99 protein-coding genes and 3 pseudogenes (2 of these 102 cut by a window edge) are annotated in these 115343 nt (G+C 45.0%); 27 read left to right on the top strand and 75 right to left on the bottom strand.

The annotated features are described in order from the left end of the window. The 7 genes from BMY78_RS01005 to BMY78_RS00975 form a co-directional block, all read right to left on the bottom strand. Positions 1-286, bottom strand: the 5' portion of a protein-coding gene (locus BMY78_RS01005; protein ID WP_090893805.1) for a cache domain-containing sensor histidine kinase. It extends 1553 nt beyond the left edge of the window; the window shows 286 of its 1839 coding nt (coding positions 1-286); the start codon lies at positions 284-286; its stop codon lies off the left edge, out of view. After that, on the bottom strand, positions 283-1320 hold the full coding sequence (locus BMY78_RS01000; protein ID WP_090893802.1) for a response regulator transcription factor: 1038 nt from the start codon (positions 1318-1320) through the stop codon (positions 283-285). The genes BMY78_RS01005 and BMY78_RS01000 overlap by 4 nt, the downstream gene beginning before the upstream one ends. Positions 1321-1362: 42 nt before the next feature. Then, the gene (locus BMY78_RS00995) at positions 1363-2241 is read right to left on the bottom strand and encodes a carbohydrate ABC transporter permease (RefSeq protein ID WP_090893799.1); all 879 of its coding nucleotides are present in this window, start codon (positions 2239-2241) and stop codon (positions 1363-1365) included. Between the two features lie 12 nt (positions 2242-2253). Next, the gene (locus BMY78_RS00990; protein WP_063567852.1) at positions 2254-3171 is read right to left on the bottom strand and encodes an ABC transporter permease; all 918 of its coding nucleotides are present in this window, start codon (positions 3169-3171) and stop codon (positions 2254-2256) included. A gap of 56 nt (positions 3172-3227) precedes the next feature. Further along, positions 3228-3437: a tautomerase family protein gene (locus tag BMY78_RS00985; protein ID WP_063567830.1), complete on the bottom strand. Its 210-nt coding sequence runs from the start codon at positions 3435-3437 to the stop codon at positions 3228-3230. Positions 3438-3715: 278 nt separating this feature from the next. After that, entirely contained in the window at positions 3716-4681 is a 966-nt protein-coding gene (locus tag BMY78_RS00980) for an alpha/beta hydrolase (protein ID WP_090893794.1), read from the bottom strand. After that, a complete protein-coding gene (locus BMY78_RS00975) occupies positions 4678-5307 on the bottom strand; it encodes a TetR/AcrR family transcriptional regulator (RefSeq protein WP_090893791.1) in 630 nt (209 codons plus the stop codon). Before BMY78_RS00975 ends, BMY78_RS00980 begins: the two co-directional genes overlap by 4 nt. A 649-nt stretch (positions 5308-5956) precedes the next feature. On the opposite strand from BMY78_RS00975, the gene BMY78_RS00970 reads away from it, so the two are divergent. Continuing rightward, positions 5957-7150, top strand: coding sequence for an MFS transporter (locus tag BMY78_RS00970; protein ID WP_090893789.1), 1194 nt, complete (start codon positions 5957-5959; stop codon positions 7148-7150). A 393-nt stretch (positions 7151-7543) separates the two neighbouring features. Here the strand turns inward: BMY78_RS00970 and BMY78_RS33055 are convergent, their stop codons facing one another. Continuing rightward, positions 7544-7801, bottom strand: a complete 258-nt coding sequence (locus BMY78_RS33055) for a hypothetical protein (RefSeq protein WP_218152265.1) — start codon at positions 7799-7801, stop codon at positions 7544-7546. Between the two features lie 257 nt (positions 7802-8058). On the opposite strand from BMY78_RS33055, the pseudogene BMY78_RS00955 reads away from it, so the two are divergent. After that, positions 8059-8465, top strand: a pseudogene (locus BMY78_RS00955) (NAD(P)H-dependent oxidoreductase); the annotation flags it as partial. 88 nt (positions 8466-8553) lie between these two features. Here the strand turns inward: BMY78_RS00955 and BMY78_RS00950 are convergent. After that, positions 8554-8910, bottom strand: a complete 357-nt coding sequence (locus BMY78_RS00950; protein WP_090893786.1) for a winged helix-turn-helix transcriptional regulator — start codon at positions 8908-8910, stop codon at positions 8554-8556. Between the two features lie 635 nt (positions 8911-9545). On the opposite strand from BMY78_RS00950, the gene BMY78_RS00945 reads away from it, so the two are divergent. Continuing rightward, complete coding sequence (locus BMY78_RS00945) at positions 9546-10124, top strand: TetR/AcrR family transcriptional regulator (RefSeq protein WP_090893784.1); 579 nt, start codon at positions 9546-9548, stop codon at positions 10122-10124. An 80-nt stretch (positions 10125-10204) separates the two neighbouring features. Further along, a complete protein-coding gene (locus tag BMY78_RS00940; protein ID WP_090893782.1) occupies positions 10205-12391 on the top strand; it encodes a YhgE/Pip domain-containing protein in 2187 nt (728 codons plus the stop codon). A gap of 134 nt (positions 12392-12525) precedes the next feature. Here BMY78_RS00940 and BMY78_RS00935 read toward each other — a convergent pair whose 3' ends face one another. After that, positions 12526-12867 carry a DUF4190 domain-containing protein gene (locus BMY78_RS00935; protein WP_090893780.1) on the bottom strand — a complete coding sequence of 114 codons (342 nt, stop codon included), beginning with the start codon at positions 12865-12867 and terminating at the stop codon, positions 12526-12528. Between the two features lie 179 nt (positions 12868-13046). Here BMY78_RS00935 and BMY78_RS00930 point away from each other — a divergent pair, with 179 nt between their 5' ends. Continuing rightward, positions 13047-13598, top strand: coding sequence for a mediator of RNA polymerase II transcription subunit 4 (locus BMY78_RS00930; protein ID WP_090893777.1), 552 nt, complete (start codon positions 13047-13049; stop codon positions 13596-13598). A 74-nt stretch (positions 13599-13672) separates the two neighbouring features. On the opposite strand, the gene BMY78_RS00925 is transcribed toward BMY78_RS00930, so the two are convergent. From BMY78_RS00925 to BMY78_RS00915, 3 genes are all read right to left on the bottom strand, one after another. After that, on the bottom strand, positions 13673-14428 hold the full coding sequence (locus tag BMY78_RS00925; protein ID WP_090893774.1) for an amino acid ABC transporter ATP-binding protein: 756 nt from the start codon (positions 14426-14428) through the stop codon (positions 13673-13675). A gap of 62 nt (positions 14429-14490) precedes the next feature. Beyond that, on the bottom strand, positions 14491-15150 hold the full coding sequence (locus tag BMY78_RS00920) for an amino acid ABC transporter permease (protein ID WP_090893772.1): 660 nt from the start codon (positions 15148-15150) through the stop codon (positions 14491-14493). A 109-nt stretch (positions 15151-15259) separates the two neighbouring features. Then, complete coding sequence (locus BMY78_RS00915; RefSeq protein WP_090893770.1) at positions 15260-16030, bottom strand: amino acid ABC transporter substrate-binding protein; 771 nt, start codon at positions 16028-16030, stop codon at positions 15260-15262. Positions 16031-16333: 303 nt separating this feature from the next. Between BMY78_RS00915 and BMY78_RS00910 the strand changes: the two genes are divergently transcribed. Further along, entirely contained in the window at positions 16334-16882 is a 549-nt protein-coding gene (locus BMY78_RS00910; protein ID WP_090893769.1) for a hypothetical protein, read from the top strand. A 215-nt stretch (positions 16883-17097) separates the two neighbouring features. On the opposite strand, the gene BMY78_RS00905 is transcribed toward BMY78_RS00910, so the two are convergent. Then, complete coding sequence (locus BMY78_RS00905) at positions 17098-18603, bottom strand: alpha-glucosidase/alpha-galactosidase (RefSeq protein ID WP_090893767.1); 1506 nt, start codon at positions 18601-18603, stop codon at positions 17098-17100. Between the two features lie 200 nt (positions 18604-18803). Further along, positions 18804-19811 carry an AraC family transcriptional regulator gene (locus tag BMY78_RS00900; RefSeq protein WP_090893765.1) on the bottom strand — a complete coding sequence of 336 codons (1008 nt, stop codon included), beginning with the start codon at positions 19809-19811 and terminating at the stop codon, positions 18804-18806. Positions 19812-19986: 175 nt separating this feature from the next. Between BMY78_RS00900 and BMY78_RS00895 the strand changes: the two genes are divergently transcribed. After that, the gene (locus tag BMY78_RS00895; protein WP_090893763.1) at positions 19987-20589 is read left to right on the top strand and encodes a histidine phosphatase family protein; all 603 of its coding nucleotides are present in this window, start codon (positions 19987-19989) and stop codon (positions 20587-20589) included. Between the two features lie 291 nt (positions 20590-20880). Here the strand turns inward: BMY78_RS00895 and BMY78_RS00890 are convergent, their stop codons facing one another. The 8 genes from BMY78_RS00890 to BMY78_RS00855 all read right to left on the bottom strand — a co-directional run bounded on the left by BMY78_RS00890 (position 20881) and on the right by BMY78_RS00855 (position 33811). Beyond that, on the bottom strand, positions 20881-23223 hold the full coding sequence (locus BMY78_RS00890; RefSeq protein WP_090901824.1) for a rhamnogalacturonan lyase: 2343 nt from the start codon (positions 23221-23223) through the stop codon (positions 20881-20883). A gap of 799 nt (positions 23224-24022) precedes the next feature. Next, positions 24023-26455, bottom strand: a complete 2433-nt coding sequence (locus BMY78_RS00885; RefSeq protein ID WP_090893761.1) for a glycoside hydrolase family 6 protein — start codon at positions 26453-26455, stop codon at positions 24023-24025. A gap of 551 nt (positions 26456-27006) precedes the next feature. Beyond that, positions 27007-28056, bottom strand: a complete 1050-nt coding sequence (locus tag BMY78_RS00880; RefSeq protein ID WP_177185621.1) for an efflux RND transporter periplasmic adaptor subunit — start codon at positions 28054-28056, stop codon at positions 27007-27009. Positions 28057-28182: 126 nt separating this feature from the next. Beyond that, positions 28183-29547: an ABC transporter permease gene (locus tag BMY78_RS00875; RefSeq protein ID WP_090893757.1), complete on the bottom strand. Its 1365-nt coding sequence runs from the start codon at positions 29545-29547 to the stop codon at positions 28183-28185. Beyond that, complete coding sequence (locus BMY78_RS00870) at positions 29544-30248, bottom strand: ABC transporter ATP-binding protein (protein WP_090893755.1); 705 nt, start codon at positions 30246-30248, stop codon at positions 29544-29546. The genes BMY78_RS00875 and BMY78_RS00870 overlap by 4 nt, the downstream gene beginning before the upstream one ends. A gap of 235 nt (positions 30249-30483) precedes the next feature. After that, on the bottom strand, positions 30484-31641 hold the full coding sequence (locus BMY78_RS00865) for a hypothetical protein (RefSeq protein WP_090893753.1): 1158 nt from the start codon (positions 31639-31641) through the stop codon (positions 30484-30486). Next, positions 31638-33101 (bottom strand): sensor histidine kinase, encoded by a 1464-nt coding sequence (locus BMY78_RS00860; protein WP_090893751.1) that lies wholly within the window; start codon positions 33099-33101, stop codon positions 31638-31640. Before BMY78_RS00860 ends, BMY78_RS00865 begins: the two co-directional genes overlap by 4 nt. Beyond that, a complete protein-coding gene (locus tag BMY78_RS00855) occupies positions 33098-33811 on the bottom strand; it encodes a response regulator transcription factor (protein ID WP_090893749.1) in 714 nt (237 codons plus the stop codon). The genes BMY78_RS00860 and BMY78_RS00855 overlap by 4 nt, the downstream gene beginning before the upstream one ends. 207 nt (positions 33812-34018) lie before the next feature. On the opposite strand from BMY78_RS00855, the gene BMY78_RS00850 reads away from it, so the two are divergent. Further along, the gene (locus BMY78_RS00850; RefSeq protein ID WP_177185620.1) at positions 34019-34495 is read left to right on the top strand and encodes an RNA polymerase sigma factor; all 477 of its coding nucleotides are present in this window, start codon (positions 34019-34021) and stop codon (positions 34493-34495) included. A 205-nt stretch (positions 34496-34700) separates the two neighbouring features. Beyond that, positions 34701-37511: a chitinase N-terminal domain-containing protein gene (locus BMY78_RS00845; RefSeq protein WP_371129111.1), complete on the top strand. Its 2811-nt coding sequence runs from the start codon at positions 34701-34703 to the stop codon at positions 37509-37511. 103 nt (positions 37512-37614) lie between these two features. Here BMY78_RS00845 and BMY78_RS00840 read toward each other — a convergent pair whose 3' ends face one another. From BMY78_RS00840 to BMY78_RS00820, 5 genes are all read right to left on the bottom strand, one after another. Beyond that, positions 37615-38028 carry a hypothetical protein gene (locus BMY78_RS00840; protein ID WP_090893745.1) on the bottom strand — a complete coding sequence of 138 codons (414 nt, stop codon included), beginning with the start codon at positions 38026-38028 and terminating at the stop codon, positions 37615-37617. A gap of 237 nt (positions 38029-38265) precedes the next feature. After that, on the bottom strand, positions 38266-39072 hold the full coding sequence (gene phnE, locus BMY78_RS00835; RefSeq protein WP_090893743.1) for a phosphonate ABC transporter, permease protein PhnE: 807 nt from the start codon (positions 39070-39072) through the stop codon (positions 38266-38268). Beyond that, positions 39069-39932, bottom strand: a complete 864-nt coding sequence (gene phnE / locus BMY78_RS00830) for a phosphonate ABC transporter, permease protein PhnE (RefSeq protein WP_256221909.1) — start codon at positions 39930-39932, stop codon at positions 39069-39071. The genes phnE (BMY78_RS00835) and phnE (BMY78_RS00830) overlap by 4 nt, the downstream gene beginning before the upstream one ends. Then, positions 39929-40729, bottom strand: coding sequence for a phosphonate ABC transporter ATP-binding protein (gene phnC, locus BMY78_RS00825; RefSeq protein WP_024628881.1), 801 nt, complete (start codon positions 40727-40729; stop codon positions 39929-39931). Before phnC ends, phnE (BMY78_RS00830) begins: the two co-directional genes overlap by 4 nt. Positions 40730-40902: 173 nt before the next feature. After that, entirely contained in the window at positions 40903-41886 is a 984-nt protein-coding gene (locus tag BMY78_RS00820; protein WP_090893741.1) for a phosphate/phosphite/phosphonate ABC transporter substrate-binding protein, read from the bottom strand. A 252-nt stretch (positions 41887-42138) separates the two neighbouring features. Between BMY78_RS00820 and BMY78_RS00815 the strand changes: the two genes are divergently transcribed. Beyond that, the gene (locus BMY78_RS00815) at positions 42139-43878 is read left to right on the top strand and encodes a bifunctional metallophosphatase/5'-nucleotidase (RefSeq protein WP_090893739.1); all 1740 of its coding nucleotides are present in this window, start codon (positions 42139-42141) and stop codon (positions 43876-43878) included. Positions 43879-44097: 219 nt separating this feature from the next. Here BMY78_RS00815 and BMY78_RS00810 read toward each other — a convergent pair whose 3' ends face one another. The 8 genes from BMY78_RS00810 to BMY78_RS00775 form a co-directional block, all read right to left on the bottom strand. Next, the gene (locus tag BMY78_RS00810) at positions 44098-45228 is read right to left on the bottom strand and encodes a hypothetical protein (RefSeq protein ID WP_090893738.1); all 1131 of its coding nucleotides are present in this window, start codon (positions 45226-45228) and stop codon (positions 44098-44100) included. Beyond that, entirely contained in the window at positions 45225-45911 is a 687-nt protein-coding gene (locus BMY78_RS00805) for a hypothetical protein (protein ID WP_090893737.1), read from the bottom strand. The genes BMY78_RS00810 and BMY78_RS00805 overlap by 4 nt, the downstream gene beginning before the upstream one ends. 3 nt (positions 45912-45914) lie before the next feature. Continuing rightward, positions 45915-46775 carry an ATP-binding cassette domain-containing protein gene (locus BMY78_RS00800; RefSeq protein WP_090893734.1) on the bottom strand — a complete coding sequence of 287 codons (861 nt, stop codon included), beginning with the start codon at positions 46773-46775 and terminating at the stop codon, positions 45915-45917. A gap of 44 nt (positions 46776-46819) precedes the next feature. Next, entirely contained in the window at positions 46820-48466 is a 1647-nt protein-coding gene (locus tag BMY78_RS00795) for an ABC transporter transmembrane domain-containing protein (protein WP_090893731.1), read from the bottom strand. A gap of 33 nt (positions 48467-48499) precedes the next feature. Then, positions 48500-49879: a PapB family radical SAM/SPASM ranthipeptide maturase gene (locus BMY78_RS00790; protein ID WP_090893728.1), complete on the bottom strand. Its 1380-nt coding sequence runs from the start codon at positions 49877-49879 to the stop codon at positions 48500-48502. A gap of 636 nt (positions 49880-50515) precedes the next feature. Beyond that, complete coding sequence (locus BMY78_RS00785) at positions 50516-51559, bottom strand: Gfo/Idh/MocA family protein (protein ID WP_090893726.1); 1044 nt, start codon at positions 51557-51559, stop codon at positions 50516-50518. Between the two features lie 61 nt (positions 51560-51620). Continuing rightward, a complete protein-coding gene (locus BMY78_RS00780; protein WP_090893724.1) occupies positions 51621-52466 on the bottom strand; it encodes a sugar phosphate isomerase/epimerase family protein in 846 nt (281 codons plus the stop codon). A gap of 50 nt (positions 52467-52516) precedes the next feature. Beyond that, positions 52517-53158 carry a carbohydrate-binding family 9-like protein gene (locus BMY78_RS00775; RefSeq protein ID WP_090893722.1) on the bottom strand — a complete coding sequence of 214 codons (642 nt, stop codon included), beginning with the start codon at positions 53156-53158 and terminating at the stop codon, positions 52517-52519. A 187-nt stretch (positions 53159-53345) separates the two neighbouring features. Between BMY78_RS00775 and BMY78_RS00770 the strand changes: the two genes are divergently transcribed. After that, positions 53346-54251, top strand: a complete 906-nt coding sequence (locus BMY78_RS00770; RefSeq protein WP_090893720.1) for a helix-turn-helix transcriptional regulator — start codon at positions 53346-53348, stop codon at positions 54249-54251. Positions 54252-54324: 73 nt separating this feature from the next. Here the strand turns inward: BMY78_RS00770 and BMY78_RS00765 are convergent, their stop codons facing one another. Then, on the bottom strand, positions 54325-54744 hold the full coding sequence (locus BMY78_RS00765) for a hypothetical protein (RefSeq protein WP_090893718.1): 420 nt from the start codon (positions 54742-54744) through the stop codon (positions 54325-54327). 431 nt (positions 54745-55175) lie between these two features. Here BMY78_RS00765 and BMY78_RS00755 point away from each other — a divergent pair, with 431 nt between their 5' ends. After that, entirely contained in the window at positions 55176-56414 is a 1239-nt protein-coding gene (locus tag BMY78_RS00755; RefSeq protein ID WP_090893714.1) for an RNA polymerase sigma factor, read from the top strand. 275 nt (positions 56415-56689) lie between these two features. Here BMY78_RS00755 and BMY78_RS00750 read toward each other — a convergent pair whose 3' ends face one another. From BMY78_RS00750 to BMY78_RS00730, 5 genes are all read right to left on the bottom strand, one after another. After that, positions 56690-57718, bottom strand: coding sequence for a LacI family DNA-binding transcriptional regulator (locus tag BMY78_RS00750; protein WP_090893712.1), 1029 nt, complete (start codon positions 57716-57718; stop codon positions 56690-56692). Positions 57719-57987: 269 nt separating this feature from the next. Beyond that, entirely contained in the window at positions 57988-59331 is a 1344-nt protein-coding gene (locus BMY78_RS00745; protein WP_079695049.1) for an ABC transporter substrate-binding protein, read from the bottom strand. A gap of 70 nt (positions 59332-59401) precedes the next feature. After that, on the bottom strand, positions 59402-60235 hold the full coding sequence (locus BMY78_RS00740) for a carbohydrate ABC transporter permease (RefSeq protein WP_090893710.1): 834 nt from the start codon (positions 60233-60235) through the stop codon (positions 59402-59404). A gap of 12 nt (positions 60236-60247) precedes the next feature. Continuing rightward, positions 60248-61138: a carbohydrate ABC transporter permease gene (locus BMY78_RS00735; protein ID WP_072735121.1), complete on the bottom strand. Its 891-nt coding sequence runs from the start codon at positions 61136-61138 to the stop codon at positions 60248-60250. Positions 61139-61149: 11 nt separating this feature from the next. Continuing rightward, positions 61150-62250 carry a Gfo/Idh/MocA family protein gene (locus BMY78_RS00730; RefSeq protein WP_090893708.1) on the bottom strand — a complete coding sequence of 367 codons (1101 nt, stop codon included), beginning with the start codon at positions 62248-62250 and terminating at the stop codon, positions 61150-61152. Positions 62251-62893: 643 nt separating this feature from the next. Here BMY78_RS00730 and BMY78_RS00725 point away from each other — a divergent pair. Then, positions 62894-64885: a DUF4832 domain-containing protein gene (locus BMY78_RS00725; RefSeq protein ID WP_090893706.1), complete on the top strand. Its 1992-nt coding sequence runs from the start codon at positions 62894-62896 to the stop codon at positions 64883-64885. Positions 64886-65080: 195 nt separating this feature from the next. Here BMY78_RS00725 and BMY78_RS00720 read toward each other — a convergent pair whose 3' ends face one another. The 10 genes from BMY78_RS00720 to BMY78_RS00675 all read right to left on the bottom strand — a co-directional run bounded on the left by BMY78_RS00720 (position 65081) and on the right by BMY78_RS00675 (position 78870). After that, complete coding sequence (locus BMY78_RS00720) at positions 65081-66922, bottom strand: ABC transporter ATP-binding protein (protein WP_090893704.1); 1842 nt, start codon at positions 66920-66922, stop codon at positions 65081-65083. Then, a complete protein-coding gene (locus tag BMY78_RS00715; RefSeq protein ID WP_090893702.1) occupies positions 66903-68666 on the bottom strand; it encodes an ABC transporter ATP-binding protein in 1764 nt (587 codons plus the stop codon). The genes BMY78_RS00720 and BMY78_RS00715 overlap by 20 nt, the downstream gene beginning before the upstream one ends. A 292-nt stretch (positions 68667-68958) precedes the next feature. After that, entirely contained in the window at positions 68959-70614 is a 1656-nt protein-coding gene (locus BMY78_RS00710; RefSeq protein ID WP_090893700.1) for an extracellular solute-binding protein, read from the bottom strand. A 62-nt stretch (positions 70615-70676) separates the two neighbouring features. Next, positions 70677-71546 (bottom strand): carbohydrate ABC transporter permease, encoded by an 870-nt coding sequence (locus BMY78_RS00705; protein WP_090893698.1) that lies wholly within the window; start codon positions 71544-71546, stop codon positions 70677-70679. Positions 71547-71561: 15 nt separating this feature from the next. Next, complete coding sequence (locus BMY78_RS00700) at positions 71562-72533, bottom strand: ABC transporter permease (protein ID WP_090893697.1); 972 nt, start codon at positions 72531-72533, stop codon at positions 71562-71564. A 143-nt stretch (positions 72534-72676) separates the two neighbouring features. Continuing rightward, a complete protein-coding gene (locus BMY78_RS00695) occupies positions 72677-73753 on the bottom strand; it encodes a response regulator (protein ID WP_090893695.1) in 1077 nt (358 codons plus the stop codon). Positions 73754-73799: 46 nt separating this feature from the next. After that, entirely contained in the window at positions 73800-75578 is a 1779-nt protein-coding gene (locus tag BMY78_RS00690; protein ID WP_090893693.1) for a cache domain-containing sensor histidine kinase, read from the bottom strand. Between the two features lie 176 nt (positions 75579-75754). Then, complete coding sequence (locus tag BMY78_RS00685) at positions 75755-76654, bottom strand: hypothetical protein (RefSeq protein ID WP_090893691.1); 900 nt, start codon at positions 76652-76654, stop codon at positions 75755-75757. Positions 76655-76997: 343 nt separating this feature from the next. Next, complete coding sequence (locus BMY78_RS00680) at positions 76998-77729, bottom strand: nuclease-related domain-containing protein (protein ID WP_090893689.1); 732 nt, start codon at positions 77727-77729, stop codon at positions 76998-77000. 247 nt (positions 77730-77976) lie between these two features. Beyond that, positions 77977-78870, bottom strand: coding sequence for an NAD(P)-dependent oxidoreductase (locus BMY78_RS00675; RefSeq protein WP_090893687.1), 894 nt, complete (start codon positions 78868-78870; stop codon positions 77977-77979). Between the two features lie 196 nt (positions 78871-79066). Here BMY78_RS00675 and BMY78_RS00670 point away from each other — a divergent pair, with 196 nt between their 5' ends. From BMY78_RS00670 to BMY78_RS00660, 3 genes are read left to right on the top strand one after another with little or no spacing between them, the layout of a single operon-like run. Next, the gene (locus BMY78_RS00670; protein ID WP_090893685.1) at positions 79067-80203 is read left to right on the top strand and encodes an endospore germination permease; all 1137 of its coding nucleotides are present in this window, start codon (positions 79067-79069) and stop codon (positions 80201-80203) included. After that, positions 80160-81665, top strand: a complete 1506-nt coding sequence (locus BMY78_RS00665; RefSeq protein WP_090893683.1) for a spore germination protein — start codon at positions 80160-80162, stop codon at positions 81663-81665. The genes BMY78_RS00670 and BMY78_RS00665 overlap by 44 nt, the downstream gene beginning before the upstream one ends. Further along, the gene (locus BMY78_RS00660; protein WP_090893680.1) at positions 81662-82825 is read left to right on the top strand and encodes a Ger(x)C family spore germination protein; all 1164 of its coding nucleotides are present in this window, start codon (positions 81662-81664) and stop codon (positions 82823-82825) included. The genes BMY78_RS00665 and BMY78_RS00660 overlap by 4 nt, the downstream gene beginning before the upstream one ends. A 106-nt stretch (positions 82826-82931) precedes the next feature. Here BMY78_RS00660 and BMY78_RS00655 read toward each other — a convergent pair whose 3' ends face one another. Continuing rightward, positions 82932-83498 carry a hypothetical protein gene (locus tag BMY78_RS00655; protein ID WP_090893677.1) on the bottom strand — a complete coding sequence of 189 codons (567 nt, stop codon included), beginning with the start codon at positions 83496-83498 and terminating at the stop codon, positions 82932-82934. Between the two features lie 543 nt (positions 83499-84041). After that, complete coding sequence (locus BMY78_RS00645) at positions 84042-84407, bottom strand: hypothetical protein (RefSeq protein WP_090893672.1); 366 nt, start codon at positions 84405-84407, stop codon at positions 84042-84044. Between the two features lie 148 nt (positions 84408-84555). Between BMY78_RS00645 and BMY78_RS00640 the strand changes: the two genes are divergently transcribed. Further along, positions 84556-85086: a hypothetical protein gene (locus BMY78_RS00640; protein ID WP_143066994.1), complete on the top strand. Its 531-nt coding sequence runs from the start codon at positions 84556-84558 to the stop codon at positions 85084-85086. A gap of 102 nt (positions 85087-85188) precedes the next feature. Here the strand turns inward: BMY78_RS00640 and BMY78_RS00635 are convergent, their stop codons facing one another. Together BMY78_RS00635 and BMY78_RS00630 are read right to left on the bottom strand one after the other, a co-directional pair. Beyond that, positions 85189-85485 (bottom strand): WXG100 family type VII secretion target, encoded by a 297-nt coding sequence (locus BMY78_RS00635; RefSeq protein ID WP_090893663.1) that lies wholly within the window; start codon positions 85483-85485, stop codon positions 85189-85191. A gap of 39 nt (positions 85486-85524) precedes the next feature. Beyond that, a complete protein-coding gene (locus BMY78_RS00630; RefSeq protein ID WP_177185619.1) occupies positions 85525-86880 on the bottom strand; it encodes a lipase family protein in 1356 nt (451 codons plus the stop codon). Positions 86881-87040: 160 nt separating this feature from the next. On the opposite strand from BMY78_RS00630, the gene BMY78_RS00625 reads away from it, so the two are divergent. Next, positions 87041-87289 (top strand): hypothetical protein, encoded by a 249-nt coding sequence (locus BMY78_RS00625; protein WP_090807756.1) that lies wholly within the window; start codon positions 87041-87043, stop codon positions 87287-87289. 413 nt (positions 87290-87702) lie between these two features. On the opposite strand, the gene BMY78_RS00620 is transcribed toward BMY78_RS00625, so the two are convergent. From BMY78_RS00620 to BMY78_RS00585, 8 genes are all read right to left on the bottom strand, one after another. Continuing rightward, positions 87703-87984, bottom strand: coding sequence for a hypothetical protein (locus tag BMY78_RS00620; RefSeq protein ID WP_090893658.1), 282 nt, complete (start codon positions 87982-87984; stop codon positions 87703-87705). A gap of 298 nt (positions 87985-88282) precedes the next feature. Then, positions 88283-89581: a galactokinase gene (locus BMY78_RS00615; RefSeq protein WP_090893656.1), complete on the bottom strand. Its 1299-nt coding sequence runs from the start codon at positions 89579-89581 to the stop codon at positions 88283-88285. 202 nt (positions 89582-89783) lie between these two features. Then, positions 89784-90602: an NmrA family NAD(P)-binding protein gene (locus BMY78_RS00610; RefSeq protein ID WP_090893653.1), complete on the bottom strand. Its 819-nt coding sequence runs from the start codon at positions 90600-90602 to the stop codon at positions 89784-89786. A gap of 167 nt (positions 90603-90769) precedes the next feature. Beyond that, positions 90770-91261, bottom strand: a complete 492-nt coding sequence (locus BMY78_RS00605) for a MarR family winged helix-turn-helix transcriptional regulator (protein WP_090893651.1) — start codon at positions 91259-91261, stop codon at positions 90770-90772. 273 nt (positions 91262-91534) lie between these two features. Beyond that, the gene (locus BMY78_RS00600; RefSeq protein WP_090893648.1) at positions 91535-91786 is read right to left on the bottom strand and encodes a helix-turn-helix domain-containing protein; all 252 of its coding nucleotides are present in this window, start codon (positions 91784-91786) and stop codon (positions 91535-91537) included. Further along, positions 91767-91946: a YvrJ family protein gene (locus tag BMY78_RS00595; RefSeq protein WP_090893646.1), complete on the bottom strand. Its 180-nt coding sequence runs from the start codon at positions 91944-91946 to the stop codon at positions 91767-91769. Before BMY78_RS00595 ends, BMY78_RS00600 begins: the two co-directional genes overlap by 20 nt. Before the next feature lie 3 nt (positions 91947-91949). Then, entirely contained in the window at positions 91950-92573 is a 624-nt protein-coding gene (locus BMY78_RS00590) for a sigma-70 family RNA polymerase sigma factor (protein ID WP_090893644.1), read from the bottom strand. 568 nt (positions 92574-93141) lie between these two features. Beyond that, positions 93142-93903 carry a hypothetical protein gene (locus tag BMY78_RS00585; protein ID WP_090893642.1) on the bottom strand — a complete coding sequence of 254 codons (762 nt, stop codon included), beginning with the start codon at positions 93901-93903 and terminating at the stop codon, positions 93142-93144. Between the two features lie 83 nt (positions 93904-93986). Here BMY78_RS00585 and BMY78_RS00580 point away from each other — a divergent pair, with 83 nt between their 5' ends. From BMY78_RS00580 to BMY78_RS00565, 4 genes are all read left to right on the top strand, one after another. Beyond that, positions 93987-94706 carry a hypothetical protein gene (locus tag BMY78_RS00580; RefSeq protein WP_090893640.1) on the top strand — a complete coding sequence of 240 codons (720 nt, stop codon included), beginning with the start codon at positions 93987-93989 and terminating at the stop codon, positions 94704-94706. Positions 94707-94927: 221 nt separating this feature from the next. Then, positions 94928-95854 (top strand): DUF2268 domain-containing putative Zn-dependent protease, encoded by a 927-nt coding sequence (locus BMY78_RS00575; protein ID WP_090893638.1) that lies wholly within the window; start codon positions 94928-94930, stop codon positions 95852-95854. Continuing rightward, entirely contained in the window at positions 95829-96590 is a 762-nt protein-coding gene (locus BMY78_RS00570) for a MerR family transcriptional regulator (protein ID WP_090893636.1), read from the top strand. The genes BMY78_RS00575 and BMY78_RS00570 overlap by 26 nt, the downstream gene beginning before the upstream one ends. 229 nt (positions 96591-96819) lie before the next feature. After that, positions 96820-97263 carry a hypothetical protein gene (locus BMY78_RS00565; RefSeq protein ID WP_090893633.1) on the top strand — a complete coding sequence of 148 codons (444 nt, stop codon included), beginning with the start codon at positions 96820-96822 and terminating at the stop codon, positions 97261-97263. Positions 97264-97309: 46 nt separating this feature from the next. Here the strand turns inward: BMY78_RS00565 and BMY78_RS00560 are convergent, their stop codons facing one another. The 6 genes from BMY78_RS00560 to BMY78_RS00535 form a co-directional block, all read right to left on the bottom strand. After that, a complete protein-coding gene (locus BMY78_RS00560; RefSeq protein WP_090893630.1) occupies positions 97310-99754 on the bottom strand; it encodes a DEAD/DEAH box helicase family protein in 2445 nt (814 codons plus the stop codon). After that, positions 99738-100064, bottom strand: coding sequence for a nucleoside triphosphate pyrophosphohydrolase (locus BMY78_RS00555; RefSeq protein ID WP_090893628.1), 327 nt, complete (start codon positions 100062-100064; stop codon positions 99738-99740). Before BMY78_RS00555 ends, BMY78_RS00560 begins: the two co-directional genes overlap by 17 nt. 360 nt (positions 100065-100424) lie before the next feature. Continuing rightward, positions 100425-101258: a hypothetical protein gene (locus tag BMY78_RS00550; RefSeq protein ID WP_090893626.1), complete on the bottom strand. Its 834-nt coding sequence runs from the start codon at positions 101256-101258 to the stop codon at positions 100425-100427. Between the two features lie 9 nt (positions 101259-101267). Further along, positions 101268-102524 carry a DNA methyltransferase gene (locus BMY78_RS00545; RefSeq protein ID WP_090893624.1) on the bottom strand — a complete coding sequence of 419 codons (1257 nt, stop codon included), beginning with the start codon at positions 102522-102524 and terminating at the stop codon, positions 101268-101270. A 341-nt stretch (positions 102525-102865) separates the two neighbouring features. Further along, positions 102866-103546: a hypothetical protein gene (locus tag BMY78_RS00540; protein WP_090893622.1), complete on the bottom strand. Its 681-nt coding sequence runs from the start codon at positions 103544-103546 to the stop codon at positions 102866-102868. 343 nt (positions 103547-103889) lie between these two features. Beyond that, positions 103890-104411: a hypothetical protein gene (locus BMY78_RS00535; RefSeq protein ID WP_090893619.1), complete on the bottom strand. Its 522-nt coding sequence runs from the start codon at positions 104409-104411 to the stop codon at positions 103890-103892. 141 nt (positions 104412-104552) lie between these two features. Here BMY78_RS00535 and BMY78_RS00530 point away from each other — a divergent pair, with 141 nt between their 5' ends. Next, on the top strand, positions 104553-104894 hold the full coding sequence (locus BMY78_RS00530; RefSeq protein WP_090893617.1) for a helix-turn-helix domain-containing protein: 342 nt from the start codon (positions 104553-104555) through the stop codon (positions 104892-104894). Between the two features lie 73 nt (positions 104895-104967). Here the strand turns inward: BMY78_RS00530 and BMY78_RS00525 are convergent, their stop codons facing one another. The 3 genes and pseudogenes from BMY78_RS00525 to BMY78_RS00515 all read right to left on the bottom strand — a co-directional run bounded on the left by BMY78_RS00525 (position 104968) and on the right by BMY78_RS00515 (position 110841). Next, complete coding sequence (locus BMY78_RS00525; RefSeq protein WP_090893614.1) at positions 104968-106827, bottom strand: DUF2075 domain-containing protein; 1860 nt, start codon at positions 106825-106827, stop codon at positions 104968-104970. A 17-nt stretch (positions 106828-106844) separates the two neighbouring features. Beyond that, complete coding sequence (locus BMY78_RS00520; RefSeq protein WP_090893612.1) at positions 106845-107654, bottom strand: hypothetical protein; 810 nt, start codon at positions 107652-107654, stop codon at positions 106845-106847. 48 nt (positions 107655-107702) lie between these two features. Continuing rightward, positions 107703-110841: pseudogene (locus tag BMY78_RS00515) on the bottom strand (DUF3427 domain-containing protein). Positions 110842-111030: 189 nt separating this feature from the next. Here BMY78_RS00515 and BMY78_RS00510 point away from each other — a divergent pair. From BMY78_RS00510 to BMY78_RS00495, 4 genes are all read left to right on the top strand, one after another. Next, positions 111031-111396 carry a hypothetical protein gene (locus BMY78_RS00510; protein WP_079695017.1) on the top strand — a complete coding sequence of 122 codons (366 nt, stop codon included), beginning with the start codon at positions 111031-111033 and terminating at the stop codon, positions 111394-111396. An 84-nt stretch (positions 111397-111480) separates the two neighbouring features. Further along, positions 111481-112578: an ABC transporter permease gene (locus BMY78_RS00505; protein WP_090893609.1), complete on the top strand. Its 1098-nt coding sequence runs from the start codon at positions 111481-111483 to the stop codon at positions 112576-112578. Between the two features lie 6 nt (positions 112579-112584). Next, entirely contained in the window at positions 112585-113832 is a 1248-nt protein-coding gene (locus BMY78_RS00500) for an ABC transporter permease (RefSeq protein WP_090893608.1), read from the top strand. After that, positions 113832-114527: an ABC transporter ATP-binding protein gene (locus tag BMY78_RS00495; RefSeq protein ID WP_090893606.1), complete on the top strand. Its 696-nt coding sequence runs from the start codon at positions 113832-113834 to the stop codon at positions 114525-114527. The genes BMY78_RS00500 and BMY78_RS00495 overlap by 1 nt, the downstream gene beginning before the upstream one ends. Before the next feature lie 97 nt (positions 114528-114624). Here BMY78_RS00495 and BMY78_RS33670 read toward each other — a convergent pair. Further along, a pseudogene (locus BMY78_RS33670) lies at positions 114625-114934 on the bottom strand (hypothetical protein); the annotation flags it as partial. Between the two features lie 86 nt (positions 114935-115020). Next, positions 115021-115343, bottom strand: the 3' portion of a protein-coding gene (locus BMY78_RS00485; RefSeq protein ID WP_090893601.1) for a hypothetical protein. 340 nt of this gene lie beyond the right edge of the window; only the last 323 of its 663 coding nucleotides appear in the window; its start codon lies off the right edge, out of view; its stop codon occupies positions 115021-115023.

Raw genomic sequence — 115343 nt, 5'->3', positions numbered from 1 at the left:
GACGGCTGTACTCGTAATAGGCATAACTGTCCTCCGAATTCATATCGAGGAAATGCTTCACACTTCCGTTCGAGAGAATGGAGTATGTCGCACGATCATAATTTTGCAAATACAGATCGGTCTGGTACGCCGTATTGCGCATCGTTTGGGCGATGTTGTCCGCGAGCTGGTCGTTCATTTCAGTCGAGGCATAGGTATAGGTGAACAAGCCAATGGCGGACAGGGACAACGTAATCACGACGGCAAAATGAATGAACAGGCTGATGGACAGGCTGCGCTTCATCATTCGATGCCCAACTTGCTGCGGTATTCGGACGGTGTCAGTCCGGTTATTTTCTTGAATGTCTTGGTAAAATGGGGATGATCCGCATACCCCACTTCGTAGGATATATCCGTAATCCGGTTGCCCGGCTGCTCCAGCATGCGTTTAGCCAGTTCCATTTTGCTGCGTATCCGGTATTGAATAAAAGTCTGACCTGTCGTTTGCTTAAACAGCTGGCTGAAGTAGGACGGGTTAAGGCCCAGCTTGGCTGCAATCTCGTCCAGTGACACTTCGCGGCGCAAGTGCTTCTCCAGATAGGCTTTTGCTTCTTCCACCGGATGCTTGCGCTTGCCGCTGCGCCGCTCCTTGATCGTCTTCATTAATATGTGGATCTCATTGCCCAGAGCCTCGAAGCACTCTTTTGAGGAAGCGCTTTCATTTATCTTGCAGGATGTACTCATTGTTCCGTTGCCACGTGCGTTCATGCGGGCCACAATCAATTCCAGCAATTCCTGAAAAAGCTCCGCTGTCTGCTCAGGCATCAAGGAATATGCCGGATAACGACCAGACCATGCTGCGAGCAGCTCCGTCACATCGGACTGCCGTAACTCCCATATAGCCTCTTCCAGACGCATCGCCCAATCATTCAGCTCTCTCACGGGTACAAGGGATACCGCAGGTTTATCTTCTTCGATGGCCAGCAACTTGAGCAGCAGTTCATGCAGCTCCTGTCGTCCCACAGGCTTCAGCAGATATCGCTTTACTCCATAATCCACACAAGCTCTTGCATATTCAAAGTCCGAATAACCGGAAACCACAATAATGCGCATCGTACTTCCTTGCTCGGATAAACGTCGGCACAGCTCAATACCATCCATCGTTGGCATGCGGATATCCGTAAACAGGATGTGCGGCCGAAAGGCCTCTACCACCTGGAGGGCCTCTTCCCCATGCGCAGCCTGCCGAATCTCACAGTCGAACAGTCCCGCTTGTTTGATCATCTTCGCCAGACCCATCCGAATCATCGGTTCATCGTCCGTAATCAAGATTCTGAACATCGCTATTCCCCCGTTTCCGTCAGATCTGTATGCTGCTTGTACTTAAGATTTGACGGAGCCAACCATGATTCCTTTTACAAAATGCTTTTGCAGGAAAGGGTAAATGATAATGATCGGCAAGGTGGCGATAATGATGGTTGCCATTTTGATGCCTTCCGGTGATGTATGTGCAAGGGTGCTGTAAACGGCAGAACCCGCATCGACGGAAATATCGTCACTTTCAAACAACTTCTTGAGTGTGACCTGAATCGGCCACCAGGCTGGATCATTCAGATAATACAGCGCAGTTGAATAGGCATTCCAGTGGCCTACCGCATAGAAAATACCGAGTGATGCCATGGCTGGTTTGGACAAGGGAATGACGATACGCCAGATGATGCCGAATTCCCCACAGCCATCGATGCGGGCAGCGTCGATCAGTTCACCCGGCAGCTGTGCGAAGAACGAGCGCATGACGAAAAAGTTAAAGGCATTGATCGCTCCTGGCACAATCAGTACCAGCGGATTGTTGACCAGATGCAGTTCTTTCATCAGGATAAAGTTCGGAATGAGCGGCGCCGAGAATACAACGGTTATTAGGACAAACATGACGACCACAGAGCGCCCCTTGTACTCTGGACGGGAAACGGGATACGCCAGCGATGCCGTTGCAGCGAGATTGACCAGCGTCCCGAACAGCGTCACCCCAACCGATACCGCAAATGCCCGCCAGAACGAAGCATCACCGAATACATATTCATAATTGATCCAGGTAAAAGCCACAGGCCAGAAGCTGACCTTTCCGCCCATGATCGCTTCCGAGCTGCTAAGAGATTGAGCCAGCACATTAATGAAAGGCAGAATCATCGTCAACGAGAGCAGCGTAAGAAAAACGAGATTTCCAATGCGGAATATACGGTAACGAACACTGGGGGTACGCATCGATCTCGCCTCCTAATACAGGCTTTCGCCGGTTGTTTTTTTGCTGAAGAAATTACCGAGTAGAACAAGCATCAAACCCACGACTGACTTGAACAACCCAATGGCTGTTGTATAGCTGTATTGCTGTGAGAGCAGGCCGGCTTTGTAGATATACGTATCGAGAATTTCACCCGATTCCAGATTGAGCGGATTCAGGAATACGAACACACGCTCAAAGCCCAGATCGAGGAACTTCCCGATGTGCAGCAGCAGCAGAATCATAATCGTCGGCAGTAAAGATGGGAGGGTAATCGACCATATTTGCTTCAAACGTCCGGCTCCATCTACCTCTGCCGCCTCATACAGATCGGGATTAATGCCCGCAATGGCAGCCAGGAAAATAATTGTGCCGTACCCGGAATCCCGCCAAATCCCCGAACCGATCAGAATGGAACGAATGTACGAGTCTTCCCCAAGAAAGTAGATCGGCTGCATGCCCAGAAATCCAAGTGCCTTGTTCACCACCCCGGCATCCATCGAGAAAATGCCCATGAATATTCCGCTAATAACGACCCAGGACAGAAAGTGAGGCATGTATACAATCGTTTGCAGCAAACGCTTAAACACAATCATCCGCACTTCATTCAGCAGAATGGCCAGTAAGATCGGTACCGGGAATGCAATTACGAGATCATATAGTCCGAGCAGAAGTGTATTGTTGAGAATTCGCAAAAAGTCATAATGGCTGAACATCTTCTGGAAATGCTCCAGGCCTACCCAATCACTTCCGGTAATGCCTTTGAAAATGTTGTAGTTCTGAAAAGCAATGATCGAGCCGAACAAGGGCACATATTTGAAGAGGAAAAAATAAAGGATGCCCGGTACGGAGAGCAAATATAGTATCCGGTATCTCCACAGATAACGTCCCGCATCTCCGAGCCGAGTGCCCAGACCAGACGAGTGAAGTCTGGCTGTTCCCCGGCTTGGCGGAGCAATGTCCGCCGGCTTCACGTCTTCTCCCCTCCTTGCTTCTGTGATTGCATGGCTTTCAAATTATCAGGAACGTTCTCGTCCCATGGGATTTCATTGAATTCAACGGAAATATAATCCGGCTCACGGTCGATAATACGAGATAGCTCGCGTGTGAACACCTCCACAATCTCCTGTTTTTGCTCATCCGTCCTGCCTTCATACAGTCTGATCGTAATTTCTGGCATCCGAGTTAAGCTCCCTTCACCATATAATGTAAACGCTTCAACAACTTCATCTTAGCGTTCCTGTGAGAGAGCAACAATAGACTGTCTTTTCGTTCACTTGTGTTTTTTTTAGGTTGAAGCAGCCTTTGCGCCACCATTTCAGGCTTTAAAAACAACTGTTCTTCTATGTAAATAAGCCTATAGCGGTTTCGCACGCTATAGGCTGAAAATGCTTGATATTATGGTTTTTTCACCTCGTCAGAAAGCTCCTCTACTATTTCAGCTCTCTAAGACTACATTTATTTTCCTATATACTCATCCAAAAAATGATCTACTCTCTGGAAATATTCAGTGGGGTAGTGATTGATCGCATCGATGTGCTCGGTGTTTTTCGGATACCATACTTCTGCGCTTGGGTTATCTTTTAAGGACTCGTATATCATTTCTGTATTTTTATAACTGATTTGCTGATCTCCAGTACCATGAATGAGCATAACTGGCTTGTCTTGCATTTTTTTCACCGCATCCATGGGAGATACGGAATCGAGATCAACATCAAAGACCCAATTGGCCATCCAGGTCGATGTATAACTGAATGGGAACGCAGGTAAACCTGAAAAGAAAGGCAGACCCTCTCTCAGAAATAGCCCAGCATTGCGAAACGGACTATCCGCGATTATAGCTTGGATATCATCACTTTCACTTGTGGCTAACAAAGAAGTAGCTGCACCCATTGAAAAGCCGATCACGCCAATGTTATCCCCCGCATGGTCTTTGGATTTTAAATAGTCTACGGCTCCCAGCAAATCGTATTTTTCATTGAGCCCAATTGTAATCAGATCACCATCGGATTTACCTTGCGAGCTGAGATCAAATGCCAATACATTGTAGCCTTTGGGAACGAAATGCTCTACTAACTTTGGCGTCCGCCCTTTGACTAAACGATTACTTGTATACCCATGGACGACAATAATCGTCTTATCGCTTGATTTAACACCAGCATTTGCAGGAAAGAAGGTACCTCTGATCGTATTATCATTTTTCAAACTCTTGAACTCGACCTCTTCGTAGGGCGTTTTATCGATATTCAATTCGTAGCTGACATTCGTGTCTCTAGGATGGTGCAACAAGGTGTCTACTACTTTATACGATATAAAAAATACAAGAGCCACCACAAGCAAAAGCACGATTCCCAGGCTCCATAAAATGTTGTTCCGTTTTTTCACACGAACGTTATGATTGGGTTCTAATGATGCTTGACTCATTCAGACTCCTCCAGTTTTTCTATAGGTGATATGGGTCCGAACAAATAAAAGGCATGCCCCTTCAGATTTTCCCACTCGGGATGATGAAGAATACTTTCTCCAAGAGTTAAAGCCACACCATTTAAGAAAGAGATATAAGCACGGGAGATCATTGCGGGAGAAAAGCTTTTGTTGAACTCTCCCATTAATTGTCCCTTGGCATAGACACTTTCGATCTCATCGGTCATTACCTTTATGCTCTCAAGGACCTTCTGTGTAAGTTCAGGGAACCTGATTCGTTGCCCTAAGACAGATTGGGCAAGCCGCAATTCATTGGTATAGAAGTAGATATGGTTGAATTGTTCTGCCACCATGTTCTTAATCAATGCGCCCGGCGTTCCCTCTTGTTGTAGACAAGCAAGTGATCTCATCTGTATATCAGCAAGCGGCTCAAGAACAGCGGCATAGAATAAAGCTTCTTTGCTAGGGAAATATTGAAAAATGGTTCCGGAAGTCACTCCCGCACTTTTCGCAATGATCGCCGTTGTGGTATTGGAATATCCGCTTTCTGCGAACAGGACAACAGCTTCTTTTAGAATCCGTTTACGACGCTCCAGTCTTTTTTCTTCATTGATGGGTCTTGCCAAATGTATTCCCCTCTCTTTAAGCTAAACTTTAATTAATTAAATGATCAGTTAATTAATTAAAGTTTAGCTTTAAATACGACTTATTGCAAGAGCGAATTCATCTTACTTACGAGCAGGATGAAAACTCAACAAATAAAAACAAGCCGGAGTGCGGCTCAACATGCGCCTCCGGCTTGTTTTTATCAGGTTACTTTGAATGAGTACACGTTCTGCCTTCCTTTAATTGTGGAGACAGTTGAAAGATAACTCCCTGTTGTCATAAAAAATGGACTCAAAACAGCAGCCTTGCAGCAGATCTGCAAGATCTTTCGGTATGCCGGGACAGCAACCGTCAGTGCTTAGGTAAGAACTTTTATAACTTTAACAACAATCTTAGATTAATAAACTATGCTGCCCTTTAGCTGAGCGAAGGGCTCCACGCGGCAGCCCTTTCGATGTTGAACTATAGTTCCCCTGGGAGTTTAATACTCATATTACGGTGTTAACAAAATGTAGTGTATCTGCTCAGAGTGACACTCACCTTTATGACAGTACCTGTACTAAATGTGCGTACTTACATATTTATAGTACAATCTTTATACTCAATGAAGGAAATAAATAAATTTCTATATACCCGGAATATAGAAACTTAAGAAAGAGGGATAATTATATGTCTAATGCTTGGAAAGTTTACTTATTAGCCGCTGTTAGCTTCTTGCTTGGAACATCCGAGTATATCATAGCAGGGATTCTCGACACAGTTGCAAGAGACGTTAATGTCTCCGTCGCTGCTGCTGGTCAGCTCATTACTGTTTTTTCACTCGCCTATGCTTTTGGAACACCTTTCCTCATCGCATTTACAGCACGAATGGAGCAGCGCAAGCTTTTAGTTTATTCACTTGGCGTATTTGTGATTGGAAATATTATCGCCGTAGTTTTACCTGGCTTTGAATTTCTTTTAGTTTCACGCGTTATTCTTGCACTAAGCATGGGAGTATTCGTTGTAACCTCCTTTACTGTCGCTACCAAGATGACTCCACCTGATAAACAAGGAAGTGCAATTGCAACAATCCTTATGGGCTTTAGCACCTCGTTGATTATCGGTGTTCCGCTAGGCAGAGTTATTGCTTCCGCTTATGATTGGAGATTGATCTTCGGAGGAATCGGTACACTTAGTATTCTTGCGATGATCGTTATACTCTTAGTCATCCCACGCTCAAATGGTGATGAGTCGGTTCCCTTGCGCAAACAGCTTGCTTTAATTAAGCAACCGAAAATAATTGCAGCTCTAATGATCACTTTCTTATGGATTTCTGGTTATTCTACTGTCTACACCTACATTTCTCCCTTCCTACTGTCGATTACAGGGATGAACAGTAAAACAGTTATCATTGCTTTATTCGCTTTCGGGATTGCCAGCTTATTCGGCTCAAAGCTTGGCGGCTATAGTACAGATAAATGGGGATTCCCTCGTACTTTATTTGTTAGTATGGTACTGCATGTAGTAGCCTTAGTTCTACTGTCATTATCAGCCCAATCGCCTGCTATCGTTTTCCTTGTGCTCATATTTTGGGCTCTCTCCGCTTGGTCAACAAGTCCAACTCAGCAATATCACTTAATGACGCTTGCTCCGGCGGCTTCAGGCATTATGGTGAGTATGAATAGTTCAGTTTTACAGCTTGCTATGGGCGCTGGTGCAGGAATTGGAGGCGTTGTCGTGGAACAAACTTCCTTAGCTTCGATTAGCTGGATTGGAGCAGCGGTTGTTGCCATCGCTGCAACAACAGTTATGGTATATTTACGAGTAACCCGCTCCAAAGCTCCACCAGAAATTAGGAAAGATATAAAAGAAACTAATATCTAAAAGGTTGGTGCTTAACCAGTTGCAAAAGCCAACGCGCACAAAATTGCTCAAGCGATCCAGTTGATTAACCGGCAATACTACCGTCCGCTCGTGATCAAGCAGCTTGCAAAGTCCGTACACATGAGCACGTCGGCGTTTCATAAACATTTCAAGCTCGTCACTGCGTTGAGCCCGTTGCAATACCAGAAAACGGTGCATTCGCAAGTAGCACGGCGCTTAATGTTGAAGGAAACCTTGCCCGCCTCGGATGCGACCTTCTGCGTAGGCTAAAAGAGCCCGTCACAGTTTAGCCGGGAGGCTATGCGAGTTAAGCTATTTGAGGCAAAAAATCACGCTCTTTGGCCTCAAGCTCCTCATGCTTATGAAGATACCAAGCATCCATGTGCTGGCACATCATAATGCCGTAAAAACGGATGTACCACATCTTGGTGGAATGATGGCGACCTGCCTCAAGTTATAATCGTTCTTCTCTCGCTTGTTACAGGTCTCCACGTTGGTGCGGCGTTTGTAGGTGAGATTCCACTGCTCTGAGCTTCTGGCCACATCGGGAAACAACCGGGGGTTATCCTTGCTGCAGGTATGGAAGGTTCGGCCGTATTGGGCATCAGAGCAAGGTGTAGAGCAAGTGTTGGTCGTTCTGTTTTGCATCATTGGGCAGATCCACTTATGCCGCTTCTGGGCATGATCGAAGCCGTAGGGTTTCATTTCCTTGCCTACAAGGCAGATTAGGACTCCCCTGGGAGAAATCTTCATATCGCTTTCAGTTTCCAGATTTTTGGTGCCACGCTCATTGAGATCAATGAACGGCTAAATCCCTTGATGCTTCAAAAGATCATAGATAGCCCCTGCATCGTGAGCAGCATCAAGGAGCATTTTCTACCGTGCCAAGGTAAAACGTTGCGAGAATTAAATTGGTTGAATCACCTAGTAATCATGTTTTGCAGTTCCCTATATATTGGTTTAATTGTCCGCCTCTCCTTAAAAAATGGCTTGACAATGTTTTAACTTATGGGTGGGCTCATGGTTCAAATGGAGGAGATAAATTAAAGAATCGCAAAGCTGCTTTAGCTGTATCTGCCGGAAGTAAAAAGAAGATTATAGTGAAGATGGAAGATATCACTATGTACTTAATTATTTATTATCTCCTTTTGAAACTACCTTCCTATACTGCAATGCAAATTATCGTTCGTTCTTTGCGTATTATGGTACGGAAAACGAGCCTGGTGAAAATGTGCCTGATACAGAAAATAAGCCGTCTGTAAGCGAATTGGAAAAAAACACACTAAATTATTTGAGTTTTCTTGACAATCTGTAATAGTTAGCTTTATTTAAGACTGCTATAAAAAAGAAGTATTTCCCTGTTCAGGAGATACTTCTTTGTAATATAAACAAAACAACTATGCCTACCGTTGTACAGCCTCCAGAGCTGGCGAACTGTTTTTCTCTCCCCACTCGCACATCATATTTAACAATGGAATGAGAGAAAGACCACTTTCAGATAATGAATATTCAACTTTTGGAGGTATTTGGGGAAATTCCTTGCGTATGATAAGCCCATCTGCCTCCAGCTCTTTCAACATGATGCTTTGCGTTTTAAAGGAGATGTTACCGATACATCGCTTCAGCTCATTAAACCGCATTACCTTATTTTCAGACAGCCAATACATAATGATCATTTTATATTTACCGCCTATTAAGGACAACGTGTATCCAAAGCCAGTTTCGTTTAGTTTCAAGCCAGTTGGAATAGTTTCGTGCACAAGCTACACTCTCCTTTTGGTAAGTATATGATATAAATATACATACTTTATAATAAATCATTATGCAATCTTATTGAAAGGATGTAAATCGCTATAAAATTTGATATATCCTAAATTTGAATAAATTTTAGAAACGGAATGGGACCCGAACGATGGCAGCACGAACGCGGAGGGCGAGTATTGACCAAAATAGGAAACGGTTAGTTGAGTAAAGATAACCTTTTTGTTACTTCTTCGATATTCGATTCACAATGGAGAATCTAAATAACCCTCTATGACAATGTCTGAACTTGGTTTAACTGTCCTTTCCATTTTCAAATAAGCGACCTTCCCATAAAGCATAATTAACTAGCTCATAAGTGAATTCCATTTTTGCTCTAAGTCGTTGAGGTAGCCTGCGCTATTGCGATGAATCCCCCAGGGTTTTCATGTGAGCATCACATTCGCACCTTCCTAAGTCACATATCGATTCCCTGGAATAATCTTTTTGATCTCCCATCCAACCATGACAAAGATCACATCCACCATTCCTGCCCGAATGCTACAGTTATAAACGACCATTTGACCAAATAAGTAATCTAGTCAATTCCGAGTTTACCCTTTTACATTCCATACAACAAGGAGGTGCATATACCATTAGAACCATTGATCGAAGGCAGCAGGTCATTGACTCGGCTGAAAAATCGTTCGCGTTGTTTGGTTACAAAGCAACAACCATGGAGCAGGTTGCCAGACTTGCCAATGTAGGCAAGGGGACGATCTATACTTTTTTCGAAAACAAGGAAGAACTGTTCGACGAGATTCTCCACTCGATCATTACCGATATGAAACAGATTACGGAGCAAACAGTGAAGGAAGAGAATTCGTTTCTGGATAACGTACACCTTAGCATGGACTCTTTGCTGGAGTACAGGGAAGAACATGAACTGTTGATCAAACTGTTTCAGGAGGTAAACGAGTTCGGCACGCCTCAGGCGAAGGAAGGTCTGCAAAAAGTAGAGACAGCCATTCTCGAATATCTGGAACGCCAAGTTCAGCGCGCCATGGAACTACAGCAGATTCGCGAGGACGATCCAAGGCTGGTCTCTTTTGTCCTGTTGAAGCTGTATGTCACCTTAACTTCCGATTGGAATAAAGCGCATCCTTCGCTGCACAAGGATCAGATCAAGGATTTCGTGGGCCTCTTTCTCAAAAGTGGATTATCCCCTACATAAAGAAAGATGCGCGGCTTAATCCTTTATCGATTAGAGATAGATATAGCAACAGAGTAGCGTAATGATGGGGAGAGAACATGATGAAATCATTCACTGTATTTGGGCAGGATTTGAAATCCGCCTTCAAGAAACCCAAAGTATTTATTCCGATTCTCGTGGTGCTGTTCATTCCGGTACTGTATAGCGGTCTGTTCCTCAATGCATTCTGGGACCCTTACGGCAAAATGAATGAATTGCCTGTCGCCGTGGTCAACACGGATCAGGGGGCAACCTACAATGACAAATCGCTGGAAGTCGGACAGAATCTGGTCGATGAATTGAAAAAAAGTGACGACTTCAAATGGCAATTTGTGACCCGAGAAGAAGCCGAGAAAGGCATGGAAGACAACACGTATTATATGACGATTGTTATTCCAGAGGATTTTTCCAAGAAAGCAACTACTCTGATGGATGACCATCCACAACCAGCAGAGCTGATCTATGAACCCAATGAAGGTTACAACTTCCTTGCGGGTCAGATTGGCGGGACTGCGGTCAAACAGATCAAATCCAAAGTCTCGGCCAAAGTGACGGAATCGTATACCGAAACGTTGCTCGACCAGGTGGAGAAAATCTCTAACGGTTTGGCGGATGCCGGAGATGGTGCAGGTCAGATCAACGAGGGTGCGGTTAAGCTGGATGAAGGTGCCTCCAAGCTGAAAGAGAACCTGTCCAAACTGGCCGATGGAACCAACAAACTCGAAACAGGCATTCCCCCGTTAAAAGAAGGCACGAACACCTTGGCTCAGGGTATTGGTGAACTTCATACGGGAGCGAGCTCCCTTTCCAATGGTTTGTCCCAATTGGCGGCAGCAGGTACGAAGCTTGGAGACGGAGCAGCACAGGCTGAAGCTGGCGGTAAAAAGTTACAGGCTGGGATTCAATCCACTAAGGAAGGAGCCGCAAAATTGGATGCTGGACTGGCAGCAACCGAGGAAGGCAGTGCCAAGCTGACCGCTGGATTGCAGACTTCAGTCGGAGGCAGTGGCAAAGTAAGTGAAGGTGCCAAGGCCGTTGCGCAAGGTCTTGCTCAATTAGCTGAAGCCAGTCCGGAGCTCGCTGCTAACCCTGCTGTACAACAGTTGCTGGCAGCAAGCCAGGCTGTTGCCGCTGGTAGCGAACAGGTATATCAAGGTGGACAGCAATTGCTTGAAGGCAGCCAAAACCTGCAAGCTGCTCAACATCAGCTGCATCAAGGCAGCAGCCAGTTAGTGCAGGGTGAGCAGCAGCTTTTAGAAGGAGCAACACAATTGTCCGCTGGACAGGTGCAGCTTGCGACTAGCCTCCAGCAGTTCAACTCCAAGTTGTCTGAGGCTGCCGCTGGCGGAGCCAAACTTTCAGAGGGTTCGAGTCAATTAAACGCAGGTGCAGGGAAACTGGTTGATGGGTTGAACCAACTTTCAGACGGAATCACCACCATTGCCGATGGTTCCCGCAAGCTGGATAACGGCGCAGGAGATTTAAAAGAAGGTACCACCAAGTTGACCGACGGCTCTGGTGAGCTTGCCACCAAACTGAATGATGCCGCCGATCAAACGGGTAGTGTGAAAAAGACGGATGAACTTGTAACGATGTATGCAGAGCCTGTTCAGGTGGATGAACATAAACATAATGAAGTGCCCAACTATGGTACAGGATTCTCGCCATACTTCCTGTCATTGGGACTGTTTGTCGGGGCATTGATTGCAACGCTGGTTGTACCAACACGCAGCAGCTCGGTTACCGATGCGAGTGGTTGGAATCGTTTTGTGAGCAGAACGCTTGCTTTCACGATCATGAGTGCCGTGCAGTCCCTGCTTGCTTCCTGGCTTGTCTTGTCCGGCTTGGGCCTGGAAGTTCAAAGCGTGCCTTTGTTCCTTTTATTCAGTTTCGTTACCAGCCTGACCTTCATGTACATCATTCAGGCTCTCGTCACTTGGTTGGAGAATCCCGGCCGCTTCCTGGCGATCCTCATGTTAATCTTTCAACTGACCACCAGTGCAGGTACGTTCCCGTTGGAGCTCATTCCGAACTGGCTGAAAGGTTTCAACCCATGGCTGCCAATGACCTATTCGGTAACCGGGTATAAAGCGGTTATTTCAAGTGGACAGTTCGGTGTGGCATGGGATCAGATCGGAATTCTGTGCATCTTTGCGGTGATTGGTCTGGCGGCTACCTTTGCCTATTTCATGATGCATCGAACAAATGAGGTCGAAGAAGTAAACAGTGAAGCAGTGCTTCACGTGTAAGGTGGAAACATAAAAAGCAAGGCCTGTTATAAGCAACGCCCTCGCCTCAATAACAGCGGGTGTTTGCTTATACACGGCCTTGCTTTTTTAGTGAAGAGACAAAAATGTAGATCGCCCTTCCTCATTCCTCGATCCTAATATGTAGAAGAAATCTCGCCGCTAGAAAATGCGACAAATGCAACCAGTAGGAGCAAAATGATAATTGCATAAATCGCCGTGCCAATGATGCCACAGACAAGACCAGCAATCGCGAGTCCTCTTCCCTGTTCCATGCGAAGCTTGATTTCTTTAAGAGAAATAGATGCAAATACGATAGCAACAATCCCTATCAGAAATCCCAAGTATGGAATCATCACTGACAAAATCCCCAAGACAAGAGCTGCGATAGACTTGCTATTGGTTTTTGGTACTACATAAGGTGGTGGCGGAAGCGGATCGCTATAATAACGGTCCACATCATTATGACGTTGATCCAAAGGTAAATCCTCCCTGTTTATTAAGTAGTCTTATTATACTTGATTAACTGGGAAAATATGTCCCATTATTTGTAAATATTCCGATTTTATTAAATATATTTACTTTTTTGTCCGGAAACACGGAGCACCTAAGAGCACAGGAAATATGATATTCTATTTTAAGGATAAGGAGGTTTATTATGTATAAATTCGCATCTTTACTATTGTCACTTACTTTTCTGATGACGGGTTGCAGTGAAACGGATAAATCGGTCGAAGCTTTGAAGTCGGTAGAGCTTCATGAGGAAAATATCCATACTATCAAGGAACTACGTGAAGAAAACGCTCATCTTCAGGAACAGATCGTTCAACTTCAAGAGAACGTACATAGCGAGGAGCTCAGAAACAATTTAAGAGAAACTCTAAACATGACGTTTAAGCTGATCGCTGCTATGGAGTCTGGAGATATTGCGTATATTGAGTCCGTATCTTCACCCAATGTAGATATATCCAAAAATAGCAATACCATGATTATTCATAATGCAGGCCACTCCTATGAAGTCAATTTCCTTAAAGGTATACAGTGGGATGAATTCGAATTTAGAGGTTATGACCAAAAGGATTCGGACCACTTCATGCTGTTCATATCCACATACATCACGACAAAGGGTTCGGAAGGAAATACCGCATATGAGTTCTCTTTTGTTCGTTCCCCAGAAGGAAATTGGCTATTTGACGGCTACATCTCATGAATGAAACTTAGTCAAAAAAAAGTGATGCTACATTTGAATGTAACATCACTTTTTTTAAATATATCTATGTTTGCTTACCCTTCCACTTCCACTCGCTGCAAAAACGTGCGCGTGCGCTCCAGCTTGGCATTGCCAAAGATCTGCTCCGGCGGTCCCGCCTCGGCGATTTCGCCGTTGTCCATGAAGAAAACGCGATCCGCGACATCGCGGGCAAAGCTCATCTCATGGGTGACGATCATCATCGTCATATTCTCTTGCGCCAGTTGCTTGATGACCCGCAGTACTTCCCCCGTCAGCTCGGGATCAAGTGCCGAGGTCGGCTCGTCGAACAGCAGAATGTCGGGCTGCATCATCAGTGCGCGCGCAATCGCTACGCGCTGTTTCTGTCCACCGGACAGATTGGCGGGATAAGCATCCGCCTTGTCGGACAGCCCTACTTTACCGAGCAATTCAAGACTTCGCTGCCGGATGATTGCTGAGCTTTCTTTTTTCAACGTCTTCGGTGCCAATTCCAGATTCGCCTGTACCGTCAGATGCGGAAACAGGTTGAAATGCTGAAAGACCATGCCCATGCGATCCGTAATCTTCCGAATATCCGCGGCACCTGCATACGAACCGTTCTCAGCCAGCGCCTGGCCTTGAATGCGAATGGTTCCTCCCGAAATATCCTCAAGATAAATCAGGCTGCGTAACATCGTACTTTTACCTGAACCGGAAGGCCCGATTACGGCAATAACCTCACCTGGCTCCACGTTGAACGATACCTGCTTCAGCACATCAAGTGTACCGAATGATTTTCTTAATTGATTCACTTCTATAATATGTGTCATATGCAGACAGTCCTTTAATTGATGAGATTGGATAACTTCATAAACTTCTGTTCCGTACGCGTTTACTCAAATGTATAACGTTTCTCCAGTGCCTTGAAGAACAAGGTGAGTACCATGGTCATCAGCAAATACATAATAGCTGCAATCAGGAATGGTGTCAGACGGAAATCCCGGTTTACTGCGGCCTGTGCGTAATGCAGCAGCTCAGGTACAGCAACAGCATACAGCAATGCCGTATCTTTAATAAGGCTTATGGATTCATTTGCAGTAGCAGGTAATGCTACCCGAAACATCTGCGGGATGATGACTTTCGTCATCGTCTGCCATTTGCTTAGACCCAGTACCTGTGCAGCTTCATGTTGTCCTTTATCAATCGAGAGCAATCCACCTCTGAAAATCTCGGCAAAGTACGCACCATAATTCAAAATAAAGGCCAGTGCTGCCGCCGTAAAGCGGTCAAATACAAGATACTCCCCTACGCCTGGAAGCAGCGGCAGACCGAAGCAGAAGAACAACAGCTGCAACATCAGCGGCGTTCCCCGCATCACATATACGTACGTATGAGCGATCCATGCCAACGGCTTGAATCGGCTTTTCATCAATAAAGTTACTCCAAATCCAAGTGGTACAGACACTATAATGGCCAGCAAAAATAAAAAGATCGTGGTCTGTGCCCCTTCAAGCATGGGCTTCATGACGCCCCATAAATACTCCCAGCTCATCGCAATCGGCTCCTCTAATCTGTTAACCCCGCATTCCGCAGGAGAATTGCTCCTTTTTGGAATCCGGGGTCATGTTGTTTACTACATATGTCAGGCAAGTGGCCTAATCCTATTTCAAAACTTCATCTTCACCAAACCACTTGGTGGAAATCTCGGCTGCTGTGCCATCGGCATTCAGCTCATCCAGTGCTTTTTGCAGCTGATTCAGCAGTTCTTCATTGCCTTTTTTCACACCAATGCCGTATTGTTCCGGAGCAAGAGATTCATCCAGCAGTTTGAACGTTCCCTCTTCCTTGGACATGTAATATCTCGCGACCACTTCGTCGATGATGACAGCATCCAAACGTTTCGTCTTGAGATCGGTAAGGGCCAGTACGTTGTCCGGGAATTCGGAAGCATTCACTTTATCCTTCAGAGGACTTGCCGCGAGTGCATCTGCCGCAGAGGACAAGGCCTGCAAACCTACATTTTTGCCATCCAGTTCATCCAGCTTCGTAATCGGTGAGTCCGCGAGTGTGACTGCAACCTGGCTGTTCTCCAGATACGGCTTCGTGAACAGCACTTTATCTTTCCGCTCATCCGTAATCGTGTACCCGTTCCAGATCAGGTCGATGCGGCCGCTGTTCAGCTCCGATTCTTTGGAAGACCAATCAATGGGCTGGAACGTAATTTCTTTACCCATTTTCTCCGCTGCCGCTCTGGCATAATCGATATCAAAACCAACAATTTCATTCTTGTCATCCCGGAAGCCCATTGGAGCAAATTTATCATCTATCCCCACAATAATGGCATTATTATCTTTGCTTCCCGAACTGGAACATCCAGCAACAACAATCATGCATATGCTGATCAATAATAGAAATATCGCTTGTTTTCTCATCTCTCTAACCCCTCCATGTCTATAACCAAAACCCAAACGCTTTAGTTCGTTACCACGTTATCAGAGTCTTATAATAACATAGCATAGGAGAAGAGTCGAGCCTCTTACCTTTTCCTTATCTTTGAACCCAATTAATTGTCAACAATTTGTGAAAAAGCTGCTTTCACTTGCATGGAATCTACCAGCTTCTTACGTACTGTTGAATCCCACTCCCCCGGTTCCTGGAGTGTCTTCAGTTCCGTTCCGGCTTATGACAGCGAGCAACATTCTTCTCTTGCTTTTCGTCTGGGAGATATTAGGGAGGTGAATAAAATAAAAGTATTCATTACTATGAGAACGATAATTTCATTCGTGTTCCTTACAACTTTACTAATATTATCCGGATGTAATTCTACTCCAAGTAACAGTACTAACGGAACTGCCTCACCCCCAGCGACAAATGCAAAGGAAGCCGAGATAGGATCAAAACAGGTTCAGGAATCGGAGCCCAACTTACCTAAGAAATTGCCTACGCCAACTATTCAGAGCGAAAGCGGCATCTCTATTCCAGCTGTACAGGGCAGTTATTGCTGGAGTGGCACCTGTGCTGATTATGTGGGAGGTAAGGACTTGCTTAAAGGACATACACCTATGTCCGCTCTGGTTGGTGAAAAAGTATCCATAGATATGGGCATAGATATGGGCATAGATATCCCACCTGATGAATTAGATTTGTTTGAATATGTGGAGGAGAAAATCAAGCCTCTCGCTTTAACGAAGGAGTCATTCCATCTACCGCAAGAACCAGGAACCCACTACTATGGTGCATCTGTCCGCTGGACTTCAAGTCAAGATTCACAGATCAGCTACTGAAGTACTTCTTTTGCGTTTGTAGTTCGTGTTGTTGAGAAAAAATAAAAACAAACAGGGCCCCTCCGCTGCAGAGGGCCCTATTTAATCTGTTTAATCTTTTTTATTCTTTATTTCTTAGTCGTTATTTCTTAATTCTCAAATTCTTAAATCTTAATTCTCAAATCTTAAATCTTAAATTACAGTTTAGACTTCATTTTTGTACATCCTGCCTCTATCTATTGCTGCACTTTCTCGCGATCTTTCCCTTTATCCGATTCACCCGCATTTTTGTTGGCGGCATCGCGATCCTTCTGCATCTCCTCAACGGTTTTCACTTTGAGACGTGCAGCACCTTCATATTCCTTCGTAGGAATCAGGTTGCCTGCAGCCAGTCTTGCTTCTGCCGCAGCAATGGCGTCACCATATTGCGGCAACCATTCGGCTTGAGCGACCAGCATCTCGTCGACCATTTGCCAGATCTCTTTTGGATTACATACCGCACCCACGAGTGGGTCCATCATGAACGCCTGACGCAATAGTTTGTCGTCACCATGTACCGCAGCTTCAACCGCAAGCCGTTGTACGGAAATGCTCACGTTACACACGGCAGCCGGGCCGAGCGGCAGGTCGCCTACATGTGGCATCGAAATGCCGTTACGGTCCACATATCCCGGTGCTTCGATAATCGCATCATCAGGCAGATTGGAGATCACACCGTTATTGACGGTATTGAAGTGTCCGCGGTATACACGTCCCGTTTCCAGCCCTTCTATAATGTAGGAACCATGTTCTCCGCCTCGTTTTTCCGGGGCAAATTGCATCGGTTCATCCTTCATCCAGTTCGGGAAATCAGTCTCAAACCAATTTCTGCCCTCTGTACACACACGCAGATACCCGCCCGTCTCGCCGTTAATCCAGCTGTCCAGATCAATCCAGTCCTTGATCTCTTCCGGACGTTTGCGGTACCAAGGTACATATTCACTAAGGTGACCATTCGATTCCGTACTGTAATAACCAAATCGGCGCAGCATATCAATCCGCACTTTCTCGGTACGGCTATACTCTGGATGTTTCTCGAAGGCTTCGAGCAAATCACCCGTAAGGTCTTTCCCTTCATGGGATGCCTTGATGTACCAGGTCTGATGATTAATTCCTGCACATACGATATCCACTTCATTCATTTTCAGTCCAAATGCTTCCGCAATCTGGTGATGACCATGCTGTACCCCGTGACATAGTCCAATCGTGCGAACACCGCCATACTTGTTGCAGGCCCATGTCAGCATAGCCATTGGGTTGGAATAATTGAGGAGCAGCACATCCGGTGCGCTTTGCTCACGAATATCCTTACAGATGTCGAGCATCTCAGCAATTCCGCGCTGGCCGTACATAATCCCACCTGCACACAACGTATCGCCGACACATTGATCCACCCCATATTTGAGCGGAATATCCACATCGGTTGCAAAAGCTTCCAACCCGCCCACACGGATTGTACACAGTACATACTTCGCGTCCTTGAGCGCTTCTCTACGGTCCGTTGTCGGCTGAATCTGAATATTCAGTCCATTCTCGCGAATATCGCGCTGACACAGCTCGGTAACCATGTCCAGATTGTGCTGATTGATATCACAGAACGCAATCTCAATATTGTTGAATTCAGGTACCGCGAGCAAATCACGCAGCAACCCCCGTGTAAATCCGATACTGCCCGCCCCGATAAATGCCACTTTAAACGACATGCACAGTTCCTCCCGTAATCCGAGTATATTCGCCCCGGTTAATGTTCTCACTTCATGAAATCATTGTAGCAACGGGTTGTAAGGAAGCGTTATCAAAATCATGACCTCTTCACAGCGAGGTTGTCAAAAATCCTCACTTTTGTGTCCTAAGATCATCAAGCCTATCCTGCTCAGATAAAAACAGAGTATCTATCCCCCTATTATTCCAGTGGATAATGACTGACATGTCGCTCCATCGCGGAACGGAATTCAACCGGAGTTCGGCCTGTATATTTCTTGAATAACATATGAAAATATTGTCTGCTCCCCACGCCCACGTAATCGGAAATTTCGGAGATTGGAATATTAGTCTGCTGCAGCAGCATCTTCGCCTTTTCCATTCGCAGCATCGTGAGATAATCGGTGGGCGTGCGCTGCGTGTGCTGGCGAAAAATACGGTGCAAATAGCCTGGATGCAGATTCACCGCTGCTGCGATATCCTTCATTTGAATATTACGATCCATATTGTGATGCATGAATTCAATCGTCCGTTTGACGTACAGCTCCGTCTGATCCAGCGCACTCCGGTTGATTTCCCCGCGAAGTCGTGCAACCCGAACCAGCAGTTGGATAAACAGCGTGCGTACCAACGTACCTTGCTCAGGCGACTTCAAATCACGTGCTTCGCGATGATGCGAGCGTTCCTCCGACGGTATAACTCGCATGGGTGCAGATGGTCGTCCCTGCTCCATCAGTCCACGCTGATCCAGCTCCAGCACCAGGCTTTTCATAATGTGGTACACCTCTTCGGGATCAGGCAAAACCAGATAAGGCGAGGCTTGTGTTAGAAAATCATGGACTTCCTCCTCTTCCAGCGCGAGCTGGCGAATAGAAGGCTGGCCTGGCTCCGAGCTGGCAACTCCAAACTCCACATTCAGCATGCGGCACGGTACCCCATCCTTCACCAGCAGACGGTGCGGAACCCCCGCGTCCAGCAGAATGAACTGCCCTTTTTTCAATACTGCCTGTTCTGAGCTGCCATCCGGCATCTGTACATCGACCCTGCACATTCCCGAAATAATGTACATGATCTCTGTGGAATCATGATCGTGATAGGACATCTGGTAGTTGTCCCATTGCTTGTAATAATACGCGTAGAAACGCGGTCCATAGTCCTCCAAGCGCAGTTTCTCCTGAAACAGACTGCCTGTCGAATGTTTTGCTTCCAATGCCTGCACCTCCGTTGCTGCAACGATCCTCACTTTTCTCCATTGTAGCAAGTCTCGGCGATGTATTTCACCTATGCAAAAGAAAAATCATTGCGATCATAAATTAGATAATCGTATAATTAGTTATAAATCTAATTTATTTTCATCTAATCTATAAGTAGGAGGTCTGGAGACCATGAAAACTACATTTTTACTTGTGAGGCATGCATTAAAAGAAAAGCGCATCGGTGATGTTCCCCTCACATCCGAGGGAGTAGTACAAGCTGAGTCAACGGCACTTCATTTGGCTAATGTACCTGTCACCAAAATCATTGCAAGCCCACTTCGAAGAGCGATCAATACTGCGGCGCATATTGCTCTCAGAACAAAAATTACAGTGACAGAAGACCCGCGTCTGCGGGAACGCGCCAACTGGGGTGACTTGCCTGAACAAACAATAGAAGAATTCATTGCCATGTGGGACCGAACCACAATTGATCCTGGCTACCTTCCACCCGTAGGTGATTCAGCCAAGCAGGCTGGGGAACGTTTAGCCTCTTTCCTAACCGAATTGGCGAATTCAGAGCCACCAGATAGCTATATCGTTATCGTTACTCATGGCGGGTTAATTACGGATTTTCTGGTAAACACATTTTCAGAGCAAGAGCTTAACGTCTGGCATCCTGATTTTATAGCCATGCAAAGTCAACTGATTCCCGAATGCTCCATCACCACATTGATCCATGAGAACGGGATATACATCATTCAAGATTTTGCATCTGTAGAACATTTGAAATGATGATGCTGTCTGTTTCGGTTTAGATATATCAAAAAAAGCCCCGGGTAACCCTCCATACGCCTAAACGTACCCGAGGTTACTCCAGAGCTTCGCTGCATTACTATAGTAAACAACTTCTATAAAAAAATAATACTTTTGGAATTACGCCCTCGGAATTACGCTTTTGAATTTACGTTTTCAAATGGCATCCCCAGTATCACGATGAATCACCATGTTGGTATTGCGTTCTCAACGCCTAACCTGCCGATGCTCTGCGTGTTGAACTACTTATCACCTATTACTTCTCACTTCTCACTTTTCACCCTTACCCGACTTGGGCGTGTGGAACTTGGGCAGCGTAACCTTCGACCAGTCGATATCGGATGCCATGTAGAAGGATGGGTAGGACGGCTGATTGTATCCACTGTTCTGCCCGGCAATGCCGACACGATACATCGCATCGTGCATCAGCGTGTACAGTTTACGATCGGTCTTCTCGGTGCTCAGGTAGATGCGGATCGCCGAGCTGTCCTCAGTTCTCACCAGCATTTCTTCCCGCCAGTCCCCGAAGATATCCGCTACGAGAGATGGCGTACCTTTGGTATAATTGTTGGTCAACGTGCCGGTCGCGGTCAACAGCGTACCCCGATTCCAATCTTTAATCGTAGGCGTGACATTGATGGCACCGTCTACGATCTGTGTTGTCATATCGGCGGCCCATCGTATATTCATATTTGTGCCAGGGGCTTTATCGCTTATTTTCTCACCGCTGGCTGTCCACAATCCTACCGCCCATGTCTCCAACCCGCGGCGGGTCGGGTCCACATCACCGATCATGCCGCGTCCAGTGTCTTTGCCCGTATATCCGCCATAGATCACTTCCCCAGTCTTCGCATCCCGCAGGGAGTATCCGTATGGCGCCCAAGGACCACCCTCATGCACCATGAAGATCTCCAGCCCCGGACGATCCGGATCAATATCCGCTACATGAAGCGCATCCCCGTGGCCCAGACGTGCGATCGTTCCCGGAGCAGCACTCTCCGCAGGCATCAGGTCCTTGGAGCTGTAGAGCACACTGCCATCATGATCAATCGTGGCCGAGCCGTACACAATCTCCTGTTTACCGTCTCCATCCACATCAGCCACACTGAAATAGTGCGCGCCTTGCGTTGTAATGGAGCCATACACCGGGTCTGTACCGTCCACCCCATGCGGACCGTCATTGAACGGGTTCTTCATGGGTGTCCATCCACTGTCCACTTTCCATTCACGCTTGAGCTTTTTGCCATCCCAGTTATAGGTGACCATGGTGGAACGTGTGTAGTACCCGCGTGCAAAGATCGCAGACGGTTTCTTCCCGTCCAGATATGCCACGCCTGCCAGAAAACGATCTACCCGGTTGCCTGGTTCAATACGCGCCATTGCGTAATCGCCCCACATCAACCCATCATCCTGCCGTCCCGGCTCATAAGGAATGGTCTCCAGCTCTTTGCCCGACTCTCCTTCGAACACCGTTACATACTCAGGTCCATCCACGATAAAACCTTCGAACTTGCGCAGCTCATTCTTGTCACTGCGGCTTGGTGCATACACATCGATGAAGTAATCGGCCAAACTCTCAGCATCCTTCTGAGACAATGGATAGTTATACTTTTTGGCAATCCCAAAAGCTTCCTCCAACGTAGCAGGCCAGTTGCCTTTCACGACCTCTTCATGTTTATGCCAGTTCTTGAACATATCCACGACATGATCATAGTAGCCTTCTGCACTTAACCGGTAATCATCTTCGTTGGAGTATCCTGCCTTGCGATCCTGCTTCGGAAGGGTGATGTATTTCTCGGAAGTGACCTTTCCTTTTTTGTTATATTTGATTATCTTGGTTCCCGGTGCGGTCTTGAACATCAGCTCAGCCTTGCCATCCCCGTCAAAATCATAAACGAGCATCTGTGTATAATGAGCACCCGAACGGATATTAACCCCGAGATCGATCCGGTACAACAATTGTCCGTCCAGCGTGTAACAATCCACGTACGTTTTACCGGTGTAGCCTTTTTGCGAGACATCCTTGGAGTTGGAAGGGTCCCATTTTACAAAAAACTCATACTGTCCGTCCCCGTCCACATCGCCCACACTCATGTCATTCGCAGAATACGAGTAGGCTTCTCCGACAGGCGTCACACCATCGGCCGGTTTTTGCAAAGGAATATCGACGTAGCCGTTCGCCCAAGGTTTGACGGATGCACTGCGCTTGCTCTCCTTGCCCTTCTTGCTTACCGCTGCCACTTCATAACGGGACGATGATTTGCCTGCGGAATCAACATAGTTAGTGCTGTCGGTAACCGTCGCAATCTTCTTGCCATCCCGATATACGTTGAAATCCGTGCCTGTCAGACCTTTATCGCTATACCCTGTGGCCTCGTCACCAAGCAATCTCCAACTAAGAAAAACACCCTCCGAAGTAGACGCCGCAACCAGACCGCGATCAAGATACTCAAGCTGAATGTCTTTCAAAGAACTCCCTCCCTTATGTGACTGCACGCTGGCCTCAGCCGTGCTGTTATCACTGGAAGCTGCTGCTCCGCTCGCACCCGCTGTTCCCGCAACGAGCATAGCAACGCTTAGTGCCGAAGACAGCATTTTGGCTGCAAGCGGCATACGTACCTTCCTGCGATTGGAGTCCATACCTGAAACCGATCCTTTATGTATCGGCGCTGTTGTTTTGGATTTCATCGACCTTCACTCTCCTTGAGACAGAATGGGTGATGCTTATGGCTGTGCTTGGATCGTGGCGACATCCGTCAATCTATACAGACGTTCATATTCTTCAAATTTCACTGAATGCGCTTACAAAAATATAAAAGAAAGATCTCCCGCCTCAACTGAATTTCTTGACTCCGTCCCCCTTCCATTCCATCTCCATCAGAGCAGCTTCATGCTACCCATCGGGTATTATTATAGACATCCTACCTGCCGCGACATAGGCAAATATCCGTCCAAAACGATCAATATTCAGTGTTTTTAGAAGACATTTTAGGAAATCAAACCAACGAACAATTCAGTCTCAAGGCTGATTCAGGCTCACCGCCAATTCTTTTGGAACGAATCTCACACACCCTATTGGGGCGTAAAACTCCAACGATGAATTCTAACGAACCTCAGTAACCTTATTCGGACCAAAACGGGGCTATGCGAGTCAAACTCCACCCAAATTCACTAAATAGCGTGTCTAGAATTCGTTAGAATTTCCAACTTAACCAAATCACCTATATAGCCTTCGCTCTGTTCGTTATAAAAGAAAAAGGGCTGTCGCCACAGATCATTTCCATGATCAGAGGACAGCCCTGCTTCATACGTCCGCTTACGCATCCCTAATTTCGGATCTTCAAGCGGCTCTTAAACACTTCCATCAGCGAACTTCATTTTTCACAACCGAACCAACTGTATAACATTCCTTTTAAGGCTCAATGCCCCAGACCAGAGTATCGCCTTTGTAAAGGGTCACCTTGTTCCAATCCTGATAGGATGTTTTGGTTGGATCGAAGGAGTAATCATTACTCTCGTCAAAGTTGGACCAGTCTGTTTTGTACATCCGAAGCTGGATGTCTCCAGTCTGTCCACCAGCCTGAATGCTGCCAGCGCCAGATGTGAAACTCAGTTCCACATAGGAGTCGGTGAATGTGCGCTGGATGTTGGCTCCACCAACTTGAGCGTAATCGATAGCAGAATCCATTGCAGCAGAGCCTTCTTTGGAGAAGTAATACCGGATCTTCAAGTCACTCAGATTCACAGCGGTGCTGCCCAGGTTTTTGATGTTGAAATACGGTTTGATCTGGCTATCCAGAGCATTGGTATCTCCCGCACGATATTGCAGAACCAGATCACTGGTCGGAACAACTACACTTTGCGGTGTTGCAGAAGCTGCCGCAGAATTGGCACTTTCCCCGGCAGCGTTCACGGCACTAACCACATAATGATAGGTCGTTCCATTGGTCAGACCTGTATTCGTGTAGGATGTGCCGCTCACGCCAGCAGCAACCGTAGTGAAGGGACCCGATGCACTCAACGCTCGTTTCACGTTATAACCTGTCGCTCCTGCCGAAGCCGCCCAGGACAAGCTGATTTGAGCATTGCCTGCCGTAGCTGTCAGCGCTGTTGGTGCGGCAGGAGCAGTCGCGCCTGCAACCGGCACAGCACTTTTTACAGTCGAGTTTGCACTTTCACCCACGGCATTCACGGCGCTAACCACATAATAGTAGGTTGTCCCGTTGGTCAAGCCTGTATTGGCATACGATGTGCCGCTCACATTGGCAGCAACGGTTGTGAATGGACCAGAAGCACTCAGCGCCCGCTTCACGTTATAGCTCGTCGCTCCTGCGGAAGCCGTCCAGCTCAGTGATACCTGTGCATTGCCTGCTGTCGCAGTCAATGCTGCCGGAGCCGCTGGAGCCGTCGTTTCGCCACCTCCATTATTGCTGGCCGGAAGAACAGGGAATGCATTTTGCACCAGCATGACGAATTGATCATGGAACCAGTGGCCAGACACCGGAGCGTTAGGCAGCGCACCCGTCAACACACCATCACGAGTTGTAAACGTAGGATCACACATCCGGTCAAAGCCCTTGCCTTCGTTGTTCGGAATTTCCGAGCTGGAGCCATCAGACTCCCCTGGAGGTTTGACCCACACATATGCATCCAGATGGGCTGGTCCTGGTGCTGCCTTCGGTGCTTCACCTATGCCTGCTCCACTGGCATTACACCAGTTCCCCCGATGCTCCCGGCGATCTACACGTCCGGAATTCACATAATCGTTGATGTTGCTGCCCGTAGCCGATGCAGGACGGTTAACCCCGCCCCAACCATTCCGGCTGGTATCAATCAGGAAACCTGTGCTGCTTGGCCAGCCAGCTTGTACGAAATCGGCATACAGCGCAGCGGTGAAATCGGTTTCGTCAAAATAAGGATTCCACTCATAGAACTTGGCGGATTTAATCGGTTGTCCACCGATATTGAGATCCGGGTTGGACAGGTTCGGCTCTCCCAGCGGTGTCGTGTTCGCTGTATTCGTAATGAAGCCATCCGCACTGTTCAGACCTGCAGCTGTCCCTTGCACAACACTTGTATACAGCGCGACTGCTGCAGAACGGTTGTTATCCCACCCAAGCCAGCCGGAGTGGCCGATATCCAGATAGTTGTACACATTCGGAATGGCGTGCAGCTTGTCCAGTGCATACTTCACACCCGCCTCATAGATACCTGTTGAACTGGCTTGGCCACAAGCTGGTGTACTCAGGTTGGTCACAAGGTTAGGCAGACTGTCCGGTTCAATGACTGCAATAATGCGAATATCTTGATACTTCGGATCTGCGAAGATATCTGCGATCACATCAATATAATCCGTTTTATACGTCTGCAGGGCCGCCTGTGTTAGTGGAAGTTCACCATTGGAGGCCAGTGCATGACAATCCCGCCCAGGCAAGTTGTAAATAACGAATGAAGCGGTAATGGGAGTACCTGCCTTCTTTTGCGCCAAGGCGGCATCCAGATGCTGCTCCACACTTTTGCGTCCGGCATTGTCTGTTCCACCATTAATGGCGGCAATACGGTCGATCCAGACTGCTGTTGGATAGGATTTGACCGTTTCCATCTTGGCTTTTAGCGCTGCATCACTGGTGAGAGCGATGGACGTATCTACGAGAGCGGAATAATCCTGGTTTAAATACGATGTAGCTCCGACAAACGGATTATCCACATGGGCTTCAGCCGCCTGAGTTACTCCTGGAGCCATGCCCGGGAAAATCCCTGCCGCTAGCAGCGTTGCTGCCAGCATTTGTTTTACACTTCTGCGAAGCACCTTTCCGCCTTTCGATAAGGTTTTCGATCTTGTCATTAGGGTACCACCTTTCATGTAATTGGATTGGGTATATACTCATGTCTGATCCTCTGTGTCGGCAAGATGCTATGCACGGTAGAGAACGTATAGATGAGCTGTAGGAACTTCACCTCCATGAATGTAGTTCAATTGGGACAAGCTAGGTCAACAACAATAAGGTGTGAAACAAGAAACAGAAATGATGGTGTCTTACACTGAGGTTAAGTGACAAAGCAAGGGGGTAACATCTGTAGGTATGTGCGGGTGATCTTCGGTGAACGGCTTTCAAGGCATTGCTCAGACTTTAATAAAGTAAGCGCTTACTTATGAGGTTTTAAAAAAAGGCTTACCCTCGATACAAACCTCACATCGCGTGTCCACCTCCTTATGAATCGATTATACTCCATGTAAATATTACTGTAAATTGAATTTATTAAAATTTATTATATTTAATTCCATAAATCATGCAGGAATTCCGATATGTCCCTCCCCAAGCCAGAAAAAAGGCCCATCACGGGCTGATCCCCCGTAATGAGCTATTTCACATGGCATATTCTCATGCTCTCTTTTTATGGAAGCACCACAATATCTCCCGGTTTCAAACCGTTCAGTACTTCGGTCTTGTCATCTGTCTCGATGCCTGTTTGAATACTCTGCTGTGCATACTGCCCGTTGCCCTGATCCAGCATTACATATGCCGTATCCTGATCTCGCATGACCGCCAGCGTGGGAACGACCGTCGCTTTCTCCTTGCGCAGCGTTTCAATCTTGCCTTCCAGACTTAATCCACCGATCAGCTTGGCGTTTGGCTTCAAATCAATGACAATATCGAATTGGGAAGGCTGCTTCAGATCTGTTTCCGTTCCCTTTTTGGCAAACCTGGCGATTTTGCTGACCTTTCCGGTTAACGGAACCTCCTTATTGCCCGTCATATGTACGCTTACAGGCATGCCTGTTTGGATTTTGAATAGCTCCTGCTCGCTAATGGTCGCCACAAATTGTAGTTTGCCCGTGTCCACAATGGTACCCACATACTGACCTTCGCCCACCATCCGTGTCTTCGTCTCCGTATCGTTCATCAGAAATACACCGGATACCGGGGCGTACACGGTCGATAAACCAATCACCGCTTTCTTGGCCTGAACCTCCTGCTCCTTTACAGCGATGGATTCCTTGTTCATTTCGTTGGTCAGTCGTTTGGTTTCCCGCTCGGCGAAGGCTTTCTTCCGTTCTTCCTCGGTAACCCCCAATTGCTCGGGACCTTCACCCTGAGTAAGACCAATCTCATTCAGTTGAGCTTCCAGCCTCGATTTCTCAATATCGGTCTCCAACTGCTGCACTTCCGTCTGCAATGCTTTCGAATCAAGCGAGAACATGACGGCTCCCTTGTGAATGGGCTCCCCGTTCTCCACATTCCACTGCTTTATTTTCGAGGCAAAAGGAGCGTAGACATCCGTCTGTTTGGCATAGGCCGACTTGCCTTTGACCTGAATTTCCTGCGTAATCGTCTCCTGTGTGACTTCAAATGTAATAGGCTGCGGGGCCTCGATGGGCGCTTCGGGTACCGGTTTATATTGCTGGTACAGAAAGTATCCAGCGCCTGCGAGAAGTCCGATCATGATGATTCTCTTTATCCATTTGCTTATTGCCGAGTTCTTCATTGCCGTATGTCCCTTCATTGAATCTGTCTGTTGATTCTGTCTGTTCAATCCCTAAACTTTGCTTCCCCTGTATCTCTGTTTTATTTATGCCGATTTAATCACCTGCAACGCATTCGTACGTGAGGCGCTAATCGCTGGATAGATTCCCGAGAGTACTCCGGTTAACACCGCAAACGCTATACCAGCAGGCAGGGCCGACGTCTGAATAATTACTTGAAGAGGTGTACTTGCCTCCATCGAAATTTGCCCTTGGAGCAGTCCATTGACCCCCTGGATGGCTCCGTAAGCGATGAAGACACCCACAATGCCGCCCAACACTCCAAGTACAGCAGCTTCAGTAATGAACATCTGTCTGATCTGCCACAGATTAGCTCCCAGCACCTTCATGACGCCAATTTGTTTGCGGCGCTGATGCGTGGACATGATCATTGCAACGATAATGGACAGCGAAGCCAGCAGCATGACGAATATGCCAATGCCCATAGCAGCCTTCTGATACATGCCGAGCTGCTCCTTCATCGCCTGCTCCTGATACAGATTGCTGTCTGTCATCAGTGTCAGCTTCTTAATCTGCGCCTGCACCTGTGCCACATACTTTTTGTCCTCCACCTTCACGAGCGCCGAGTTCAACCGTCCTGCTGCGGCGGCCTGTGCCTGACTGCTCTGGAACTGTTCGGCGAGCATCCGTGCGGTTTCGAGGGAAACATAGACCTTTTTGTCATACATGGCATTGTTCTCACTCATGCCGGCAGGCACCTTCAGTACACCCGTCACTCGCAAAGGCGAACTTGTTTTGGCTTTGGACGAATCATTCATGTCCTGATATTTCAGGTTAAACTGTGCCTGAAACAGCTCGGTTTGGGTAGACATCAACGTCATATACTGCTGTAGAAACTCGTCATTAAACGAATCCTCCATGAGCTTGTTGTTCAGTTCGCGTATCACCTCGGCGTCTACAAGCCCGAAGGTTGCACCGTAATTCACAATAGCGGCTCCGCTGATCCCCGATGCCCCGCCTTTGTCAAAACGGTAGCCAAAACGACTCAATGATCCAAGCTCTGTACCGATGACTTCCACATTGGAGCTTTTGCCATCCAATGTAGACATCTCCAGCATATCCAGCTTCAGCATCGGAGCAACGGCGACAACATGCGGAAGGCTGGCAATAATATCGATTTTTCGAGCCGTTAGCGCTCCTCGTTCGAAGGTGGGCGTCTGCCCATTGCTTCCGCCCGAACCGATTCCCTCATTGGGAGACACCGTAATCTCATCCATTTTGTAATTCTCGTTTAACGTTTTCTCACCATAGACCTGTACCGACTGCCCCACGCTTAATGCAATAATCATGGCCGCACAGCCGATGGACAGACCAATCATGCACAGTAGAGTAACCACCTTCCTGCGCACAATCTGTCCCCATGACATTCGCAACACATCCAGAACTCTCACAACCGCTCTCCTTGCTCTATTGCCTTGGACGGGCCACTTTCCACCAAGCATCCGTCCTGCAATGTAATGACAACCTGCATCTGCTCCGCCACTTCAGCCTCATGCGTGACAATAACGAATGTTGTATGCATCTCCCGATTCAGCTGTTGCAAAATGGAAATAATCTCTTCCTCCGTTCGTGTATCCAGATTCCCGGTAGGCTCGTCCGCGAATATGACGGACGGCTCCGTAATCAGTGAACGCGCAATGCTGACACGCTGCTGCTGCCCTCCCGATAGCTGGGAAGGGAATAATTCGGACTTGTCGACAAGGCCAACCTGTTCCAGCAGGTGCATCGCCTTTTGCTTACGCTGTGATGGGCGAGTGCCCTGAAATACGAGCGGCAGCTCCACATTTTCCCGAATGGTCAGGTTCGCCAGCAGCTCATACGCCTGAAAAATAAAGCCAATATGTGTCCGGCGAAATTCCGCCAGTCGGTTCTCACTCATACGTACAATATCCTGATCTGCAATAAGGATCTGGCCTGTGTCGGGCTTCATCAGACCTGCCATCAGATGCAATAACGTCGACTTTCCTGAACCGGAGCTTCCCAGCAGTGCAACCATCTTACCCTTACCCACGGATATGTTAATGTCCTGCAATACGGGAACAGTCCCTTGTGCATTGCGGAACGTGTGTGATACCTGTTCAACTCGCAGCATGAATCCGGCTTCCTCTCTCATCGATGTAATAGAGGTAATTATAGCCATCAGATGTATCGGTCCAATCTGGACTTGTATCCAATTTGTAAAATCAGTCTTCAACCAAATTGAATCAAATGGAGATCTGGGGATTTATGAAAATGCCCGCATAACAAAGAGCCCTATGGGTTCAGTCCTTAACATAGCGACTTCATTCCATAGGACCCTAGTATCTGAGCATTCCATATTCACATCTTTACCAAGCACGGAAGCTAAACCGATATAACTCGCTTTTTTCCATGGAGCTTCCGACAACAAAAAGATTGCTGTCATTCCATTTCAACTTGATAAAATAATTGATATTCCGATAGATAACTGTATCCGACCCCAGCTTGCGGTCATTCAGATAGGCAATGTGCACTTCGTTCTTCTGTCCTTCGAGCGTCAAAAAATAGGCAATGCGGGACTCCTCCTCATCCAGATCGAAGCTCCAGATGGGACCTTTGACCAGCAGCTCAAACTTCTTGGTATCCGCTCGATATCTGTACAATCCTTGTTCGTCATTGATCATGCCCTGAATCAGCATATCCCCATTCTTCAATACCTTAAATTGCTGGATATCCTGGGCAGGAGTGTATGCGGTGATATCATTTTTATCGTTAAGAGAGAAGCTATAGACGGCGTAATTTTCTTTCAGTTTGACCAGCACATACACCCGTGATAGATCCCGGCTGATCTCATATAAATCCAGCATAATCAGGGTATCATCCGTACTTGAAATGTTGCTCGTCTGTGCAACCTTGGCAGCTAACTCATCATAACTGTACAATTCATGTTTCTTTCCTGTCTTTAGCTCCACCATGTTGAACACCAGATCATCATATCCGATGTAGGATTCATTGCCTACAAAGACGCGTGAATAGGAGTTGTCATTCTTCAGCTTGCGATGTTCTCCTGTTTTCAAGTCATATTCATAGGTTGTCTTCTGCGCCTGAGTCGATCGGTACTGTGAATAAATCAGCTTGTTCTTATCCGGACTCAGGGTAATGCCATACTCTGTATTGGTGGCGATGTCCTTCAAGAGATTATCATCCATATGCAGCTGTGACAGCTTGATCCCGGTATAGGAACGATCCGGTCGATTCAATATGACTGTGTTGGAATCAGCTACCTCAAAATCATAGATGGCAAAGTCATTGGGCAGCTTGGTAGCCGACTCAATCTGAATGGTGCTGCTTGGCGGCGGGGCGAGGCGGCTGTTGAACTGTTTATCCGGCAGAATGACGGTTCTGGGCTTCCCATGTCCAATGCTGAACAGACTACCAATGCCAAAAATACCTCCGACAAATACAATCAGCAAACCGGATAACATAAGCATATCGCGATGTCTGCTCCAAAATCCTCGTTTCTTCATACGTCCCATTCTCCAGGCAGACTGATATTCACCTGTGTTCCCTTGTTTAATACACTCTTCATCTCCACCGTTCCCCCATGCTGCTCCACCGTGTTTTTCACAATTGACAAGCCCAGCCCGGCGCTTCCCTTCTCTGTCCTGTTCATCCCGTTATCCCGATAAAAGGGTTCAAATACATGCTTCAGCGCTTCCTCCGGAATGCCTTCTCCTTCATCACGAATCAGTATGGCTACCGAATCTCCCAGCCGAAACGATTGGACCTGAATGATGGAATTCACATTCCCGTATTTGACCGAGTTATCCAGCACATTCAAAAAAACTTCCTTGAGCTTGTTCCAGTCCCCCTGGACATACAGCAATTCTTCCAGTTCATAGCGAATGCCAATATTGTACTTGCCCGCCTTGATGGACATGTCTTCGCAGGCTTCCCGAATAATATTCGATACATTTACCCGCTCAAAACGGAAGGTCTGAATCGGTGTGGACGATACGGTCACTTCCAGGATATCCGCAACCATGACGTTGAGGCGTTGGCTCTCGTTGATAATATATTTCAACCCTTTATCGAAGAACGCTTGATCCGTAAATCCATTATCCCGCAAAATCTGGGCATACCCCAGTATCGTGGTCAGCGGTGTCTTTAATTCATGCGTCACATTGTCAAAAAAAACCTTGTTGCGTGCCTGCAAATGCTTGACCTCATCCCGTTCTCTCTCAATCACGTCAATCTGCTCCTTTACCCGAGCAATCATGACCGTAAAGCTAGAAGCCAGCTCTCCAATCTCATCCTTCGTGGAGATGTGGATGTCTGCATTCAGGCTGCCTTGTGCAACTTCTGCTGAACGTTTTGTCAGCACACGAATCGGCTTCGTAATCTGGCGTGAAATAAAGACTGATCCTATGAAAACAAACACAAAAATGACGGCTGCAAAGCCCTTGATGGTGTTCTGAAAGCGCAGATGCCGTTTGAATAGATCCGTATAATCCCTTTCCAGCTGGATAATGCCAAGGATACTCCCCTCCGACAGCACAGGGAAAGACAGATTCCCTGTTACTCTGCCTTTGTCCACCACGGTTGTATAGGCGATCTTTGATTTCATGGCAGCCTGTAGATCAGAGGTTTGAGCAGCAGCCAGCTTCGCCTCCGCACCCGTGCTGCTAAAGGGATTGCCATCAGACCGATAGACCCTGACCTTGCCGCCTACTGCGGAGCCGATCTGTTCTGCGAGGTCCCGATTTCCTGTTCCCAGGGAGTCCTCACTAATCCGTTTGTTATGAATCAGGAAGTATTGATTGAGCGCGATATCCAGATTTTTTTTGGATTGCACCATGTCCTCCTGCACTTCCCTGTACATGTTCTCCTCACCCACTTTATTCGAAATAATGAGCAAGGCCGAAAAACCAATAAATACGATGACCGAGAAAAGAACGACCATTTTGAACTGGATCGTCCACTTCATGTATGCACCTGAATATTCAGTTTGTATCCTACGCCGAAAACCGTCTCGATAAGTGAAATCCCCTGCTCCCCACTATCCAGCTTCTTGCGGATTCGCTGAATATGAATATCTACCGTCCGGGTATCTCCGGGAAAATCAAATCCCCATACTTTATCCAGCAACTCGGACCTCGTATGTACTTTGCGGTGATGGTTGACCAAATATAAGAGCAGATCATACTCCTTATTGGTCAGTCCGGCGCGTTCCCCATCTTTCCAGACTTCACGCTCATCCTTGCGGATCTCAATATGTCTGCCAAGCCGCACCACTTCATAAGACTGATTCTCCAGCGTCTCGCTGATTAGATCAATCCTACGGAAAATGGCCCGAATGCGAACAACTACCTCACGAATGTCGAATGGCTTGGTAATATAATCGTCTGCCCCCAGCTCCATGCCGAGCACCTTGTCCAGCATATCGGACTTTGCCGTTATCATAATCACGGGAATCTTTGAATTCACAGAAAGTTGTCTGCACACATCGAATCCGCTCATATCCGGCAGCATCAGGTCCAGCAGGATCAAGTCTGGTCTGGACTCTCTGAGCAAATCCAGGCCCTCTCTGCCTGTTGCTGCTTCGGTCATCTCAAATCCTTCCTTGCGCAAAGAATAGGACAGGATATCGCGAATGGACTCTTCGTCCTCAATAATCAAAATCTGTTTCGCTCTCATGATGAATCTTAATCTCCCTGCTCTATGAATTTCATCTGCTTTATATTTTGTATCTCTGCTCCATGATTGAACAGAGGTTCACCGAAAATGTTACAACTCGGATACAAGTCTGGCGTCTTTGGAAACATCATCCCTATATACTATGGAACATAGAGAACAAACCAGACCGGAAAAGGCCAGATCGGTATCCAAAGGGGAAAACATCACGTGAACAAAACAACCATTCATGATGCTTATGTAAACTATAAATCAGAAGTGACACGGTATCTATCTCAGATCGTCAAAAATCAACAGGATGCAGAGGATCTCACGCAGGAGTGCTTCATTCGAATGATGAATGTATCGGCAGACATTAGGGAAGACCGGCTACTCTACTACCTCAAAAGAATTGCCCGTAACCTCGCCATGGATACATTCCGCAAGCGAACCCGCACACTAAGGCGGGACAGTAGATTGGAGATGCAGACCTATCACTTTGATACCTCCGAGTTGGAGATTTCCGAAGGTGTTAACGACCTTGTGTCGGTCATTAACAATACTGAACATCGCAAAATTCTTGAATTACGCGTGATTCACGGGTACAGCATCAAGGAAACCGCACAGCTCGTCAACCGCAGTGAAGGCATGATCAAATCCTCGGTATTCCATGCCGTCAATCGTATTCGGGCCAAAGTCATCTCATAAGAGATGGCTTTTTTCATGAGCAGAAATGACGTGAAATCAACATCTAATGTTAGAAAGTATCAAAATTTGATAGATGGAGCATGACAAAGGACTCATTTTTACAAAAGTCGAGTTCGTTTTTACAAATTGTTATGACTATGTGAGATTTTGGTGTGTTAGAATATGGACGAACTCATGTTTCAACTAATATTTGGGAGGGATTTGGTTGGGTAAATTGAAACGTATGCGAGGAGTATGGGTAAAATCACTCCTGGCATTGTCCATGGCATTGCCGCTTCAGATCGGATTGTGGAACGGAGATGCAACGGTTCAGGCCGAATGGGCAACAGACCCTGCACCGTTCATTCAAGCGAAGGTTGTTAACGGAAATGCAGGCAAGAAAGTACTGTTCGACAATACTCATGCACAGACAGCCGGAGCAGCTGACTGGGTCATTGACGGAGGCTTTTCTGACTTCGGCAACGCACTCGCGAATGATGGATATTATGTAAAGGAACTGCGCAAGACCACTCCTTTTACCTACGACGATCTGAAAGAATATAACGTGTTTGTCATCGCTGAACCCAATGTTCCCTTCAAAACAACAGAACAGGCAGCCATGAAAGAGTATGTAGAAAAAGGCGGCAGCATCTTCTTTATTGGAGATCACTACAATGCTGACCGTAACAAAAACCGCTGGGATGGTTCTGAAGCGATTAACGGCTATCGTCGTGGCGCGTTTGAAGATCCAGCCAAAGGCATGAGCACAGAGGAGCGTAACTCTGAGGCTATGCAGAATGTAACTAGCAGCGACTGGTTGTCCGATAATTTCGGCGTACGCTTCCGTTACAACGCATTAGGCGATATTAACGCCACTAACATTGTGCCTGCTGGACAGGCATTTGGCATTACGGAAGGTGTATCTGCTGTAGCCATGCACGCAGGATCTACACTTGCGATCACCGATCCAACAAAGGCTAAAGGTATTGTATACCTGCCGAAAACGAATGCAGCTTGGCCGAACGCTGTTGACCAAGGCGTATACAACGGCGGTGGAGTTGAGGAAGGTCCTTACGTAGCCGTATCCAAGCTGGGTGCAGGTAAAGCAGCGTTTATCGGGGATTCCTCTCCGGTTGAAGATGCTTCACCGAAGTATCTGCGCGAAGAGACCGGTGCTCGCAAAACAACGTATGACGGCTTCAAAGAAGTGGATGACGGCAAATTGCTGGTCAATACCGTTAACTGGCTTACTACGCAAGAAAATTACACTAGCTTGACTCAAGTAAGCGGACTTCAACTGGATAATGCAACAGCATTGCTTCCGTTCGAACAACCTGCTGCTTCCACAGAACCACAGGCTGAACCTTGGGCCGCACCAGCTGCAGGATACAAATGGTATGATCGTTCCACATTCAAAGCAGGTTCTTATGGTGGACCAGCTTCAAGCGCGAACGCTTCCTACAGCTTCGTGAAGCAGGAAACCCTGCCTAATGCGGAGGATTTCCAGATCCGTGTGGTTGTAGAGAACATGCCTGCTAACACAACCGTTTCCGGTTACAGTGCAGGAATCTATCTGACGGGCGGAACACAGGTCGCCATGATTCAGAATGAAAGTGGTACATGGCCGACTTCTTACGGATATAGCTCCAACTTTAGCGTAACTTCCGACAGCAAAGGTCGCGCAATCAAGGACTTGAATGTCCGCATTAAATCAGGTACAACGGGCGCTGCCAGCCTGCGTCTGCGTCTGAACGGCAGCAACCTGATCACGACTGCAGTTACCGTCGGCAATGTTCCGGCTGAGCAGCTTCCGGAAGAAGAAGGACCAATCCCGGCAACGATCAGCATTGCTGATGCTCGCACCAAAGCAGCTGGTTCAACAGTTACGGTTGAAGGTGTCGTTACTACAGAGCCAGGTGCTTTTGGTGGACAATCCTTCTATCTTCAAGACACCACCGGCGGCCTTTATGTTTTCCAAAGCACTGGCGGCTTCCACGCTGGAGATGTGGTTAAAGTAACAGCAGCAACGGCGCTGTACAACAGTGAATTTGAGCTTACGGATATCGTAGCGATCGAGAAAACGGGTACAGCCTCCATCCCTGCTGCCATTGAAGTGCCAGCAGTTACGGCCGCAAACCAAGGTCAACTCGTTCAATTGAAAGATGTAACTGTTCAGAACATCATTAGTGCAACACCGGTAGGTTCGTTTGAATTCGATGCAGTTGCAGCGGACGGAACAAGCACGCATGTACGTGTGGATACACGTACAGGTGTAACGCAAACGTCCTTCCCTTATGCAGCAGGCGATAAAATCAGCGTGACAGGTGTTGCCGCTATTTTCAAAGATGTATTTCAACTGAAGCCTAGAAGTTTGAACGATTTCGTAAAAGTTGAAGAAGGCGGCGAAGAAGGACCTTCGACGCCAGCTGTTGGCGCACCAGGCAAACCGGCGCTTACATCCAACAATGGTTATAGCAATGGCCTGTCTGAAGGATCTTATACTGTGACGATGAACCTCTGGTGGGGTGACAATGGCACAAGCTATAAGCTGTATGAAGATGGCGTGCTGATTGATACACAAAAGCTGACTGACGCTACCCCAGCAGCACAATCGGCCCAAACAACGATTAGTGGCAAAGCCAATGGTACGTATACTTATGTGGCTGAGCTGACGAACTCCAAGGGCACAACTCGCAGTGAAGCACTCACTGTAAAAGTAGCAAATGCTGCCCCTGGCAAAGCAGTTCTCTCCCAGGACAATTGGGATGGGGACGGCAACTACAAAGTGACGATGAATCTGTGGTGGGGAACAAACGCAACAGAATACCGTCTCTATGAGAACGGTCAATTGATCGATACCAAAGCACTGAACGCAGTAACACCTAATGCACAAAGCGCTGTGACAGATGTATCCGGTCACGCGAATGGAACGTACACGTATCGCGCCGAGCTGATCAATGCAGCGGGTGTGACAAGCACGGAAACGATTACGGTACAAGTAACGAAATCCGCTGTATCTCTGCCAGCAGCAAGCTAAGTCTCAATAAGCAATGCCTAACGTTTAACCAAGCATAGAAAAACCGAAGCAAGTCGCCAGGATTTCAGGCAATCTTGCTCCGGTTTTTTTCTGTTTTTTTCTGTTATTTTTCTCTTAAGATAAATTTCTCTTCAAAGTTGTTACCATTCATATCTGTCCACTCAATGACAATAGTTTGGTCTTCATTCCTACTAACCTGTGAACCTCGTGTTCGCGTTATAGGAAAATTTATCGATTTCGAAGTTAAATCGCTTTCCTTTCTAATTATACTTCCTTCATTGATGCTAATTTTATAATCTTTAATATCTTCTAAATTATCTTTTTTATAAAATATAGTATAGGCTCCATTTTCTTCTCTTTCATTTGTTACAGTCGTATCTAGCTCGCCTCTCCAATTTTCACTCTCTCCCATGAGATTAATTCTTGTTTGCATTTTTGAACAACCAGTGAGAGACATGCCGACTATTAAAATAAGTATAGATATAGAGACCCATAATACGTTATTGTTTTTTCTCACAATTTACCTCCATTACTAAATTTATAACTATACAGTATCATAAGATGAGTCTACTTCTAAAACAGTAATTTCATATAGACTCAATATTTTGCTGATATTAACTTCCTATATAATGCAAAAAGCAGCACCTGCTATTGCATGGGCTGCTCTTCCGATAGAACACCAACGGAGTGAAACATATCCATCATGTTCTTTATTTTATTCCTTGATTAGCAAGCAAACTTTACCTTTACTTCTCTATACCAGCTTCTTGCGAATGTATCCCGAGATCAAATCAATGATCGTGATCATCACGATAATCCCCAGCAGGATAATGCCTACTCGCGGCCAGTTCCGAGTACTGAGTGCAAAGATTAGCGGTGTACCGATCCCCCCTGCCCCGATAACTCCCAGAATGGTTGCGGAACGCACATTAATCTCGAACCGATACAACGTGTAGTTAAGGAATCCAGGCAAAACCTGTGGCAGTACAGCAAACCACAGCTGCTGCATGCGAGTCGCTCCGGAAGCGAGCAACGCTTCAGAAGGACCATAATCAATATTTTCCACTTCGTCAGCAAACAGTTTACCAAGCATCCCGATGGAATGCAGTCCAAGGGCGAGTACACCCGCGAAAGAACCCGGGCCCACCGCCTTGATGAACAGCAAAGCCATAATAATCTCAGGGAACGTACGGATAAAGCTGAGCACCATTTTGCCCGTACTCGATACAGGACGGAAGCTGCTCATATTCCGGGCAGACCAGAATGCAAACGGGATACACAGTACAGCGGATATGACGGTACCCAGTATGGAGATCGCCAGCGTATCCAGCAATCCTCGCAGCAAATCTTCACCCTCAGGCAGATAAACAAAGTCCCAATCCGGGGAGAAAACCCCAGCGATAATTGCCTTCATGATCTGACCAGCGGTTTCCTTCAAACCGGTAAACGGTACACCGGCAAGTGCCCATGCGTACACAAGAATAAGCAAGATTACAATAACCCAGCGAAGCGGGTTCTTCCGTGGTTTACGCCGGATTACGCTAGTTTCATTTTTCATCATAACAATTTCTCCCGCAGCTTAGTACTTACATAATCAATGATCAGAACAATGACAAGGGTAAACAGAATGATCACACTCGTTTTGTCATATTCCAGGAATCCAAGTGTTGCTTCATAATACAATCCGATGCCCCCTGCACCAACCAATCCGAGTATGGCAGCGGCACGTACATTAATCTCAAAGGCATACAGTACATAGGAAGTAAACTGGGCAGCCAGTTGTGGCACCACACCATAAACAATCAGTTGAATCCGGTTCATGCCGACAGCCGTCATCGCTTCAAGCGGTCCCTGATCAATCGTTTCCAACGTTTCGTAGGTCAGCTTGGCAATCAGTCCCACCGAGAATACGGCGAGTGCCAATATACCGGGAATCGGTCCCAATCCAAACACTGCAACGAACAGCGCCGCCAGCAGCAGGTCAGGCACGGTACGGATCAGGTTCAGTACGAAGCGAGCCGGATAGTAGATCCAACGGCTAGGCATTAAGTTGCCTGCACAGATGATCGAGACCGGAATTGCGATGATCGCACCAATCGTTGTACCGATCAGAGCCATACGGATCGTCTCCAGCATGCCCTGAACGATGTTGTCAAAGTAGCTCCACCGCGGCGGGAACATCTCACGCAGCAGATCCATCATGTTCGGCAAACCTTCAAACAGCTCACTGAAGCTGGCGTCCGTCTGTCTCGCACTTGCCCACAAAAGCAGCAGAATGATGACTAGCGTGAGCAGATGTTTGGTACGCCCTGGTGGTTTGGGACGATGGACTGCCGAACCTGAGCCTGTGCCAGGACGCTTTCCTTTGCCTGATTCATTCTGCAATGATCCATCTATCGATACGTTTACGGGTTGCTTCATACCAGAACTTCTCCCCGCTGTTCCTGTACAGCCTGTTTATCCAGCAGCTCGTCTGCCAGAATAGGTCTGCCATAAATTTCTGCAAAACGCTCATCCGTTGCTTCGGATACCGGACCATCAAACACGACTTCGCCGGCACGCAATCCAACAATACGGGTCGCATACTCTCTGGCTAGATCAATAAAGTGAAGGTTAACGATCGTTGTAATACCGAGATCCTGGTTAATGCGTTTCAGATCATCCATTACCTGTTTCGTTGTGAGTGGATCGAGTGAAGCGACAGGCTCGTCTGCCAGAATGATTTTAGCTTCCTGTGCAAGCACTCGGGCTATGGCCACCCGTTGCTGCTGCCCACCGGACAACTGATCTGCACGGGAATAGGCTTTTTCTGCGATATTTACCCGTTCCAGTGCTCCAAATGCGAGTTCTGTATCTTCTTTGGGAAAACGACCCAGAATGGTACGCATCGTGGAATGATATCCCACGCGTCCAGCAAGCACGTTACGAAGCACACTGGAACGTTTCACGAGATTGAAGCTCTGAAAGATCATGCCGATATCCCGGCGGATCATGCGCAGTGACTTGCCATGAGCTTTGGTGATCGACTTGCCATTAATCAAAATCTCACCTTCACTGATATCATGAAGTCGGTTAATGGAACGCAGAAGCGTCGATTTTCCCGCACCAGACAAACCAACGACGGCAATGAACTCTCCTTGTTTAAATTTCAGATTAATATTATTCAGGCCCTTGGTGCCGTTAGCGTATGTTTTCGTTACGTTGTGAAGCTCAATCATGGCAGTAATCCTTCTTTCATTAATATGGTATTTCGCAAGGTCACGCTCTAATGGGACAAGCCAGCGCAGCGTATGTCACGCTGAACTGGCCTGCCCGCTGTACCAATGAAGTTATCCAATGAAAATTTAATCAATGCATTGCGATCATTAACGTTCTTTCTTTTGACAGAAAACTACTCGGTTTTTACTTTCTCGCCGTACTCACGAACGATATCAAACTTGCTGTCATCCGACTCTACATAACCTTCGTGTGTGTAGATTTCTTTGATAATTTCGTGACCTTGTGGATCTTTACCGATGTCGATGAATGCTTGTTTGATCTTCGCTGTCCAATCTGCATTCATGTCAGTACGTACTGCGATCGTATCGTTAGGAATAGGCTCAGTGAACGCCAGTACACGAGTATCTTCAAATACAGTCGGGTAATCTTTCGCTACCGTGTTACGAGCATCTTGGAAAATCGCTGCAGCATCAACGTCGCCGTTCAGTACTGCCAGTACGCCTTGGTCATGGCCTTTAACTGTGATTGGTTGTACATCTTTCAAAGGATCAATGCCTCTGTCGAGCAACAGGGCTGCCGGCCATACATAACCTGCAGAAGAAGTTACGTTTTGGTAAGCGATTTTTTTGCCTTTCAGATCCTCAACGGATTGGATCGGCGAGTCTTTTTTCACAATAATCATGGATTTATACGAATCTGCCAGTTGCTCGGTTGGAGCGCCAGTCTCATCATTTACACCAAAACGTTGTGCCTGAAGAATAACTTCAGCTGCGCCTTTTTCTTTGGCAAGTACATAAGCCGTCGGAGGCAGGAAACCTACGTCCACTTTATTGGAAGCCATTGCTTCAATAATTGTGTTGTAGTCTGTGGATACGCTGACCTTCACCGGGATACCCAATTTGTCACCCAGCAGCTTCTCGAGCGGTTTTGCTTTGGCTTCGAGTGTATCTGCATTTTGTGATGGAACGAATTGTACAGTCAGCTCAGTCGGCACATAACCTTCAGCGGCTTTGTCTGTCTCTGCCGTGTCAGTACTGGATGAATTCGAGCTCGTATCAGCTCCGTTAGCCGAACCTGTTGTACTACTGTTAGACCCACAAGCACTTAGAAACAGAACCAAAATCAACAATGGTAAAAATAAAGCAGACTTCTTCAAGCGAACACCCTCCAAAGAGTTTCTATTTTTCATTACTTGTCTACTATAGTCGTCAAATATTTGCGCGATGTGAAACGAAATTTGGAGTTTTGTAAAGTTTCCTGTCAGGCTGTCAGAGCGGCTTTGATCTGTTAGAATAGCCTCATTACGGTTGATAATACAAATAGAAATGGTGAATTTCCTTGTACTCTGCCGCTAGAATGACCTGTGATTAGATATGTTTAAACTTATATATTTAGAGGAGATTGTAAAATGACATCCATACCAACTACGGCAAACGTCGACATCATGGTAACCAGTGACCTTCATGGAGCCATTCGCCCCATACATTACAACACCAATGCTTATCGTCCAGCCGGACTTGCTTTGCTCGCTTCGCTGATTCGGCGTGAACGGGAGCGTTCACCCGAACTGCTGCTCGTGGATAACGGCGATCTGCTGCAGGGCTCTCCCTTGGCCTCGTATGCTGCTTCCTTTGTTTCGAATCACGAAGTGCATCCCTTCATTAATGTTCTGAACGAACTGGGCTATGATGCAGCCGTGATGGGCAATCATGAATTCAATTACGGCCAGGACTTGCTGCGTAAAGCCGTTGAAGATTCCCATTTTCCTTGGCTATCCGCAAATATTGTTATGAATCGTCACAGGGAAGACTACGAAAGTTTAATTGAACAACACAGCGCCGACGATCATCCGACGTATAGAACTTATCAGGACGACACGGTCGTGATCCATTCATATGAAGGAAATCCTGAAAAAGAAACACGGGCCATTGCACCTACTGGAGCAGGCATACCCGCCTTCGGTCCTCCCTATCTGATTAAAACCTTGTCTTCAGGCGTTAAAATTGCTTTGCTGGGTGCAACGACGCACTATATTCCGAATTGGGAGCATCCGAAAAATATAGAAGGTTTACAGTTCCTTGATGCTATGGAGACTATTCGTGCGTGGGTTGGCTATATTCGTGAACATGAACAGCCGGATGTGCTCGTGGTCAGTTATCATGGTGGCTTTGAGAGCGATCTGGATACGGGCGAACCTGCCGAGCGGTTAACCGGGGAGAATCAGGCGCACGCCATCTGCCGTGACATTGATGGGATTGATGTTCTGCTCACCGGGCATCAACATCGTCAGCTTACCGCTGACATTCATGGAGTGACCGTAATCCAGCCTGGATTTAGTGGGAACGGGGCAGGTCATGTATCCGTCCAGTTGGAGCGGTTATCGAATGGAAGGTGGCAGATTGCAGGCAAACAGGCTCGCTTGTTGCTCTTGGATGAAAATAATGACGCAGAGCCCGATGCGACTGTTATGAAACTGACGGATGAGTTGGAAGCAAAAGCACAGGCATGGCTGGACCAGCCGATTGGCGAGGTGGCCGGAGACTTATCCATCACCGATCCTGCCGCATTGCGGCTCGCGGCGCATCCCTTCATTGCTTTTGTACATCAGGTGCAGATGGAAGCAACGGGAGCTCAAATCTCCAATACCGCATTACTCAGCGAAGAAGCGCGTGGGTTCGGTTCCCTCATTACCGTTCGGGATGTGTTGTCCAACTTTATCTATCCCAATACACTGACAGTGCTGGAGCTTCGTGGTCAGGACATTCGGGATGCATTAGAGCAAACGGCGCGTTACTTTGAAGTGGAGGCTTCAGGCGAAGTAGTCGTTAATCCTGCTTACATGCAGCCGAAACCACAGCATTATAATTATGACATGTGGGCAGGCGTCGAATATGAGCTGGATATCTCCAAACCTGTGGGAAGTCGTGTGGTGAAGCTGGAGCGTGAGGGCATACCTGTTGCGATGGACGCGACGTATTCTGTAGTGATGAACAGTTATCGCGCGGCAGGTGGCGGTGATTATGCGATGTATCCAGGCAAAAAGGTACTTCACGAAGGCGCCACGGATATGGCGGCACTGGTGGAGGATTATATTCGCAGACATCAACCACTAACAGTGGAGCAGGCGAATAACTGGAAGATAATTTAATTTCCAAAAATAAAAGTCAAGCCAGTATGTATTTTTAAAAAAGTACAATCACTAAATTCGATAGTGTGGGAAATCCATTAGCTAATGTTCTAGGGCGTGTCTTCAAACAGTTTGAAGACACGCCTTAACTACAAGTAACGGTTTAGTATACTATTAATCATTTTAATTCACTCCAACTCTATTAACTTACGGATAGTTACTTTTATGAAACCATATCTTTTATTCATAGGTTTCATTAAGTCCCCGACGTTGAAGTGAATCGAAAAAGTGATGTTTGTTCTTACTAATCAAACTTTGGGTTATTTGTAGTCCAATCTGATGATCAGTTTCGGAAAGTTCAAGCATATCCCGAATTATATTATATCCATAATTAAACTCATAAAACTTATTCGAATATGGTTCAATGTATAGCGTCTTCTCTTCTAACTTCAAAATATGCTCCAGTTGAGTACCTTTGGGAACATGATCTAATCGAGTAATTATAATTTGGGTAATATTAGGATTTATCTTATGTTCGTTCAACTCATCAAAAATATCAGAGACTACCTGACCATATCTTGTTGCAATAGTATGAGGGATGCCTTTATACTGCACAACGATGTTATTCACTTGAACCTTTTGATAAGGTTGATTTGCTAAATGCCTTCCATTCCATATTTGTCCAAGGGGAACTGCGATGTATGTGGAAGCGATAATCATGAGAATGAAAAGCAATATTTTTTTTTGTCGGCGAGGCCAATCGCCCCCTCTCCAACAATAGATGGCCAGCATCAGTATACCAAGAAAAAATATCGACAGCATATTAATCATATCAGGGTAATCTGGATACATAAAATTCAGAGTTGGCGCAACGTACCGAACACTCTCCAGTTTATAACCATGCATTAAAGTGAGGAGCATGTACACAGATACACTGCATAGAATAGCCATTTTAAAAGGTAATAAAGAAATTACAAACGCAAAGCTGATTGCGAAGTAAGATAATCCGAAAATAACAAACACAAGCAGATAAACTGGAGTGTCTTTAAAGATTTCATGAACCGTGAAAAATAAGAGGGTTGAGGCTGGAAGCGTACAAAAAAAACTAAATAACCATGACTGCAAAGTTCTCCGTATAGGGTTCCAGTTGGTAAGTCTTATCATATGAACCATATGGTAACGCTTAGGTGAATTCAATATAACAAGCGTCATGGTGGACATGAAAAGTCCATATAAAGGTATGGTAACAGGCAATTCATCTATGAAAAATACAAATTTGCTCAAATACAAAATGAACAGTCCCATGTAGAAAGCCCAGATATGTTCACTACGCCATAGGACCTTTAGTTTTAAAAACCATAACCGTATCATGTGCGTACAACCTGCTTTCTGAACAACATTGAGCTGATCAAAAGCATGAGGGCTACCCACAAGACTAAGACATACCGTTGAAGCATAAAATTCGGCTGTAGTATCATTTCCGATACATAATCTGGATTAAACCAGATCGCAAACATTGGTTGTCGGACATATTGAATACTGATAATCAAGTAAATAAAAACTAAAATAGTACTGTATATCGTCCTCTTAAAAATAAGTGAGCATAGTCCAGTTAACGAGACAACAAAGGATACGGTTAAGATGATTTGCAAGAGTGTAATTAACCATAAGAGATTAGGACCTTGGTTTGATAATGCAAACCAATAAATAGAATCGATCAGTATCAAACTCATGCTTATTCCGGCCCCAACCGCTACAAGCTTAGAGATTAAATAATTTGATGGGATAATTAGATAAAACATGATCGTTTTCAGTTCAAAGTCTCTTAGTTTTCCGCCCCAAACAGCATTTACGAGAACGGGGACTAGAGGCGTCACAATAATCATTTGGAGCTGAAGCATAGAAAGCCAACGATTTTCAAAGCGGGTCTCTCCACTCATTTGTGCCAAAACAAGTGGGATTATCGTTGTGAGAAAAAAAACAATGATAAGTAGCATGCGATGTTTTAGCAAAGATTTAAACGAAAAATGAAGTTGTACCATAAATTCATTCAATGGTTATACCTTCTTTCTATTCGTATAAATATAGGCGTGCTCCAAAGTAGGCTCTAATAAAAGGCTGCCTTCCAACGGGGTATCCGATAGATAGCGAATATGTACACCACTTGCAGTGACCTGTGTTGAGATGATTAGTGCACCTTGTTTTTGAAGCTTCTCTGTCACATTCTCTCCGCTGTAAAGCCACACCTTACCCTCGACCGATTTGATGAAAGCAGGGATATCTCCAAAGTAGTTAACATTCCCTTGGTGCAGTACAAGAACAAAATCTGTTGTAAGTGCAACATCTTCTACAATATGAGTGGAAATAATAATAGACCGGTCTGTTGCAAGAGTTGTTAACAGTTGTCTAAACGATACACGCTCATGAGGATCAAGTCCAACAGTAGGTTCATCAATCAAAAGTAACTTGGGGTTGCCGACAATAGCCTGGGCAATACCTAAGCGTTGCTTCATACCTCCAGACAAAGCATTGAATTTTTTGTTTCTTTGCTCCAGTAATCCAACCTGATTGAGTTTTTCTTCAATTTCTGTTATCCGCTGCCTCCCATGAATATTTTTCAAACGACATACATATTCAAGAATCTCCTGCACGGTCAAGTGGGGAAAAAAATCAAACTTCTGTGGCAAGTAGCCAATCTGTTTTCGAATCGTATGTAAATCCTGAACGACATCCATGCCTTCATAGTCTACTTGACCTGTATGGGGGGCAATGAGCGTGGAGATGATTTCGAGCAATGTCGTTTTTCCTGCTCCATTTTCGCCTAGCAAACCAAGTATTCCAGTATTCATTTCAAAAGATACATTCTGGAGAATAGGCTTATCGTAATGTTTCGAAAGATTTTGAACGCTCAATTTCATAAATACTCACCTGCTACCTTATTTTTATTTTGACATCTAAGTCCTTAGATACATAATTCAATTTTTTCATCAACCAAGCTAGGCGGAAGTGGATCATGAGAGATGATAATAATCGCCTTATTGTTCTCTTTCAAAGAGTGCATCAATTCAAAAAAAGTTTGTTTATGCATCGCATCAAGTGCAGAAGTGACTTCGTCAAACAAGTATAATTCTGCATTTACTAGCAGTCCTCTAGCCATGGATAACTTCTGTTTTTGACCAACAGATAGTTCAATTCCATTAATACCGATTAAAGTATTATAATGATGATCTAGTGAATCAATAAACGAAGCAATACCAACCATTTCACACACCTTGCGTAGTTCTCTCGAAGTTGCTTGAGCGTTCCCCAGTAAAAGATTCTCTCGAATTGAGCCAGAAATGACTTGAGGTTCTTGAGTAACGAAACATACCTCATTACAATATACAGAACGAGGGATATCATTAATATCTGATCCCTTATAACGAATCTCACCTGTATAGTTCCGATACAAACCTGCTAGAATTTTTAACAAGGTTGATTTCCCGCTCCCGTTTGCCCCAGTAATTTGAAGAATTTTTGATCGAGAAACAGAAACGGTTAATTCATTAATATACCTAATACCGACTTCAGCATAGCTATAGGAGAGATTTGATATTTCCATGACAGTTCCAGTAAAATCAGTCAAACTTTTCGGATGATATTTACCATTCTCATTGCTATTTTTTGATGCTGCAGCCGGAATATTATCCATTCGATTTATAGAGACCACGGTTTCCTGTACCAGGACGTTAAATTGAGAAAACCTTAACAGAGAGTAATTGAAATTGCTGGAATACGTTGTGAATGCTACAAGTTCCCCCAGAGTAAGATTGTGGTTTCCAATATAATAAAGTCCACCCAAGAGAATTGCTATATATGAAATAAAGTTTAGGCCTTCTACTGTACCACTAGAAAGAATGGTTATCCTGTTCTTTTTTAATGATGACGATTGATAACTACTCAATTCCCCTTCAAACTTTCGAAAGATCAGACCTTCTGCATGAAAAACTCTAAATAGCGTGAATTTCTCCAAGGTCTCATTCAATAAATTAAGATAACTATCTAATTTCCGTTTAACTATCGTGTCCATAAATTTTATTTTTTTTCCAAATACCAAGAATGATATAAGTAATATTGGCCCAAGAAGAACTAAAATTAATGAAAGTTTCAGATTGATTTTAATGAGTATAATAATAATAAAGATGAAACTGATACTATCTACGAGAAACTTGGCTAAGTCCGTTACGGCAATTGAGAATGCTTTTGTATCATTTTCAACTTTGTTAATTAGCTCTCCCTTGGGGAGCGATTCGAAGATGTTCATAGGAAGAAAGAAGATACGTTTAATTAGATCCGTCTTTAAACTGAATTGAATTTTATAAGAGATACTCGCTACTTTATATTTGCACACCAAGTTAAAAAGAAGATTCATCAAACAAACAATAAAAATCAAAAAAACGATAAAAAAAGCATCCTTAATCTGGTTAGAACTAATCAAATCAACGAACTTTCCAAAAAGGATAGGCTGCATTATTCCAAAACACAGAGGAAGCCCCATGAATAACAAAATTGTCACAATCTCACGATTATAAGGGAGCAGTCTTTTATATATAAAAGCAAGACCTTTCATAATTGAATCTCCTTAGAAATACCCTTTTAAAAGTTAACCTAGCAATATCTCTTTTTCTTCTTCTGTCAAAGTTAAGTAAAGATGAAAAATGGAGTGTAATTGTGTTTTGGTAAGCCTACAATAATCCACCGGTGGTGATGTTACAGCTCCAGATAACTCATAGTTCTCATGATGACAGCCACCGCCACACAAATTTCTAGCCCAACAATAATTACAATTTTGCCGATTGGATGTATGTGCTTCTAGAAGAAATACATTTTTCTTATAATGATCAATATCAGAGTATACGTTGCCCTGTTTGTAATTTTTATTGTTAACGAAGCGATGACACGGATAGAGATCACCATGAATATCAACAGCATAAAAGTTAACCTCGGCTCCACACGAATAGGTCGACTCGAAACCACTATGTAATCTCTGTAAAAATTTCATTACATTATTTATCTTTTTAGCCTTACTATATTCCTTCGCTTCTATAAGTTTTAGAAAATACTGTGTTAGAACCTCAAATTCTACACCCAAATCTTCAAAACTCTCTCTGTTAAACATTTGCATAGCAGGTGCTAAAAAAGCACTTCGAAAATTCAAAGAAAATAAGTGTTGGTATATTTCTGTATAGTTCGTATTTGCGGGAGTAAGTGTAGAACGAACCCCCAACTGATTTTTGTTCCTGAGCTCTTCCGTACGATTCATGATTATTTCGTAACTACCTTTTTGGTTACCATAAAATCTATTCTCATCATGAGCAGACTTCTGGCCATCAACACTAATTTGAACATAGATATCATGAGCACGAATAAAGTTAATGATTTTCGGAGTAATGAGGGTTCCATTACAAGTCATACTATATTTAATTTTTTTATGATGTGTCTCCGCTAGTTTATTAGCATATTGTACAACTTGCTCGATTGTTTCAAAATTTAATAAAGGTTCCCCGCCAAAGAAAACAAGAGTCAATTCTTCAATATTTCCTGAATTCTGAATTAAAAAATCCACAGATCTTTTCGCAGTTTCGAAATTCATTTTTCCTTTTTCATTGTACTCGCCATCTCCAGCATAACAATAGGTACACTTTAGATTGCATTCTTGTACCATCATAAGTGTTAGAGCGCTGATTGTTTGAAAATGGGCTGTCTCAATTTCTTTAGTTTTTCTTTCTTGATTGATCATTTCATTCTCGATCAGAGAATCAATGACTTCGAGAAACTCTCCTTTCTCTAATGGTGAAGGTAATTTATTGTATAATACCGATACTGTTTCATTTTCTGACTTGAGAATCATCTCTAAATTGTTATCAATTTCATATAATGCATTACTCTCTGGAACGTATGCATATTTAGTAGAATTATGTTTTAGAAGCATAACATCTCCTGGTGTGATGCGTTCTTCCCAAACATTTGTTAATTCGTTCATTTCCTTTGCTCCATTCTATACGTTGTAAGTTATTCTTGATAAAATAACGCTCAAAAAACCCAGATTATTTCTTAGAAAATCTGGGTTCTTTGCTGAGCAGTGTGTCTAGTAAAAAGCTCACTTCTCACAATCTAACCATCAGAATCTTTGGTAATGCATGTTTCCCATCCACCTGAACATCCCCAGTCAAGTGCATCACATTTTACACAGTAGTCCTTTGTATCACATGTCCAACATAACTTTGAGTCAGAGGAACCCTTAGCAAATCCCTTGTTGATCTGTTTAAGCATATCTCTCCCTCCCTTCATTTAGATTAATAACCAAATTTAATTAAATTGTATTTGCATAATAAATTATCCAGTAAATTCATTAATTAAACAGTAATAATTATCACTTACATTTCTTCATGTTCGACCATTAAAAGGAACATTGTTGTAAAAAAGAGCAGAACCTTCATGTACGAAGGTTCTGCTCTTTCCATTTCGTATCGATCTAAACCAGGGTAGAGGCAAGTGCGGCAAGCAAAAGAATCGTCACCCACACCAGTAAAAATTTGCCATGATCAGCGCGAATTTGTAATTTTTATAGAACATCCAGCAGGTGGACGATGCCAGGATTGGAAATTGATCGCATTAATTATGCCTCTGCTGTCATTTGACCTGTCTTTTCCCCCACCGAAACCAATGCCCCACGCTCATCCGCCGAGCGCATCTCGGCTTCAATTAACTCAAGCGTGCCTGTTGCGCTCTCTGGGGTACATACAGATACAGGCGTACCTGCTTGAACAGACTGGATAAAATATTTGAGCTGGTGATAATATCCCGAGTCGGGTGACAGCTCAGCGACGAAGCCGGGAGCATTGTTCGGATTTACTTTCAGCTCACCATTCTCAAAGACCAGATTCCCCTGCTCCAAATTAACCCGATACGTCATGGAGAAACCGTAGTCTCCCCCCAGTGTCCAGTCGGCTTGGGCATTCAGCACTTTTCCGTCAGGGTATACATAATTGGTGGAGACGGTATCATAGCCACTTCCCGGAATGACGTTGCGAGCCAGCGTGGATACTTGATCCGGTTTGCCAAACACCCAGTGAATAATATCCGCATCATGGATGTGCATGTCTAATATGCAGCCACCGCTTTTCTCCCCATCCAAAAACCACTCTTGAGGCAAACCTGAACCCCTGAAGAAATAACCTGCGTTGACAGCTCCATAGCGACCGTCTTCTACAACGGATTTCAGATACGCATAGGCTGGCCAGAAGCGTAAACATTGACCAATCATCAGTGTTTTCCCAGTCGCTTTGGCTGTCTGCGCCATCTTCCAGCCTTCCGTCGAATGGCGAGCAACCGGTTTCTCACACAACACATGATAGCCTTTCTCCAGCAAGGAACACGTTAGTTCAGCATGTAGTGGCGTAGGCAGCGTAATATCAATGATATCCAGTTCTTCTTGTTCCAGCATCGCGTCGATGTTGTCGTACAAACGATAAGGTGTGAGATCATATACTTCTTGCTCTGTTGCCATATTGCCGGCTGCTTTACCGTTCTTCAGTTCCTCTATTCTCAGATCGCAGATGGCTACCAATTCCACGGGTTCCCCTTCTGAGGCAAGGCGTACATAGTTATCAAAATGCATACGTCCCATAAACCCAAAACCGATCAATCCCACTTTTAACATATTTCTACCTCCCATATAAAAATAGAATTTATATTCTTATAAACGTTGTTATCTGAATTTATTACTGAGAACGTCCAAGAATGGCATCCATCGCTTTGGATGTATTGAATATGATCTGTTTCGAATGATGAGTGTAAGGCGGAATCATCTCGGCAGTCACATAGTTGTCGTAACCAATGGCCTGTAGTGCTTGCATCACCGCAGGATAATTCACATCTCCAGCCAGCAAATCCACAAATCCATGAAGCCCTCCCGCTTGACGACGGTAATCCTTGAAGTGCACCTTCTTAATCCGGTGACTGAGAATGCGAACCCACTGCTCCGGGTAACCGTTCTGTACGACATTGCCCACATCGAAATACGAACCTATATAGTCTGAGCTAAAAGAATCAATAAAGGTACGCAGCTCTAGCGGCGACACCAAAAATTTGTTCCATACGTTCTCAATACCAATCGATACTCCTGCACTTTTCGCATACGGCAGCAGATACGCAAGGGCTTCTTGTGCCCGTTCGTAAGCTACTTCATAATCCGTTACTTCGCTGTCTGGAATAAAGTCCACACCAACCGCACCCGGAATAACCAGAATGGTATCCACACCAAATGCCGCGGCAAGCTCCAGCTGTTTTTTACACACATCCAGTGCTTTTGTGCGAATCTCCGGACGGGCGCTCGTCATCGGGTAATCCCAGTACAATCCAGTTGCAAGTCCCGCGATTTCGAGTCCAGCCTCTTCCAGACGTCCTTGAATATCACGAACCTCCTGATCCGTGGCAGACAGACTCAGCTCGCCTTCTCCATTAAGCGAAAGTTCAATCCCCTCAAAGCCAGCTTGCTTCGCCGTCTGAATACAATCCGCAATAGAGGCATCTCCTGCAAACGACCATATGTTAATCCCTTTTTTCATCCGAATACCCTCCTTCAAAATATGAAAACCTGTTCTTCAGCATCGCATAGCTATCCCAATTGAAAATAACCAAATCGGCTGGGCAAATGAAAGTTCACAGCCCCCGTGGGCTGCCATGCCTGATACTCCCGATCTCCCTGCACATTCTCATCAATACGGTAAGCGTTGACCCTCCAGCATACGCCTTTAGTCAGGGGCGACTTGAAGTTACTCGCTGGAATATGGATCACATACACCCGATGGCCCTGACGATCCACTTCTACAGCCGTTTGCAACCCCTCCAGCTGCCAGGTTACATCTGCCTTCAATTCGGAACCTTCGCTGTTATTGTGAATGAGCGCATCAAATATTACGTTGTGCGGACTGACCTCCAGTTCGATATAATTCCTGCCATCGCCCTGTTCATCAATGAACAGTTCAACCACATCCTGCTCATACAATGGCTGATCCCTTTCCGTGAAATCAGATACAACGTGATCATCCTGGCATACAAAGCGAATATGCAAATATTCGGGACTCCAGCCAAAACGGACTTCTGTGGATTGATGAGGTGGCCTACCTGTTACCGTGTCCACCAGTTCCACTGGAACACATCGTTCCCAATCCGCAGTCGAGGGGAATCCATGCTGTGCAACTGACCTAAGCGGTTCGCAGCAATAACTCGTGCTCCGTTCCACAGGGAGAGAGCGCATCGTAATCCTCTCCTTTTTTAGCTTAATCCGTGATGTTGTCTCTCTCGTAAGAACATGTGATAATACATATATTATAAATAAATTACGCAGTTATTTATTTAGGAGATAAAGAGATTATTTGCACAATTCCGTTCAGTTTTAAATAGATCTATTTGGGCCAATCTCATCGAAAAAGGAGCTGGAATTTATGTCTCTCCAGCAAGCGGTATATCCTCTGCAACGAACCGTCACTTACAAGGAATGGTCTCCCAACGTACATTATGCTCAGTTCCAGAGCCTTCCTCCCGGCAAGCTGGCAAAGCGGCGTCTGTATGACTTTGAACTTCTGTACGTCTCTCAAGGTGAAGCTGCAACTTATATGAACGATAAACACCATATTTTGAAAGCTGGTCAGCTAATTATGCTGCCTGCCGGTGTCTATCACCAGAATGAGGTGGTTTCCAGCCCGGAAGCACGTTTCATTGGCATTCATTTTGATTTCTTCAACGAATTGACCATTCAGACCGAGGCAGATATGGTTGTTAACGAAGAGACTGTTCTGCACCATAAATTCGCAGTGGAAGCTTGCGCAGAGGGCATGACGCCGCTATCTATCAACCCGGTGTATACCCCTTCTCCAGCTGCGGTGCAGCTTATGGAGCAATTAGTACATGAATTTACGATGCGCCCACCGGGATATGAACTGGTATGTAAAGCCCTGATGCTGCAAATATTGACCCATCTACTGCGTTCATCCTGGCGAAGTTCATCACGTCATGATTCGGTACACGGAGAGAAGCTGCTCGAACTCATGAAACGTATAGAGGTTGCCCCATCCGACCCGTGGACCAATTCGAGCATCGCCAAACAATTGAACCTGAGTGTGGATCACATGGCCAAATTGTTCAAACAGGTTGCGGGCATGCCTCCCAACGAATATATTCAATCCATACGCCTAAGCGAGGCACGCAAACTGCTGCGGGAAACGGATTATTCCATTGAGGCTGTGGGTGTACAAAGCGGTTACCCAGACATTCATTATTTCAGCCGCATGTTCCGCAAATATGAAGGCATTTCCCCCCGGGAATACCGGAAGTTGTCCAGAATGTTATAAAAAAAGGAGCAGCCTGCCAATGTGCAGTCTGCTCCATGCTTTTTGAACTATCGTTTCCCGTTAGTTTAACAACTTAGGGTGTAACATTCATGACGACAAATCCTAAATCGTAATTGTGGCGGAAAGTTATTTGATACTTTTCTGCTTTCTTGTCTACCTCATTGTTAATAACCTTGTGAACACTTGCTATTACATCCAATACATAAAAATCACCATCTACCGTTTTCATATTCGCTATTTGAAACGGGTCAAAGCTATAAACATTATCTTTCCCTGTCTTTAAGTATTGTTTTTCTTGGAGCGAAAATAGTAGCTTCCTTTGCAATTCAGTCGTTAAGATACGCTCCAATTGTTCTTCTCTTGTTTGTGGGAATTTCCATAATGCAACCCATTCAATCGAATCCTTACCTTTAGACACTTCATCATGTGGATGAGCTACACTTACTAACGGAATGGAAAATATAGCCACAATAGAAAGGACTAGAATGGACATCAAAATTTTTTCTCATACAATCACCCACCATGATTTTTCCTCATATGGGTGAGTTTTATGTATAAAGGAGTTGTTCTGTTAAACTGCCCGTTAGTTCAATTGGTTGGGGGGCTATAAATTGAAAGATTCCAATCAAGATGAACAAAGTCACGAGTACTGTTATAAAAGTTAAGCTCAACCTCAATATATTAGATGACTGAAGTTGTTTGTTCTGAACTTGCTTTTCCAGAAAGCCAATACGTTTTTTAAGCTCCTGAATCTCTTTCTCCATTGGTAATCCTCACTTAATACCACATAATTGCCTTTACGCTTTGCTTTTTCGGTGTTTAAAAAAAGTGGAGTGGCGTCGTGTAAAATTATTTTAAAATGATGTGGCTTTTTACCTCCCTTCGGTGTCTAATGAATTGTAAGTTCAGGAGGAGGTACTACTGGTGTCACGAGCTCAAGACAAAAAGAAAATCCCTGTTCTTCCGGAGGAGCAGGAGCACATCCAGCATTTCGAAGTCATTTATAATCAATATCGAGATAGAATTCGAAATTACATTGCAGTAAAGACAAATTCGGCAACGGCTGATGACTTAACGCAACAAGCTTTTTTAAAAGCAATGGAAAACTTTCACTTGTTTAAGTGTAACTCCAGTATATTTACTTGGCTATTCAAAATCGCGCAAAATATTGTGAAAAACGAGTATCGTACGAGATCACGAAATAAAGAAATGGTGCACGAAGTAATCGATTTTCAGTCCCAATCGATATCCCTCGATATTGCTAGAGATGTCGATATCCGTCTTGATATTAGTGCTGCATTAGCCCGATTGAATGAATTAGATCAGCAAATCATATCATTGCGTTTTTTCGTCGATTGCACTTTATTGGAAATATCCAAAATCATCGGGATGCCTCAAAGCGCAGTCAAGAACAGACTCTATCGTGCCTTAAACAAACTAAAAAAAGAATTAAAAGAATGGGGTGACATTACAATCATGTCTATTAAAGAATTGATATCAATTGTGGATAAAAGCGAGGCTCCCTCCAAAAATAATGGTATGAACAAGGTATACCATGACTTATTTGAAGAGTTGAAAAGCAATGTAGATCGAATTATTACAACCTATCGTCATCGGCCTTCTCAGAAAATCGCTATTGAGATCTATCCGGATCTATCCACTTTTCATCAAGCAATAAACGAGCCGGATGCGCCCAATTGGTTTATGGGAACCTATGAAGACAATAAAATTAAAATCGTATCCCCACTCAATCCAGGCCCTGAACATACGTATCAATCGGTACTACGGCACACTTTAAGCTTGTTTACGATGTGGTTAGTGAAGGATATTAATCCGTTGGCACCGAAATGGCTTACACACGGGCTCGGCGGGCATGAAGCCAAACAAATGTCACAAGAATATATCCAGTATAGCACCTCCGAAGCGATTCAAAATAACGCTGTCCCTAGCTTTCAAGCATTAACTAATGATACCTGGGATTTCGAGAAGATAGGGGGATATGGATTCTCGCACTTGCTCGTAGAATATCTCATCCATTCATACAGTTTAGATGCGCTCAACAAATTCATACGCGATGCCACTGATTTTCAAGGCGCATTTCAAGTATCGGAAGCTGAGCTGCACGGGATGTGGGTGCAATATTTAAAATCTAGGCTATGTTAAATTTTGATACTAGTATTTGACCATAACAAAACCACCTTCGAAAAGGTGGTTTTGTTATGGTCTCCCATAGCTCAACAGTACACTATACATTGTTCTATCTAGTACAGCCTTATAGCCCCAATCATTAAACTATCCTGCCCGTTAGCTTAATCTGAAATTATAGACAGTCCACTGGTGCATAATGCATCAATATATTGATAAACAGTCTAACTTTCATACATTTGTTTTGCAGTTATTTTGGTGCTTGAATTCAGCATCCATGAAATTACCAAAAGCTATTCTCGCTTGCCATTGGAAGACTGGCGGAATATACAGCGGTACGGAACGATCATTTTGACAGCCACTTCATATGAATGATCCAGATAATCGAGCAGCTGTTTAACCGCGAACATGCCCATCTCCAGCTTGGGTACATGAATGGTCGACAACGGCGGAGAGGTGAATTCGGATATTTCAATATTATCTACCCCAAAAAAAGCGATATCCTCCGGAATGCGGAGCCCCTGTTCGGTTGCAGCACGCATGGCCGCAATCGCCATCATATCACTGGCTGCAAAGATGGCTGTAGGTCTGTTCGCATTGTTGGTAAATGCCTGCTTGGTCAATTCATAACTCAGCGAAACATCCCATTTCACATCGATCACCCAATCATTATCAATAGGTAATCCCGCATCCGTCATGGCACGCCGATAACCAAGAAACCGTTTTTCCTCACGAAAATCATTCTTGAATTCTGCTCCGCCAATGTAGGCAATGATCCGATGCCCTTGGGCAATCAGATGATTCGTTGCCTCCCTCGCCGCCTCTTCACGATCATAACCGACGACCGGAATGTCCGGGTCCGTAATATCCACTCCCACAACAGTCCGTACATTAGCCTTGAGCCAGCGATAGGCTTCCGGATCAATCCGTTCCACCACAATCATGCCATCAATCTGATGTTCCTTCACTAGTGACTGCAGCTGCACGATATCCCCATCGTTTTCGATGCTGTACACAAATTCCAGTCGCATGCCTGCTTCAGCAAGCTGCTTCTCAATCCCTTCCATAATGACTGAAAAATAAGGACTGTTGTATTTATTTTGGGGAATAGCCACCACACAGCCGATCGCATATGCCGTCTTGGGCTGGACCTTTTTCTTCTTGGCCGGACGCTGTGAACGGTAGCCCAGCTCCTCAGCGGTGTCCCATATTTTTTTGCGGGTTTCATCGCTGACCGATCGATTGACATCGTTCTTCATCACACGTGAAACGGTAGAGATCGATACACCAACGCGGTCTGCAATATCCTTCAATTTTGCCATGTGAAGTCCCCACCTTTCCTTTAACTATGTATTTAAACCCCATTCGTATTGGGGCAATTTCATCTCTTCAAACACAAATTTGCGGCAAATATAATTCTATATTTCTACTGGCCAGAAGTCAATGAAATGGTGCGTGGGCACAGTCTTCTATAAAATAATAGCGGCAGTCAGGGAGCTTGCTGTCCCCCATAACTGCCGCAATTTTGATCCTTTTTAAGAAAACGTATGAAGCTCTTCCCCTCTTCCCCCTCTTGATCGGCTTCATTCACTTATTGCATCTTGGAGGCCAAATCCTTAAGCGCTGCGTTCAGATCACCATCTCCGGCAAGTGGAAGCTTGAGTGATTGCTCACCATACGTCCAGACCAGATCGGTTTTCTTGGTTGTAAAGGGAGATACAATGCCATACTGCTGCGCATCCAGGAAGATTTTATTATCTTCACCTACAGTGGCAATATAAGCATCCGCTGCGGCCTTGTTCGCCGGAATCGAGTATCCCTGCTTCGCCAGTTCTGTCTGTCCTTCCGGACCCGCTAGCCAAGCCAGCAGCTTGTAAGCCGCCTCTTCATGCTTTGTATTGGAGCTGATGGCAAGACCTGCTGGCTGAACAACGGTTTGGTTGGTTTTGAATTTTGGCAAATAGGAGATACCGTAATCCACACCAGCCTCCTGGTAGTTGGTTGTATTCCAGCTGCCACCCGGATTCATCGCTACTTTGGATGTAGTAATCGCAAGATTCACCTGTCCACCCAAACCTTCAATCTGTGCAGGAGTGGTGTTGATCTTTTTATTTTTGGTCAAGTCGATAAAATAGTTCAGCACTTCCATCGCTTCAGGTGTCTCAAGCGCAAGGGAGCCATCGTCATTCACCAATTTCGCACCGTTGGACCACAATTCCGGCTCCAGGAACCAATCCATCGTTGATCCTGGTGAAATGGACAAGCCCCACTGCACAATGTTTCCGGCGTCAAAACCCGCTTCGTCTGCGCTTTTCCCGTTCTTATCCAGCGTCAGCTTGGTTGCAATGTCAGTAATTTCATCCCACGTTGGCTCAAGCGATGGAACGGGAGCTTTATGAGGATTCGTGGCTTCATTCTCAAAAATCGCTTTGTTGTAATACCATACGATGACGTTGGCATCGATAGGCAAGGATACTTGTTTACCCTGGTACTGGTGAAGACCGAGCAGACTTTTGTCCACATTGTTCAGATCAAACTGATTTTCCGCGAGCAAGCCGTCCAATTCCTTGAAAATGCCCAGCTCGGCGTATTTTTCCACGTATGCATAACTCGTTTTGAACACGTCTGGAAGTGTCCCCCCCGCTGCATTCGCTGTTAGTCCATCCCAGTAGCTGCCCCAATCCTTGCCTTCGAGTTTGACCTTAATATCGGTATTGGCCTTCATGAACTGATCCAACAGTTCCTGTGTACGATGAAGCTCTTCTGCCGTCCCCCACTGGGAGTATGTGATTGTTACAGGTTCACTCTGGCTGCCGCCGGAACCAGAAGAGTCGGCGTTTTCGGACGATCCCCCGTTTCCACATCCACTGATCACCACCATTGTAGCAAGTACAAGTGCCCAAACATTGAATAGCCGTTTACTCTTCGCTCTCATATACACAGCTCCCCTTTAAGTCATATCAATAAGTCCTGTTCACCTGAAAACCGGAAAGCAGGCAGCCACTCTACCCTTTGGTGCCCGTAAGCACCACCCCCTCGACAATATAACGTTGTGCAAACAGATACAGCAGACCAATAGGTACAATACTGATAAATGCACCTGCAGCAAGTGCCGGTAAATCCTGGCTCGTCTGTCCAATCAACAGCTGCAAGCCTACGCTCAGCGTAAACATTTCTGCATTTTTGATATACAGGAACGGCCCCAGAAAATCGAGCCAGGAGTTCACAAAGGCAAAAATAATAGTCGTCATAATAATGGGTTTGGACAGCGGCATAATGACTCGTGCATATACCGTCCAGCGATTGCCGCCATCGAGATATGTAGCCTCGTCCAGCTCCTGGGGAATGGTCATGAAAAACTGTCGGAACAGGAAGATATAATAGGCACCTCCAAGCCAGGCTGGCACAATGAGCGGCAACCAGGTATCAATCCAGTTCAGCTTGGAAAAAAGGACGTACGAGGGAATCATCATAATGGATGGAGGAATCATTAAGGTAACAAGCACAACCGGGAACAGAATATTCCGGTACTTGGTTGCAAAACGCGAGAAACCGTAAGCGACAAGTGAACTGGACACCACCGCTCCCGCTGCAACAAAAAAGGAAATGATAAATGAGTTCTGAATCCACTGCCACATCATCGGCTGCACAGCGAACAACCGTTCAAAGGCTTCCAGGCTGAATGTGTCTGGCAGGATGGTTGGAGGTACCTTGTAGGTTTCCGCTTTGGTTTTCAGCATGGTCGAGAGCATCCATACCAGAGGCCCTGCGAACAGCATTAATGCTGCAATCAGCATGGTATATTGGGACGCTTTTACCGCTATTTTTCGGCTGTTCATGTAACTCTCCTCCTATCGTTCTCCCTCGTAATACACAAAGCGGTTTGAAACTTTCATCAGGATCAGGGTGACAAGCGAGATCACGGCGAACAGGAAAATCGACTGCGTCATCGCCATGCTGAATTTCAGATCGGTAAAGGCCGACTTGTAAATATTGTAGACAAACGTATAAGCCGAGTAGTTCGGGCCTCCCTTGGATAGCAGCAGCGCTTCTGTAAACATCTGAAAGTTATACATCGTCTGAATAATGATGACAAACAGGATGGAAGGACTGATCATCGGCAGTGTAATTTGGAAAAATCGGCGAATCCCGCTTGCACCGTCAATTGCAGCAGCTTCATACAAATGTCTCGGTACATTTTTCAGTGCAGCCAGGAAGATCAGAACCCCGCTGCCCGAGATCCAGACCTGAAGCATGATGATGACCGGCTTAATCGTATGCTCCCCGCCAATCCAGTCCACTTTGCCTATACCCAGCGCGCCAAGTCCGGCGTTCAGGATGCCGAATTCGGAGTTGAACACCAGCCGCCAGATAATAACCGTTGCCACAATGGGCACCAGGGTCGGTAAATAGAAGAAGGTACGGAACAGGGCAATACCTTTGACATTAAAATTAAGCAGCATGGCCAGACCCAGCATACCCGCCGTTACGATCGGAACACCGAATACCACGAAAAACATCGTGTTCATCAAGCTTTTCAGGAAGATGGGATCATCCATCATGTGCGTAAAATTATCGATCCCGACAAAATTAAAGTTGGTCGCTCCCGGAAGTCTCGCATCCGTAAAGGCGTAGAAGACCGAAGTCCCGAAAGGAAACAGGAAAAAGGTGATAAATCCGATAATCCAAGGCAAAATGAAGAGAAAAAACAGCAGTGTGTCATATTTTCTCAACCTGTTCATGATGACACCCCTCAGCCTGAAATTTCTTCTAAATAGACGTACCGTTCTTCCAAAATAGATTTCTCTGCCGCCAGAGCAATAAGCAGCGCGTTACGACCAACCTGAGCACTAGCAAAGGGCTGTCTGCCTTCCTGTACACATTTCAAAAAATCAATGCGCTGGGTCTGTCCACCCGTGTGTCCACCCATAATGGAATCCGACGTCACATCAATCTCGAGATGGTCCTTCGTCCAGTCCTGCCCGCCAACGATATCAATCGTTTTGTCATTACGGGCAACCATTTGGCCGCCGTTCTCTCCGATCAGGCCAATCTCAAGCCCTTCTCCCATCAGATTGCGCGGTTTCAAATACATGCACAGGCCCAGATTGGCCTTGCTGCCGTTATCATAATCAATGGTGATAAAGGCATGGTCGACGATGGAGGTATCCGAAATTTCTTTCGTCGGGTAGTGACTGTATGAATTCTGAATCCGATTAGGCTCTCCTTGCTTCATGACATGCTGGCCTCCAGAGGCAAACACGCGGACAGGCTTCGCCTGGATCATCCAGTTGAAAATATCGAAGTGATGACAATCCTTCTCTACAATCGCTCCCCCAGACTTGGTCTTGTCATAGAACCAATCCGCAGGCGGGAACGGATCACGGAATTCCTTGCACCACATCAATTTCACGTCACCAAGACGTCCGCTCTCCAGTTCCTTCTCCATTCGGCGATACAGATTCGAATACCGATATACCAATCCGATCTGCAATACCCGTCCCGAGGCTTCCGCCGCTTCTATAATGGCATCACAGTCCTCAATGGTATGGGCAACCGGCTTCTCCAGAAATACATGCTTGCCTGCTTCCAGAAAAGCGACTGCCACTTCACGATGCAAATAGTTCGGTACACTGATGACCACCGCATCCAAATCTTCCTTGGCAAGCAGCTCACGATAATCGCTAACGAGGGTAGGATTACTGTTCTTAAGTTCAGCCAGCGTACGTGCCACATTGGCTTCATTCATATCACAGATATAACGAACCTCACTATCCTCAAGCAAATCAAAACCAATGCAATGATGTGACCCCATGTCTCCTACACCGATAAAAGCCATTTTTATCTTCCCCATGCTTACACTCTCCGTTGCTCGTTAATTTGCGGCAAATGCCATGAAGCCAACTCAATGTCAATAAATCTAACAAGACTGTGACTATGTAACGATAGTAAAATAGTTTTAAATCCTTGTCAATTGATTTTGGCTAAATTTTAAATTATTTTGCGGCAATATATTTGCAGTGCATTTTACATACTACTAAACAGTATAACTCTTTATTCATCATAAATTAAGCGTTTACATTTTTATTGTATTATCATATACTTTAATTTGTATTCATTTTTATTTGCGGCAAATATTATATTATTCCCATGTGTACTCATGTTCAAAATTCAATGGAACACGCTTATTTTCAATAGAAAACACAATAAATTCTGGAAAAAATTCTGTTGAATCTCCCGTATCCATCCCCTATAATGCAATTTAGACACAGAATCCAAGAACTAAAAATACATTTTAAATTTGCCGCAAACCAAAATCACATCTTTTTAGTTGTTTATCCCCCGATTACTACCATGACTCTTACATAAAACGTTACTATTCTGCTGCTTCATGCGGATCAGAAAGGAGTTGAGCTCTCCTAACGCTCCCCTCATAACGAAATTCGGGGTGGGCAGAACGAGGTATCATTCAAAATCCATTATTCAGGAGGTATACCATGACAAGATTATTTGATAAAAGCAAGCGGAGCCTTGGATTGTTTTTGGCTTTTGTCCTCATGATTACCCTGCTATTGCCTGCGGGAGCCTTACCCAAAGCCTCTGCTGCAACCATCACCATTGATGGCAATATCAACGACTGGAGCAGCGTTAGTGCTCTCACCACCAATAGTGGCACTGCCCAGACGCTCAAGGTGACCAATGATGGAACCAATCTCTATCTGCTTATTCAAGGCTCTGGTCTGAGTACAACGATGGGCAACTTCTGGATCAATACCGATAACAATACGTCAACGGGTTACCAGGCTGCGGGTTGGGGAGCTACAGGTGTGGAGTGGCTGCTTGAAAATACGGGGTTATACCGCTACGGCGGCAGCGGAACGGACTGGGTCTGGAACTTCAACAGCACGTTGACCAGCTCCCAATTCTACCGCAGCTCCACCGTCATTGAGGTCGCTATTCCTCTCTCTACACTGCAAATCAGTGCTGGCAGCACAGTGCGGGTCGGGTATATCGACAACAGCTCGGATACGTCGAGATTGCCTGCGGCTGGACAAACACTGCCCGCTTACCTTCTGACCTCGGCTGGATCGGGTGGTGGTACAGGGAACAATACCGTAGTGAATCCTGTAGAGCTGGACAGCCCACTCAACAATCCATTCAAAGGCTGGGCGCCTTCGGCCAAGAGCACAACATATACACAGCCACACAGGCTTGTATATGCTGGTGTAACTTGGAAGGAGCTGGAGTCTACCAAAGGCACATATGATTTTAGTGCAATTGAAGCCGCCAACAATTTTGCCTACTGGAAAAGTAAAGGGGTCAAAGTGGTGTTTCGCTTCATTCTGGACAGCCCGACAGGACAGGCTCATCGGGATATTCCCGACTGGCTCTACAATGACATGATTGCTCGTGGAGAATCGCCTGGAACCGTATACAACGATACAACCGGAGGCATGGGTACGGGAAACAACATGGGCTTCTCCCCCAACTACAACTCCACCTATCTGCAAGAACGGCACAAATTAGCCATCGAAGCCATTGCGGCAAGGTACAACACGAATGATCGTCCGGTCGCCTTTGTCCAGATCGGTTCTCTCGGACACTGGGGCGAGTTCCATACGTGGCCTTATGTCGGACCTAATGGTGAAACCAATTACACAGGTGCTTTCCCGACCAATGACATCTCGAACAAGTATGTTCAGCATTATATTGATGCCTTTGCTGGCAAAGAGGACAAAATGCAGGTTCTGATCCGGCGCAGTATCGCCCTCGCCAAAACCAATAATAAAGGCATGGTCATGGGCATGTTCAACGATGTGTTTGGACATAAAGACAGCTTTGATGCCGATTGGGGCTGGTACACAGGTACACAGAACGGTTATTGGGATGATATCGGCCAGCAGCAGCCAGGACATCCGAACTTCTGGGAGACACGTATCTCAGGCGGCGAATTTTACGGGGGAGCTACCGGCATGCTTGCGGCATTAACTACCGGCAGCGGATTTACGGAAACGTTGCGCCAAACGGAGCTTAGCAAACCAAGTTGGCTGGGACCGAATTCCCCTGCCTCGCTTCCTCTAAATCATGCCTTGCAGGCCAATATTGATGCACTCAAGAAACGAATGGGTTACCACTTTGTCGTGAAGGAAATTTCGCATCCATCCACCATTAGCGGAAGTACGTTTACAACAACGATTAAAGTGGAGAATAAAGGTGTACAGCACTTCCCATTTGCGTGGCCGGTTGAAATTCAACTGCGCAGCGGCAATACCGTGGTCGCCAAGAAAACAACAACCGTTAATCTGACCACGTGGAAAACGGGTACCTACACCCTGTCCGATTCCATTCCGGTCTCCGGTCTTGCTGCCGGAACCTATGATATCGCGATTGCGATCATTGACCCGGAAACGAATAAACCTGGCGTAGACTTTGCCAATACAAACAAGCTGACCGACGGCTCGTTCAAGCTGAGCAGTGTAACGAAATAAATTACCACAAGCTACAATTCATATCCAATTCAAATGCAAAGAGCAGGAATGCAGGGCACCATGCCCTCCATACCTGCTCTTTCTTTTCCGGGTATAAGAAACTGAACATTCTTTACCAGGATAGCTGGAAACTATCCAATAGAGCCTACAGAAAAGAGCATGGTCGCCATTGTTCTTGGTCCATGCTCTTCTGCGTTATTGCGCCTTGTTCCGCAGCTGACTGTAATACAGTTCGCTGTAGAAGCCACCTTGTTCCAGCAATGCGTCATGCGAACCTTGCTCCAGGAGCTGACCATCCTTCAGTACAAGAATACGATCGGCTTGGCGGATCGTGTTCAGTCTGTGAGCGATAACAAAGCTGGTGCGGCCTTGCATCAGGCGCTGCAGCCCTTCCTGGATTTTGATCTCCGTCACGGTATCGATACTGCTGGTCGCCTCGTCCAATACAAGGATGGACGGATCGGCCAGAATTGCCCGGGCAATCGCAAGCAGCTGCTTCTGTCCCTGACTGATGCCACTTCCGTCGGCCTGAAGCACTTTATCGTACCCGTCCTTCATCCGCATGATGAACGAATGAGCATTCGCCAGCCTTGAAGCAGCTTCCACCTCTTTGTCAGTCGCATCCAGACGGCCGAAACGGATATTTTCACGAATCGTGCCCTGGAACAGGAATGAATCCTGAAGGACAAATGCCATATGTGAGCGCAAATTCTCGCGCCGAATGGTCGTAATGTCACGTCCATCCACCGTTAGTGTACCGGATGTAGGATCATAGAAGCGGGATAACAGCTGAATCAATGTTGTTTTCCCTGCCCCGGTCGGACCTACAAGAGCAATCATCTCACCCGGCTTGGCTTCAAAGTTAATTTCATGCAAAATATTGCGTCCTTCATCGTATCCAAAGGATACCTTGTCGAAGCGAACGGCTCCCTCCACCTTTTCGAGAGATACTGCTGCGCCTTCATCCTTCGCTTCCTCATCCTCATCCAATACCTCGAACACACGCTCTGCCCCGGCAATCGCAGACAGCAACGTATTCCACTGGTTGGCCAGATCGTTGAGCGGACGGGTAAACTGACGGGCATATTCTACGAAGATGATAATCACGCCGACGGTAACGGAACCTTGAATCGCCAAGATCCCGCCAATGCCTGCGACAATCGCAAAGCTCAGGTTGTTCAGACCATTCATCAGCTTTGGAATAAAACCGGAGATGGTCTGTGCCCAGAAACCGGACAACCGGATCTTCGTATTTCGTTCCTCAAAGCCGCGAATGACCCGCTCCTCCTGAGAGAACGCCTTGATAATCTTCTGCCCGGACAAGGTTTCCTCAATGTACCCATTGAGTTCGCCGAGATTACGTTGACGCTGTTTGAACAACGGTCCGGTTCTGCGCGTTATCCAGCGCATGCCGATAGCCATCAGTGGTACCACGATAAATGTAAGTAAGGTCAGCAGCGGACTTAACCAGAGCATCACGCCAAACGTTCCGATCAGTGTTAACACACTGGAGAAAATCTGGATGGCCGAGCTGTTCAGCGTACCGCTGACATTCTCAATGTCGTTGGTAACCCGGCTCATGATCTCCCCCTGCTGACGCTTGCCGAAGAATGGAATCGGCAGTTTGTGCAGATGGGAGAACAGATCATACCGCATGCGGAACACGGTCTCCTGTGCAATTTCGATCATCCATATATTTTGCAGCCATGACGTCAGGGAGAAGAAAACGTAGACTGCCACCAGACCCAATAAAAATGTCGTCCAGCTGGAACTCGTTGCTTCTCCATCAATGAATTTATCCACGGCCACACCGACCATATAAGGACCAAGCAAAGCGAGTGCAGAACTGGCAAATACCATCAGCAGCACCATCGTCAGCTTGACCTTGCGACGGGCCAGATACGTCCAGATTCGGCCTAACGTACCAGACCAGTTCTTCGCCCTTGCCTTCGGCTTGCGACCTCCTCCTGCCTTCAGCGTATCGGGATCAATCGGAGGCGGGGGCTGACGGAAAGGTTCAATGAATGCTTTGAACATGTGGTGTACCCTCCCCGTATTGTGATTCATAGATTCGGCGATACAATTCGGATGAATCCATCAGATCCTCATGTTTCCCCTGTCCAATCAGACGCCCGTCGTCCAACAACAGAATCAGATCCGCAGAGGTGGTTGAGCTGATCTTCTGCGTGATGATAAACGTTGTACACGACAGCTCTTCCAGTGCGCCCAGCAGCCTTGCTTCCGTGGCTACATCGAGCGCACTTGTACTGTCATCCAGAATCAAGATGCTTGGACGACGAATCAATGCACGGGCAATCGAGAGCCGCTGCTTCTGTCCACCCGACAGATTGACTCCTCGCTGACCCAGCTGTGTATCATAGCCATTCGGCAGCTTCTCAATGGTCTCGTGAATCTGGGCACGCCGCGCTGCTTCCTTGATCTCTTCGAGCGTTGCGTCCTCCCGGCCCCAGGCGATGTTATCCCGTACCGATCCGGTAAAGAGGACCACCTCCTGCGGCACATAACCGATAGCTCCGCGCAATGTGGCTATGTCCAACTGTTCTGCGTCATTACCATCGATACGAACCTCGCCGTGATCTTCGGTATAGAGCCTTGGAATGAGCTGTACCAGCGAGGATTTACCCGAGCCTGTCGCTCCCATGATGGCGATACGTTCACCTTGTTTGGCTGAGAACGTAATATCCTCCAGCACGGTAATTTCACTGCCCGGATAACTGAACCCTACACCCTGAAAATCAACTGCACCCTGGATCACAGGATTCCCTTTACCCGTTTTTGCAGAACGATCTGTGTCCATGGATTGACCCGAATCCGAAACTTCCTCCGTGTCAAAAACTTCGTTAAGCCGTTGTGCCGAAGCACTCGCTCTGGAGAAGGTCACCAGAATCCAGGACAGCGCAGACATGGCGCCAATGGTGCGAAGCAGATAGTTAATAACTGCGACGACTTCACCCACGGTTGCACTTCCGGTAGTGATGTCACGTCGTCCAAACCATAGCACGGCGATGATACAACCATTCATCATGAGCAGCATGAATGGCATCGTCGTCTCCGTCAGGCGCAGCGCGGAGATCGTGCCCTTCATCAGCTTGCCGCTATATCCGGCAAAGCGTTCAATCTCGTGGCCCATCCGGACGAATACACGGATCAGCCGAATGCCTGTCAGATTTTCCTGGATGACTCCGTTGACGGCATCCAGTCTGCGCTGCACATTGCGGAACAGCAGCGCTGCCTTTTTGATCATCCAGATGACAAACACGAGCAGTACAGGCACCATCACAACAAGCAGCAGACCCAGCTTCGGATTTACCACAACCGCCATGATCATGCTCCCAATCACCACCAGCGGTACACGTGTCATGAATCGCAGACTCATAAACACCGTATCCTGCACCTGTGTAACGTCTCCGGTCAACCTGGTAATCAGGGATGATGTGGCAAACCGGTTAAACACTGCATAAGAGAACGCTTGCACTTTGTCATACAGCTTCTCCCGCAGATCGTAACCGAAGCCGAGACTCGCATGTGACGCAAAAAACGAACTCGCAATTCCCGCGGCAAACGCCACAACGGCACTGCCCACAAGCACTCCACCCCATAGCCAAACCACTGACAGATCTCCTTGCTGGATACCGTTATCAATGATCTTTGAGATTAAATAGGGTTGAGCCAATTCGACCGTCAATTCAATCAGCATCATGACCAGTGCTGCGATGGCGGCGACTCGATACTTCTTCAAGTAGTACAACAGCTTGATCATAACCATTCCTCCGGCCCAGAGCGTTTCATCTTCGTGACGATTTGGTATGTTCACGCAGCTAGCTCCGTTAGTCTCTTTACATAAATCTATGTAAAATTTCACGTATCCAATACGCCTATTATATCGCATTTTGAACTTTCAAATCGCTAATATCTTCTATGCTTCTTATTATTAACCTGAAATAGACTTGGAGTGAACATTCATCTGCAACAAAAAACCTGAGCAGACTGCCCAGGTGCGATGATATTCCAATTCGAATACGTTTATTGACACTCAACTCATCCCAGCTATTTTACTCAGACTTCTTGAAATCGGCTTGCTGCTGTTCATAGATTTCATAGAAATCATCCCAGACAAGTACATTGTCCTTTTCTTTGCTCCACCAGTCTTTGTACCATGTTTCAATCTCCGGGCCACCACCCTGTTCCCACTTTTGCTGCGCTTCTGCAGCAGCCTGCTCAACTGTATACTTACTACCGCTGATAATGGAACGGGTGAAAATATCATTAATGGCTGTCGTCACATTGGTAAGCTTCACCTGAAGCTCTTTGGGCAGCTGCGGCATATGTTCTGAGTGGGTAACGCCTTCACCCACCGGCAGATCGTTCATGTATACTTCCCTTGCTTCCTTGAAGAGGCGAAGTCCTTCCTTCTGGGAAGGGATTTCCTCACTAAACAGCATTTCGGTGTAACCGCATTTGCCTTCCTCCAGGCGGCTGTACAGCATCGCGTAATCACCAGCCCAGCTTATTTCCTGTTTGTACTTTTCCTGATCAGATATACGCGGGCAGCCCTGTTCGTTCAACGTATAATGAGTGCCTTCGAACCCGTTCTTGACCGTTCGGCCTGTTTCGGTTTTGGTTAGAAAATCAATATATTGAATGACGGCTTCCGGATTTTTGGCACGGGCATTCACAACGGCCGTCATCTGCACCGGGTTATTCCATACCATCGTATATTGACCCACCAATGTGGAAGGCAGGGCAATGACCTTCAGCTTGGCATCAGGCACATTCTGCATGAGCGTATCCAGTTCCTTGGCCGCAAATCCAGTGTAATCAGCCGTCATTGCCGCATACATGCCTATTTTCCCGTTCAGGAAATCCTGTTTGGACTTAGCTCCATCCTTGTCGGTCAGAAAATCCTTGTCTACTACCCCCGCCTCAAACAATGCCCGCTTAAACGCCGTCATTTCCTTCATGTGATTGGGGCCAACAACGATCTCCCCGTCCTCCACGTTCACCCAATTGGCATTGTACATGTAGCGGAATAATCCCGCAGTGTCCCCAAATTGCAAACCTCCGATTCCAAAAGTATCGTCTGCACCGTTCCCATCCGGATCATTCTCTGTGAATGCCTTGGCGACCGCCAGCATCTCTGCTTCGTTCGTCGGCACCTCCAGGTTCAGCTTTTCCAGCCAATCTTCACGAATGAAGAAACTGGTCAGCGGAAATACCTCATTCATTCGGCCCACTTCATATAACTTGCCATCGCTCTTGATCCCAGCTTTCTTTAACTGTGGATACTTCTCCATCAGCGCTTTATATTCCACACTGGAGTTCTCAATCAGTTCATCCAGCGGCATCAGTTGTTTTTGATTAAATAACGTATTCCGAATAGGCGTTCCGAATTCAAAAATAACATCTGGTGCACTGCCCGAAGCAAACAGCACGTTTAATTTGGACTGCGATTCCCAGCGGGGAACCGCCGTATATTTGACATTGGCCGGGCCGTTCTCATTGATCCACTTGGACCACATGTTATCCTCAATCGTTCCCATACCGCTTGGTACGGCGCCCCGATCATAGATCGTCGACGTTATATTGCCGCGCGCACCTTCCCCTTCAGCCTGCTCACTTCCACTTCCTCCTGAACACCCTGCCAGTATTCCGCCGATTAAGCCCAGAACAAGACCGGACTTCATCCATGCCTTGATGGATATCACCATAAGATCAGACCCTCTTTCTTATATAATGTGAAATGAAATAAGCGAATGGCTTGCAACCTGCACTACCCTTTAATAGAGCCCAGCATAACCCCTTTAACAAAGTACTTTTGCAAGAATGGATACACTGCCAAAATGGGAATGACCATCACGATTACGGCCGCTGCCCGAATGCCTTCTGGCGTTAGATTCGAAATCATCGTCGGATCGGTAAAATCCTGCACGTTCAGATTGGACATAATCATATTTTGGACCAATACAGTCATGTTGTACTTAGAGGTGTCGTTGATATAAATCATCACACTCATGAATGAATTCCAGTACCCTACACCATAGAACAGAGCAATGGTCGCCAGCAACGGTTTGGACAGAGGCAGCACGATCCGAAATAACAATCCGAGCTCTCCGCATCCATCGATGCGTGCAGCTTCGTCCACTTCCCCTGGCAGATTTTCAAAATACGATCTCATAATCAGCATGTTATACGTACTTACCAGACCTGGCAGCCAAAGTGCACCATAACTGTTCACCAGCCCAAGGTTCTGCACCACCAGATAAGTCGGAATCAATCCGCCGTTAAAAATCATCGTGAATACCATCGCCATCGTAAAAAACCTGCGGTGGTAAAAATGCCTGCGCGACAGCGGATACGCCGCCATAATCGTAACAGCCATACTCAGCCCCGTACCGATTAACGTAATCTCGACACTGTTCCAGAACGCATTCAGGATTGGCGTCCCAGTCATTAGACTGTGATAGGAAAACCAGGTGAAGTCGACTGGCCATAGCCCTACTTTACCGGATACAACGGCTCTCGCATCACTCAACGACAAAGCCACAATATTCAGAAGGGGCAGGATACAGCTGATGGCTACCAATGTTAACAACACATAATTGATCATATAAAAGACTTGTTCTCCTCGTGTTTTTCTCACTCTGCTCCGCCTCCCTTACCACAAACCTTCGTTAAATCGACGTGCAATATAGTTGGCACAATAGATGAGAATAAACGCGACCAGTGATTCGAATAATCCCATGGCCGTCGTCAGGCTGAACTGCGCTCCCTGAAGACCTGTGCGATAAATATACGTACTGATGACATCAGCAACCTCGTTCACGTTAGAGTTCTGCAGCATATACACTTGGTCAAATCCAACTTCCATCACGCGCCCCATCGACAGAATAAGCAGCAAAATAATGGTGGAGCGAATGCCCGGAAGCGTTACGTGCCAGATCTGTCGCATCTTGCTCGCCCCATCCATCTGTGCAGCTTCGTACTGGCTTGGATCGATGGTCGTTAGTGCCGCCAGAAAAATAATCGCGTTAAAGCCCATGTCCTTCCAGATACCTGACCCGACAAACACGGCGATCCAAGAGCCTTTGTTGTACATGAACGGATACGGCTCTCCCGTCCAGGCTTCCACCCATCGGTTCACAATTCCGTTCTCCAGTGAAAATACGGTCATGATCATCATTGCAATGATGACCCAGGAGAAAAAGTGCGGCATGTACACCACGGTCTGCACGGTCCGCTTAAACGCCATGTTTCTCACTTCATTCAGCATGATCGCCAGAATAATCGGGATCGGAAAACCCACGATAATGCTAAGCAGACTGAGAAATAGAGTATTACGGATGATCTCCACTGTGCGCGGATCGCTGAACAAGGTCTGAAAGTGTTGAAAGCCCACCCATGGACTGTTCCAAAGCCCGTCATAGAAGTTATAATCCTTGAAGGCGATGACCAGCCCCCCAATCGGCGCATAACGAAAGATAAGATAAAACAGGATCACCGGAAGAAACATCAATAGTAGCGGAATATTCGTCTTGAAACGGCGAAGCCGCTGCTGCCGGATTCTCTGCCTCACTTCGTTTTCTGGCGGTTCCAACCTTGGCGGCCCTGCGGCCAGCTCTCCCTTCATGTTCATCACTCCTCTCTGCTGTGGATGTCTATAGTTGTATTTTAGATATAAATGTAAGCGTAAACATTCGATATTTAACGATCCTTTTTTAAATTTCTACGCAAAATAACCCCACATCGTGGGGCTGTGTTCGGTAACAGCTTCTACTCGCTGCTCTCATGGCTCGGCTGCTTGCGAAATTCGCGGGGCGACAGCCCGGTTATCTGTTTGAACACGGTTGTAAAATAACTGGAGTTATCGAACCCGGTCTGTTCAGCAATGTCCGCCATGCTCTGCCGGGTACTGTGCAGCAGTAACTTCGCCTTATCCACTCTACGCTTGCTGACGTACTGGCTGAAGCCATGACCGGTTTCTTTTTTGAACAGGTGACTGAGATAATTGGGGGTCACGTGAACATGCGCGGCTGCCGCTTGAAGATTACAATTGCTGGAATAGTTCATCTCGATGTACTGAAGGACCCGTGTGACCACATGATCCTGTTGTTCCTGCGTAAGCCGGACCAGCATACCAAGCCATTCTTCTCTTTTGCAGCGTGCCCAAGCCATCACTTCCGCTACCGAATGAATCCAGAGCAACGGATCTGGGCCGAACTTGTCGACACTCGCAAACTGCTGAACACGGAACTGCTGCACTAACAGATCGGTCATCACTTTCATGAGCAGCTGAATCTCGGCTTTACATTCAGGGAGAGGCATCCGGGATGCATGGCTGAACAGTTCATCTATCCGTGCAGCCATTTGCTGCATCTGCTGCTTCAACAAGAATGCTGCCAACTCATCACGCAATCGATCCGATCTCTCTACCAGACTGTACTGTTCCCTAATTCGGTTATCGGATTGCCGCTGGCAGTATCGCTCATGCGCTTTGCGAAGAACACGACAGGCCTCATCTAGAGAGAAGGGCTTGAGCAGAAACTCCATAGCACCATAACGGATGGCGCGCTGTGCATATTCAAACTCCCGATAGCCCGTCAAAATAATGATCATAATGTCCTGACCACGATCATGGATCTGTTCTGCCAAGTCCAAGCCATCCATCACCGGCATGTTGATATCCGTAATAATTAGATCCGGTGTACAACTGTTTACAGCTTGCAGCGCTTCTTCTCCGTCGGCAGCTTCACCAACTACTTCCCACCCGAGTGGATTATTGGAAACCAGATGTATTAATCCTTGCCGAAACATCGCTTCATCATCGACTACGAGCATTCGTCCATTCAATGGATGTATTCTCCTCTCAGCATGTTATCTGTTCTCTTCCAGCAACCTATTCTACCTGATAGGGCAAACGAAGCCGCACCAGCGTTCCCACTTCAGCAGTGGATTCGATCTGCACACCATAAGGGTCGCCATGAATCAGTTCGATTCGTCTGATTACACTTCGCATGCCAATGTGTTGACGCTCCTCATCAGCGTGTGCCAAAGGTGCCAAAATACGATCCATCATGGATGGGTCCATCCCGCATCCGTTATCGGCTATCTCCAGAATAAGCATGTCCGATTCTGCATCATTTCCCGCGTACCGGAAGACGCGAATCTCGAGACGACGATTGTCTCTTTTGTCCGCAAAGGCATGAACAAACACATTCTCCACAATGGGTTGCAGCAGCAGCCGAATCACCTGGCAACGTAGCAGTTCAGAAGGAACAGAAATCTCGATCGATAAGGCCTCCTGATACCGGGCCTGCTGAATCTGCAGGTAATGGTCAATCTGGTTCATCTCATCCTGTAGGGTAGTCAACCGCTGGACTGGCTCCAGTGTATATTGCAGCATTTCGGACAAGGCCGTAACCAGACGCGCCGACTTCTCATCTCCAAGCATATAGAACTTCCAGAAGAACATACTTAATGTGTTATACAGAAAATGTGGATTCAACTGGGCCTGTATAGCCTTGAGCTCAGCTTGCTTTTCACTTAATTCACGCTCATAGACTTCATGAATCAACGTATCGATCCGTGATGCCATCGCATTGAATCGTTCTCCAATGAAGCCCAGCTCATCCTGTGTCTGAATCTGAACGCGTGTATCGAATTGTCCGTCGCGCACTCTTTTCATCGCGTTAACCAGACTGGCCAGTGGACGCAGCAGCCTGCGGCTGATGATGGTAATAATGATCCACGAACACAGAACCGTGGCTGCCGCAGAAAATACAGCAACCTTTACGATAATCTTGCCCTTATGCTGAATCTGAGCCAAGGATACTTTGCTGATTAACGTGAACTTGGCTTTGTCCGACGTTTGTTTTGTATACAAATGAGCGGTTCCCTGCTCGTCCCTAATCTCGGTTGCTCCCATGCTTAGTTGTGTAAGCGGTGGTGGGTCTGCATCTTGATTATGAAACGCATATACCAGTTTCCCATCTGCATCCAACAAATACGCGGCAATATCTTCATTAAGACGTAGGTCCTTAAGATAGGATTCATACAGAGAGGTATTAAAGAGGATCAACATGACCCCATACGTCTCCAGATCAACAGAACGCATTAAGCGCCCTGCCAGAATCCAGTTGGATTTTTCCTCCTGAAGAAAAGCATCTACATCCAGACGGTTCCATACATATTCTCCTCCCGTCCCTTCCAGCTTATGGACCATCTCAGCCAAATATGAGGGGTCCATCTGTTGGAACGATCCGGCAAACGTACCGAGATTAAATATGTTCCCCTTCAAATCATAGATTCGAATTCCCATGATCTCCGGTGCATCGAGACGAACCTGATACAACTGATCATCCAGTTCCTCCTCCAGCTTCATCTGATCATAGGAGGAAATGCCCGCAGCCTGCGCCTTAATTGCATTTTTCACGGAGGGATTCAGCGTAATGTAGTCCGTCACTTTATACATGTCGTGCACCCTGGAATCGAGTCTTGCAAGTACCTGTTCTGCGGTAAGACTATACTGGCGACTCACTTCCTCATTAAACAGCGAAATATGTATGCGATAAGTAATTAACCCCGTGATGCCTGATATCAATACAGTCGCCGCCGACAGAAACAAAATCAGTTTTGTTCTGAATTTAAAGCGTTTACATAACTGAATCCATCTCATCACTCTTCGCACCTCACCCTTGTCCCGCACCACTTTATTCTTAAAAAAGATATCATACCCCTATGTAAAACAACAGAAAAACCCTGACCCCGTGTTGACGGTAGTCAGAGTTTCTACCTGCTCTATGAAGGATAAGCCGTATGAACATTTGTCAGAACAGTATTTTCCATAGATGACTATTTGCCGTATGTCTGCTCCATACGTTCTTCTTCATTGGTGGACAGCAAAATGTTCAGCAGCCCCATCACGTTATTCGCTTCTGTTCTGGCTTCCGTATACTTCTCAGCAAATGCGGCTTCGTCCTGTTCCGGATCTATTGCAGCCAGTTTGGCCCACGACTCGCGTGCTTTATCGTAAAGTTTCGTTAAAGTGATGTCATACGTATGCTGCGCGACAGGTGCCATGGAGTCGAACTCCGCTGCATTCTTGAAAAATACCATCGAGTCCGTAAAGGACTGACTGGTGTAATCCTTGTTCTTCATGGCATCCTCCGTGAGGAGCAGCGCCTGACGAGAGATAAACAACGTCTTTACCATGGCACGTTCCAGATTGGTTGCTTCTTCCCATGATACATAGGAGACTTCCGGTGCCTGAACGGTTGTGAAAAAAGGAAAGGCATCATCGATCAAACGCTGTGAATCGGAATGGATGGGAATACCTGTGTTCATATTCACTACCGCATCACTGTAGTTGGCGATATTAATATTTTTGGAGCCTTCTTCACTTACCCTGCGTACCGGATGATCGTTAAGCGGGACACGGATATAGCCAAGCTTGTCTGCATATTTCTGCTTCAATTCCTCCAGTGTAGAGTCCACTCCGATCTTGCCTTCTTCAGGCGAAGACCCCGCTGTATCGGAAGTTGAGGAGGTGCCCGCAGAGTCTTCAGCATTGGTATCTGCTGCGGACGTGTCAGTCGTTGACGTGTCCGAGCTATTGGTCGCTGTAGCCACCGTGCCAGCATCCTGAGCAGACTCCTTCATCGTTGCTTCCTTCGCCCCACCGCCACATGCAGTCAATATGGCAACCAAGCTGAAAATGGCCGTGAACATCTTGATTCTATGATTCCAACTCATTGTGTAATCTTCCCCTTATCTTATGTATGTACCTGTGTTATATTAACCTCTACTTCAATCCATGAATAGTTCATTCCATAAACATTCTTTCGGATAACATAGATAGACTACTATATAATCTGGTCTTTATTCTATCATAAGTTAAATACTGGGTGTATAAGACATTGTGCCTGCATGCTTATGCTGTATTTCCGTCAGTCCTATTCTCACTTACGGAGAGAACAAAAAACACGGTCATCCATGAAAGGATAACCGTGTTGATATGCACGCTCGGTAAGCTGCATTATTCGTTTTCAATTCATCGCCGTATGAATGATGCAGCAGGTTGCAGGTTCGATTCCTCTTATTTGATGCCTTTGGCCTTCTCCATATGATCAGCCCGAATCTGGGGATCCGTGGAATTGACTGCGGACAGCATGTTGTAGATGGCCTGAATATCCTGTTCCTTATACAACGTTTCGGGGACTTCGGTCTCAAGCCTTTCCGTTTTGCGCAGGATGGTCTCCACCAATTCATGATCATAGATAATCAGTTCATCCGAATTAACATACCGCACAGCTGGATCAACACTGATCCGGCAGCGATTGGTGAAGGTCACCATAGAGACGAGACGAACTCTTTTATAATCACCGAGGTGTGCCTGAATGGCCTCCACATGCCCTCGGTGCTGCATCAGTGGGTTGTACATCTTGATTCGGCTGCTGCTGACTGTCCAGTTGGCCTCTCTTCGGCCGCCACGAATCTCACCTGTCGTCAGGTTTCGTGTCTCAATCACGAAGATTCCCCGTGGACCGATAACGACATGATCAATCGATGAGTAACCCGAGCGAGACTTGGGATTGGCAACGAGCAAGTCGTTCAGCACTTTGTATTCACCCGGAAGAGCATGCAGCTGCTGGGCAGTGCTTGGTTCCTCGGGCTGACGGGTCCAATCTCCGTCCGATTTCGTTTTGCGACGACTACGGACCATACGTGTGGGAATGGGGGCCGTTGACGGTAAAGATGAAGCGGAAGCTGATATCTGGTTCGCGAGCTCTGGCTGTGACTTGAACAGAGACAGGATTTTTTTGAACATGGGCAAGCTCCGTTCTATGTAGTGTGGGTTTCGCACATCCATTATGTATACTTCTATTACTTATGTCGGATAAAGAGGGGCAAAAATAAAGGGAAGAGGACCAACAATCCATTGTTCAACTAAAGTATATACCAATATTTAACCAATACTGTGACTTTAGACGCATACGAGAAGGGGAATTTTAAAAAAAACAGCGTATTCCTTTCTATTGAAGAAAAAGAACACGCTGTTGTCTTGGTTGTGAGGATTAAGCCTGTAAATAATAGGTGTAAAGCACCTGCGTACCCTTTTCATCCAGACCGTTGCTGGATATTTCCTGATACAAGGACTCAGCCAAGGCCAGCCCTGGTGTCTTCATCCCCATAGCTTTGGCAGATTCGAGAGCGATACCCATGTCTTTGATAAAATGTTTCACATAGAATCCAGGCTCATAATCGCCTGCGATCATGCGCGGACCGAGATTGCTAAGTGACCAGCTCCCGGCTGCACCGGTAGCGATGCTCTTCAGCACATTCTCCGCGTCCAGACCGGATGTCTTGGCATAAGCGAGTGCCTCGCATACACCCATCATGCCTGAAGCAATGGCGATTTGGTTGCACATTTTGGTATGCTGTCCTGCTCCTGCTTTGCCTTGCAGCACAATGTTAGTGCCCATTTGCTCGAACAACGGACGAACCGCTTCAAAAGCCTCCGTACTACCACCAACCATTATGGACAGCTTGGCATCCCTTGCTCCGATATCCCCACCGGAAACCGGTGCATCCAATGCATGCAGTCCTTTCGCTTCCGCGGCTTCATAGATCCGTGCAGCCAGCAGCGGACTGGATGTGGTCATATCAATCAGGTACGAGCCTGGTTTCGCGTTGGCCACGAGACCATCTTCACCAAGATAAATCTCCTCAACATCCTTCGGATACCCCACCATCGTGATGATGACATCACACTCGGCTGCCAGTTTGCCTGGTGTGTCATGCCATACGGCACCTTCCTTCACCAGCGCATCCGCCTTGGCGGCCGTGCGCGTATAGACATGCAGTGGATAGCCTGCCTGCTGGATATGCCCTGCCATGCTTTTGCCCATTACGCCTGTACCGATAAAGCCAACTTTCGTCTCTCCAGGTGCCTTCGTTGTATTTGTCATCGTAGGTTTCCTCCTATTTCTCTATACTTCGTTTGGAGCTTGTCTTCTAAACTTGCTATATCTGTATGTTAATGCTTTCTGTCTCTTCCGTCTATCTTGTTTCGTCTTCTATTGTTCAAAAAGATAAAACAGGAATCGAAAATCCATTTCCTGTACAACCTAACGGAAACTTCCTTGAACGGAAAGGAGAATTCCCATGAGCCGTGAAAAGGGAGAAATCACGATTTGGCTGTCCTTTTCCATCATTTTGTTAAGTGCAGGCCTCGTGTGCCATGTGCTGTCCATTCCGGCGATCCTGGATTATGCAGGCAGAGATGGCTGGCTATCGGTAGTCGCTGCTGCTCCCTTATTTTTGTTATTTCTATGTATGATGTTCGTTATTATCCGGCGGGTACGCGGACAGCGTTTGACGGACTGGATCACGCGGGAATTTGGCGTAATTCCTTCATGGATTTTCCGTATCACTGCCTCACTCATGCTGCTTGCACTTGGATCACATACCTTATATGAAACAACAAACTGGACGGTATCCACCTATCTTCAATTCACCCCACCCTATGTGCTCGCAGGTGTGGGTGCACTGGTTGCTGCCTGGGCGGCTGCCAAAGGTATCCGTTCCATTGCCATGACTTCAAGTCTTCTGCTTCCATTCGTGATCCTGCTTGGATATTTCGTGATGTCAGCCAACATGAAATATAAAGACTATGGTCAGTTGTTTCCCATCATGGAATATGGTTCCGGCCCCGTTCTAAGGGGCATGATCTATTCGCTTGCTGGACTGATGGAAATCTGGATATTAATGCTGTTCCAACACGATATCAAAAGTAAAATTCGCTGGTGGCATCTTCTGCTGCTTGGGTTATTCATGCTCAGTATGGCAATTGGCCCAACGCTGGGAGCCATCGTTGAGTTCGGTCCGGAGGAAGCAGCAAAACAACGAAATAGCCCCTATGAACAATGGAAGCTGGTGAATATAGGAAAATTGCTCCAGCACGTGGACTTCCTGTCCATCTATCAATGGCTAAGCGGTTCATTTGCCAGAGTGGCGATCTCCATCTATCTTATCGTCGATCTGCTCGATTTTCGTAGACCAAAGAAAAGGTACGTTGCCGTTCTAATTGTCACCTTCATCATGTGCGCCATAGCTGTACAGTGGTGGAGAATTGATTACGTTGACTATTATGTAAACCATATTCAATTTCCCGTGATGCTGGCCTATGTATCCACGGTAACAGTCCTGTTGACCCTCGCCGCATTCATACACAAAAAAGACAAGGAGGCTCCCGCCCATGCCGCTCACAACCACACCAAAGAAGAACCCCCATCTGGCTGAACCATTCCGAATCAATGAGCATAATCTGACGACGTTTTTTGCAGGTTCAGACGATGTGATCACCAGCAGCCATATGATTGGGGAATCTCCGCAGCAGATTGTCATCGTGTATTGCAGCGGTATGGTCGACAGCAAATCCATATATGATATTATTCTTCCCGAACTGACGCGAACGTACGAGAGTACTCACTTTGTTCGTGCATCGGATATCGAGAAGTCCATTACCCTGCAATGGACAAGTATAGACATACAGAATAATCCGCTGGGAAAGGAACTCATGTCCTTGCGGGTGTTTGAGGGACACATGCTCATCTGCATTCCTTCCATCCAGAAGATGTGGAGCATGGATATATCCAACATTCCTACACGGTCGCCGGATGAATCCACTACGGAAGTATCGATCCGCGGGGCACGAGATGGCTTTATCGAACGACTATCAGTCAATATTGCGTTAATTCGTACACGCCTGCGTACGGCTGAATTAGCCTGTAATATTGAATTAATTGGTTCTCGCTCCGTGACCAAAGTCGCCCTGATGTATATTAAGAACATTGCCAATCCCGAGCTGATTGATGATGTGAAGAATAGGCTGCGCAAAATCGATATCGAACGCATTATGACGGCCAATGAACTAGAGGAATTATTGTCCCCTTCCAAAGTCACATTGTTTCCGGTAACCCATTACACGGGCAGACCTGATTTTGCGGCTGAATGTCTTCTGAACGGACGTTTCGTCATTATCGTGGATGGCAATCCCAGCGTCATCATCGGACCCGTCAATTTGTTTCTGCTTCTCAAATCCCCCGAGGATGCCAGCTTCCCGTTTCTTCCGGTGAATGTGGGCCGTATGCTGCGTTTTATCGGGCTATTAATAACCGTGTTCTTGCCTGGTTTCTATATTGCGCTGACTTCTTTTCACATGGACCAGCTACCCTTTCCTCTAGTAGCCACGATTTCGGTTGGGCGCATGGGTTTACCTATGGAGTCTGGTGTGGAAATGTTTCTCATTATGCTGCTGATGGAGCTATTCCGGGAAGCAGGGGTGAGGCTTCCCAGCGCCATTGGTCAGACACTGACCGTTGTTGGCGGATTGATTATTGGGGATTCGGCCATCCGTGCAGGCATGGTTTCCCCGCTCATGATTGTCGTCATTGCTGTAACCGTAGTGGCCGGAGCAACGATTGTGAATCAGGTCATGACCAGTTCTGTTCTGATTCTACGTTTTTTCTGTTTTGTACTGGGGGCATCCCTTGGCATATATGGGTTCATTCTGTCCATTATCCTGTTCCTGATCTATCTGACCGATCTGAAATCGTTCGGGATTCCTTATCTCACGCCGCTCAGTCCGCTTAATTTCAAACAGGCACTCGCCTCCTTGTTCAAACTTCCGAAAGGATGGATGAAACGCAGACCTGTCTATCTCGAAACGCAGGAGCCGCGCAAAGAAGGGAATGAGCGATGAAGCGCCTTTTACAGCGATGGTTGCTTGGAGCGTTAAGTGTCTCTCTTTGTTTCGTGACCAGTGGGTGCTGGAGTGCATATGAAATTCAACAGGTGGATTATGCGAAAGCGATCGGGATCGAGTATAAGGATGGGTTGTACCATATGTATGTTCAGAGCATGGACTTTACCAGTGTAGCCAAAAGCGAAAGTTCAACCAAAACGGCGGAGGCTCCACCCGTGTGGGTTGGACATACATCAGGGAAAACATTGAATCTGGCGGTAAACGAGCTGTTCCGAAGTTCCCAGCTGCATATTGCTTGGGGCCATGTGACAGCCATTGTCATGGGCGAAAGTGTCTTGACAAGCAAGCATATTAAGGAAGTGTTTGACATGCTTGGACGTTTCCCGGAATCACGTTATACCACCTGGGTGTACGGCACGCGCGATCCACTAGAAAATATTCTTAGTGCCACGTCCATATACAATTTGTCGCCACTGGATAGCATTCTGCACAACCCTCTTCCCTCATTTCTGGAAGAATCGCTGTTTCCTCCAGTGCTCAGTTTCAAACTCATTGCCACCCATAACAATACGTCCACGACAACTTATCTGCCTTGTATCACCCTGAACAAGGAACACTGGTCGCAGAACAAAAAGAATTATGAACTGTTTATGATTGACGGTGCTTTTTTTGAAAGAACCGGGGATGATTTTGAATATTTGCCCCATAGCAAGCTTTCTGGATTTCACTGGTTACTTAAGGATATGCGTCGTGCGCCATTGATTATTGAGAACGAAGGAACCGTCTATGGTGTGCTCAGCGTTGGTTTGCCTAATATCAAAATTGTGCCTGTCATTCGTGGGAATGAGGTTCATTTCAACATCGATGCCAAGTACCTGACCGCTTTGTATGAATATCTCACCCCTGTTTCCTATGACGAGATGGTCCGATTCAGCGAGAAGACATTGCGGGAGCAAATCATGCAAACGTATCGCGAAGGTCTGAAACGCGGGGTCGATGTCTATGGACTTCAGGAGAAGGTTTATCGCAAAAATCCAGGTCTGTGGCGCAAGCTGTCCAACAACGGCTCAAAGATGATCCTGACGGAAGATTCCATTCAGAAGCTGGACATTCATATTACCATTCCATATACGGGTAAATTCCGTAGGAAAGTGTAGCCATAACAAATCCCCTGCCGTATGAAACGGACTAGGGGATTGTTTGGTTGATGCTTCGATTATTTTGGTAGGGAGATGAGATTTTAAATAACATTCATGTGATCTTCTAATCTTCGTTATCCAGGGATGAGTAGATCGTATTGCCAGCGTTATCGAGCCCTCGGATGTCCATCTGCATTTCCGTTATTGGCTGCTGAATTACAGCAAACCACAACCTCCCCTGATCAGAGGGATCAAGGATCCCTGCCTCTACTTCCGCAACCGGAGAATTCGGATTATAGTGGATAAGTAATCTGATTATGTCCGGATTGTGGATATATCCGTATATAATATAGCACGTGTTGTCATTAGAATACTGGTATCCCGTCAGACGATAAGATATTGGCTCATCCTTATTGTCCTCAAGGACATTTTCTGATTTTATTACTTTTGAAGACCACTTCCTTTGCTGAATCAAGGCAGAAGCAATACCCTCAGTCTGGGTGTCCTGATATAAAACCAAGTGAGTTCTTGAATCGACGGGTGCTACCACCCTTACCTGTTCAGGTTGAATGTTATTTCTGGCTAGCAGGGGGGCGAACTCTTCTGGCTTGCATGATCGAATCAAGAGGAGAAGCGCTACAAATACTATAATAAATAACACATATGCTCCCCGTTTTCGATTACGTGTCATATGCAATCCTCTTTTCTTTAAAAGCTAAATTTCAATCCTAAGTATTCGACTATGATCCATGCAACAGGCCAAAGTAATGGAACATGAACAACCCAATAAGGGGCTTTATATCGCCCGTTCTCGTAACTGATCCCACAATAAAAAATCGCGAATAATACACCTAAAGGATAGGTGAAAAGAATTTTAACCAATAGATCACGGGAAGTATCATATGTGTGTGGATACGGTGCCGATAAGGACATACCAAGTCCAAAAAGAGCCATAGGCCAAATAAACAAAGTAACTCCATACAAAACTAAAAATAATAATAAATAATTGTATAACTTCTCATTCTTCCTCTTGCTCATATGCCCTCCTGATTGCCTGAACGTAATCGCCCAACGTGAATAACCTTTATCAGAAGATTTTACAGGATAGATATGGAATTATAAATAGTTTATTCCTTGCTGATTAATAAAAAGACCTCCAACCATACAGGTTAGGAAGTCATTAATGATGTTAAATTATCATATTCCCCCTAGGCAGCGACCGCCTATCAGACTATTATCCGTTCTGCCTATAGTACTCCATTATTCGCATGCGTGTGGTCAGTATCAGGGTCTGTGGCAGTAGCACCACAAATATAAAAATAAGCACGATCAGCCACAGATGAGCGGCAAAATTCTCTGCGCCAAATGATGGTTTGGGAAGCTCAATGAAATACCACCAGCACGGGATGGCAACAAACCAGGTCAATCCGGTAGAGATGAATAACTCCTTCACCCCACTCCATAGAAAACAAAACACAATGGCAATGGTTAACGCGAACCATGGATGGGGCTGCCCCGTCCAACTCCTATCTAAAAACATTAGCAGTGGATACAACAGTGTTGTGCTCCATCGCCAGATGCTGTTGGTGTACAGTTTCATGAGATTCCTCCTTTGTAACAAGCAACCCTTTTACTTTATAAACAATACCTATGCTAAAAAGTTGGACCTTCTGATCCATTGGTTTGCATGCATAATTACCATTTTTCGGCTCATACTACCATAAGGAAATTATTGAAGGAGTGACAACATGAGGTTAAAAAGCATGATCGCCGTTGGAACGGTGTTAACTTGCTCGACTCTGTTATGGGGCTGTGGCAATGCCAATATGAACCATGCTTCGCAGCAGAAGGATACCGTTCAAACCGAAAGCTGGAACGATCCCAAACGACTGGAGGCTTCCCATCTGGAAGCGTTGGAACGGATGGAAAAGGATCATATTCATCGCATGGTTTCGCTGAATGCGAGCATGGATGAAGACAAAGTAATGACCACCCTTGAACGATCCACCCAGAAGCTGGAGGAAATGAGACCGCTCGCTGAAATGCTGCAACATGAGGGCCATCCAACGCTGTTACAACGAATTCAGGAGATGGCTGGAGATATTCAAGGCTCGAAACAAGTGGTTGCTGAGATGAAAAAACTGCCTCAGGATGGAAAAATTAAGATTCAGTCGGAAAATTCCGATTCTTTGCACCACATCAGCAGTTTTCGCGATTACCACCAGTACATGCAAGAGAAGATTCAAACGTTGAACAAGTCTAAGTCAGCTACACATTAATCCGAATCAGCTACTTGGATGACGCTGCTCTATATAGAAAAAAACCATAATAGTTAGATGGGAAGGTCCATTCCTATCTAACTATTTTCTTGTAAAGAGGTGTTACTGTACCCTGCTGCGATCCCTGCGATCTTCTCTGTCCGCTTCCTCCATTTTACGAATAAATCGCATCAGTTCTTCTTTATGAGCTTCGAGTTCATTCAGCTTTGCAGATGCCCCATCCATAAATGACTGCATTCTGTGTGACAGTTCTGTTGCGGATGTACCGATCCAGTCCTGCTGCAATCGGCCATGAATGGAGCGCATTTTCTGTTCCTGCTGCATGAGCCGTTGCTGCAACTGCTCACATTGCTGAACAGCCCTTCTTAAATCAGACAAGGATACGGATATTCTGCCCATTTCTCACTTCCTCCCGTTAGTCCTTCTATGTAAACTAAATTAGTGTTGGTCTGCGATTACAAAATCCTCTCGTTTACGCTCAATATATTCCGCTATTTCGCTGATGGATTCCTGATACCAACGATTGATCGCTTGCAGCGTTGCTGTTGCGTTATAGGCGATGGGAGTAAAGGACTGACTTTCGCTGGTAGATATATGTGTCTGAAACATCTGAATTGAAGCCTGGGCATCATTCGAGAAGTCACTTAAACTCAGCCTCATCTCCCGAGCAGCCTGCGCTAACTCTTCCGGTGTTAATTGAATCTTGCCCCCGCCTTTTCCACTAACCATTCCTGTAGCCGCTGCAATCAACGGAGGAACAATGCCTGACATCAAATTGGAGAACGTGGCTAATGCTTCCTGATGTGCTGTCCATCTTGGAGAAATATCAATGGTTTCACCTGTGCTCCGGTCTATTAGCGGTCCTTTTAGATTCCCATTCTCATCAAACTCATATTGATCCATGGAATGATAACCCTTGCCTTCGTCCTTCGAGAATGAATCAAAAAATCTCATAATATCACCAACATGAAGCTTGTCCAGATCCACACCTACTCTTACGTCATGAACTAACATCGGTGAGCCTGCACCTAGAGGCTGAAAAGGAACCTTTAACTGAAACTGAAATTTCCAATTCTGATACATCGCATTAGCGGTGTCAAAGTCCTGACCCTTATACACGGTACTTCCTACGTGCCTGTCATATTCACTTATTCCCCCAGCCCCTACAGAATCATTGGGATGAACCACGTTAACCATTTTGTTATCAAAATGACCCTCATTCACCTTGGCCAAACTGACATCATCCAGCAGATTCGTTACACTAGGAGCACTATACGTCATCCCAGACACATCCTGACGAGCAGCTACATATTGAGCCAAACCGCCACCCAGGGAATGACCCGTCAATGAAATGTCTGAATCAGGGTACGCCACCTTCACCGCCTCATACAATTCCTCAGCTTGGTGGAACTGATTATTTTCCCAATCCAATTTATCCTTCATAAGTTTGAAGGGACTATTTTTAAATATATTATGACGTTCTGGATCGGTTATCGCATCTTCAAGCCTTCTGGTTCTGCCACCTACGACATCGAAGGCATCTGTCTCAATATCAGCTGCTTTTCCAATAATACCTTCAGGTTCAGTACCTCTATAACCGATGATAACTTGATTTGTTTTGGGATTCTCAAGAACTATAGCATCAAATCCTGAATACGCACTATGCAGACTTGCACCCTTTGGTTCAACCGTTCTCCAATCCTTGTACTCATCCTTGTCCAAAATATCACTACGACCTGCAGGAACATCCGTATATGCAAGCTCAGATATTTTTAAATATAATTCGTCAGTCATGTATTTATCCATCCTATTCACCCTTTCTTCTAGTTAACGGAAGTTGTATAATGCACATTATCAAACGACAACATTAGGAATATGAGGTGATTACTTGAAAAAATCAGGATTACTTTTTATATTAATGATCTGCGCCATATCATTCACTTTAGGAGGATGTATGTCAAACGAGAAAAAAGAGATTATTCAAAAAGCTCAGGTAGCAAGCCAAGCCTATTTTAAAGAAAAGTATGGAATTGATGTTGAATTCACAGACCATAAGTTTATTCCCGCTGATTTATCCCATACCGTTTCTTTAACTGGATATGTGAAAGGAAACAAAGATCAGGAAATATTCACTATGGTCGATTATGATACCTATGAAGTCAAGACGGGTTCAGTGCCAGATGAAATCAAGCCTCTTCAATAAATGAATTCTACTTAACTCAAACAAACATATACGATTTTTTTATCTGAGAGCCTTGTAGATATACTCGGCTCTTTAATTATGTAATAAGGAACCACTTCACTAGATTCCATCCTCTTTTTCCAAAAGAAGTAGAATCATTATAGTGCATCTTCGGCGTGACGTGTACATTACAACTGAAAAATGAGTACAAAGTCTTTATCCTTTTGGGTAGTAGACAGTAGGTACATTCAAGTACTTAGGCAGTTGTTACCAGTAATAAGCTCACACTTTTGCGTGTATACGTGAGGAAATAAATCTAGCTTTATCCTAATAAAGTTAGTAGGCAGTAACTGTCCACATAATTTCTAGATATGCCACTGCCCTCACTTTAACATGCTATTCATTCAAAGGTATTTACCCTAATCAATCATGATTCATTCCACCCACAAGGATACCCATATAAAAATGCTGAACAACATAACTGGCATAAGCGCCCCAGTGGCTAACATGATCCAAAGTGTTACTGGCCTTACATTCTGGAAGTATTGATTAAACCATTGAAATCGTTCTTTCCGCCATTTGGCAAACTTGAGTTGCCTGATCATATGCTTCAACATTTTATGCCGTTGCTTTCCTTCCTCCACTTCTTCCAGCGCATGTCTTAACTCGTCATACAAACACGCCTCTTCCTGCTCAGCCAGTGTGGTTGTCGTCATTCTGCATCCCCTCCTTTACCTAATTTAACACGGAAACGTGACCAAAGTTTGGAATTTTATAGAGAAATGAACTTAAGATTGCTCAGGTTCCACAATCATCTTCACCAACTCCTGATCTGAAGTTCTAAGAACAGGCCATTCTTTCAGAACAAGTCCGGATCAAGCTGTCTTCCCTCGTGTGATGCACAGCAAAAAGCGATCCTCTTCCATGACCAGCGTCAAGTTGGAGAACCGCCATAATGTACCGTTTAATACAATTCAGTCGGGTTAAACATCACAGTGTGATACAACGATTACATTAGCCCACGTTTTTGATCAATTCATTCAAGCACACAGCACCCTGCGCACGCACATTAACCACAATAATTGGCGTATTCAGCATACCGTGCATCCAGGACATATACTCCTCAACCTTTTCGTTGGGAAGAATCGTCAGAATGACCCCTGCAAATCCACCGCCGTGTATACGGCAAGCGCCATCACCCAGCTTTTGCAGATAGTTTTCAGTTAACGCCAATGCGATACCAATCTCCTGTTCCTTCACCGAGCCGCTCTGATATACATTCTGGAGCCATTTCCAGGAAGAGTTCCCGGATGCCGTAATCAGATTCAAGAAATCAGCAAAACTACCTTCCCGCAAGGCCTGTACCTGACCGTCCACTCGATTGTTTTCCTCCAAGAAATGCAGCGCACGCAGTACCGCGCGATCCCCTGCAGCTTCACGTACCTGCTTGAGATTGGCGTAGATCGCCTCAGCCGTAATTTCCCGGACATATTCGCTGCCCAGCGCTTTAGCAACCGCTCTCATCTCATATGGTACAGCAGCGTAATCCTCCGTCAGATCCGCGTGATTCCCACCTGTGTTTACAATGACCAAGGAGTAACCATTTTGTTGGAAATCCCATTGTACAGGCTCAATTGCAGGCTCGGCCGGATTTTCAAAATCAATCGCAATTAGCCCTCCATAGGCACAAGCCATCTGATCCAGCAGACCGGATGGTTTATTCCAATAGTTGTTCTCCGCATACTGACCAATCTTGGACATGACGACCACATCTAATGTGCCCTCATTATAGAAATGATTCAGAATCGTACAAATCAGCATCTCGAACGATGCCGACGAGCTCAGCCCGGACGCCGAGAACACGTTACTGGAGATGTACGCCTGGAAGCCGCCCACTTTGTATCCGAACTTCTCAAATCCCGCAGCCATACCACGAATCAAAGCTGTAGTGCCGTCGTCCTCAGCCTTCGGTGCCAAATCTGTGAGATCGATTACATATTTCTGTTCATAGCCTTCTGAATAAAAGGTAATTACCGAATCCGTCGTTGGCGCAGCCACCGCTATCGTATCCAGCGTAATACTGCCCGCCAGCACCTTGCCGTGGTTATGATCCGTGTGGTTGCCGCCAATTTCGCTGCGTCCAGCCGCACTGAACAATTTGCTGCCCACTTGTACGCCAAAATACTGTTCGAATGATTCATTGAGCTTGGTGTAACGTGCTGTCTGTTCTTCTAGTTGTTGCTGACCGTACATTTGGGCAAGCAGCGCTTGGCCTGAAGTGGATTGGATCAGTTCCAGTGGTTGAGTGTTCATTGATAATCCTCCTATGGATATGCAGCATTTATTTTTTGACGTAGATGATAAACAATACGGGGAACAATTCATTCCCGTTTACTCTCCCATTATCTCAGCTTCGTTTGGTAAAAGGTAGGGTAGAATTGCAAGTTTGCAAGCGTTTTTTAAATTGATTTTATTTTACAATCATAGGCTTAACTTCGCTCCAATTGGCGTTCGCTTATTTCAGAAAGGGTGCGATGCTATCCTTCAACGAAGTTACCGGATGACCCATCCATTGCTCAAGGTCCTTCGATGTAGATACCGTATCTATACTACTTAAAAAAGGGTAGATCCAGTGCTGCACTGACACATCCTCGCTGTGAATAACGGTCTTGCCTGCAAACGCTGTAAGCACCTCAGCCAGATCAGCAAAGGTCCAAGTTTTTGGCGCGGCCAGCTCATAGATTTGCTGCTCATATCCTTTGCCTGCGAGTACGTTCGCAATTGCCTGTGCAAGATCGCTACGTGTTACAGCATTGAACCGCCAATTTCCGGGACGAGTTGTCAGTACACCACTTTGTATCGCCTCATTTAATCCAAGTACATCCACAAAATCAATGTACAGCCCGTTGCGCAAAATCGTATACTTCATACCTGAATCAAATATGACCTGCTCGGTAAGTCTATGAACGCTTACTGGAATTTTAAGACCCGTCTGAGGAAAAGCAAAGCTGGTATAGAAGATATGTTCAACTCCTGCTTTCTTCGCTGCATGAATTACACTAGTATGTTGAGTTAGCCGCACCGTATCATCGGTATGTGAGCTAGAGATCAGCAGCAATTTATTCACACCGTTAAAAGCTTTCTGGCATGTTTCCGGACTATCATAGTCCATGAAGCGAACCTCTCCACCCTGATCCTTTAATGCTTCTAAGGTTGAGGACATACTCAAATTACGGACACCTGCAATAATTTTTGTAGCCGGAATTTTATCAAGCAGATTTGCGATAATCAGATTGCCTAATTGTCCTGTCGCTCCAGTAATCATAATAGACATCCTATTTTCCCCTCCTTTAAATGAAATTATAATCAAGTAGTTAAGTTATTAACTAAATGGACAGAATGATCAGCTGGACTTTAACATATTCCTCGCTGGACCAATCATATCCATTTCCACACAACCCGCTCTAGAATCTTCTGATCTTATCACCGTTTTAAACTGTATTAAGACATGTTCAGCTTCTGTAACAAAATGATCAACTGATGCTGCTCTTGTTCATCCAATTTGTCCATCTGTCTTGCTACAGCTTCACGATTTCCCGGAAGATGCCCACTCAATAATGTCCGTCCAGCATCGGTAATGGAAATCACCGTCTTGCGACCATCTCGGGCATGTTCAGCTCTCGCGATATAACCATCACGCTCCAGTGGTGTTAGCAGTAAGCTGATATTAGCCTTGGTGACACCAATTTTTTCGGCAAGCACTGAAGGTAGCATCGTTCCCCCATCTTTGGCAATCTCCACAAGCACACGGATTCTTGCTCCATTCAGCCCCTTCGACTGCCAGTATTTTTCCGATACAGCTACCAGGTTGGCAGTAGCCTCAACCATTATGAAAAAAGCTGTATTCGGCAGTGGCAGATGAAGCAAGTATTCCTGCAGCGCATCTTGTTTAGAGTCAATTGAGGGCAAGTTTTCTTCTTGTAATTGGTCCATACGGTCTGTTCCTCTCCATTTAGTTAATAACTTAACTATATAGTTTAAGATAACTTTCTCTATTGAAAATGTCAATGTACCCATTTGTTCAAGACTCCATATCCCCTTTCATTATGCCTAGCAGAAACGATATCAATATCGCTTTGATGAAGCCACTTTAGATTCTTATTTTATTGACAAATTACCCTGTGAATATTTCACAGTGAACTAAAGACACCATGAAATATGGACAGGGTTCAGATTTAGTTTTTTTAAAATATAATCCCTCGTTTTTCATTCGGCATCAAACAGTTGTTTGCAGAACTCCGAGTATGTAGGTACATGCTCCAACTCATAATTCATGATCTTAATGATCAATCCTTCAACAATGGTCTGTGACAGATCGTCACGCTCTTGAGGTCTCACCTGATATCTCATCCGCTGAATGATAGGTTGAAATGCACTAATAATTTGAAGCATGCTCTCCCGATCCCCACTCTGTGCCTTCTGCACTGCATCATAAAATTCAACGTTGTTTTGATTCATCTTTAATCACCGCTTTAATTACCTCTATAAGGGTATTAATATTCACTGAGAGTTGATCCAGCTTCTTCTCAAATCGGGTAAATAAATATAATGTAATCATGATGGGAAAACCGACCTGACTGATTCCACCTATAAAAGTCGCAAATGCGCTATTGTCCATTACTTACTCCTCTCTAACCAACACGGTTTTCATTTTTTTCAGAGCTGCATTTCTTGTCTTCGCTATCGCCTGCTGGCTAACCTGAAGTCTGCTCGCAATTTCATGATCGTGGTAACCCTGTCCATAATATAGTGTAGTGACATGCTTCTGCTTATCCGTTAAACTATCAAATGCCGATTCCACATGCTCATCCGCAAAGCCTTCCTGGAAATTAGTAGATTGTTTATCCGGCTGTACATTATCCACTGAAGTTTGATAGGCACTCATCGTCTCACCAATACACATACTGGACTCGTCCGAGGATGGCCTGTCATAGATCAATACATTTCGGGTAGCATAACGCTGATTACGCCGCATCTGATCGATACTCATGAATTTGAGCGATGATGTGACATAAGTGATAAATCGAAATTGAAAGAAATATTTGCGAAACGCCTCATTTAACTCTTCTTCCTTACCAGCCTCCCCTCTCAAGGACTCCAACAATAACTTCTGGTGCTTCTCCTGTTCGAAAAAGTTTAGAACAACCCGATTATGGAATAACGCGGGATTCTGATGCTTGTACTCCTCAAACTGTGCAGTCACCGAATGTGTTGGGTAATGACAAATCTTCTCTAAGGAACTCATATGACTCCGCCTCCTTCACTTTTTATATTTAAGAAGGCGTCTTTGGCAGAAGAAAAAACAACCATAAATAAGAACATTTGTTCTCTTTATTATACTATATTTTTTCCCATATCGTACAAAATAATTAAAAATCCATCCCTCAGATGATTATCCTCATGACCCTGAGATATAAAAAATAAGACACCAGCACAATTAGGCTGATGTCTCATTATCACTTTCAGGGTGAATAATCCTTATCTTTGGAGATTAACGACAGAGAAAACAAAAAGATAAGTATTTTTTTCATCATATACTCCATATTAGGTTGTTTTTAGATAAGTCCATCACGCTTTATGAAATAGATTGGCACCGATCAAATAATTCATAGAGGTGATTACACATATCTAACCAACGCAGGTGTAGATGTAGTGATTACACGAACTTCAGATAATACTGTAGGCATTAATGATCGCGGGGTTCTGGACGATACAAAAACAGCTGTTGGATCTCTTGGTGTATTGCGATAACCGTCAGGAGCCACGTAATTAAATAGAAAGCTGGGAGACTAATCTCCCAGCTTTACTTCGTTTTACATTGCTTTTGGATATTCATTGAGGCGTTTGTTCACATCCAGCCCAATCGTGACCTTCCTGGTTTTGCGATTTTCGGAAGAAAACCAGTTTTTTAATGCTGAATACTCGCTTGTTTCCAACGCTGCCGTTTCAATGTTGAATTGGTTATTATTTATCCAATCATATGAGATGATGGGCCAAGTTGGCTTCAACATAAATGGCTCTTCAAGAGCAGCTGATGTATACGGAATGATTTTTAATTTTTCGAGATCTACGGCAACAAGAATTTGTCTTTTGACCAGACTACCTTCGTCATAAGCGTAACGAATTAACACCTTTTTATGATCTGAAGAAACTTTATAATCCTGAAATATGCCCACAGGCATGGTTAGACCTTCGCTTTTATTCCCATCGGTTTGGACTAGAATGGTGGAACACTCCTTGGACCCACACCCATATTTTAGCATCACATACATATTAGAAGAAGGTACATCCAATGAAGTAAATTGAGTGCGCGCAATCTCCGTTTGAATATCCCCTTCATTCAATAAATAATTCTTATACTGAGGAATGTCGTTAAGGGATAATTTTACAGATTCCCCCTCACTTTTGATTTCAACGATATCAGGTAAAGTGGATAATTCGGTATGCGGGAGTTCCGTCTCGGTGGAGACTGTTTCAGTCGCCTCACTCGCGGATGAGCTGGTTAAGTACAACCAAACCGTACTCCCTGAACCGACAAGCAACAGGAGCAAGAAAGGGATCATATATTTTTTCATAACCTTTTTCCTCATTTCAGGTTGTTTTAAAGTCGACTTCGTTCGCCTTATGAGTATTCCCAAACATAAGGAGATGAAGTTATATGGCACTTACAGACAGCTTGAAAGACAAATTGTTGAGAAATACCGGATTTTTTGAAGGAAACGATGGTTATTCCACCGTTTCAGGTAATTTTGATGGACAAGGAATTTCGTTCGGCATTATCCAGTACAACTTTGGTCAAGGGACCCTGCAACCTTTACTAAAAGAGTACATTCAGAACAACGAAACCGAGTTCAAAGCCGTATTCGGTACTTCCAAAGCCGCGACCCTGAAAGATGTGGTCAACAACAAAACGAAATCACAACAAATTGATTGGGGCGCCAGTATCTCAACAAGCGGCGGTAATGTGGTATCCGAATGGAAGACACTGTTTGAGTCCATGGGGGCAAAGTCTGCGAACCAGGCACTTCAACGTAAATATGCCGAAAGTTATTTTGATCGCGCTGTCACCTTCGCTGGCAAATTCGGCATTATTAGCACGCAGGGGCTTGCCTTCTTATTCGATCATTCCGTTCAGTCCTGGAGTCTTTCCGGAGAAAGCTCAATCATTTCCGAAATTAAATCTCTCGAAAAAGCATGGAGAGATATGGGAGAGACAGGTCGTTATCCCGATAAAGAACGATTGTATTCTGTCTTGAAAGGAGTTAGCGGCTCAGATCCAATTGCCCGTAGAACAGCTATTCGTAATGGATCAGGCACCGTACACGGAAAGAGTTATAACATTTCAACATTTGGATTGTCATACTCGACCAACTTTTAATTTGGTAAAAGCGGAACACCCCCTCGTGGGGTGTTTTTCCAATTTAAAAGCATTATATAATAAGGATCTTTGGTGGGGGTTTCAGTTCTGTCTCAAAGTTCAAAGGAATTGAACCAAAATTGTAACAATTAGTAAATAAACTATTTAGCGATTTCTCCTTGACTGTTACGTCAGGTCATACTTGATAATGATCTCAAGTTCACCTAAAGGAGAGATTAAGGATGAAAATTACCGCTTTGCGCTCAGATCAAATCTATGAAGAGATCATTCAGGCTGCACCCGATGAGAAATTGGAGTTATACCGCGAGCGAATGATGGGTCCTTTCATGAACAAATGGAACATACAACATATCCCGTTTCGCTCTCATGAGCCTCACGGCTTCGATGTGATCATGATGAATAACTTTATGAATATCGCACCCGCAGATATCACACCTGAGATTAACGAATCGCTAGCAGCGATTTCGTCTGAAGCATTTTGGCAACAGTGTCATGAAGCCGTTCGTACGAGTCTATCTACCTTTACAGATCATGGGATTGAGCTGTCTGTCTCCGAATATCTATATACGATTTTATTAGGCGATAAGAACAGTCCATCACTCACCATGAACGAAGGTATCAGCGGAGATGGCGGCATTCCTGGTTATATTATTGCGAACCTGATTCCGGGTGCGTATACTTTACCTCGTATTCAATCCGTGTTAGCTCATGAATGCAATCATAATGTGAGATATCAATTTATCCAGTGGAATCCACAGATTACGCTTGGAGAAATGGTTGTTAGTGAGGGGTTGGCAGAGAACTTTGCGACATCGTTGTATGGAGAAGACTTACTAGGACCCTGGGTATCCAAAACGGATATGGAGACATTGAATACCGTAATCAAGCCGAAAATGAAAGACCAGCTGCATGTCACAGGTTTTGACCAGATTAATCCGTATCTATACGGCGATGAACTTGCCATCATGCAAAACTTCACGCCCGTTGGTATGCCCTATGCGGCTGGCTATGCCTGCGGTTATCACTTAATCCAATATTATTTGAATAAAACAGGTACACCGATCACCGAAGCAACCATCACTCCGGCAAGTGACATCCTTGCGGAAACAAAGGACTTTTGGAATGAAGACACCCTATTTCACCGTTAAAGATATCATTCAAATAACAGGCATCACCAAACGCGCATTACATTATTACGATAAAACGGATCTCCTAAAACCGAGCAAAGTCGAGGACAATGGCTATCGGTATTACGATCAAGAGGCACTGGGGAATCTGCAAATGATTCTATTGTTCAAAGAAATGAATTTCCCACTGAAAGACATTGCAGCCATGATGCAACTCTCCAAAGAAAAACAGAAAGATATCCTAAGAGAGCACCGCAGTACACTCGTTCAACGCAAACAAAAACTCGAAACCATCATCGGCCAGTTGGACGAGTATGTGGATGGGACGGATATCTCTCATCTTAATCTGTTTGACGACTCATCCATTCTGTCCATTCGAGGGCAATATGAATCTGAGGCGAAGTTTGTATATGGAGACACCGAGAAATATCAGGAATTCGAAGCTAATGTGAACCAACTGTCTGCGGAAGAGCAAGAACAAGCTTACCAGCAGTTCTCGGTCAACATGGAGCAGGTATTTCGGGAGTTGGTGAAACATCAGGATCTATCTCCTGTATCTGATGAGGTACAAGCGTTAGTGGGAGAATGGAAGAGTTGCCTGGAGCAGTTTATGGTCTGTGATACAGAGATTCTGAGGTGTATTGCAGAAGCCTATACGACGGATCGTCGCTATGCGGGTTATTTTGATCAGTTTGGCGATGAGGGATTTTTGAGGTTTTTGCATCAAGCTATTATGGTTTATGTGGAGGGTGGGTAAGACCTTTGAGACCCGTTTCCTAGTATTAGTATGGTTTCAAAAGTAGACTCAGGGCAGTAAATGTCTCCCTTGCCGTATTTCGCAACGTCCTTTCGTACCAGTTCAGGAGATCTTCCATTAGGAGTCAATCTCGAATTTGGAACTCATACGGATACTATGAACGCATATCCTTCCGTATTACAGCCTTAGATAGAGATGTCAGTTTTATTAAGTAAAGAGGTGATCATACATGAAAACAAAAAGTGAAAAGCTACCCACACTCTTTTTACTTATATACGCTGTCCTAATGCTTATAAGTTACAGTATCTATCTATTTTTAGAGAATACCCGATTAAGTCACTCTCAACAATGGCTATCTGAAGGTATCTTAACCCAAGATGATGTTAATTCCATAAGCCAAACCGGAAGATGGACAACCATCTCAGAATCTGCGTTCCTCATTCTATTCGTGATTGCATTCATTTTTGTAATGTATCAATTCCAGAAAAAACCTTTAAAACATTTTCTCATCTTCAATGCAGCATTATTCATTGGGTTTGCACTAATTAGTTACGTGGTTTCACTTGCTAGCTCCATGCCGATAGGTAATTCAGTTCAACCCGTTATTATCCCTGCGTTTTTACTTGTTGCCCTGTGTATCTATACGTTATGGAAAACAAGAAATGGAAAATAGAAACCAGACTACATACCATAAAACGGTGTGTAGTCTGGTTTTTCGTTTAACTAGGGTTCCCCCGCTCAAAATACACATGCAACCGATACAGACAAATCTCCTTCGTCCAGCGATACAGCAACGCCCGTTCCTCCGCATCCTGCACCTGCACATTCAGCGAGAACAGGCCATCCTCGAATCGCGTCATGCTGCCCTTCGCCCCGCTCCACATCGACATCGGCATTTCAATAATCAGTTTCTCAATCCGTGTTGCCGTCCTCTCGTTCCATTCCCAGAGCGCCAGCTTGTCCTTGTCTGAAAAGTCTTTCCGTTTCCGGTATTCCTTCTCCGTCAGATACGTATGGAAAAATCCAGCCATCTCCCCCGGCGTGATCGGGTCCATCCAATGCGCTTCGCCTCGCTCCAGCATGTACAGTAGCACGATCATCTTGTAGCTTTTGTTCATGATCGTCTTCTCTACATCGCGTAGCCACGCCTCATGCCGGACGTACATCTCTCCCTCGGTCGGGGAAAGCAACTCCGCCCAATACAGAAATCCAACATAGGAACCGAATTCGCTCCGATACCCGATACTCTTCGAACGCCCCATCAGGTGCAGCTCCAGATACGTCGGAATACCCCCCAGTTCTCGCTTCACACTCAGAAAATCCTGATGCAGCTTCTCGCGGCGCGGTAGCCGTTTGCGGCTTAGCTCCTGAAGCAGGTTCACTACCCGGGTCTCCAGATGAATCCCACAGTTAGCCGGAACCTCAGGCACAGCCGAATCCATCGTTTTTCCGCTTCGTTCCTCGTCTCCGTGTATGTCCAGAAGGCTCAGCTTCACATCCGCATTCCGGTAGTTTCCAATCAGGTCGATGATGACACAATGCGATTTGCCCTCCGCCAGCCGCAGACCTCGCCCCACCTGCTGTGTGAACACCGTGAGCGACTCGGTTGGACGCACGAACAATAGCGTATCCACACGTGGAATATCCGTACCTTCGTTGAACAGATCCACCGTCAGCACAACCTCCAGCTCACCCGCATCAAGCTGCCGAATCGCTTCCTCCCGCGACATCTCCGATGTACGCGAATGCAGACTGAGTACCTTCACGCCCTGACTGCGGAAATACGCAGCCAAATAATCCGCCTGCCGGATCGACGAGCAAAAGCCAATCGTTCTCGTCTGCTTGTGCCGGACCCAGGCCGCATAGATCGTCTCTACATGCTCCTCTTGCAACTGAACGGTCATGAGCTGTTCCTCATCATACTTTGTCCCGATCCAACGAATCTGCGAATAATCCGTATCGTCGAATACCCCGTAATATTGAAATGGAGCCAGCCAACCTCGCCGGATCGCTTCAATAAAATGCATCTGGTACGCCACATTCCCATCACAGAGCGCATACACATCCTTGCCATCCAGTCGATCCGGGGTCGCCGTAATGCCTAGCAAGAACTTCGGCTGAAAATGCTCAATCACCGACATATACGTCTTCGCCGCCGCATGATGGAATTCGTCCACCACGATCAGATCAAATGCATCTACCGCAAACCCATCCCGGTGCTTCTGCATACTTAGCGTAAAGATCGAAGCATACACACAATCCGCCGCCCCATCCTTGTGCTGTCCATTATAGATGCCATGACTGCGCTCCGGCATGATCCGTTGAAAAGACCTCTTCGCCTGAAACAGAATCTCTTCCCGATGCGCCACAAACAACACCCTCCTGAACCGCTGCGCGAAGAAACCCGCCAGATACGTTTTGCCAAGCCCGGTCGCCATAACGACCATCGCCTTGTCGTACTGCTCCTCCATCGTGCCATGAAGTGCTTCGAGGGCATCCAACTGTGCAAAGCGCGGTTGAATCGGCACCAGCGACAGCTCGGCGGTTTCTTCCTCTTTGTCCTCTGGCAGACCTGTGCCAAATTCCGCTTCTTCCATCTCCGTGATGCGCTGGATCATCTCCGGGTTCTTCTGGTGATATTTGCGGTACTCTTCCTCATACAGTTCAATCGAATCCGGGTTCACCGGCAGGGTTGTCTCGTGGTAGAAGCTCTGCATGAACTTGTCCAAAGCCATCTGGAACGTATACGGCTCCGCCTCCGCATTCATCGCCAGATTCCATTCATACCCCGTCTTCAGTGCTGTGAAGGAAAAGTTCGAAGAGCCGACGATCAGTAGTCCTTCGCCGTTGTCATGATCGAACAGATACGCTTTCGGGTGAAAAGAAGTCCCCATACTTCGCCACAGCCGCGCTTCAATTCGTGGATCGACCTCACAGAGCGCCCGTAAGCCCTCCGGCTGCGTGATATACAGATAGTCTCCCGCGAGCATCCGCACCTCGGCTCCACGTTCTGCTGCCCGTTTCAAATGCGGAGCCAGCAGTTTCACCCCGGATTGCATAATAAAGGACGTCATAATATAAATCCCGGATGCATGCTGCATCCGGGCAATCAGTTCGTCTGCCAAGTAATCTGTAATGAGTTTAACGTTAAGCTTCGTCGACATCGATCAGATACACTCTCTCCTGGAATCCACCGCGTGCCTCAGCCTTGTCCGCCCGTAGCTTATCCAACTGCGCCGCATTCGCTCCATGCACCTCCGCCAGCGCCCGGATCACTTCGAGCATGTCGGCCAGTTCTTCCAGCGCTTCCTGATCGCTTCCTGCACTCATGTACTCATCCGATTCTTCTTGCAGCTTTGTTCTTAATTCTTGCTTATATTCCTCAGGGTTCAGAATACGTGTGCGGCATTCCTTACCGCTGGATGTGATAATATGCGGAATCTTGTCCCGCACCAATTTGTTGTATGTAGGCATGTGGTATAACATCCTTTCTGCTGTGAGAGCCTTCGAGCCTCGCTCCAGAATCTCCCTTTTTGCCATTATACCATTTGCTATGGGGAGGGATGGGTTGATTTTGTAATGATTAGAAGCAGGAAAGAAAAAAAACTTATTTTCTGATGAGGAGAAAATAAGTTTCATCATTAGTCAAATACGTAGCTGATAGGAAATAAATCGTCGCAAGAATAAGCATGTAATCCTGATAGGATTACGGCTCCTGTTTTTTACCGATACACTTTATTTGTGTGTACCTCAATTCACCTTTTCGCACAATTTTAAAATCTTTTAACAAGGGAATTTGTATTAGTATTTTTAACATATATTTGAAAATTAATACTATAGTTCCTCTTCTACATCTGATTTATCTAATAATATTTCAGCGTCACCTAGTATAAACATAGCCTGCTGTTCAATACTAGAATAAGCTTCATTAGCGAAATATATCCCATCTATATTAGAATCATCTAATCTTTGTTGTACGCTTAAATGTTCTGTAGGAAAAGGGAAATATATAAAAGCGTAGAACTTTGTATTTGGATATACTTTTTTAAATTTAACAGCTTTATTGATTATTTCGTCTGCTCTTTTATGAATATCCCTTTTCGACTCTATTCTTTTAATATCAATCCCTACAGAAAATGTACCAGTTATAGGTGTAGCAGCATCTAACTCGTATTCTTTCTCTTCATAGGTGAATTTTCTCTTAATAAAACTAACTCTTGAATTAATATTGATCGCATCTAGTACTGTCTTTTCCCAGTTACCTTTATTTTTTCTTATCTCCTTATCTACAAAGAACCAACGATCCAGTTCACATATTGCAGGAATTGCAAGCTCATTAGGTAACATAGGCATAATATATCCAGCTAAAATAGATGCACTAGATACTGTGAGCCTCCCTTTGTATGTGTCAATATTTATTCCTAAGTCTCGTACAATTGCTCTACCCGCAACATTCACAACAGTAATCAATGGTTTCACTAAAATCGGAAAATTAATGAAGACCTCAGCCAGTTCTGCCGCTGTAATGTTTCCAAAATTTATAAAAGGAACTTCTTTATATATAAGGTTAGCCTCGAAAGCCTTAATTAGCGTAACCTCTATCTCTCCTTGTCGTTCTATAACACCTGCTACTTTTGCTACTTGTTCTCTATGATTACTATAGTCCATTAACTGAAATCACACCTTTCTATAAACTACTGCATCTTCATAATATACTTTATTTTTAACGTACACTGATGATTTTGAATTCACATGGGCTATATGATTTTTAATCACTTCACGTTTAACAATGAAAGCTTCGAGACCTAAGTTTTCACCCATTTCGACGTACATTTCGCCTAATTTTCCTTCAACGTCCTTAAAATAAGAAGACTGCACTACAAGACAGGCTTGCCCCCCTGATCGTAGGACTCTTATAATTTCTTTTATTGATTTAAGTGCATCTCTAAAATACTGTAAGTAGATAGGTAAATAATAGGACTTTGCCGCCTTGGTATCATGATTTTCAACTTTAGTTAAGAATGTTTTACAGATATCTCCCCACAAAGGATCAACCTCTAATCCTTTATCGCTAATCACTGGTGCTCCCATAGTCCTCCGCCTAAGCGTGTCAAACCCAGAGTTCTCTTCATATCCCAAAAATAACAATTCAGGTTTTGTTGATACAGCATAGTCAATTCTTGTTAGATATGGTGGCGAAGTGATAATATAGTCAACGGAATTACTATCATAACTTAAATCCTTACTGTCTCCCTCCACTATCTTTGGAATAGGTATGCTCTTAATCAAGAGGTTATTGAAAGTTCTTTTTAAATCTTCATTCATAGAAAATGCTACTTCTCTGAATAAATTAATAACATTGATCTCGTCAATTGAGGGAATAAGAATATTCTTTGTAAGCCATGTAGGATTACTACCATTATTAAATGATCCTATTGAACGAATACAGCGGAAAAGAACAGTGTAAAAGAAAGCTATCAAATAATCTGGATAACCTCCACTTCCCAAACAAATATCTATAGCCGTTCGAATGGACTGTAACTGTAGATTATATTTCTCTTCAATAAAAGCGTTATTAATAACATTGACACTAAATAAATCATTGAAATCAACATTATCTATAATAATTTCAGCATATTCTAACAGATTATATTCAAGTAATTTTGCTGATTTAGCTTTAGAAAACAAAACCATGACTGGATTAATTTCATTACCTAAACATTGTATCCCCCTTTTTTGGCATACTAATGCAGTAGTTCCACTCCCCATCCATGGGTCTAATACAACAGATTCACTATTAACCCCTAAATAACTCAACATGTCTTCTACGAAGACCTCTGAGTAACCCGCATAGTAAGGATGCCAACTGTGGACTCCTTCTCTTTCGTTTTTTTGCCGCTTGGCACTTCGAATATTTTCAGCATCTATATTCATCTAAAACACCTTTCAGCTGTTATACAACTTTCAATTCATGATGTAGTATAACATACTGTAGAAACTTTGTATTAAACACCGATAAGTACCTTTAGTTGCTCATATCCCACTGTTTTTTTCACCCTGCTATGTAAAATGATTCAAATTTAATTCCTTCGATTGTATCCTCGTTTTTATTTCAAACTATTTAGTATAAAACTTAAAATAAGGAAAATAAAAAAACTCCTTAAAATTAAGAAGTTTTTAAGAAAATATCCTTTGTAGTGACTTCATCTCGAATCTCATTAAAACTTTAATTGCCTAGCAAATTATTATATACGAGTAAACCTATCTTAAAAAAACTATAGATTTCTTTTGGCTTCCGTATATACCAAAATTATTTTAACAACACTATCAAGTAGAAGCTTACATGTATTTATAATGAAATCTGATGAATTTTCAAGAAAAAGGAGTTGATGATAAGTATCTAATCTAAATGTTCGAGTATCAATTTTCTCAAAATACTTTAACTTATCAAATAACTCCTTATAATCAACTGGATGAACTACTCCACGACTGTGTACAACCCTATTACGTATTGCTAATAGTAATTGTAAGTCTTTCCAGTTGCTTGATTCGTACAATTCACTAAGAGGGATCACCTGATGAATGCTTTGCAAAGCCCTCTCAATTGTGGAACCACTTAATTGCTTGTTACCAATTGATACGATTTCTAAATTTGAATTATCTTGAAGATCCTTATGAATCTTTACAATAGTATCCTCAAGCTCTGTAATAACAGATGTGAGTATCGATGATCGAAGTAAATTAGGATAATCAACAGTCAATTGATTCACACGATCCATATTGTACTCCCAAAATTCATCTTGCTCCTCCAGACTGTATTCTTCTGCTAACTTCTGCATTCTTTCGAGTTGTGAGGTTGATTGTGCCCTAATTAGATTCTCCATATCAATAGAGTATTCTTGAAAAAGATCGAATTGAAAAATGAAAAGTCTATAAAATAATTTAGCTCTAACCATGATATATTCTCCTTTTTGAATCATAATTAATTCCGAAATTTAAGATTAATCATCGGTTACCAGATTCCAATGATATATAGTTCCAATGTATATGTCCACATAGTACCAACTGAGTATAGGCATATCTTCATAAGATCTAATTTTACATTATTACCGTCCCTTCCTTTATAAAATGAATCTTATACTTCTCTACATCTTTTTTTAAATAAAAATCCATCCTTTTATTACTTTTTTCCTATTTCAATAAATATATCAATATTGAAAAATTTGATGGCTACAGAAATAAGATTGTTCCCTATGTTTCGGTTCAATGTACTCATTCATCCGGTTTAGCTGGTTAGTATTAGGGGAACTGTGTTGAATCATTCATCAATCGGACGGATAACTCGTCCAATATCTCTTCTGTTCTTAGAAAGAGCTTTCCGATGTTGTTCAGTTCTAGTGGCTGGTCATGTGGGTAATCTGCTAGGGATGACATATGTTGCATCGTGCCGATAAACAAGGCAATATCCAATCCGGGTTCAGTGTCCGTATGCACCAAAGGCAAGATTACGTTCATGGTGAGTTCCTTGGGTGGATGAACTGAATGATACTCATGGATATAAAGCGCCTTAATCATGGAGGTTAGAGCCCAATCACATAGAATCAGGCAGGCTTTAAACTGATTGTGATTACGCATGATTGCTGCAAGTTTGAGGTGATATATAGCATGTTGGTGATAGTCCGATATTGTAGTATGTAGCATGTGGTAAGCAGGAGTATGTTTGGATCTAGGTTGTGTGGAGATATCATGGTCTTGCGAACGTGGAGTAAAATCTACTTGGTGATTACAATGTGCTTCGATTATGGACCAATTTCTTGCCATTGTCATCCCTCCAAAGAGTTAATACCAGTATTATACAATAAAATGATACTTATAGTAATCAAATAAATTATTTGTATTCTTCGTTTGGTGTTTACCTTGAGAAAACTTGTCTACACTTTTGAACATAGAGAGGTGAATACCATGAACGAGGACAGAGAAGTTCTGAAGCTGGTCGGAGCCAGAATTCGCGCACTACGCAAAGAAAGAGGGTATTCACAGGAATCCCTCGGAGAAAAAGGTGGATTTCATTTTTCATACATAGGACAGATTGAACGTGGAGAAAAGAATGTTTCTTTGGTGAATCTGGCTAAGATCGCTGAGTCACTGGAAGTGAACTTAATTCAATTATTTGCGTATGTAGAGGAAGAGTTTGAAGTAACTGAAGATGAGAAGCAAATCAAGGGAATTGTACAACTACTAAGAAACTCTAATTCAGAACATATACGAACCGCCAAAAATGTTATAAAAGGAATATTGATGTGAAAACGGAAAACCCTATCCTTCTATTTATGGAAGGATAGGGTTTCTCTCTACTTTGCATAGTCCCTGGTGCATATCATCTTAAATTTGCTCTGCTGCATAAATAATTCATCAATTCTTGATCCCTACAATACACATAACAACCTTTCATCCCCCGAGACATCAAGATTTTATAAATATTTTTGATAAGTTTTGTTAGTTCCTCATTCTTAAATTTAAGCCCTCGTTTTCCCATTCTATCTTTGTACTCATCATAATCTGAATAAAGTTCCATTTTATTCGAATCATATTTTAGATCATTCCCTATAATTACGCCTACATAATCAAATTCAAGACCTTGAGACGTATGAACACATCCAATCTGATCAATACCACTCTCATGGATAGCCCAAGTACTTGATATTGAACGAGCATTCCAAGGCATAGCAAAACGATGTTCTTCAATAATGACATCCGGAATTTCCCCATTGCGATTACCTTCTTTATCAGCTGTCCAATTCCAAGCAAAACCTGCTAACATCCTCGCCTTATATCCCTGATCGTTTTTACTTTTGATTAGATCGTATACTTCGTTAGGCGTGTCTACTAATTTGAATTCAAAAGAATCTTGATCCCAACCATCGAAATTAGCGGTGGGACGAATCTGTAAAGCATCATCAACCCAATTCAAAAATCCTTCTGCTCCAGAACAACGGAACTGTGCTGCTAGTGAATATTCATGCACTTCCGAATCATATAGGGCAGCTAAACGTTTAATCTCGTCTATAGAACCTATATCTTCAGGACGAATACGTTGAAAATCATCTATGAAAAACACATTCACTTTAGATGCCTTTATGATATCTTCTATCTGATTTTCTCCAAGATATTGATATGCTCCTTTGCCTTTTAAGCGATGCGCCTCATCCACAACTAGTACGTCATACATATCAGCTGGCTCTTTGTAAAATTGACTTGATCCCGTAAATAACACCTTTGTCCTAGTTTTGTTTCTAGCTTGTCGCTGAGTCAAGGTCTCTACCATAACCGTCCGGAATGAAGCATTCGGGGCAATGAATTTAACATTCAACTTATTTTTAAGTAATCCACCAAGGGCATTCATAGATATCACTGATTTACCTGTTCCAGGCCCACCTTGCACAATGATTGTGCGTTTTACATCTGTTTGCTTGGCAAGACTCATAATGGCCTCGTATGCAACCTTCTGCTCATCAAGTAAAACAAAATCAGAGTTCCCTTGAAATAATCCATCGATATGATCAATTAGTTTCTTAGAAGGACGAATCCTACCATTCTCAATTAAATAAAGTAAATTAACTCCATTTCCTTCACCTACATGCCTTTTTAGAAAATTTTGAAGTTTAGAAGCATCATCGGCTAGAAACAAAGGAGCTTCACGGATGATATCCTGATATTGATTATATTGAAGGGGGTCCGGGTGTACTGTCCTGTAGTTATGTAGATATGCACATGAGTATCCGTTAATATCTTTGGAATATACGGCCTCATTCATATCACTCAAATACTGTTTGTATGACCATGCTTGATATGAAGGATGCGGTGTCTCTCTTGTTCTACCTCCAATAAAGGCCCTTACGACATCCTCGCGATCCATAGCTTCTACTGCATCCCATTGTTTTAACTCAACGATCACAAAGTTATCATTCTTTTGTTCATCCTGACCTGCAATGATAAAATCTATTCGTTTACTTGTAGAAGGAATGTTGTACTCAATTAATATCCCGCAGTCATCTGCTACCTTCGAATTACGGATAATTTTCTCCATAAACTGCATAGAGTTGTTCCAAGCTCGTACTTCCCCTTGATTAGGTCTTTTTCCCATACCTTTAATAAATGCTTCTTCAATCTGAACTGTAATTTGGTTGTTATCAACTGATTCTCGGAAAGCTAATGCGTTACTGCTGTAGATAATCATGATGCACCGCCTATACGTTATTCATTAGAATTTTTCTTTACTCTCAATATATGAATTTTCTCTGTTAAAACATTTTTTCGCTCTTCAACTCTATAAATGGCTGCTTCTTCTTTAATCTTTGAATTACCTAACAGAAAGTTTTCTTTATCAATAAGATGATAAACAAACCACTTTAAGCTTGTATCATGCTTATCTGTGATATAAAAACAGTCATAATCATATTCACTAAATTTTTCATTAATTTTCTTGTTACTGAATTTTATAATAATCATAAAAACTAAAGTAGATAGACCTAATACTATGGTAACAGCAACTATCGTTAATATGAATTCATCGCTTGGAGTAGGTGAAAAGCTTACCTTTCCTGATAATATTGATTGAGCAACTGAAATTGGAAATAGTGAAAACATACATAAAGTTTGAACTAACAACATGAATTTCCACAATATAATATTCTGTACTCTAGAAAGATTTTTATCGAAATAGCTGTTTTCCCTAAGAGAGATATACAAGATTAGTAGATAAGAGAAAGCACCTATAATAGAAACATATTGGATGAAATATTCACTTACTTCAATAAAATAATATACAGTTGTTAAGATTACACTTAAAACAAAGCCTAGGATTAACTGGGACAAAAAATATATAGTCTTGAGAATCATTTTCTTTTCTTTCGAAAAAAATAACTGTTCTATCTTGGAAGATGTTAGTGTCGTTATGAATTGATTTTTTCGTAAAAATGTATATAAAGCACCGATAAAAATAATTATACTACTTAGACCACTTAACCTTGAAAGTAAAGACCATTCAGCGATTTGACTCCACACTTTCTATAACAACTCCATTCTAACTTTTAACTTCTAATCTAATATCCGTTAAACAATACACTTATTCGCCACCGCTACCATTTTCGCAGGTATCTCTTCCCGCAGTCGCCATACAAAGCTCATCGGTTTGTTCCCCTCATGACTCACATAATCCGCTTCGCCTAAGAAGACAAATGGAGATGTATAGCCATGCTCTTCCTTATACTCCCGCACGAATAGCGCGATCCGATTGCCTGTCTCGCGATGATGAATATACCGTTGCGCGGTAGCCGTATGCTCTGACACCCTGCTCTGAGTCTGCCAGTGGAACAAACGCTCGTTGATCGCATAGTCCTCGTACAACGTTGAGGGTGAGAAATCTTTGTCCGATTTGTTCAATGTAATGAAGAAGATATCGGTCTGTTCATCGGCAAAATACTTCACGCCTTCACGGAAGGCGGGTGATTGCTCAGCGTTCCAGTAGCCAAAGGCGGCAAGCACTTGGTCGATGGAGTACATACAGTGGATATCCAGTGGACAAGTGTACGGGAACGAATTACTTTTATCCACAAATCGCAGATGAGCCAGATTATATTTGAAAATATCCACAAGTTCTTCTCGAAAAGCCTCACAAGACAGCACGCGCTGCACACCCTCTTCAATGCTGCTCAGTCCTAGTTTCTCGGGCGCAGCCCGGTGGAAGGTGTAATAGAACATGATCAACATGCGCCGTTCATCCGCGGTCGTCGGTTCTTTGCCTTTTTCGATATAGTCGATCAGGAACGTCAGCCAGCTTCGGGAGTTGATCGTCAGCACAGATGGCAGTCTGCGGATATACTCATCCTGCTCACTCTCGATAGGCTCTGTCAGTCCAGCTTCGGCTAACATACCGCGGAAATACCTTCTCCCCGTACGTCCACCATAGAATTCATAGAGTTTCATCCCGTGATGCTCTAAAAAATGAGCCAAGGTCAGCGGCAGTCCGGTGTCTTGCTGGAACGTTTGCAGCTTCTGGATCAACGCTCTACGATTGCGGCTCATCTGCTTCAAGTTGCGCATGATGTATTCCTTCGCTTGTTTTTCCAATTGAATGAACGTGCCGCGTGGTAAGTTCGAAAAACCATTCTCGACGTAGTACGAGATGGAATGTTTGGTAGCGCCGATCAGGGCGCGGAATTTATCCTGGAACCTGTATTCCTGATGCGCTTGTCCGATGAAGTCGAGCACGGTCAGGCACTCTTTGCCATCCGCCATCCGCAGTCCACGTCCCAACTGTTGCAAGGAATACGGTCAGACTCTCAGTAGGACGCAGGAACAGAATCGTGTTCACCTCAGGGATATCCACGCCCTCATTGTACAGATCCACGACAAAGATCATGCGCAGTTCCCCGTTCACCAGCTGTCCTTTCGCAGAATGACGTTCCTGTTCGCTCGACCCGCCATGCAGGGCTATGGATGGAATGCCGACTTCGTTAAATATTTTTGCCATATACATCGCATGATCCACCCCAACACAGAACCCAAGCCCCTTCACATCGTCCAGATCGGTTACGTATTTGTTCAAACTTTGGATGATCTGGTTGGCACGAATTTTGTTATGAGTATAGAGCTTCTCCAGTTCGTTCAGATCGTAGCCTTTTCGCGACCATTTCACCTGAGATAGATCGACAGTATCGGTGACGCCAAAATATTGAAAAGGACTCAGCAGTTTCCGGTCAATGGCATCGGTTAGACGGATCTCGGCGGCAATCGTATGATCGAAGTAGGCAGAAATGTCTTTGCCATCCATCCGTTCCGGTGTTGCAGTAAGTCCTAGCAAAATCTTCGGTTCGTAGTGAGACAACAGCCTCTGGTACGAAGGCGCAGCGGCATGGTGGAATTCATCCACGATAATGTAATCGTAATAGTCTGGGCTGGTGATCTCCGTCAGCTTCATGGAGTTAAGACTCTGAATGCTAACAAACAATTGGTCCAGCGCCTCTGCTCGTTGATTCCCGACATGCAGCTCGCCAAAGTTCATATCCTTCAGGATATACCGGAACGTGTCCCGGCTTTGCTTCAAGATTTCTTCCCGATGGGCGACAAAAAGCAGCTTGGCTCCCGCATGGCTTGCCCGGAATCGCTTGTAGTCGAAGGCAGAGATGACCGTTTTGCCAACACCTGTGGCGGCGACGATCAGATTGCGGTTTCGTCCGTACAGCGTACGCTCGGCGTGAAGCTGTTCCAGCACTTCTTTTTGATAATCGTAAGGCTGGATGTCCAGGTGAAAGTGGTTAGACTGATCTTTTTTACGATTCAGAGCGGCCTTCAACTGTAACTCATGTCCTTCATCCTCAGCCACATATCGCGTAAATTCGCGGTCATTCGAGTAACTCTCGAAGGTCGCTTCAATCTTGCGCAGCACGTCGAGTGAGTCCTTCTCCGTCACCTTGAGGTTCCACTCCATACCACTGGTCAGCGCCGGGTTGGACAGGTTAGAGGAGCCGACATAGGCTGTAGTGAAGCCAGTGTCACGTTGGAAAATGTACGTTTTGGCGTGCAGCCGTGTCACTTTGGTATCATACGAAATCTGGATCTCTGTGTTAGGTAATTTGCTAAGTTCAGTAATAGCCTTGAGGTCGGTTGCTTCCATATAGGTAGTTGTGATGATCCGCAGCTTGCCTCCGCCAGCCGTGAACTGTTGAAGCTGTTCCAGCAGCAGGCGAAGCCCGCTGAACTTGATAAATGATACCAGCCAATCGATCCGATCGGCGGTCACGATCTCCTTTTGCAGCTCCAGTAACATACTCGGCTCGGACTTGGCACCTGTGAATAAAGAGCTTTGGGAGATCGGAGTATCTGGACGAACGATTTTGGTATCCCGGACAGCCCGAATGCTGTTCAGCTTGGAATACACATGGGTCAGTACCTCCCCCTGCTCATCCAGTTGCAATTCGTTGTACTCTTCTTCTCCCAGTGTGCCTTTCAGGGTAGCAATAATCTCATTACACGTTCGGATCTGCGCCAGTACTGCGGCGCTGTCTTCGGACTGTTCCCGTACAATCTTGAGCGCTCGTCGGGTCACCGCCGCCAAATACGTGGACAGCAGCTTGCGTGCTTCCTCTGCATCCAGCTTCTCAGTCCCAATGTGATACACATCCGGGTCCAGCGCCGAAATCTCCTGTCTGGTGATTGTGTTGATAAGCTGTTCATATATACCTTGCTTCATGAATGTACCTCGTGTGGGTGTAGGATGGTTGTGGATATGTAGGTGATTTCATTAGTTGATTTGTTATTCACAAATGTAAAACCAGTATTAAACTGTAAATTTTTTGTAAAATTATTGTTTTTCAACTATCTTATAAGTTAATATTTGGATGTGGCCACAAATATATCAAAAGGAGTAGATTCCATAATCATGAAGAGTCTATTGAAAAAATCCATAATTACTCTTGCACTTACTGCATGCACGGTAGGTGCTATATCTGCGGCCTCATTTGCATCATTCAGTTTTGATTCGTACGCAACGACTACAGGTAGTGGCGGAAGATTTATCGTTACCGCATACACTGCTCAAACCAATGAACCATTCATCAAATCAATACATGTCTCAGCCCGAACTAACGATGGTACTTATGAGTCTCGCAATAAAGAAGCTTCGCCAACGGATCAAGTAACTCTTATCATGACTACTGCAGGAGCTGCAACTAGCGGTACTTCCTGGCATGATTGGGTCAGCGCAGTAGATGAAGCAAACCGTACGAAAAGCATAAATTTCCGCTGATCCTTCCCGATCTTACTTCATATTATCCAAAACGTGAATAAGGCTGATACCTTATTCACGTTTTCCTTACTATTGGAGGAAAACATGCGACATATCTTTAACGATATATGGATTAACAAAAAGATTTTTGTGATGCTTTTTCTCGGCTTTGTATTAACTGTACTGCCGATCCTCATTTCTCTTTCAACTCAAGAATACTACGACAAGATTTTTTACTATTCCAAGAATGGAAAATACGAACATTACTATTCAGCAACTTTGACAAACATGAATCAAGTGAATTATAGCTCACTTCAAGCTATTGCTGAATCAATTACGTCGAATACAAGTGTGATCACCCAGAACATAACCATATTTCATCCTGAGTTAGGCAATGTTCAAGTCGTCGGAATGTTGAATCACAACTGGTCGCCTCCGTTACTTGAAGGTACCGGAATATCTTCCGAAACAGCCAATGCGGTAATGACTGGAACCATGATATCCAAACACGTTGGCCCACTGGAACTATTCGATAAAAAATACAATGTTACGGGGATTGCGGGAGACAACACTGGAAAAGAGTCTATATCGGTATTCAACTATACAATATTCACTTCCTTTGAGGGATTGCCGGATGTTATTAAACACGAAATAGAACAAAAAAAATCCATTGAACTTCTATTCAGATCGGATCAAGACACAACTAAAGAGATTCAGCAGTTTATTTCAGAGGTACAGCGAATTACCCCTGAGGTTAGGGCAACGATTGAGAACATAACAAAGTCTTATGAGGTAGAAAAAAAATCAAGGGCGGGTGTAAACGAAGTATTAAGTTATCCATATAAACTTTTTATCATTTCGCTCATTAACTGTATAAATATAAGCTATCTGTGGATTTACTTGAAGCGAAAAGAAATCTCGTTGCGCAAAGCTTTGGGAGCTAGCCATTTGCAAATTATTGCTCACCTGTTCAGTCAACTGCTTGTGTGCGCAGTAGTGGCATCCGGCTTTTCATTTTGTATTCAATGGGCCCTCAGCCGTACCAGTTTCGCTATCATTGATGCCACAAGTTACGATGTGCAGTTGAATTACATGCATATCATTCTTGGCACATTCATCACCCTTGCTACGGCAGTCATTACTGCCATGATTCCGCTTCTGCTCATTCTCAGAACAGAACCAGCGCAAGCCTTAAAGGAGTAGACCCTCATGTATAGAATCAAAGATGCGCTCAGAGCATTGAAAAACAGATGGGTGATATCCATACTTTTACTTATCCAGTTTACATATGGTTTGTCCACCATCACTGGAAGCAGCAATATCTTTTTAAATCTATATGACATGAACTTTAACTCCCTGCTCGATTTGAAAAGCACATATGTTGTTGTGCCTGCAAAAGGAAGTGCTTCTGCTCATATACTATCTAAGGAACAAGTGGACAAGGTATACAGTCAATTGGAACAGCATCCCGACGTCATTTCATTAGGTACGTACGCCGAGGAGATTTTACTACTGGATACGTCTTCGAACCCTGACCGAAGGTTAATGGATCAGCTGACCCGGAGCTCTATGACATCGGGGCTGAACGAGCCCTTTATTACTGGAATCATGATTGATGAGCAATATAATGAACTTCTTAATGGGCAATTTGCAGCTGGCACCGGATTTACTTCGCATGATTTCAGAAAAAATAGTCAAGGGCAAATGCCCATATTGGTCGGCTCCTTCTTCAAGTCGTATTACAGCCTCGGCGACCTCATCAATCATAAATACAAAATTGTCGGCTTCTTGCCTAATAAATACTTGGTGTATAGCAACACATCCAACGTCTACTTAAAGCTGGATAAGGCATTCATAATGCCTATGCCCACAGATCGTTTTGATAGTAATGATGCCATCTCATCAAGATTACAACAGACAACCATCCTCACGTTGAACCCTAACGCCAATGTGGATGAGTTAAATAACATCTTCAGTTCAAATCAAGTCAATCTGACTCTGAAGAATTTGGGTACATCCGTTCATGAAAACATCGAACAAAATATGTATCTGGAGACCTTTCAAACCATACTTGGATTGGCTTTTGTCCTGTTTTCAATCACTGGAATCGTGGTAACTACGATCGTCTCGCTGATGATTCGCAAAAGAGAATTTGGCATCAAACTCGCTTTGGGTGAACGTCCTTTAGGCATATTAGGTCAGATTACGATTGAAAATATCCTGATCGGGGTTATTGGCTTCGGGTTGTCTCTAATCCATTTTCAATGGAAATATAAAGAACTGCTCCAAATCTCCAAAGAGATAAATATGCTTAGTCCGTTAGACTTCAAATTAGATGGTTCCATTCTATTCATCATTTTTATCATCTTTAGTTTCATTATCGTCGTTTCCAGTTTCATCATTTATTTATATATACGAAAACAGGATATAAAATCGCTCATCGGAGGCATGGAATGATGGAACTTATTCAATTAAAAAACATCACCAAAGCGTATCGTCGCCAATCCCCTGACGCCCCTGCCCTGGAAGATATCAATCTTACTATACACCGCGGAGAGTTGATTGCCATCATGGGACCCTCAGGCTCCGGTAAAAGTACCTTACTCAATATACTGGGGTTTATGGATCATCCTACCGAAGGCGAATATCTTTTTGAGGCTCAACCTCTGCAACGAATCTCGTCTCGTCATATTCATAGGACAAGAAATCAAATGGTTGGATTTGTTTTCCAACATTTTGCCCTGCTCAAAGATTATACAGTTCAGGATAATGTTATACTGCCACTGACCTTTCGAAAAGGAAAACATAAAGACAGAGTAGCCAAAGCCACACATTATCTTGAAAAAGTCGGGTTAGCATCGCATCGTCTAAAAAAGGCAAATGAACTGTCCGGGGGCCAGCAACAGAGGGTGGCCATCGCCAGAGCCTTGGTGGGAGAGCCTGAATTGATCTTGGCCGATGAGCCCACTGGAAATTTGGATCGACGAACCGGTGAAGAAATCATGGATCTCCTGCAACAATTACACCATGAAGGTAGAACGATTATCATCGTGACGCATGATGATGAGGTTGCCAAGCGATGCGACCGCATCATTAGATTAGTTGATGGAAAAGTCCTTACTGATCAGAATAACTATCAACACCACGTTTAAAATGAATCTGCAAAATGATGGGCCGAGTAACTCCGATAATTAGCATTAGAGTTCAGTTTAGGACATCATACGTGGCTTGATAGACATCAAACTCATTAGGTGTATCAACTTTCCCGACAATTTTACCGTTAATATTTGGTATCCGGACCGCACGCATGCTGTTCAGCTTGGAATACACATGGGTCAATACTTCCCCCTGCTCATCCATCTGCAATTCGCTGTACTCTTCTTCTCCTAACGTGTCTTTCAGGGAGGCAATAATCTCATTACAGGTTCGAATCTGCTCTAATACGGCCATCTTATCTTCCGTCTGTTCCCGCACAATCTTGAGCGCTCGCCGGGTCCAGCGCCGAAATCTCCTGCCTGGTGATGGTGTTGATAAGCTGTTCATATATGCCTTGTTTCATGAAAGTTCTTCCTATTGCCTCTAAACGGCAGGAGTACTCCACTTTGAATGTGCATCTCATATCTAGTATCAATTAGCTCTTCTTCATCATTCGTATCTTGGATTCAAAGCGTCTCTCCAAACGTCATCATCCACGAAATTAACCTTTTTCTCACTAAAATAAGCTCGCGTCACTTGCTCCAGATCATTCAAGATTTGGGGCCAATCATTCTCGTTAATTTCCTTGGATTCAAAGTCCCCAACAATGTTCAGCCATCGATGATTTAACTGCCGGTACTCCTCGATCCTGGCTTTAAGTTCAGCTGTTACAGGATAACTGTTTATATCCAGCCTCTCGAACGTCATTCGCATGCGGTGAAGTGTAGGTGGCAAAATGTCATCTTGGCCTAAGTCGTTTGTAAATAATGCTG

The organism is Paenibacillus sp. OK076 (assembly GCF_900110055.1).
GTDB lineage: Bacteria > Bacillota > Bacilli > Paenibacillales > Paenibacillaceae > Paenibacillus.
The sequence above is the reverse complement of the archived record's forward strand: the minus strand, read 5'-3'. Positions and strand labels throughout refer to the sequence as shown.

Bases quoted from the DNA above. Each gene is read 5' to 3' on its own strand.
- BMY78_RS01000 (WP_090893802.1), bottom strand. From the start codon at position 1,320: ATGTTCAGAATCTTGATTACGGACGATGAACCGATGATTCGGATGGGT.
- BMY78_RS00995 (WP_090893799.1), bottom strand. From the start codon at position 2,241: ATGCGTACCCCCAGTGTTCGTTACCGTATATTCCGCATTGGAAATCTC.
- BMY78_RS00985 (WP_063567830.1), bottom strand. From the start codon at position 3,437: ATGCCAGAAATTACGATCAGACTGTATGAAGGCAGGACGGATGAGCAA.
- BMY78_RS00980 (WP_090893794.1), bottom strand. From the start codon at position 4,681: ATGAGTCAAGCATCATTAGAACCCAATCATAACGTTCGTGTGAAAAAA.
- BMY78_RS00970 (WP_090893789.1), top strand. From the start codon at position 5,957: ATGTCTAATGCTTGGAAAGTTTACTTATTAGCCGCTGTTAGCTTCTTG.
- BMY78_RS33055 (WP_218152265.1), bottom strand. From the start codon at position 7,801: ATGATGCAAAACAGAACGACCAACACTTGCTCTACACCTTGCTCTGAT.
- BMY78_RS00940 (WP_090893782.1), top strand. From the start codon at position 10,205: ATGAAATCATTCACTGTATTTGGGCAGGATTTGAAATCCGCCTTCAAG.
- BMY78_RS00930 (WP_090893777.1), top strand. From the start codon at position 13,047: ATGTATAAATTCGCATCTTTACTATTGTCACTTACTTTTCTGATGACG.
- BMY78_RS00925 (WP_090893774.1), bottom strand. From the start codon at position 14,428: ATGACACATATTATAGAAGTGAATCAATTAAGAAAATCATTCGGTACA.
- BMY78_RS00920 (WP_090893772.1), bottom strand. From the start codon at position 15,150: ATGAGCTGGGAGTATTTATGGGGCGTCATGAAGCCCATGCTTGAAGGG.
- BMY78_RS00915 (WP_090893770.1), bottom strand. From the start codon at position 16,030: ATGAGAAAACAAGCGATATTTCTATTATTGATCAGCATATGCATGATT.
- BMY78_RS00905 (WP_090893767.1), bottom strand. From the start codon at position 18,603: ATGTCGTTTAAAGTGGCATTTATCGGGGCGGGCAGTATCGGATTTACA.
- BMY78_RS00895 (WP_090893763.1), top strand. From the start codon at position 19,987: ATGAAAACTACATTTTTACTTGTGAGGCATGCATTAAAAGAAAAGCGC.
- BMY78_RS00890 (WP_090901824.1), bottom strand. From the start codon at position 23,223: ATGCCGCTTGCAGCCAAAATGCTGTCTTCGGCACTAAGCGTTGCTATG.
- BMY78_RS00885 (WP_090893761.1), bottom strand. From the start codon at position 26,455: ATGACAAGATCGAAAACCTTATCGAAAGGCGGAAAGGTGCTTCGCAGA.
- BMY78_RS00880 (WP_177185621.1), bottom strand. From the start codon at position 28,056: ATGATCGGACTTCTCGCAGGCGCTGGATACTTTCTGTACCAGCAATAT.
- BMY78_RS00870 (WP_090893755.1), bottom strand. From the start codon at position 30,248: ATGCTGCGAGTTGAACAGGTATCACACACGTTCCGCAATGCACAAGGG.
- BMY78_RS00865 (WP_090893753.1), bottom strand. From the start codon at position 31,641: ATGAAGAAACGAGGATTTTGGAGCAGACATCGCGATATGCTTATGTTA.
- BMY78_RS00860 (WP_090893751.1), bottom strand. From the start codon at position 33,101: ATGAAGTGGACGATCCAGTTCAAAATGGTCGTTCTTTTCTCGGTCATC.
- BMY78_RS00855 (WP_090893749.1), bottom strand. From the start codon at position 33,811: ATGAGAGCGAAACAGATTTTGATTATTGAGGACGAAGAGTCCATTCGC.
- phnE (WP_090893743.1), bottom strand. From the start codon at position 39,072: ATGATGAAAAATGAAACTAGCGTAATCCGGCGTAAACCACGGAAGAAC.
- phnE (WP_256221909.1), bottom strand. From the start codon at position 39,932: ATGAAGCAACCCGTAAACGTATCGATAGATGGATCATTGCAGAATGAA.
- phnC (WP_024628881.1), bottom strand. From the start codon at position 40,729: ATGATTGAGCTTCACAACGTAACGAAAACATACGCTAACGGCACCAAG.
- BMY78_RS00815 (WP_090893739.1), top strand. From the start codon at position 42,139: ATGACATCCATACCAACTACGGCAAACGTCGACATCATGGTAACCAGT.
- BMY78_RS00810 (WP_090893738.1), bottom strand. From the start codon at position 45,228: ATGATACGGTTATGGTTTTTAAAACTAAAGGTCCTATGGCGTAGTGAA.
- BMY78_RS00800 (WP_090893734.1), bottom strand. From the start codon at position 46,775: ATGAAATTGAGCGTTCAAAATCTTTCGAAACATTACGATAAGCCTATT.
- BMY78_RS00795 (WP_090893731.1), bottom strand. From the start codon at position 48,466: ATGAAAGGTCTTGCTTTTATATATAAAAGACTGCTCCCTTATAATCGT.
- BMY78_RS00790 (WP_090893728.1), bottom strand. From the start codon at position 49,879: ATGAACGAATTAACAAATGTTTGGGAAGAACGCATCACACCAGGAGAT.
- BMY78_RS00785 (WP_090893726.1), bottom strand. From the start codon at position 51,559: ATGTTAAAAGTGGGATTGATCGGTTTTGGGTTTATGGGACGTATGCAT.
- BMY78_RS00780 (WP_090893724.1), bottom strand. From the start codon at position 52,466: ATGAAAAAAGGGATTAACATATGGTCGTTTGCAGGAGATGCCTCTATT.
- BMY78_RS00775 (WP_090893722.1), bottom strand. From the start codon at position 53,158: ATGCGCTCTCTCCCTGTGGAACGGAGCACGAGTTATTGCTGCGAACCG.
- BMY78_RS00770 (WP_090893720.1), top strand. From the start codon at position 53,346: ATGTCTCTCCAGCAAGCGGTATATCCTCTGCAACGAACCGTCACTTAC.
- BMY78_RS00765 (WP_090893718.1), bottom strand. From the start codon at position 54,744: ATGTCCATTCTAGTCCTTTCTATTGTGGCTATATTTTCCATTCCGTTA.
- BMY78_RS00750 (WP_090893712.1), bottom strand. From the start codon at position 57,718: ATGGCAAAATTGAAGGATATTGCAGACCGCGTTGGTGTATCGATCTCT.
- BMY78_RS00745 (WP_079695049.1), bottom strand. From the start codon at position 59,331: ATGAGAGCGAAGAGTAAACGGCTATTCAATGTTTGGGCACTTGTACTT.
- BMY78_RS00740 (WP_090893710.1), bottom strand. From the start codon at position 60,235: ATGAACAGCCGAAAAATAGCGGTAAAAGCGTCCCAATATACCATGCTG.
- BMY78_RS00735 (WP_072735121.1), bottom strand. From the start codon at position 61,138: ATGAACAGGTTGAGAAAATATGACACACTGCTGTTTTTTCTCTTCATT.
- BMY78_RS00730 (WP_090893708.1), bottom strand. From the start codon at position 62,250: ATGGGGAAGATAAAAATGGCTTTTATCGGTGTAGGAGACATGGGGTCA.
- BMY78_RS00725 (WP_090893706.1), top strand. From the start codon at position 62,894: ATGACAAGATTATTTGATAAAAGCAAGCGGAGCCTTGGATTGTTTTTG.
- BMY78_RS00720 (WP_090893704.1), bottom strand. From the start codon at position 66,922: ATGTTCAAAGCATTCATTGAACCTTTCCGTCAGCCCCCGCCTCCGATT.
- BMY78_RS00715 (WP_090893702.1), bottom strand. From the start codon at position 68,666: ATGATCAAGCTGTTGTACTACTTGAAGAAGTATCGAGTCGCCGCCATC.
- BMY78_RS00710 (WP_090893700.1), bottom strand. From the start codon at position 70,614: ATGGTGATATCCATCAAGGCATGGATGAAGTCCGGTCTTGTTCTGGGC.
- BMY78_RS00700 (WP_090893697.1), bottom strand. From the start codon at position 72,533: ATGAAGGGAGAGCTGGCCGCAGGGCCGCCAAGGTTGGAACCGCCAGAA.
- BMY78_RS00690 (WP_090893693.1), bottom strand. From the start codon at position 75,578: ATGAGATGGATTCAGTTATGTAAACGCTTTAAATTCAGAACAAAACTG.
- BMY78_RS00685 (WP_090893691.1), bottom strand. From the start codon at position 76,654: ATGAGTTGGAATCATAGAATCAAGATGTTCACGGCCATTTTCAGCTTG.
- BMY78_RS00680 (WP_090893689.1), bottom strand. From the start codon at position 77,729: ATGTTCAAAAAAATCCTGTCTCTGTTCAAGTCACAGCCAGAGCTCGCG.
- BMY78_RS00675 (WP_090893687.1), bottom strand. From the start codon at position 78,870: ATGACAAATACAACGAAGGCACCTGGAGAGACGAAAGTTGGCTTTATC.
- BMY78_RS00670 (WP_090893685.1), top strand. From the start codon at position 79,067: ATGAGCCGTGAAAAGGGAGAAATCACGATTTGGCTGTCCTTTTCCATC.
- BMY78_RS00665 (WP_090893683.1), top strand. From the start codon at position 80,160: ATGCCGCTCACAACCACACCAAAGAAGAACCCCCATCTGGCTGAACCA.
- BMY78_RS00660 (WP_090893680.1), top strand. From the start codon at position 81,662: ATGAAGCGCCTTTTACAGCGATGGTTGCTTGGAGCGTTAAGTGTCTCT.
- BMY78_RS00655 (WP_090893677.1), bottom strand. From the start codon at position 83,498: ATGACACGTAATCGAAAACGGGGAGCATATGTGTTATTTATTATAGTA.
- BMY78_RS00645 (WP_090893672.1), bottom strand. From the start codon at position 84,407: ATGAAACTGTACACCAACAGCATCTGGCGATGGAGCACAACACTGTTG.
- BMY78_RS00640 (WP_143066994.1), top strand. From the start codon at position 84,556: ATGAGGTTAAAAAGCATGATCGCCGTTGGAACGGTGTTAACTTGCTCG.
- BMY78_RS00635 (WP_090893663.1), bottom strand. From the start codon at position 85,485: ATGGGCAGAATATCCGTATCCTTGTCTGATTTAAGAAGGGCTGTTCAG.
- BMY78_RS00630 (WP_177185619.1), bottom strand. From the start codon at position 86,880: ATGACTGACGAATTATATTTAAAAATATCTGAGCTTGCATATACGGAT.
- BMY78_RS00625 (WP_090807756.1), top strand. From the start codon at position 87,041: ATGTCAAACGAGAAAAAAGAGATTATTCAAAAAGCTCAGGTAGCAAGC.
- BMY78_RS00620 (WP_090893658.1), bottom strand. From the start codon at position 87,984: ATGACGACAACCACACTGGCTGAGCAGGAAGAGGCGTGTTTGTATGAC.
- BMY78_RS00615 (WP_090893656.1), bottom strand. From the start codon at position 89,581: ATGAACACTCAACCACTGGAACTGATCCAATCCACTTCAGGCCAAGCG.
- BMY78_RS00610 (WP_090893653.1), bottom strand. From the start codon at position 90,602: ATGTCTATTATGATTACTGGAGCGACAGGACAATTAGGCAATCTGATT.
- BMY78_RS00605 (WP_090893651.1), bottom strand. From the start codon at position 91,261: ATGGACCAATTACAAGAAGAAAACTTGCCCTCAATTGACTCTAAACAA.
- BMY78_RS00600 (WP_090893648.1), bottom strand. From the start codon at position 91,786: ATGAATCAAAACAACGTTGAATTTTATGATGCAGTGCAGAAGGCACAG.
- BMY78_RS00595 (WP_090893646.1), bottom strand. From the start codon at position 91,946: ATGGACAATAGCGCATTTGCGACTTTTATAGGTGGAATCAGTCAGGTC.
- BMY78_RS00590 (WP_090893644.1), bottom strand. From the start codon at position 92,573: ATGAGTTCCTTAGAGAAGATTTGTCATTACCCAACACATTCGGTGACT.
- BMY78_RS00585 (WP_090893642.1), bottom strand. From the start codon at position 93,903: ATGAAAAAATATATGATCCCTTTCTTGCTCCTGTTGCTTGTCGGTTCA.
- BMY78_RS00580 (WP_090893640.1), top strand. From the start codon at position 93,987: ATGGCACTTACAGACAGCTTGAAAGACAAATTGTTGAGAAATACCGGA.
- BMY78_RS00575 (WP_090893638.1), top strand. From the start codon at position 94,928: ATGAAAATTACCGCTTTGCGCTCAGATCAAATCTATGAAGAGATCATT.
- BMY78_RS00570 (WP_090893636.1), top strand. From the start codon at position 95,829: ATGAAGACACCCTATTTCACCGTTAAAGATATCATTCAAATAACAGGC.
- BMY78_RS00565 (WP_090893633.1), top strand. From the start codon at position 96,820: ATGAAAACAAAAAGTGAAAAGCTACCCACACTCTTTTTACTTATATAC.
- BMY78_RS00560 (WP_090893630.1), bottom strand. From the start codon at position 99,754: ATGTCGACGAAGCTTAACGTTAAACTCATTACAGATTACTTGGCAGAC.
- BMY78_RS00555 (WP_090893628.1), bottom strand. From the start codon at position 100,064: ATGCCTACATACAACAAATTGGTGCGGGACAAGATTCCGCATATTATC.
- BMY78_RS00550 (WP_090893626.1), bottom strand. From the start codon at position 101,258: ATGGACTATAGTAATCATAGAGAACAAGTAGCAAAAGTAGCAGGTGTT.
- BMY78_RS00545 (WP_090893624.1), bottom strand. From the start codon at position 102,524: ATGAATATAGATGCTGAAAATATTCGAAGTGCCAAGCGGCAAAAAAAC.
- BMY78_RS00540 (WP_090893622.1), bottom strand. From the start codon at position 103,546: ATGGTTAGAGCTAAATTATTTTATAGACTTTTCATTTTTCAATTCGAT.
- BMY78_RS00535 (WP_090893619.1), bottom strand. From the start codon at position 104,411: ATGGCAAGAAATTGGTCCATAATCGAAGCACATTGTAATCACCAAGTA.
- BMY78_RS00530 (WP_090893617.1), top strand. From the start codon at position 104,553: ATGAACGAGGACAGAGAAGTTCTGAAGCTGGTCGGAGCCAGAATTCGC.
- BMY78_RS00525 (WP_090893614.1), bottom strand. From the start codon at position 106,827: ATGATTATCTACAGCAGTAACGCATTAGCTTTCCGAGAATCAGTTGAT.
- BMY78_RS00510 (WP_079695017.1), top strand. From the start codon at position 111,031: ATGAAGAGTCTATTGAAAAAATCCATAATTACTCTTGCACTTACTGCA.
- BMY78_RS00505 (WP_090893609.1), top strand. From the start codon at position 111,481: ATGCGACATATCTTTAACGATATATGGATTAACAAAAAGATTTTTGTG.
- BMY78_RS00500 (WP_090893608.1), top strand. From the start codon at position 112,585: ATGTATAGAATCAAAGATGCGCTCAGAGCATTGAAAAACAGATGGGTG.
- BMY78_RS00495 (WP_090893606.1), top strand. From the start codon at position 113,832: ATGGAACTTATTCAATTAAAAAACATCACCAAAGCGTATCGTCGCCAA.